The organism is Pseudomonas sp. P110(2024) (genome assembly GCF_057480795.1).
On record NZ_JBLIYT010000017.1, the window covers coordinates 56,958 to 150,004 of the forward strand.

The 93,047-nt window shown below is 65.5% G+C and carries 90 protein-coding genes (1 of these 90 only partly in view); 62 read left to right on the plus strand and 28 right to left on the minus strand.

From position 1 onward, the window contains the following. Together AC25ND_RS23545 and xseA are read right to left on the minus strand one after the other, a co-directional pair. Positions 1 to 524, minus strand: the 5' portion of a protein-coding gene (locus AC25ND_RS23545) for a M23 family metallopeptidase (protein ID WP_186596989.1). It extends 304 nt beyond the left edge of the window; the window shows 524 of its 828 coding nt (coding positions 1–524); it begins with the start codon at positions 522 to 524; its stop codon lies beyond the left edge, outside the window. 3 nt (positions 525 to 527) lie between these two features. Continuing rightward, the gene (xseA, locus tag AC25ND_RS23550; protein WP_186596987.1) at positions 528 to 1,907 is read right to left on the minus strand and encodes an exodeoxyribonuclease VII large subunit; all 1,380 of its coding nucleotides are present in this window, start codon (positions 1,905 to 1,907) and stop codon (positions 528 to 530) included. 138 nt (positions 1,908 to 2,045) lie between these two features. Here xseA and AC25ND_RS23555 point away from each other — a divergent pair, with 138 nt between their 5' ends. Further along, positions 2,046 to 2,810, plus strand: a complete 765-nt coding sequence (locus tag AC25ND_RS23555) for an N-acetylmuramoyl-L-alanine amidase (RefSeq protein ID WP_062360442.1) — start codon at positions 2,046 to 2,048, stop codon at positions 2,808 to 2,810. Here the strand turns inward: AC25ND_RS23555 and AC25ND_RS23560 are convergent. Further along, on the minus strand, positions 2,798 to 3,697 hold the full coding sequence (locus tag AC25ND_RS23560; RefSeq protein ID WP_062360444.1) for a LysR family transcriptional regulator: 900 nt from the start codon (positions 3,695 to 3,697) through the stop codon (positions 2,798 to 2,800). The genes AC25ND_RS23555 and AC25ND_RS23560 overlap by 13 nt on opposite strands. 97 nt (positions 3,698 to 3,794) lie before the next feature. Here AC25ND_RS23560 and AC25ND_RS23565 point away from each other — a divergent pair, with 97 nt between their 5' ends. From AC25ND_RS23565 to guaA, 4 genes are all read left to right on the plus strand, one after another. After that, positions 3,795 to 4,550: a sulfite exporter TauE/SafE family protein gene (locus AC25ND_RS23565; RefSeq protein ID WP_028691635.1), complete on the plus strand. Its 756-nt coding sequence runs from the start codon at positions 3,795 to 3,797 to the stop codon at positions 4,548 to 4,550. A 50-nt stretch (positions 4,551 to 4,600) separates the two neighbouring features. Next, the gene (locus AC25ND_RS23570; RefSeq protein ID WP_023628476.1) at positions 4,601 to 5,158 is read left to right on the plus strand and encodes a hypothetical protein; all 558 of its coding nucleotides are present in this window, start codon (positions 4,601 to 4,603) and stop codon (positions 5,156 to 5,158) included. A gap of 86 nt (positions 5,159 to 5,244) precedes the next feature. Next, on the plus strand, positions 5,245 to 6,714 hold the full coding sequence (gene guaB / locus AC25ND_RS23575) for an IMP dehydrogenase (RefSeq protein ID WP_028691634.1): 1,470 nt from the start codon (positions 5,245 to 5,247) through the stop codon (positions 6,712 to 6,714). Between the two features lie 75 nt (positions 6,715 to 6,789). Continuing rightward, entirely contained in the window at positions 6,790 to 8,367 is a 1,578-nt protein-coding gene (gene guaA, locus AC25ND_RS23580) for a glutamine-hydrolyzing GMP synthase (protein WP_062360446.1), read from the plus strand. 66 nt (positions 8,368 to 8,433) lie between these two features. On the opposite strand, the gene AC25ND_RS23585 is transcribed toward guaA, so the two are convergent. Beyond that, positions 8,434 to 9,378 (minus strand): helix-turn-helix transcriptional regulator, encoded by a 945-nt coding sequence (locus tag AC25ND_RS23585; protein ID WP_186596985.1) that lies wholly within the window; start codon positions 9,376 to 9,378, stop codon positions 8,434 to 8,436. Between the two features lie 177 nt (positions 9,379 to 9,555). On the opposite strand from AC25ND_RS23585, the gene AC25ND_RS23590 reads away from it, so the two are divergent. From AC25ND_RS23590 to tadA, 6 genes are all read left to right on the plus strand, one after another. After that, positions 9,556 to 10,002, plus strand: a complete 447-nt coding sequence (locus AC25ND_RS23590; protein ID WP_050704160.1) for a hypothetical protein — start codon at positions 9,556 to 9,558, stop codon at positions 10,000 to 10,002. A gap of 2 nt (positions 10,003 to 10,004) precedes the next feature. After that, a complete protein-coding gene (locus AC25ND_RS23595) occupies positions 10,005 to 10,664 on the plus strand; it encodes a hypothetical protein (RefSeq protein ID WP_081100399.1) in 660 nt (219 codons plus the stop codon). After that, complete coding sequence (locus tag AC25ND_RS23600; RefSeq protein WP_238348151.1) at positions 10,624 to 11,322, plus strand: hypothetical protein; 699 nt, start codon at positions 10,624 to 10,626, stop codon at positions 11,320 to 11,322. Before AC25ND_RS23595 ends, AC25ND_RS23600 begins: the two co-directional genes overlap by 41 nt. A 31-nt stretch (positions 11,323 to 11,353) precedes the next feature. Next, complete coding sequence (locus AC25ND_RS23605) at positions 11,354 to 12,826, plus strand: M48 family metallopeptidase (protein ID WP_186596983.1); 1,473 nt, start codon at positions 11,354 to 11,356, stop codon at positions 12,824 to 12,826. A gap of 89 nt (positions 12,827 to 12,915) precedes the next feature. Beyond that, the gene (locus AC25ND_RS23610) at positions 12,916 to 14,298 is read left to right on the plus strand and encodes a multicopper oxidase family protein (protein ID WP_186596981.1); all 1,383 of its coding nucleotides are present in this window, start codon (positions 12,916 to 12,918) and stop codon (positions 14,296 to 14,298) included. After that, positions 14,298 to 14,780: a tRNA adenosine(34) deaminase TadA gene (gene tadA, locus AC25ND_RS23615; protein ID WP_028691629.1), complete on the plus strand. Its 483-nt coding sequence runs from the start codon at positions 14,298 to 14,300 to the stop codon at positions 14,778 to 14,780. Before AC25ND_RS23610 ends, tadA begins: the two co-directional genes overlap by 1 nt. A 62-nt stretch (positions 14,781 to 14,842) precedes the next feature. Here the strand turns inward: tadA and mltF are convergent, their stop codons facing one another. Continuing rightward, complete coding sequence (gene mltF / locus AC25ND_RS23620; protein ID WP_186597012.1) at positions 14,843 to 16,300, minus strand: membrane-bound lytic murein transglycosylase MltF; 1,458 nt, start codon at positions 16,298 to 16,300, stop codon at positions 14,843 to 14,845. 278 nt (positions 16,301 to 16,578) lie between these two features. Between mltF and purL the strand changes: the two genes are divergently transcribed. Beyond that, positions 16,579 to 20,478, plus strand: coding sequence for a phosphoribosylformylglycinamidine synthase (gene purL, locus AC25ND_RS23625; RefSeq protein WP_096049451.1), 3,900 nt, complete (start codon positions 16,579 to 16,581; stop codon positions 20,476 to 20,478). A gap of 2 nt (positions 20,479 to 20,480) precedes the next feature. After that, positions 20,481 to 20,792 (plus strand): YqfO family protein, encoded by a 312-nt coding sequence (locus tag AC25ND_RS23630; protein WP_050704166.1) that lies wholly within the window; start codon positions 20,481 to 20,483, stop codon positions 20,790 to 20,792. Between the two features lie 87 nt (positions 20,793 to 20,879). Here AC25ND_RS23630 and nagE read toward each other — a convergent pair whose 3' ends face one another. From nagE to AC25ND_RS23655, 5 genes are read right to left on the minus strand one after another with little or no spacing between them, the layout of a single operon-like run. Further along, complete coding sequence (gene nagE / locus AC25ND_RS23635) at positions 20,880 to 22,538, minus strand: N-acetylglucosamine-specific PTS transporter subunit IIBC (protein WP_486976609.1); 1,659 nt, start codon at positions 22,536 to 22,538, stop codon at positions 20,880 to 20,882. Positions 22,539 to 22,550: 12 nt separating this feature from the next. Then, the gene (gene ptsP, locus AC25ND_RS23640; protein ID WP_486976610.1) at positions 22,551 to 25,094 is read right to left on the minus strand and encodes a phosphoenolpyruvate--protein phosphotransferase; all 2,544 of its coding nucleotides are present in this window, start codon (positions 25,092 to 25,094) and stop codon (positions 22,551 to 22,553) included. Between the two features lie 18 nt (positions 25,095 to 25,112). Next, positions 25,113 to 26,135, minus strand: a complete 1,023-nt coding sequence (locus AC25ND_RS23645; protein WP_232853520.1) for an SIS domain-containing protein — start codon at positions 26,133 to 26,135, stop codon at positions 25,113 to 25,115. Further along, positions 26,132 to 27,220: an N-acetylglucosamine-6-phosphate deacetylase gene (gene nagA, locus AC25ND_RS23650; RefSeq protein WP_486976611.1), complete on the minus strand. Its 1,089-nt coding sequence runs from the start codon at positions 27,218 to 27,220 to the stop codon at positions 26,132 to 26,134. The genes AC25ND_RS23645 and nagA overlap by 4 nt, the downstream gene beginning before the upstream one ends. 11 nt (positions 27,221 to 27,231) lie before the next feature. Further along, entirely contained in the window at positions 27,232 to 27,963 is a 732-nt protein-coding gene (locus AC25ND_RS23655; RefSeq protein WP_028691621.1) for a GntR family transcriptional regulator, read from the minus strand. Positions 27,964 to 28,521: 558 nt separating this feature from the next. Between AC25ND_RS23655 and AC25ND_RS23660 the strand changes: the two genes are divergently transcribed. Continuing rightward, positions 28,522 to 28,761, plus strand: coding sequence for a hypothetical protein (locus tag AC25ND_RS23660; protein ID WP_280064216.1), 240 nt, complete (start codon positions 28,522 to 28,524; stop codon positions 28,759 to 28,761). Beyond that, the gene (locus tag AC25ND_RS23665) at positions 28,758 to 29,000 is read left to right on the plus strand and encodes a DUF3077 domain-containing protein (RefSeq protein ID WP_028691619.1); all 243 of its coding nucleotides are present in this window, start codon (positions 28,758 to 28,760) and stop codon (positions 28,998 to 29,000) included. The genes AC25ND_RS23660 and AC25ND_RS23665 overlap by 4 nt, the downstream gene beginning before the upstream one ends. Before the next feature lie 142 nt (positions 29,001 to 29,142). Here AC25ND_RS23665 and tatC read toward each other — a convergent pair whose 3' ends face one another. From tatC to tatA, 3 genes are read right to left on the minus strand one after another with little or no spacing between them, the layout of a single operon-like run. After that, positions 29,143 to 29,877, minus strand: coding sequence for a twin-arginine translocase subunit TatC (gene tatC / locus AC25ND_RS23670; protein WP_028691618.1), 735 nt, complete (start codon positions 29,875 to 29,877; stop codon positions 29,143 to 29,145). After that, positions 29,877 to 30,164 (minus strand): Sec-independent protein translocase protein TatB, encoded by a 288-nt coding sequence (gene tatB, locus AC25ND_RS23675; protein ID WP_486976612.1) that lies wholly within the window; start codon positions 30,162 to 30,164, stop codon positions 29,877 to 29,879. Before tatB ends, tatC begins: the two co-directional genes overlap by 1 nt. After that, positions 30,164 to 30,382, minus strand: coding sequence for a twin-arginine translocase TatA/TatE family subunit (tatA, locus tag AC25ND_RS23680; RefSeq protein WP_186596971.1), 219 nt, complete (start codon positions 30,380 to 30,382; stop codon positions 30,164 to 30,166). Before tatA ends, tatB begins: the two co-directional genes overlap by 1 nt. A gap of 135 nt (positions 30,383 to 30,517) precedes the next feature. Here tatA and gspK point away from each other — a divergent pair, with 135 nt between their 5' ends. Continuing rightward, complete coding sequence (gene gspK, locus AC25ND_RS23685; RefSeq protein ID WP_186596969.1) at positions 30,518 to 31,483, plus strand: type II secretion system minor pseudopilin GspK; 966 nt, start codon at positions 30,518 to 30,520, stop codon at positions 31,481 to 31,483. 190 nt (positions 31,484 to 31,673) lie between these two features. On the opposite strand, the gene AC25ND_RS23690 is transcribed toward gspK, so the two are convergent. Next, a complete protein-coding gene (locus AC25ND_RS23690; protein ID WP_486976613.1) occupies positions 31,674 to 33,719 on the minus strand; it encodes a PhoX family protein in 2,046 nt (681 codons plus the stop codon). Between the two features lie 218 nt (positions 33,720 to 33,937). On the opposite strand from AC25ND_RS23690, the gene AC25ND_RS23695 reads away from it, so the two are divergent. The 12 genes from AC25ND_RS23695 to AC25ND_RS23750 are packed head-to-tail and all read left to right on the plus strand — an operon-like array spanning position 33,938 to position 44,642. Further along, on the plus strand, positions 33,938 to 35,581 hold the full coding sequence (locus AC25ND_RS23695) for a bifunctional UDP-sugar hydrolase/5'-nucleotidase (RefSeq protein WP_486976614.1): 1,644 nt from the start codon (positions 33,938 to 33,940) through the stop codon (positions 35,579 to 35,581). Next, positions 35,578 to 35,997 carry a pilus assembly protein PilZ gene (locus AC25ND_RS23700; RefSeq protein WP_036986278.1) on the plus strand — a complete coding sequence of 140 codons (420 nt, stop codon included), beginning with the start codon at positions 35,578 to 35,580 and terminating at the stop codon, positions 35,995 to 35,997. Before AC25ND_RS23695 ends, AC25ND_RS23700 begins: the two co-directional genes overlap by 4 nt. Positions 35,998 to 36,000: 3 nt before the next feature. Next, positions 36,001 to 37,953, plus strand: coding sequence for a type II secretion system secretin GspD (gspD, locus tag AC25ND_RS23705; RefSeq protein ID WP_062360529.1), 1,953 nt, complete (start codon positions 36,001 to 36,003; stop codon positions 37,951 to 37,953). Continuing rightward, a complete protein-coding gene (locus AC25ND_RS23710) occupies positions 37,953 to 39,401 on the plus strand; it encodes a GspE/PulE family protein (RefSeq protein ID WP_486976617.1) in 1,449 nt (482 codons plus the stop codon). The genes gspD and AC25ND_RS23710 overlap by 1 nt, the downstream gene beginning before the upstream one ends. A gap of 2 nt (positions 39,402 to 39,403) precedes the next feature. Then, positions 39,404 to 40,600 (plus strand): type II secretion system inner membrane protein GspF, encoded by a 1,197-nt coding sequence (gene gspF / locus AC25ND_RS23715; protein WP_088851970.1) that lies wholly within the window; start codon positions 39,404 to 39,406, stop codon positions 40,598 to 40,600. Between the two features lie 14 nt (positions 40,601 to 40,614). Beyond that, positions 40,615 to 41,049: a type II secretion system major pseudopilin GspG gene (gene gspG / locus AC25ND_RS23720; protein ID WP_062574990.1), complete on the plus strand. Its 435-nt coding sequence runs from the start codon at positions 40,615 to 40,617 to the stop codon at positions 41,047 to 41,049. A gap of 1 nt (position 41,050) precedes the next feature. Continuing rightward, positions 41,051 to 41,593 (plus strand): type II secretion system minor pseudopilin GspH, encoded by a 543-nt coding sequence (gene gspH, locus AC25ND_RS23725; protein WP_186597356.1) that lies wholly within the window; start codon positions 41,051 to 41,053, stop codon positions 41,591 to 41,593. Then, complete coding sequence (locus tag AC25ND_RS23730) at positions 41,590 to 41,958, plus strand: type II secretion system protein (RefSeq protein ID WP_028691606.1); 369 nt, start codon at positions 41,590 to 41,592, stop codon at positions 41,956 to 41,958. The genes gspH and AC25ND_RS23730 overlap by 4 nt, the downstream gene beginning before the upstream one ends. Then, positions 41,955 to 42,545, plus strand: a complete 591-nt coding sequence (locus AC25ND_RS23735; protein WP_186597353.1) for a prepilin-type N-terminal cleavage/methylation domain-containing protein — start codon at positions 41,955 to 41,957, stop codon at positions 42,543 to 42,545. The genes AC25ND_RS23730 and AC25ND_RS23735 overlap by 4 nt, the downstream gene beginning before the upstream one ends. Further along, a complete protein-coding gene (locus AC25ND_RS23740) occupies positions 42,542 to 43,603 on the plus strand; it encodes a GspL/Epsl periplasmic domain-containing protein (RefSeq protein WP_069016789.1) in 1,062 nt (353 codons plus the stop codon). The genes AC25ND_RS23735 and AC25ND_RS23740 overlap by 4 nt, the downstream gene beginning before the upstream one ends. Next, the gene (gspM, locus tag AC25ND_RS23745) at positions 43,600 to 43,986 is read left to right on the plus strand and encodes a type II secretion system protein GspM (RefSeq protein ID WP_062360486.1); all 387 of its coding nucleotides are present in this window, start codon (positions 43,600 to 43,602) and stop codon (positions 43,984 to 43,986) included. Before AC25ND_RS23740 ends, gspM begins: the two co-directional genes overlap by 4 nt. After that, complete coding sequence (locus tag AC25ND_RS23750; protein ID WP_186597351.1) at positions 43,983 to 44,642, plus strand: general secretion pathway protein GspN; 660 nt, start codon at positions 43,983 to 43,985, stop codon at positions 44,640 to 44,642. Before gspM ends, AC25ND_RS23750 begins: the two co-directional genes overlap by 4 nt. Position 44,643: 1 nt before the next feature. Here AC25ND_RS23750 and AC25ND_RS23755 read toward each other — a convergent pair whose 3' ends face one another. The 4 genes from AC25ND_RS23755 to AC25ND_RS23770 all read right to left on the minus strand — a co-directional run bounded on the left by AC25ND_RS23755 (position 44,644) and on the right by AC25ND_RS23770 (position 51,856). Further along, positions 44,644 to 46,350: a ShlB/FhaC/HecB family hemolysin secretion/activation protein gene (locus AC25ND_RS23755; protein WP_186597349.1), complete on the minus strand. Its 1,707-nt coding sequence runs from the start codon at positions 46,348 to 46,350 to the stop codon at positions 44,644 to 44,646. Positions 46,351 to 46,449: 99 nt separating this feature from the next. Then, on the minus strand, positions 46,450 to 50,571 hold the full coding sequence (locus AC25ND_RS23760; RefSeq protein WP_486976615.1) for a hemagglutinin repeat-containing protein: 4,122 nt from the start codon (positions 50,569 to 50,571) through the stop codon (positions 46,450 to 46,452). Between the two features lie 146 nt (positions 50,572 to 50,717). Then, complete coding sequence (locus AC25ND_RS23765) at positions 50,718 to 51,281, minus strand: L,D-transpeptidase family protein (protein ID WP_062360491.1); 564 nt, start codon at positions 51,279 to 51,281, stop codon at positions 50,718 to 50,720. A 20-nt stretch (positions 51,282 to 51,301) separates the two neighbouring features. Next, positions 51,302 to 51,856, minus strand: coding sequence for an NUDIX hydrolase (locus AC25ND_RS23770; RefSeq protein ID WP_028691599.1), 555 nt, complete (start codon positions 51,854 to 51,856; stop codon positions 51,302 to 51,304). 137 nt (positions 51,857 to 51,993) lie between these two features. Here AC25ND_RS23770 and AC25ND_RS23775 point away from each other — a divergent pair, with 137 nt between their 5' ends. The 5 genes from AC25ND_RS23775 to purT all read left to right on the plus strand — a co-directional run bounded on the left by AC25ND_RS23775 (position 51,994) and on the right by purT (position 55,160). Next, entirely contained in the window at positions 51,994 to 52,593 is a 600-nt protein-coding gene (locus AC25ND_RS23775; protein WP_028691598.1) for a CoA pyrophosphatase, read from the plus strand. Positions 52,594 to 52,637: 44 nt separating this feature from the next. After that, positions 52,638 to 53,162: a gamma carbonic anhydrase family protein gene (locus tag AC25ND_RS23780; RefSeq protein ID WP_062360497.1), complete on the plus strand. Its 525-nt coding sequence runs from the start codon at positions 52,638 to 52,640 to the stop codon at positions 53,160 to 53,162. Further along, positions 53,152 to 53,349: a DUF1289 domain-containing protein gene (locus AC25ND_RS23785; RefSeq protein WP_028691596.1), complete on the plus strand. Its 198-nt coding sequence runs from the start codon at positions 53,152 to 53,154 to the stop codon at positions 53,347 to 53,349. Before AC25ND_RS23780 ends, AC25ND_RS23785 begins: the two co-directional genes overlap by 11 nt. A gap of 87 nt (positions 53,350 to 53,436) precedes the next feature. After that, on the plus strand, positions 53,437 to 53,904 hold the full coding sequence (locus AC25ND_RS23790) for a VUT family protein (protein ID WP_028691595.1): 468 nt from the start codon (positions 53,437 to 53,439) through the stop codon (positions 53,902 to 53,904). 74 nt (positions 53,905 to 53,978) lie between these two features. Then, positions 53,979 to 55,160, plus strand: a complete 1,182-nt coding sequence (purT, locus tag AC25ND_RS23795; protein WP_050704195.1) for a formate-dependent phosphoribosylglycinamide formyltransferase — start codon at positions 53,979 to 53,981, stop codon at positions 55,158 to 55,160. 78 nt (positions 55,161 to 55,238) lie between these two features. Here the strand turns inward: purT and AC25ND_RS23800 are convergent, their stop codons facing one another. The 3 genes from AC25ND_RS23800 to AC25ND_RS23810 form a co-directional block, all read right to left on the minus strand. Further along, positions 55,239 to 56,543, minus strand: coding sequence for an MFS transporter (locus tag AC25ND_RS23800; protein WP_186597345.1), 1,305 nt, complete (start codon positions 56,541 to 56,543; stop codon positions 55,239 to 55,241). Between the two features lie 242 nt (positions 56,544 to 56,785). Further along, positions 56,786 to 57,973 (minus strand): transporter associated domain-containing protein, encoded by a 1,188-nt coding sequence (locus tag AC25ND_RS23805; protein ID WP_186597342.1) that lies wholly within the window; start codon positions 57,971 to 57,973, stop codon positions 56,786 to 56,788. Between the two features lie 9 nt (positions 57,974 to 57,982). Then, entirely contained in the window at positions 57,983 to 58,792 is an 810-nt protein-coding gene (locus AC25ND_RS23810; protein WP_028691591.1) for a cytochrome C assembly family protein, read from the minus strand. A 218-nt stretch (positions 58,793 to 59,010) separates the two neighbouring features. Here AC25ND_RS23810 and ffh point away from each other — a divergent pair, with 218 nt between their 5' ends. The 6 genes from ffh to AC25ND_RS23840 all read left to right on the plus strand — a co-directional run bounded on the left by ffh (position 59,011) and on the right by AC25ND_RS23840 (position 63,069). Beyond that, positions 59,011 to 60,387, plus strand: a complete 1,377-nt coding sequence (ffh, locus tag AC25ND_RS23815; protein WP_028691590.1) for a signal recognition particle protein — start codon at positions 59,011 to 59,013, stop codon at positions 60,385 to 60,387. A gap of 232 nt (positions 60,388 to 60,619) precedes the next feature. Continuing rightward, on the plus strand, positions 60,620 to 60,871 hold the full coding sequence (gene rpsP / locus AC25ND_RS23820) for a 30S ribosomal protein S16 (protein ID WP_011535318.1): 252 nt from the start codon (positions 60,620 to 60,622) through the stop codon (positions 60,869 to 60,871). A gap of 5 nt (positions 60,872 to 60,876) precedes the next feature. Continuing rightward, entirely contained in the window at positions 60,877 to 61,413 is a 537-nt protein-coding gene (rimM, locus tag AC25ND_RS23825; protein WP_028691589.1) for a ribosome maturation factor RimM, read from the plus strand. A 3-nt stretch (positions 61,414 to 61,416) separates the two neighbouring features. Next, a complete protein-coding gene (trmD, locus tag AC25ND_RS23830; RefSeq protein ID WP_028691588.1) occupies positions 61,417 to 62,169 on the plus strand; it encodes a tRNA (guanosine(37)-N1)-methyltransferase TrmD in 753 nt (250 codons plus the stop codon). A 42-nt stretch (positions 62,170 to 62,211) separates the two neighbouring features. Next, positions 62,212 to 62,562: a 50S ribosomal protein L19 gene (gene rplS, locus AC25ND_RS23835; RefSeq protein ID WP_011535315.1), complete on the plus strand. Its 351-nt coding sequence runs from the start codon at positions 62,212 to 62,214 to the stop codon at positions 62,560 to 62,562. Between the two features lie 99 nt (positions 62,563 to 62,661). Continuing rightward, entirely contained in the window at positions 62,662 to 63,069 is a 408-nt protein-coding gene (locus AC25ND_RS23840) for an acyl-CoA thioesterase (protein ID WP_023629813.1), read from the plus strand. Positions 63,070 to 63,088: 19 nt separating this feature from the next. On the opposite strand, the gene AC25ND_RS23845 is transcribed toward AC25ND_RS23840, so the two are convergent. Continuing rightward, on the minus strand, positions 63,089 to 64,909 hold the full coding sequence (locus tag AC25ND_RS23845) for a cation:proton antiporter (RefSeq protein ID WP_028691586.1): 1,821 nt from the start codon (positions 64,907 to 64,909) through the stop codon (positions 63,089 to 63,091). Between the two features lie 68 nt (positions 64,910 to 64,977). On the opposite strand from AC25ND_RS23845, the gene xerD reads away from it, so the two are divergent. The 6 genes from xerD (at position 64,978) to AC25ND_RS23875 (ending at position 70,557) form a co-directional block, all read left to right on the plus strand. Beyond that, on the plus strand, positions 64,978 to 65,874 hold the full coding sequence (gene xerD / locus AC25ND_RS23850) for a site-specific tyrosine recombinase XerD (RefSeq protein WP_028691585.1): 897 nt from the start codon (positions 64,978 to 64,980) through the stop codon (positions 65,872 to 65,874). A gap of 154 nt (positions 65,875 to 66,028) precedes the next feature. Continuing rightward, positions 66,029 to 66,778, plus strand: coding sequence for a DsbC family protein (locus AC25ND_RS23855; protein WP_186597338.1), 750 nt, complete (start codon positions 66,029 to 66,031; stop codon positions 66,776 to 66,778). 82 nt (positions 66,779 to 66,860) lie between these two features. After that, the gene (locus AC25ND_RS23860; RefSeq protein ID WP_028691583.1) at positions 66,861 to 68,165 is read left to right on the plus strand and encodes a homoserine dehydrogenase; all 1,305 of its coding nucleotides are present in this window, start codon (positions 66,861 to 66,863) and stop codon (positions 68,163 to 68,165) included. 54 nt (positions 68,166 to 68,219) lie between these two features. Then, complete coding sequence (thrC, locus tag AC25ND_RS23865) at positions 68,220 to 69,629, plus strand: threonine synthase (RefSeq protein ID WP_028691582.1); 1,410 nt, start codon at positions 68,220 to 68,222, stop codon at positions 69,627 to 69,629. A 155-nt stretch (positions 69,630 to 69,784) separates the two neighbouring features. Next, entirely contained in the window at positions 69,785 to 70,150 is a 366-nt protein-coding gene (locus AC25ND_RS23870) for a response regulator (RefSeq protein ID WP_069016780.1), read from the plus strand. A gap of 125 nt (positions 70,151 to 70,275) precedes the next feature. Then, the gene (locus AC25ND_RS23875; protein WP_028691581.1) at positions 70,276 to 70,557 is read left to right on the plus strand and encodes a DUF3509 domain-containing protein; all 282 of its coding nucleotides are present in this window, start codon (positions 70,276 to 70,278) and stop codon (positions 70,555 to 70,557) included. 157 nt (positions 70,558 to 70,714) lie between these two features. Here the strand turns inward: AC25ND_RS23875 and AC25ND_RS23880 are convergent, their stop codons facing one another. Together AC25ND_RS23880 and AC25ND_RS23885 are read right to left on the minus strand one after the other, a co-directional pair. Next, positions 70,715 to 71,593: a TIGR02285 family protein gene (locus AC25ND_RS23880; RefSeq protein ID WP_028691580.1), complete on the minus strand. Its 879-nt coding sequence runs from the start codon at positions 71,591 to 71,593 to the stop codon at positions 70,715 to 70,717. Positions 71,594 to 71,603: 10 nt separating this feature from the next. Next, positions 71,604 to 72,803 carry a CaiB/BaiF CoA transferase family protein gene (locus AC25ND_RS23885; RefSeq protein WP_062360511.1) on the minus strand — a complete coding sequence of 400 codons (1,200 nt, stop codon included), beginning with the start codon at positions 72,801 to 72,803 and terminating at the stop codon, positions 71,604 to 71,606. A gap of 141 nt (positions 72,804 to 72,944) precedes the next feature. Between AC25ND_RS23885 and AC25ND_RS23890 the strand changes: the two genes are divergently transcribed. From AC25ND_RS23890 to AC25ND_RS23930, 9 genes are all read left to right on the plus strand, one after another. Beyond that, the gene (locus AC25ND_RS23890; protein WP_486976616.1) at positions 72,945 to 73,487 is read left to right on the plus strand and encodes a YaeQ family protein; all 543 of its coding nucleotides are present in this window, start codon (positions 72,945 to 72,947) and stop codon (positions 73,485 to 73,487) included. Between the two features lie 30 nt (positions 73,488 to 73,517). After that, positions 73,518 to 75,227, plus strand: a complete 1,710-nt coding sequence (recJ, locus tag AC25ND_RS23895; protein WP_182324230.1) for a single-stranded-DNA-specific exonuclease RecJ — start codon at positions 73,518 to 73,520, stop codon at positions 75,225 to 75,227. A gap of 128 nt (positions 75,228 to 75,355) precedes the next feature. Beyond that, positions 75,356 to 76,451 (plus strand): peptide chain release factor 2 gene (prfB, locus tag AC25ND_RS23900; RefSeq protein WP_139121065.1). Its coding sequence is split into 2 segments (ribosomal slippage): positions 75,356 to 75,427 and positions 75,429 to 76,451, totalling 1,095 coding nucleotides; the frame shifts between segments, so codons are not numbered across the junction. Between the two features lie 93 nt (positions 76,452 to 76,544). Further along, positions 76,545 to 78,047: a lysine--tRNA ligase gene (gene lysS, locus AC25ND_RS23905; RefSeq protein WP_028691575.1), complete on the plus strand. Its 1,503-nt coding sequence runs from the start codon at positions 76,545 to 76,547 to the stop codon at positions 78,045 to 78,047. A 124-nt stretch (positions 78,048 to 78,171) separates the two neighbouring features. Continuing rightward, complete coding sequence (locus tag AC25ND_RS23910) at positions 78,172 to 78,876, plus strand: TetR/AcrR family transcriptional regulator (protein WP_062360515.1); 705 nt, start codon at positions 78,172 to 78,174, stop codon at positions 78,874 to 78,876. A gap of 29 nt (positions 78,877 to 78,905) precedes the next feature. Next, positions 78,906 to 79,454, plus strand: a complete 549-nt coding sequence (locus AC25ND_RS23915) for a LolA-like protein (RefSeq protein WP_028691573.1) — start codon at positions 78,906 to 78,908, stop codon at positions 79,452 to 79,454. 92 nt (positions 79,455 to 79,546) lie between these two features. Continuing rightward, entirely contained in the window at positions 79,547 to 80,824 is a 1,278-nt protein-coding gene (locus AC25ND_RS23920) for a flavohemoglobin expression-modulating QEGLA motif protein (protein WP_028691572.1), read from the plus strand. Continuing rightward, a complete protein-coding gene (locus AC25ND_RS23925) occupies positions 80,796 to 81,713 on the plus strand; it encodes an alpha/beta hydrolase (protein ID WP_186597334.1) in 918 nt (305 codons plus the stop codon). Before AC25ND_RS23920 ends, AC25ND_RS23925 begins: the two co-directional genes overlap by 29 nt. A gap of 2 nt (positions 81,714 to 81,715) precedes the next feature. Beyond that, positions 81,716 to 82,042, plus strand: coding sequence for a PA3694 family proteiin (locus AC25ND_RS23930; protein WP_028691570.1), 327 nt, complete (start codon positions 81,716 to 81,718; stop codon positions 82,040 to 82,042). 164 nt (positions 82,043 to 82,206) lie between these two features. Here the strand turns inward: AC25ND_RS23930 and lptF are convergent, their stop codons facing one another. From lptF to AC25ND_RS23945, 3 genes are all read right to left on the minus strand, one after another. Continuing rightward, entirely contained in the window at positions 82,207 to 82,995 is a 789-nt protein-coding gene (gene lptF / locus AC25ND_RS23935; RefSeq protein ID WP_028691569.1) for a lipotoxin F family OmpA-related lipoprotein LptF, read from the minus strand. Between the two features lie 49 nt (positions 82,996 to 83,044). Beyond that, positions 83,045 to 83,458, minus strand: coding sequence for a DUF4398 domain-containing protein (locus tag AC25ND_RS23940; protein ID WP_028691568.1), 414 nt, complete (start codon positions 83,456 to 83,458; stop codon positions 83,045 to 83,047). Between the two features lie 255 nt (positions 83,459 to 83,713). Then, positions 83,714 to 84,058, minus strand: coding sequence for a hypothetical protein (locus AC25ND_RS23945; protein ID WP_028691567.1), 345 nt, complete (start codon positions 84,056 to 84,058; stop codon positions 83,714 to 83,716). Positions 84,059 to 84,204: 146 nt separating this feature from the next. Here AC25ND_RS23945 and ppc point away from each other — a divergent pair, with 146 nt between their 5' ends. The 7 genes from ppc to AC25ND_RS23980 all read left to right on the plus strand — a co-directional run bounded on the left by ppc (position 84,205) and on the right by AC25ND_RS23980 (position 91,351). After that, on the plus strand, positions 84,205 to 86,832 hold the full coding sequence (gene ppc / locus AC25ND_RS23950; RefSeq protein WP_186597332.1) for a phosphoenolpyruvate carboxylase: 2,628 nt from the start codon (positions 84,205 to 84,207) through the stop codon (positions 86,830 to 86,832). 258 nt (positions 86,833 to 87,090) lie between these two features. After that, complete coding sequence (gene adk / locus AC25ND_RS23955; protein WP_028691565.1) at positions 87,091 to 87,741, plus strand: adenylate kinase; 651 nt, start codon at positions 87,091 to 87,093, stop codon at positions 87,739 to 87,741. A gap of 90 nt (positions 87,742 to 87,831) precedes the next feature. Then, positions 87,832 to 88,506, plus strand: coding sequence for a tRNA (adenosine(37)-N6)-threonylcarbamoyltransferase complex dimerization subunit type 1 TsaB (tsaB, locus tag AC25ND_RS23960; protein ID WP_088851961.1), 675 nt, complete (start codon positions 87,832 to 87,834; stop codon positions 88,504 to 88,506). A 132-nt stretch (positions 88,507 to 88,638) separates the two neighbouring features. Next, positions 88,639 to 88,929, plus strand: a complete 291-nt coding sequence (locus tag AC25ND_RS23965) for a hypothetical protein (protein ID WP_028691563.1) — start codon at positions 88,639 to 88,641, stop codon at positions 88,927 to 88,929. A 3-nt stretch (positions 88,930 to 88,932) separates the two neighbouring features. Beyond that, positions 88,933 to 89,802 carry a DUF72 domain-containing protein gene (locus AC25ND_RS23970; protein ID WP_186597330.1) on the plus strand — a complete coding sequence of 290 codons (870 nt, stop codon included), beginning with the start codon at positions 88,933 to 88,935 and terminating at the stop codon, positions 89,800 to 89,802. 22 nt (positions 89,803 to 89,824) lie between these two features. Further along, positions 89,825 to 90,655: an isocitrate lyase/PEP mutase family protein gene (locus AC25ND_RS23975; RefSeq protein ID WP_182324236.1), complete on the plus strand. Its 831-nt coding sequence runs from the start codon at positions 89,825 to 89,827 to the stop codon at positions 90,653 to 90,655. Between the two features lie 6 nt (positions 90,656 to 90,661). Continuing rightward, on the plus strand, positions 90,662 to 91,351 hold the full coding sequence (locus tag AC25ND_RS23980) for an extensin-like domain-containing protein (RefSeq protein ID WP_186597328.1): 690 nt from the start codon (positions 90,662 to 90,664) through the stop codon (positions 91,349 to 91,351). A 2-nt stretch (positions 91,352 to 91,353) separates the two neighbouring features. Here AC25ND_RS23980 and AC25ND_RS23985 read toward each other — a convergent pair whose 3' ends face one another. Further along, complete coding sequence (locus tag AC25ND_RS23985; protein ID WP_062360526.1) at positions 91,354 to 91,974, minus strand: hypothetical protein; 621 nt, start codon at positions 91,972 to 91,974, stop codon at positions 91,354 to 91,356. A 96-nt stretch (positions 91,975 to 92,070) separates the two neighbouring features. Between AC25ND_RS23985 and AC25ND_RS23990 the strand changes: the two genes are divergently transcribed. Beyond that, entirely contained in the window at positions 92,071 to 92,853 is a 783-nt protein-coding gene (locus AC25ND_RS23990; protein ID WP_028691558.1) for a class I SAM-dependent methyltransferase, read from the plus strand. The last annotated feature ends 194 nt before the right edge of the window (positions 92,854 to 93,047 follow it).

Sequence of the window (93,047 nt, forward strand, 5' to 3'; positions counted from 1 at the left end):
CCCGCATGAGGGTTGCGCTCCTCGCCGTTGAAGAAGCGGCGCACGCCGAACTTGCTCGACAGCGGGCCGTCGACCGGCTTGTCGAGAATCAGGTTGCTCGGCAGGGCCGGGCTGAAGCTGCGGTAGGCCTTGACCTGTTCGGCCAGTTCGCGGTCGATGCGCTTGAGGTCCTCGGGCTCGGGGTTGACTTGGCGCTTGTTCTTCAGGGTGATGTGCTGTTCGGGGTATTTCTTGCTGCCCACGCTGAAGCGGATGTCGCGCCCCCCCTGGGTGAGCACGGCGCTACCGGGTTTCTGGGTGAGCGGGATGCCGACGATGGCCAGCCAGTTGTCCTGCTCCTTCACCACCAGCACCGGCTTGCCGTCGAAGCGGGCGCTGGGCGCGCTGGTGGCCGGCCCCAGGTTGACCACGGCCACGCCGCCGGGCACCGGCTTGTCGAGGGTGCGGGTGATGTAGCTGGCCTGGGCCGCGGTGAGCGGCAGCAGCAGGGCAAGGGCGAGCAGGGGCGCGAACAGGCGGGGCATGTGTCAGTCCAGTAGCGAGAGGGTGACCGGAGTCTGGTGGTTGTCCTCGACCCGCACCTTGAGCTCGCCTTCGTTGAGGCGGGCAGTCAGGCGCTGGCCGTTGTGGGTCTGCGCGGCGTTGCGGATGGCCTGGCCGCGCTCGTCGAGAAGGATGCTGTAGCCGCGGGCGAGGGTGGCCAATGGGCTGACCACCTGCAGCGTCTGCAACTGCGCCTGGAAGCGCTGGCGGCGGTCCTTGATCACCTCGCGCATGGCCCGTGGCAGGCGCTCGGCCAGGCTGTCCAGGCGCTGCTTGAGCAGTTTCAGGTTGCGTCCCGGGTGTTGCGCGGCCAGGCGCATGTCGAGGCGGCCGAGACGTTCGTGGCGTTGGCGCAGGTTCAGCGCGAAGGCGCGGCGCAGGCGCATGTCCAGGTCGTCCAGGCGTTGGGCCTGCTGGCGCAGGCGCTCGCCCGGGTGGCGCAGGCGTCGGGTCAGGCCCTCGACGCGCAGGCGGTCATGGGCCAGACGGCTCTGCATGCGCAGCAACAGGCGTCGCTGCAGGCTGTCCAGGCGCTGCTGCAGGCCGCTGCTGTCGGGGGCGAGCAGCTCGGCGGCGGCTGATGGCGTGGGGGCGCGCACGTCGGCGACGAAGTCGCTGATCGACACGTCGGTCTCATGGCCCACGGCGCTGACGATCGGCGTCACGCAGGCGGCCACGGCACGGGCCACGGCCTCTTCGTTGAAGCACCAGAGGTCTTCCAGCGAGCCGCCGCCACGGGCCAGGATCAGCGCGTCGAAGCCCTGCCGGTCGGCCATCTGCAGGGCGCGGACGATCTGCGCGATGGCCTCGCGGCCTTGCACGGCGGTAGGGATCAGGTTGAGCTCGACCTGCGGCGCACGGCGGCGGAACACGCTGATGATGTCGCGGATCACCGCGCCGGTGGGCGAGGTGACGATGCCGATGCGCCGCGGATGGGCCGGCAGCGGCTGCTTGCGTTCGGTGCTGAACAGCCCCTCGGCGCCGAGCTTTTCCTTCAGCGCCTCGAAGGCCAGGCGCAGGGCGCCGTCACCGGCCGGTTCGACGGTGTCGAGGATCAGCTGGTAGTCGCCGCGGCCCTCGAACAGCGAAACCTTGCCGCGCACCTTGACCGCCAGGCCATCGCGCAGGGCCTGGCGCACGCGAGCGGCGTTCTGCCGGAACAGCGCGCAGCGGATCTGCGCGCCGCTGTCCTTGAGGGTGAAGTACATGTGGCCGGAGGCCGGGCGGGCGAGGTTGGAAATCTCGCCTTCCACCCAGACACTGCGGAACACGTCCTCGAGCAGCACGCGGGCACGGCCGTTGAGCTGGCTGACGGTGAGGACCTCGCGGTCCAGGCCGAGTCGTTCGAAAGGGTCTCTGATCATGCCGGGCATCATAAAGGAGCCGTCGCGCGGATGCACTGTGCCGGCTGCTGGCACGCCCCACCTTGGGAGCATTTCCGGCTGCCGGCCCCGATATCCGGCGATGCACGCTGGGCGCCTGATTCCATGAGGAGATTCGCCATGTATCCCATAGACGCTCACACCTACCGGTCCAAGGCGTTCAACCGACGGGTGCGATTCCTGGTGCTGCATTACACAGCCGTCAATTTCAACGGCTCGATCAATGCGCTGGTCAACGGTACCCAGGTCAGCGCCCATTACCTGGTGCCCGACCCATCCGATCCGAGCTTCACCAGTGCAGGTTTCGACGCGATGCGCACCTTCAACCTCGTCGACGAGAACGAGCGCGCCTGGCACGCGGGTGTCAGCGGCTGGGCCGGACGCAGCAACCTGAACGATACGTCGATCGGCATCGAGATCGTCAGCCAGGCGTCGGTGAGCAACGGCCAGTTCGTGTTCCCGCCCTATCACCCCCAACAGGTGGAGGCCTTGATCCAGCTGGGCCAGGCGATCCTGCAGCGCTATCCGGACATCACGCCGACCCAGGTGGTCGGCCACAGCGACATCGCCATTGGCCGCAAGAGTGACCCGGGTGCCGCTTTTCCCTGGCAGGCGCTGCACCAGGCCGGTATCGGTGCCTGGTATGACGAGGCGCGCAAGGCGTACTACCAGCAGCGCTTCGCGGGCTGCCTGCCGCAGGTCAAGGTCGTCCTCGCCAAGCTGCGTACCTACGGCTATAGCTTCCCGACCAGCCCCGATCCGGCCCAGGTGCGTGCAGTACTCAGGGCGTTCCAGCTGCATTTCCGGCCTGGCAACTTTGACGGTGTGCTGGATGCCGAAACCGCGGCGATCGTCTTTGCGCTGGTGGAGCGCTACATGCCCTGATCGCCCTGTGGCAAGCGCAGGCTGTCCAGTAGCTTTCTCGACAGCGTTCCCGCGTCGCGTCGGCAGGCCAGGGCCACGGTGCTCTGGCAGGCCTCGGCCAGCGGCACGAAGGTGACCGAGGGCGGGGCGATCTCGCGCATGCTCAGGGGCAGCAACGCCACCCCGAACCCGGCCTGGATCAGCTGCAGTTGCGTGGTCTTGCGCGACACCACCTGCGCCGCCTGGGGAAAGAATCCCTCGTTCATGCACAACGACGCCGACAGGTAGCTCAAGCCGCCGCGCTGACGATGGGGTATGGAAATGAAGCGTTCCTCGCGCAGTTGCCCCAGTCGGACACTGCCAGCCGTGGCCAGTGGATGGCTCGCCGCCACCGCCAGCAGCAGGGGCTCGTCGAATAGCGCATGCAGCTCCACGCCCTCGTGCTGGCGCAGCACCGGCAGGCGCAGCAGACCGATTTCCAGGCGGCCTTCGGCGATGTCCTCCAGTTGCGCCTCCGACGATTGCTGGGCGATCTCCAAGGAGACGCCGGGGTTGTCCGCGAGGTAGGTGCCGAGGCGCTGCAGCAGTTGACCAGTCAACGGCACGGTACTGGAGTGGTTCAGCCGCAGACTGCCACGCAGGCCCTGGCCCACCTCGCGGGCCAGACGTTCGGCTTTGTCCAGGTCGGCCAGCAGATGTCGGGCGCGGTCGAGGAAAGCCAATCCTGCGGCGGTCAGCCGTGGCTGGCGCGCGGTGCGTTCGAACAACGCGGACCCCAGGTGCAGCTCCAGTTCCTTGATCTGTCGGCTGAGAGCCGACTGGGCGATGTACAGCCGCTCGGCGGCGGCACTGAAGCTGCCGGCCTCGGCGATTTCGACGAAGTAGCGCAGTTGGCGGATCGAAGTCATGTCATGCCTTTTTCAGATATCTCTTGGCGTAAAGGCATATTAGTCGGCATGGCTTGTCGCTGGCTAACCTTCTGGGGTCTCCCGAGGAATTGCTGCGATGCTCGCTCAACTGTCGTTTTCCATGCTCGACTGGCTACCCATCCTGCTAGGTGTGGGGGTGGCTTATATCGTCTTCGGCATCGCCGGTTTCGGCACCGCGCTGGTCGCTGGCCCCGTGCTGATCCATTTCATGCCATTGTCGCGGATCGTTCCGTTGCTGGTGCTGCTGGACTTCGTCGCCGCCTTCGGCAACCTGCTACCGTCGCGGCGCGACGTGGTGCGCGGCGAACTGCTCAGGCTGCTGCCGTTCATGGCCGTGGGCTGCACGCTGGGCGTGGTGTTCCTGCTGCGCCTGAAGTCCGATGTGCTGCTGTTGCTGATGGGGCTGTTCGTCACCGCCTATGCGGTCTATGGCCTGGCGGTGAAGGTACGGCCGGCGAATCTGTCGGGCGCCTGGGCGGTGCCCATGGGGACGGTAGGCGGGTTGTTCGGCGCCCTGTTCGGCAGTGGTGGTTTTCTGTACGCGATCTACCTCAGTGCGCGGCTGGAGGCCAAGGAGCAGGTGCGGGCGACCCAGGTCGCGCTGATCAGTTGCAGCACGGTGGTGCGCCTGTCGCTGTTCCTGATCGCCGGGGTGTATGCCGACGCCAGCCTGTTGCTGCTGGCCGCCTGCCTGCTGCCGGTGATGTTCATCGGTACCTGGCTGGGCCGACGGTTGACGCTGAGGCTGTCCCGCGAGGCCTTCGTGCGGCTGGTCACCTGGCTGGTGCTGGCCAGCGGCCTGGCGTTGATCGGTCGCTACCTGAGCGCCTGAGCAGGCGGTAGAATTGCGTCCTTACCGCAGTTCCCAGGCCCGCCTCAAGCATGAACACCCAGAGCATCATCGTCCCCAAGCTGTCCACCGTGCCGGTCCACGAAGCCCGGGCCCGCGCGATCCTGCGCTGGCTGGTGCGCGAAAAAATCGTCGAGGAGCAGTTGAGCACCTGTGGCCGCACCGGCAATCGCATGGGTCATGCCCTGGCCGAAGGGGCGCGCAAGGTGGCCCTGCACCCCGAGAAACTGCCGTTCGGTGAGCAGGTCAATGGCCTGGAGGTGATGCTCAAGCGCTGCATCTACACCCCCACCGACGGTTTTCTCGAGGAGGCCGGCTGCCCGGAATGCCGGCGCGAGGTGGGCGAGCCGCTGTTCGAGAGCCTGGAGGAGTGGATGCCGGGGGTGAGTGACAACTTCACCTGCCCGCTGTGCGGCTTCGAGGACGACATCAATGGCTTCCTTTACCTGCAGCCGTGTGCCTTTTCCAACCTGGGGTTCATCTTCAATAACTGGGGCGAGGCCGGGTTCACCCAGGCCTTCCTCGACAGCTTCGCCGACTGGCTGGACCAGCCGGTGGCGGTGGTGCAGGTAAAACTGCCGCAAGGCTGACCGAAGGCCCTTATTTTGCATTGAGCGGCGCGCCATGGATGGGTATAATGGCGCGCTTCCATTTTTCCCTCCCGGGAGCCCCCGCGATGCTGCGTATCAGCCAAGAAGCCCTGACTTTCGACGATATCCTCCTTGTACCTGGCTACTCCGAGGTACTGCCCAATGAAGTCAGTCTCAAGACCCGTTTGACTCGTGGCATCGAGCTGAACATTCCCCTGGTCTCCGCCGCCATGGACACCGTGACCGAAGCGCGCCTGGCCATCGCCATGGCCCAGGAAGGCGGCATCGGCATCATCCACAAGAACATGACCATCGAGCAGCAGGCCGGCGAAGTACGCAAGGTCAAGAAGTTCGAGGCTGGCGTGGTCAAGGACCCGATCACCATCGACGCCGACGCCACCGTGCGCGACCTGTTCGACCTGACCCGCCTGAACAACATCTCCGGTGTTCCGGTGCTGGCGAACGGCGATCTGGTCGGCATCGTCACCTCCCGTGACGTGCGTTTCGAAACCCGCCTGGACGCCAAGGTCCGCGACGTGATGACCCCCAAAGAGCGTCTGGTCACCGTCCGCGAAGGCGCCGACAAGAACGAAGTCCGCGAGCTGCTGCACAAGCACCGCCTGGAAAAAGTCCTGATCGTCGACGACAAGTTCAACCTCAAGGGCATGATGACCGTCAAGGACATCGAGAAGGCCAAGGCCTACCCGCTGGCCAGCAAGGACGACCAGGGTCGTCTGCGCGTCGGCGCCGCGGTCGGCACCGGCAAGGACACCGGTGAGCGCGTAGCCGCCCTGGTGGCCGCCGGCGTTGACGTGGTGGTGGTGGACACCGCCCACGGTCACTCCAAGGGCGTGATTGACCGCGTTCGCTGGGTCAAGGAGAACTACCCGCAAGTGCAGGTGATCGGCGGCAACATCGCCACCGGCGCTGCCGCCAAGGCCCTGGCTGAAGCTGGCGCCGACGCGGTCAAGGTCGGTATCGGCCCGGGCTCGATCTGCACCACCCGTATCGTCGCCGGTGTCGGCGTGCCGCAGATCAGCGCCATCGCCAACGTCGCCGCCGCACTGGAAGGCACGGGCGTGCCGCTGATCGCCGACGGCGGCATCCGCTTCTCGGGTGACCTGTCCAAGGCCATTGTTGCCGGCGCCTCGTGCGTGATGATGGGCTCGATGTTCGCCGGTACCGAAGAAGCCCCGGGTGAAGTCGAACTGTTCCAGGGCCGTTCCTACAAGGCCTACCGCGGCATGGGCTCGCTGGGTGCCATGGCACAGGCGCAAGGCTCCTCCGACCGTTACTTCCAGGATTCCTCGGCCGGTGCCGAGAAGCTGGTACCGGAAGGCATCGAAGGCCGCGTGCCGTACAAGGGCGCCCTGGCTGCGATCATCCACCAGCTGATGGGCGGCCTGCGTTCGTCCATGGGCTACACCGGCAGCGCGACCATCGAAGAGATGCGTACCAAGCCGGAGTTCGTGCGCATCACCGGTGCCGGCATGGCCGAGTCCCACGTGCATGACGTGCAGATCACCAAAGAAGCCCCTAACTACCGCGTAGGCTGAGGCTTCAAGCAATAGCAAGCGGGGCTGTCATGACAGCCCCGTGTCGTTTCCGATTTCCACTGACGAGATTGAGTCATGGCCCTCGACATTCACGCTCACCGCATCCTGATCCTCGATTTCGGTTCCCAGTACACCCAACTGATCGCCCGCCGCGTGCGCGAGATCGGCGTGTACTGCGAGCTGCACCCGTTCGACATGGACGATGAAGCGATCCGCGAATTCAACCCGCGCGGCATCATCCTGGCCGGTGGCCCTGAGTCGGTCCACGAAGCCAACAGCCCACGCGCCCCGCAAGCGGTGTTCGACCTGAAGGTCCCGGTGCTGGGCATCTGCTACGGCATGCAGACCATGGCCGAGCAGATGGGCGGCAAGGTCGAAGGTTCCGACCTGCGCGAGTTCGGCTATGCCCGCGTCGACGTGGTCGGCAAGAGCCGCCTGCTCGACGGCATCGAAGACCATGTCGATGACGATGGCGTGCTGGGCCTGGACGTGTGGATGAGCCACGGCGACAAGGTCACCCAGATGCCGGGCAACTTCCATGTGCTGGCCAGCACCCCGAGCTGCCCGATCGCCGGCATGTACGACGATGCCCTGGGCTACTACGGCGTGCAATTCCACCCGGAAGTGACCCACACCAAGCAAGGCGGTCGCATCCTGTCGCGCTTCGTCCAAGACATCTGCGGCTGCGAAGCCCTGTGGACCGCCTCGAACATCGTCGAGGACGCCATTGCCCAGGTGCGTGCACAGGTCGGTTCGGCCAACGTCCTGCTGGGCCTGTCCGGCGGCGTCGACTCCTCCGTGGTTGCCGCGCTGCTGCACCGCGCCATCGGCGACCAGCTGACCTGCGTATTCGTCGACAACGGCCTGCTGCGCCTGCACGAAGGCGACCAGGTGATGGCCATGTTCAAGGAGAACATGGGCGTCAAGGTCATCCGCGCCGATGCCGAGAAGCAGTTCCTCGACAACCTGGCCGGCGAAGCCGACCCTGAGAAGAAGCGCAAGATCATTGGTCGCACCTTCATCGACGTGTTCGATGCCGAGGCCAGCAAGCTGGAGAACATCCAGTTCCTCGCCCAAGGCACCATCTACCCCGACGTGATCGAGTCGGCCGGCGCCAAGAGCGGCAAGGCCCATGTGATCAAGTCGCACCACAACGTCGGTGGCCTGCCGGAGGAAATGAACCTCAAGCTGGTCGAGCCGCTGCGCGAGCTGTTCAAGGACGAAGTACGCAAGATCGGCCTGGAGCTGGGCCTGCCGTACGACATGGTCTACCGCCACCCGTTCCCGGGCCCGGGCCTGGGCGTGCGCATCCTGGGTGAAGTGAAGAAGGAGTACGCCGACATCCTGCGTCGCGCCGACCATATCTTCATCGAAGAACTGCGCAAGGCCGACTGGTACCACAAGACCAGCCAGGCGTTCGTGGTGTTCCAGCCGGTCAAGTCGGTCGGCGTCGTCGGCGACGGCCGTCGCTACGCCTGGGTCGTGGCCCTGCGTGCCGTCGAGACCGTGGACTTCATGACCGCGCGCTGGGCGCACCTGCCGTACGAGCTGCTGGAAACCGTCAGCGGTCGTATCATCAATGAAATCGACGGCATCTCCCGCGTCACCTATGACGTGTCGAGCAAGCCGCCGGCGACCATTGAGTGGGAATGATCCCGACTCGCGGTTGAGTGAAACGGGCCTGCATTGCAGGCCCGTTTTTTTTGGGGGGGCTGAACCCTACTCAGCCCCGGGAGAATGCCCAAAATACGCCTTGTAGGCATGGCAGAAATTGGCCGGGTTGGCGTAGCCGACATGATAGGCAACCTGCGATACCTGCCAGCGACGCTCCAGCAGCAGGGCGCGGGCCAGCTCCATTCTCTGTTGCCGAACATACTGCAAGAGCGACCGACCGTACTCGTGGCTGAAAGCGCGGCGCAAGGTGGTCTCGCTCACCCCCAGCTGGCGAGCGAGTGCGGCAGCAGTGGGCGGTGCGTTCAGGTTTTCATCGAGCTGGCGGCGCGTTTCAATGGCCAGGTCGCGGCGCCCCCGGTCTTGAGTCTTTTCGGCGGATCTGTGCCCGATCAGGTGGCTGGCCAGTTCCAGCATGATGGCCAAGCTCAGGCTCTCGCAATGCAGGCGCCTGAGCCCGCCGGTATAGGGCGACAGATACAGCTGCTGGAACAGGCGGCTCACCGCTGGACACTGCGGTAGCTGGTCGAAGCGCATGCCGTCGGCGACAAGTGCCAACAGGGGCTTGAGCTGCGCGTCCTCCCGGGCCAGTTCTTGCAGGTAATCGCCGGCAATACGTACTCCGGCCATGCGGGCATGACTGTTGGCGGGCAGTTGGTCCTGCGCCTCCAGGCTTTCACCCAGGCTCAGCATGTGCAACTGGCCAGGGGCATAACTGTTGAGCCTACCGTCCACCGTGTGCTGCCACGCCCCGTCGAACACCTGCACGATGCACAGGCTTTGCGGTAGCACCTTGTCGATCCTCAGCGGCTCTGGAAACTGCAGGTTGCAATCGAAGTATTGCAACCCGCTGTGTACCGTCTGCGCCCGATAGTGGCCGGTCGCGCTACCCATCACTCGCGCGCTGCTCGCATCCAGTACACCAGCCTCAGCGAGTGACCCGGGGCTATCGAATGAAAAGTCGGTGTCGAGGTAGGGGCTGATCGATCGCATGTGCGCTAGGCATCCTTGGCTGAGGGCGGCATGGCCGCGAATGGTAACGCGCGCACATTTTCAGCGACAGCCGTTGTGCGCAGGGTGCTGTCTGTTGTGCGAGCCGGTCAGCGGGGTTGGCTAGTCGGGCCAGGCTTATTTCAATGGGCGTTTGTTTCGATTCAGGATGGAAAAGACATGCTCGCTTATCGCAAATGGACAGCCCTGGTGGTGGCTGCGCTCGCCCTGTGGCTGGGCCAGGTTCACGCTGAACAACGGCCGGAAGTGGCCGACCAGGTAGTTGCCTACATGGGGGCGCAAGGGACCAAGGTGTGGACGCTGCGTATCGGTGAACGTGCCGCCAACGAAGCGCTGGTACAAATCGAAGGCATCGATCACGACTGGAACATGCGCATCCAGAAAATGCAGGTGGAGAAGACCAGCAAGGACACCCGCTACTCCACCACCGTGGACGGCAAGAAGTACGTGGTGCTGATCATCCAGGGCAACTGGGGCGGCGAGTTGAACCTGCCGGGTGAGGCGCAGACACAGCAGGTCGGCTATTCGGAAGGGCTGTCGCGTGAGGGCAATGCCCAGGCGTTCCTTACCGATTATCTGGCAGCACAAAACACGGAGGCGCAATGATCATGGGCGAGTTCAACGACCCGCTGTCCGAACTGTCTGGCTCGCTGGGCCAGGACTACGAGCAAAGCCGTGCCGCCCAGCGCGACCGAGTGATCGCTGAGCTCAAGCAGGTAATCGAGCGCGTGCCCGAGCAGAGCGAGTTCACCAACTCCCGGCGTTACCGGATCTGGGGGCCAGTATTGTTGCTGGGTGCACTGATTATCACGGCCGTGACCTTCAACCCGGAACGCTTGGGGGCGGTTGCAGCAGGTGTCTTCATCACCTTGATCGCAGCAGCGGTGACCTGGCAACACCGTAATGCCGGTACCCAGGTATTCATGCGCTTGACCCGCCGGCAGTTGTTCGTCGATACGCTGGATGCACCGGTAGACCTGGCGGAAGTGGAGGACGTTTCGGTCAAGGATGAAGGGCTGGTCATGGTACAGACGCTGGAAATGAGCAGCGAAGCCGTCCTGCCAAAGCATCATGTGGTGAAACTGCAGTTCTTCGGTAACCAGGCCATGGTGTTGAAGAAACCGCGACCGCAGATCCGCATCATGTCCGCAGGCCTGGCCAGCAACGGACGCAAGCTGGGGAACGAGGAAGTGCTCGCGCTGCTGGCAGCCTACCGCGATGCGGCACATGCGCAACGGCAATTGGATCTGTTGCAGAACGATGGATAACGGCGAACGCGAAGCCCACCTCGCGTACCTGCAGGCTCAGGCTGATGGCCCCACCGACAGCTTCGTACTGCTGGAGCATTCGCTCGGTAACGCGCTGGCATGTGCTGTGATTGGCCTGTTGTTCGGCGCGCTGGGCATATGGCTGACCGCTCTGGCGGTGCGGTTCAGTCCCGGTGCCAGCAGCGGTGTCATCTGGCTGATGTCTGGTTTCGGCCTCGGCCTGGCCGGCGTCGGGGTGGCGGGGCTGGCCTGTGCCGTCGTGCTATACCGCCGGCACGGCAAGCGGGTGCTGAGCGTGACACCAGATACCCTGTGCTTCGCCAACGCGCAGGCGCCGACCCCACTGGACTCCTTCGACGGCTTCGAGGTCGAGCAGGGTTACTTCACTACCTGGCTGATCTTTACCGTGTCGGCGTTCAGCCATGCACCAGTGCTGGCACCGGCCTGTTTCAGGGCGCTGGCCTCACCTGACGCGGTGGTCGTCGCGGGCGGCTTGCGCGTCAGGCTGTGGCTGTGCACGCCCGTCGTGGCTGGGCGACGCCTTGGCCTGCAGGAACTGGTGGATCTGCTTTATGCCTATGTGCAAGCGGCCCAGGCCAGGCGTACGTTGGCGCAGCTGTTTCCGGGTGTGGCGCGGATGGGTGAAGCGGCCAGATGAGCCTGAACGTGACCATTGGCGCTCTGGGGCAATGAAGCGCTTCGGCTGGGGCCTGATCCTGCTGCTGTTGCCTCTGGTGCTGTTTGGCTGGGGTAAAGTGCAGTACTGGCGGGCTGACACGGCGCAGGATCAGGCCCGGACCATACGGCAATGGCTGGCTGCCCCCGATGAGACGTTGCCACGCCAATTGCCGTGGGAAGCCCGCAAGGAGCTTGCCAGGCATGTCGATCCGCGGCAGGCCCTGCAGCGCCAACTGGACCTGCTCGATGCGGATCGCCACTGGGTAAGCGTACGCAAGGTGATGGCAAGTGTGAGCTGCTGGCTGGCAGTGGCCACTCTGCTGGCAGGCCTCTGGGCCTGGCTCAAGCTGAAGTTGGACGCCTGGCGGGCGCTGCGCTCTGCGGCCTACCTGTATGAACGCATGATGGCCAACTGGCAGGCCCTGGGCTGTTGCTTGAGTCTCTACATGGTCATGCTTGCCGGTTCGCTGTGCCTGTTGCTGCTCTATGAGGCCAGTTCCGGAGCAAGCCGCGCAGCGCAGGGCGGCATGACGGTGCTGGTCGTGGTGCTGCCGCTGGCCTCAGTCCTGGTTGTGTGTGTTCGCCAGGTCTGGCGAATGCGTCGGCACTGGCCGCTGATGCAGTCTCCGACCGCCAGTTTTCTCGCCCGCCCGCTAGGCAGGCAGGCGACGCCAGCGGTGTGGCAGTGGATCGAGACCTTGGCAACACAACTGCACGCGCCTGTCCCGGACCATATCGTGGTCGGCCTTGACCAGGGTTTTTTCGTCACCAGTGTTCCGATCCTGCTGCAGCCCGGGGGGCAGGTCCTCAGGGGGCGCACGTTGTATCTGCCTCTACCTTGCCTGGCTGCCTTGAGCCAGGCCGAGGCGGCCTCGGTCATCGGTCACGAACTGGGCCATTTCAGGCGCCGTGATACGGAGCGGGGCAGCGAAACCAGTGCGCGTTTCAGCCTGATGTGCGCGCATTATTCGGCCATGGTCGGTGACGAGGATGCTCCGCGCTGGGTGGTTCGGCCCACCTTGTGGCTGGCCGGGCAGTTCTTGCACCATTTCCAGCTTGCGGTTCATCACTGGGGGCGTGCACAGGAATTGCTGGCTGATCGGGCAGGTGCCGAGGTCGTTGGCCCGAAGCTGTTCGTACAGGCGCTGTTACGGGTGATTGCCCTGGGTCGGGTGATCGACGGCTTGTTGGTCGCACACGGTGGCAGCAACCTATTGCGGGCGCTGGCGGCGCACCTGCAAGGCACGCCGTTGCATCTGGGCGAGGAAGTGCTGGGGCTGGCCACTGCCCATCCGTTCGATACGCACCCCGACCTCGCCACGCGCCTGAACAACCTGGACATCCTGCTCGACCCGCAATTGCTGCAGGCCGCCTTGCGCGTGCCGTCCGCTGATGACCAGCAGTGGTTCAATGACCTTTGTCTGGCTCCAGGCAGCACTTGCGATAGCAAGGCTGCGGGCAGCATCCAAAGAGACTTCACTTAATATTTCCCATTTGCAGGTGTATCGTATTCGCCCTTCATCGCCAGCCATGCTGGCAGCTTGATTGCGCAGAACACGAGGTACCCGCACCAATGTCCTTCACCCGTCGACAAATGCTCAAGGGCCTGACCGGCCTTGCAGTGGTAGGCCTGGGCGCCGGAGGCGCGGCGCGTTACTGGCTTGGCAAGGTCGAAGACGACAACGCCGGGCACGACTATGAACTGATCGCCGCGCCCCTGGACGTCGAGCTGGTGCCGGGCTTCAAGACCGAGGCCTGGGCCTTCGGCCCGTCGGCGCCGGGCACCGAGCTGCGGGTGCGCCAGGGCACCTGGTTGCGGGTGCGCTTCATCAACCATCTGCCCGTCGAGACCACCATCCACTGGCACGGTATCCGCCTGCCGCTGGAAATGGACGGCGTGCCGTACGTATCGCAATTGCCGGTCAAGCCCGGCGAATACTTCGATTACAAGTTCCGTGTGCCGGATGCCGGCAGCTACTGGTATCACCCCCATGTGAGCAGCTCCGAGGAACTGGGGCGTGGGCTGGTTGGCCCACTGATTGTCGAAGAGCGCGAACCGACCGGTTTCAAGCACGAGCGCACCCTTAGCCTGAAGAACTGGCACGTGGACGAGCAGGGCGCCTGGCTGCCGTTCAGCATCCCCCGCGAGGCGGCCCGCAACGGCACCGCCGGGCGCCTGATTACCATCAACGGTCAGGCTGAGTCGGTCACCGAACTGCCGGCAGGGCAGGTGGTGCGGGTACGCCTGCTGAACCTGGACAACACCTGGACTTACCGCTTGAACCTCAAGGGCAACTGCGAGGCGATGATCTACGCTCTCGATGGCAATCCGGTGACCCCGCGACCGCTGGACGACGAGTACTGGCTTGGGCCGGGCATGCGCATCTGTCTGGCCATCCGCATGCCCGAGGCGGGCGAGGAAGTTTCCCTGCGAGACGGCTTCGTACGCCTGGGCACCCTGCGCTCGGTGGCCAGCAGCGAGGCGCCCGGCGACTGGCCCAAGGCCCTGCCGCCCAACCCGGTTGCCGAGCCGGACCTGGAGAACGCCGAGAAGCTCAACTTCAATTTCGAATGGGTCGGCAAGGTCTCGGTGAACACCGAGAACGGCAAGCCGCCGAGCTTGTGGCAGATCAATGGCCAGGCCTGGGACATCACCGACAAGACCTGCGCCGACCGGCCGATCGCCACGCTGCAGAAGGGCAAGAGCTACATCCTCGAGCTGAAGAACATGACTCAGTACCAGCACCCTATCCACCTGCATGGCATGAGTTTCAAGGTGATCGCCTCCAATCGGCGCAAGATCGTCGAGCCGTGGTTCACCGACACCTACCTGCTGGGCAAGAACGAGCGGGCCCAGGTGGCGCTGGTGGCGGATAACCCAGGCACCTGGATGTTCCATTGCCATGTCATCGACCACATGGAAACCGGCCTGATGGCCGCGATCGCGGTGGTCTGATGCGACCGCAGATCATCGATCGCAGCCGCGACCAGGAATTCATGCGCCTGGCCCTGGAGCTGGCCGCCGAGGGCGCGGCCTTGGGCGAGGTGCCGGTGGGCGCGGTGCTGGTGCAGCACGGCCAGGTGATCGGCCAGGGTTTCAACCGGCCGATCATCGACAGCGACCCCAGCGCCCACGCCGAAATGGTGGCGATCCGTGCCGCGGCCAAGTCGGCCAGCAACTACCGGCTGCCGGGCAGTACCCTGTACGTGACCCTGGAGCCTTGCAGCATGTGCGCGGGGTTGATCGTCCATTCGCGGGTGGCGCGGGTGGTCTACGGGGCGCTGGAACCCAAGGCGGGGATCGTGCAGAGCCAGGGGCAGTTCTTCAGCCAGGGGTTTCTCAACCATCGGGTGATGTTCGAGGGTGGGGTGCTGGCAGAGGAGTGCGGAACGATCTTGAGTGAGTTCTTCAAGGCGCGGCGGGCGAAAGGTCAATGATCGATCGCGGGGCAAGCCCGCTCCCACCGATATCGTGGGAGCGGGCTTGCCCCGCGATGGCATCACATCGGCGGCGACTGTTCCGCCGGCTTGTCCTTGTTAACCGCAGGCACATGTAGGTTGCCCTCGGCCACCTGGCCTTCGAGCTGCGGCTGCGTGACCCAGGTGAGGATGTCGTAGTAGCGGCGGATGTTGGCCACGAAGTGCACCGGCTCGCCGCCGCGGGCGTAGCCGTACTTGGTCTTGCTGTACCACTGCTTCTGCGACAGGCGCGGCAGCATCTTTTTCACGTCCAGCCACTTGTTCGGGTTCAGGCCTTCGCGCTTGGCCAGGGTGCGGGCGTCTTCGAGGTGGCCACTGCCGACGTTGTAGGCGGCCAGGGCGAACCAGGTGCGGTCTGGCTCCTTGATGCTGTCGTCGAGCTGGTCCTTGACCAGCATGAAGTACTTGGCGCCACCCTGGATGCTCTGCTTGGGGTCCAGGCGGTTGGACACGCCCATGGCCTGGGCGGTGCGCTGGGTCAGCATCATCAGGCCGCGCACGCCGGTCTTGGAGGTGACCTCGGGCTGCCACATCGATTCCTGGTAGCCGATCGCGGCGAGCAGGCGCCAGTCGACCTGCTCGACCTTGGAGCTGGTCTTGAAGTGCTTCTCGTACTTGGGCAGGCGCTGCTGCAGGTGCTGGGCGAAGGTGTAGGCGCCGACGTAGCCGAGGACATCGACGTGGCCGTAGTAACGGTCCTTCAGACGCTGCAGGGTGCCGTTCTTCTGCGACTTGTCGAGAAACTCGTTGATCTCATTGAGCAGGCTGTTGTCTTCGCCGGCAGCTACCGCCCAGCGCTGGTCGCGGGTGTCGCCCAGGTCGAAGGCCACGCGCACGTTGGGGAAGTACACCTGGTTCATGGCCAGCTCGTTGGAGTCGACCAGGGTCAGGTCGATCTGACCCTCGTCGACCATGCGCAGCAGGTCGACCACCTCGACAGCGTCGGACTCCTCGTACTCCAGCCCCGGGTTCTGCTTTTTCAGTTCGGCGAGCTGGTCGGCGTGGCTGCTGCCCTTGAGCACCATGATCTTCTTGCCCACCAATCCCTTGGCGCTGGTCGGCCGCGAGCGGCCATTGCGGTAGATGACCTGTGGGGTCACCTCGAGGTAGGGGTGGGAGAACTTCGCCTGGGCGGCACGGCGCTCGCTGCTGACCAGGCCGGCGGCGGCCAGTACCGGGCCGGACGGCTTGCCCAGCTGGTCGAACAGCTCATCGAGGTTGTCGGCGGTCTCGATCTCCAGCTTCACGCCCAGGTCGTCGGCGAAGCGCTTGACCAGTTCGTATTCGAAACCGGTTTCGCCGTTGCGGTCCTGGAAGTAGGTGGCCGGGCTGTTGCGGGTAATCACGCGCAATACGCCATCCTCCTTGACGCGTTCGAGGGTGCTGGGTTTTTCAACGCAGGCACCGAGCATCAGGAAGAGTCCGGTTGCGAGGAGCCATCTGGCGCATCGCTGGCGCAAAGCAGTGTGGGCGAACATAGGGTGCAGTATACGCAAAGGACCGGCGGCGCCATATCTCGACAATATGTGGCTTGTCTGGTAGCACGTCGCTGTGCCTGCGACAGGGCGCAGCCGGTCATGGGAGCGGGCTTGCCCCGCGATTCGGCCGCTACCGCAATCAAAAGCCCTGGTTTTTTTGACCCCTGGGTCCGGTTCCACCGCCCGGCAGCATTGGCGTTGAGCGGGTGCCGAAAGCCTGCGAATTAGGCTAGAATGCACGGCCTCTAAGCACACCCCTTCCTGAGGCTGTCCCGACGATGTTGATCCTGCGCGGCGCTCCTGCCCTTTCTGCCTTTCGCCACGGTAAATTACTCGAGCAACTGAGCCAGAAAGTCCCCGCTGTTACTGGTTTGTATGCCGAATTCGCCCACTTCGCCGACGTCGACGGCGAGCTGACCGCCGACCAGCAGCAGGTGCTGGGCCGTCTGCTCAAGTACGGCCCGAGCGTGCCGGTGCAGGAGCCCGCTGGCCGCCTGTTCCTGGTCGTGCCGCGCCTGGGCACCATCTCGCCCTGGGCATCCAAGGCCAGCGACATCGCCCACAACTGCGGCCTGCAGTCGATCCAGCGCCTGGAGCGCGGCATCGCCTACTACGTCGCCGGTAATATTTCCGACGCCGACGCCCAGGTCCTCGCCGCTGAGCTGCATGACCGCATGACCCAGCGCGTGCTGGCCAAGCTGGAAGACGCCGCCGACCTGTTCAGCCACGCCCAGCCCAAGCCTATGACCTCGGTGGACATCCTCGCCGGTGGCCGCGCCGCCCTGGCGCAGGCCAACATCGACCTGGGCCTGGCCCTGGCCGAGGACGAGATCGACTACCTGGTCAACGCCTTCCAGGGTCTCAAGCGCAACCCGAACGACATCGAACTGATGATGTTCGCCCAGGCCAACTCCGAGCACTGCCGCCACAAGATCTTCAACGCCAGCTGGGACATCGACGGCCAGGCGCAGGAGAAGAGCCTGTTCGGCATGATCAAGAACACCTACCAGATGCACAGCGAAGGCGTGCTGTCTGCGTACAAGGACAACGCCTCGGTGATCGTCGGCAGCGTCGCCGGCCGCTTCTTCCCGAACCCTGAGACCCGCCAGTACGGCGCGGTACAGGAGCCGGTGCACATCCTGATGAAAGTCGAGACGCACAACCACCCGACCGCCATCGCCCCGTTCTCCGGCGCCTCCACCGGCTCCGGCGGCGAGATCCGCGACGAAGGCGCCACCGGCCGTGGCGCCAAGCCCAAGGCTGGCCTGACTGGCTTCACCGTCTCCAACCTGCGCATCCCGGGCTTCGAGCAGCCCTGGGAGAAGCCGTACGGCAAGCCTGAGCGCATCGTCGATGCCCTCGACATCATGATCGAAGGCCCGCTGGGCGGCGCCGCGTTCAACAACGAATTCGGTCGCCCGGCACTGACCGGTTACTTCCGTACCTTCGAGCAGGGCATCAACACCCCGCACGGTGAGGAAGTCCGTGGCTACCACAAGCCGATCATGCTCGCCGGCGGCATGGGCAACATCCGTGAAGACCACGTGCAGAAAGGCGAGATCACCGTCGGCGCCAAGCTGATCGTGCTCGGCGGCCCGGCCATGCTGATCGGCCTGGGCGGCGGCGCCGCTTCGTCGGTGGCCACCGGCGCCAGCTCCGCCGACCTGGATTTCGCCTCGGTACAGCGCGAGAACCCGGAAATGGAGCGCCGTTGCCAGGAAGTCATCGACCGCTGCTGGCAATTGGGCGACAAGAACCCGATCGCCTTCATCCACGACGTTGGCGCCGGCGGCATCTCCAACGCCTTCCCGGAACTGGTCAACGACGGTGGCCGCGGTGGCCGCTTCGAACTGCGCAACGTGCCCAACGACGAGCCGGGCATGGCCCCGCACGAAATCTGGTCCAACGAATCCCAGGAGCGCTACGTGCTGGCGGTCAGCGCCGAGGACTTCGAGCGCTTCCAGGCCATCTGCGAGCGTGAGCGCTGCCCGTTCGCGGTCGTCGGCGAGGCCACCGAAGAGAAGCACCTCACCGTCACCGACAGCCACTTCGACAACACCCCGGTGGACATGCCGCTGGACGTGCTGCTGGGCAAGCCGCCGCGCATGCACCGCTCGGTCACCCGCGAAGCGGAGCTGGGCGATGAGTTCGACCCGAGCACCCTGGAACTCAAGGACTCGGTCGAGCGCGTCCTGCGTCACCCGGCCGTGGCCAGCAAGAGCTTCCTGATCACCATCGGCGACCGTACCATCACCGGCCTCGTGGCCCGTGACCAGATGGTCGGCCCATGGCAAGTGCCGGTGGCCGACTGCGCCGTCACCGCCACCAGCTTCGACGTCTACACCGGTGAAGCCATGGCCATGGGCGAACGCACGCCGCTGGCCCTGCTCGACGCCCCGGCGTCCGGGCGCATGGCGATCGGCGAAACGCTGACCAACCTGGCGGCCTCGCGCATCGAGAAGCTGTCCGACATCAAACTGTCGGCCAACTGGATGTCCGCCGCCGGTCACCCGGGCGAAGACGCCCGCCTGTACGACACCGTCAAGGCCGTCGGCATGGAGCTGTGCCCGGAGCTGGGTATCACCATTCCGGTCGGTAAAGACTCGATGTCGATGAAGACCCAGTGGAGCGAAGCGGGCGAGCAGAAGAGCGTCACCTCGCCGATGTCGCTGATCATTACCGGCTTTGCCCCGGTCACCGATATCCGCAAGACCCTGACCCCGCAACTGCGCATGGACAAGGGCGAAACCGACCTGATCCTGATCGACCTGGGCCGTGGCCAGAACCGCATGGGCGCCTCGATCCTGGCGCAGACCCACGGCAAGCTGGCCGCCCAGGCGCCGGACGTCGATGATGCCGAGGACCTCAAGGCTTTCTTCGCCGTGATCCAGGGCCTGAACGAAGACGGCCACCTGCTGGCCTACCACGACCGTTCCGACGGCGGCCTGATGACCACCGTGCTGGAAATGGCCTTTGCCGGCCACTGCGGCCTTGACCTGGAACTGGGCAACCTGACCAGCAAGCGCGAGAAAGTCGCGGCCATCCTCTTCAACGAAGAGCTGGGCGCAGTGATCCAGGTCCGTCAGGACGCCACGCCGGACGTACTGGCGCAGTTCAGCGCTGCAGGCTTGGGCGAAGATTGCGTCGCCGTGATCGGCCAGCCGATCAACAACGGTGAAGTGCTGATCAAGTTCGAAGGCGAAGAACTGTTCAAGGGTGAGCGCCGCCTGCTGCAGCGCCAGTGGGCCGAGACCAGCTACCAGGTCCAGCGCCTGCGCGACAACGCCGACTGCGCCGACCAGGAATTCAACGCCCTGCTGGAAGAAGACAACCCGGGCCTGTCGGTCAAGCTCGGCTACGACGTCAACGAAGACATCGCCGCGCCGTACATCAAGAAGGGCGTGCGCCCGCAAGTGGCGATCCTGCGCGAGCAGGGCGTCAACGGCCAGGTCGAGATGGCTGCCGCCTTCGACCGCGCGGGTTTCGCTGCGGTCGACGTGCACATGAGCGACATCCTGTCTGGCCGTGTCGACTTCGAAGCCTTCAAAGGTCTGGTGGCCTGCGGTGGCTTCTCCTACGGCGACGTGCTGGGTGCCGGTGAGGGCTGGGCCAAGTCGGCGCTGTTCAACGCCCGTGCCCGTGATGCCTTCCAGGCCTTCTTCGAGCGTACCGACAGCTTCGCCCTTGGCGTGTGCAACGGTTGCCAGATGATGTCCAACTTGCACGAGCTGATCCCGGGCACCGAGTACTGGCCGCACTTCGTGCGCAACCGCTCGGAGCAGTTCGAGGCGCGCGTGGCCATGGTCGAGGTGCAGAAGTCCAACTCGATCTTCCTGCAGGGCATGGCCGGTTCGCGCATGCCGATCGCCATCGCCCACGGTGAAGGCCATGCCGAGTTCGCCAGCGAAGAGGCACTGCTGGAAGCCGACCTGTCCGGTTGCGTGGCCCTACGCTACGTCGACAACCACGGTAAGGTCACCGAAGCCTACCCGGCCAACCCGAACGGCTCGCCGCGTGGCATCACCGGCCTGACCAGCCGCGACGGCCGCGTGACCATCATGATGCCGCACCCGGAGCGGATGTTCCGCGCCGTGCAGAACTCCTGGCGCCCGGATGAGTGGCAGGAAGACGCGGCCCTGATGCGCATGTTCCGCAATGCGCGGGTGTGGGTGAACTAAGGGTGTACAAGCTCGCCTTCTTCGTCCCCGACAGCCATGTCGAGGTGGTCAAGGCCGCCGTGTTCGCCGCTGGAGGCGGGCGCATCGGCGACTACGACCACTGCGCCTGGCAGACCCTGGGCCAGGGCCAGTTCCGCCCGTTGGACGGCAGCCAGCCGTACCTCGGGCAGACCGGCCAGGTCGAGGTGGTCGAGGAGTGGAAGGTGGAGCTGGTGGTGGCTGATGCGCTGATCGCCCAGGTGGTCGCCGCGCTCAAGCAGAGCCACCCGTATGAAACGCCGGCTTATGAGGTTTGGCCGCTGGCGGACTTCTAGAACGGCGTCGAACGACATCGCGGGGCAAGCCCGCTCCCACAAGGCCTGTTGATACCTTGTGGGAGCGGGCTTGCCCCGCGATGCTTTTCAGCCCTGCAAAGCGCTGCTTAACGCAGGCGCCTTGCTACCCACGACCAGATGCCACACCCCTCCCGCCTGCGGACTCACCCCCAGGCACCCCAGCGCGATCAAGCGTTCCTGCGCTACCTTGCCCTCATCCCTGACCCGTACCCGCACCCGGCTCGAGGCCACGCACAGGGCCTCCAGCAGATTGTCTCGCCCGCCCAGGGCCTGCAGCCATTGATCCGCGACGACCGTCTCGGTGACCACCGCGGCCTTCTCGGCAACCGGCGGCGCCACCCGCGCATGGGGCAGTTCCGCGCGAATCTCGTCGGCCAGCGCATCGGCCATCGGCCCCACCACCACCTGCAGGCTGCCACCGGTACCGGGGCGTACCACGGCGAGGGCGCCGAGGGCCTTCAAGTCTTGGTCGCGGGCCAGGTTGCGGTCGGCCAGTACCAGGCGCAGGCGCGTGGTGCAGGCATCCACGCCCTGCAGGTTGGCCGCGCCGCCGAGGGCGTCGATGTAGCGCCGGGCCCGTGGCGCATCGCTGCCCTCGGCCTGGCTGGCCGCCTGTTCCTCGCGGCCGGGGGTCTTCAGGTCGAAACGGCGGATGCAGTAGTCGAACACGAAGTAGTAGACCAACCCATAGAGCACGCCCACCGGGAACACCAGCCAGCCGTTGCTCGAACGCCCCCAGCCCAGGGCCATGTCGATGCCGCCGCCGGAGAAGGTGAAGCCCAGGCGGATCCCCAGCAGGTCGCAGATGGCCATGGACAACCCGGTCAGCAGCGCATGGATCAGATACAGCAGCGGCGCCAGGAACATGAAGGCGAATTCGATCGGCTCGGTCACCCCGGTCAGCGCCGAGGTCAGCGCCATCGACAGCAGCACCCCGCCAATCAGCTTGCGCCGCTGTGGCAGGGCATGGCGGTACATGGCCAGGCAGGCGGCGGGCAGGCCGAAGATCATCACCGGGAACATGCCGGTCATGAACTGGCCGGCGTTTGGGTCGCCGGCGAAGAAGCGCGCCAGATCACCGGTGATCACTTGGCCGCTGGCCGCCTGGAAGCTGCCGAAAACGAACCACACCAGGTTGTTGAGGATATGGTGCAGGCCGGTGATGATCAGCAGCCGGTTGAGCACGCCGAAGAAGAACGCGCCGATGCTGCCGCTCTCCAGCATCAGCTGGCCGAGCGCGTTGATGCCGTGTTGGATCGGTGGCCAGATCAGGCCGAACAGCAGCCCGAGGAACACCGCCGATACCCCGGTGGCGATCGGCACGAAGCGCCGGCCACCGAAGAACGCCAGGTAGTCCGGCAGCTGGATGTCCTTGAAGCGGTTGTACAGGCCGCCGCCGAGCAGGCCGCAGATGATGCCGGCGAGCATGCCCATGTCGATCTTCGGATCGATCACCTTCAGCGTCGCCACCAGCACCAGGTAGCCGATGGCGCCGGCCAGGCCCGCGGTGCCGTTATTGTCGCGGGCGAAGCCCACGGCGATGCCGATGGCGAAGATCAGCGCCAGGTTGGCGAAGATCGCTTGCCCAGCGTCATGCACCAGGGCGATGTCGAGCAGGTCGGTGTCGCCCAGGCGCAGCAACAGGCCGGCGATGGGCAGGATGGCGATGGGCAGCATCAAGGCGCGGCCGAGCCGCTGCAGGCCCTGGATGAAGTGCTGGTACATGGTGCGCTCCGATTATTGTTGTAGGGCCATGGGGGCCGCGGATTGGGCGTGGGATTGCGCGGCGAAGTCGCGGCAGGCCTGGCGTACGGCCCCGGCGCTGGCCAGGCCCAGCAGGCCCTGGCTGAAGCGGTGGCAGGCACTGGCGTCGAGCTGGCGGACCAGGGCCTTGATCTCGCCGATCTGCGGCGCGCTGACCGACAGCTCGGCCACGCCGAGGCCGACCAGCACCGGCGTGGCCAGCGGATCGCTGGCCAGCGCACCGCACACGCCAACCCAGCGGCCGTGTTTCGCCGCGCCCTGGCAGGTCAGCTCGATCAGGCGTAGCAGTGCCGGGTGCAGGGCATCGACCCGCGCCGCAAGCCCGGCATGGTCACGGTCCATGGCCAGGGTGTACTGGGACAGGTCGTTGGTGCCGATGGAGAAGAAGTCCGCGTGCTCGGCCAGGCGCTCGGCGAGCAGCGCCGCGGCCGGCACCTCGATCATCACCCCCAGTTCGGCGCGCGCCGTCACGCCAAGCTCGGCGGCCAGCCGGTCGAGACGCTGGCGGATGGCGATCAGCTCGGCGACCTCGGTGACCATCGGCAGCATGATCCGGCAGCGCCGCTGCGGGCTGACCTGGAGCAGGGCGCGCAGTTGCTGGTCGAGCAGCTCCGGGCGAACCTGGCCCAGGCGGATGCCGCGCAGGCCCAGCACCGGATTGGCCTCGGCCGGCAGGGGCAGGTAATCGAGCTGCTTGTCGCCGCCGACGTCGATGGTGCGAATGATCACCGGGCGCTCGGCCATCGCGTCGAGCACTGCCTGGTAGGCGTTGCGCTGCTCGGCCTCGTCCGGTGCGGTGGGGCGGTCGATGAACAGGAACTCGCTGCGCAGCAGGCCGATGCCGTCGGCGCCCAGGGCCAGGGCCTGGGCGGCTTCTTCGGCGCTGGCGACGTTGGCCGCGACCTCGATCAACTGGCCATCGCGGGTACGCGCGCCTTGCTGTGCGGCGGCCTGCTGGCGCTGGCGGATTTCGCGGCGTTGCTGCAGGTGGCAGTGGACCTCGGCCAGGCGTTGTGGGGCGGCCTGGGTTTCCAGGCGGCCCTGGTCGGCGTCCAGCACCAGGGGCGTGCCGGCGGGCAGGTCGAGCAGCGCTTCGCCCACGGCCACCAGGCATGGCAGGCCGCGGGCACGGGCGAGGATGGCGACGTGCGAGGTGGCGCCACCGGCGGCCATGCACAGCCCGGCGACATCGTGGCGGGCGAGCAGCAGCAGGTCGGAGGGGGTCAGTTCGTGGGCGACGACGATGGCCGCCGGTGGCAGGCGCAGTTGCCGGGTTTCGCCGAGCAGGGCGCGTAGCACCCGCTGCTGCAGGTCGTAGAGGTCGTTGGCGCGTTCGGCCAGCAACGGGTTGCCCAGGCTGCGCAGGACCTGGCACTGGGTCTCGATGGCGCGGCTCCAGGCATGGCTGGCGGCGACGCCGCCGGCGATATGCTGGCGGGCATCGCCGAGCAGAGCCGGGTCGTCGAGCAGGGCCAGGTGGGCCTCGAGAATCGCCGCCGCGTCCTCCTGGCCGCGAGGCAGGTGCCGCCAGTCGCGGTCGATGGCATGGCGGACCTCGGCCAGGGCGCTGTTCAGCGCCTGGTGCTGCTCGCCGGGGTCGTTGTCGCCGCTGTCCGCCGGCAGGCTGATGCCGTCCAGGCGCGCCAGTGGCCCGAGGGCGAGGCCGGGGGCGGCGCAGACACCGTTGAGCACGCCGGGCTCTGCATTGGGCTTGGGCGTGGCGGCACTGGTGGGCACGTGGGGGGCATGGCGTTCACCGACCGAGGCGGTCTGCACGGCGGCGATCAATGCCTGCAGCGCGGCCTGGCTGTCCGGCCCGGTGCAAATCAGTTCGACTTCGGCGCCTTCACCAACGCCCAGGCCCATGACCGCCACCAGGCTGTTGAGGTCGGCCTCGCGCTCGGCGAAGCGCAGCACGGCATGGCTCTGGAAGCCTTGCGCGGTCTGGCGCAGCAGGGCGGCTGGGCGGGCATGCAGGCCGCCGTGATGAGCGACCCGGGCATGACCGCGTGCGCGCTCATGGCTGACCGGTCGTGCCTGCGCTTCGCTGCCCGTGGCCTCGACCTCCAGCAGCGCCGCGCCCAGGCGTGAAGCGCCTGTATCCAGTCGCGTCAGGCCAAAGCCCGGGCCGTTGCTGACCAGCATCACGGTGACCAGGCTGACGCAGTGCTGCGCCACCAGGTCCATGTCGAAGCGCACCAGCGGTTGTCCCTGTTTCACCTGGTTGCCCAGCGCCACCAGCGGCGAGAAACCGCGCCCCTGCAGCTGCACGGTGTCGACACCGATATGCAAGAGGACTTCCGCGCCGTTGGCCGCGCGCAGGGTCAGCGCATGGCCGGTGCGCGCCAGTTGCACCACTTCACCGGCGCAGGGCGCGTGCAGCACGTCGTTCAACGGGTCGATGGCGACGCCGTCGCCCAGTGTGCCGCTGCTGAACACCGGGTCCGGTACCTGGTCCAGCGGTACCTGCGGTCCGGCGAGCGGGGCATGGAGGATGATCTTGTTATTGTCGGGCATGCGCTGTTCCTCGCGGCTTCACTGCGTGCAGGTCACTTTGCTCAGGTGGCGCGGCTGGTCGGGGTCGAGGCCGCGGGCCTCGGCCAGGGCCGCGGCCATGATGTAGAAGCTCTGGATCGCCAGCAGCGGGTCCAGGGCCGGGTGTTCGGCGCCGCTCAGGGTGAGGTCGCGCCCGGCGATATCGGCCGGCGCCGCCAGCAGCACGCGGGCGCCGCGCTGGCGCATGTCGGCGGCCAGCTGCAGCAGCCCGGCCTGCTCGACGCCACGCGGGGCGAACACCAGCAGCGGGTACTGGGCATCGATCAGGGCCATCGGCCCATGGCGCACTTCGGCGCTGCTGAAGGCCTCGGCCTGGATCACCGAGGTTTCCTTGAGTTTGAGCGCGGCCTCCTGGGCGATGGCGAAGCCCGCGCCACGGCCGATCACCATCAGGCGCTCGCTGTCGCGCAGGGTATCGATGGCCGGGCTCCAGTCTTGCCCGGCGGCCTCGCGCAGCTGCGCGGGCAGGGCAAGGCCGGCTTCCTGCAGGGCGCGATCCTGGCCCCAGTGGGCGACCAGGCGGGCGCCGGCTGCCAGGGTGGCGACGAAGCTCTTGGTCGCCGCCACCGACAGCTCAGGGCCTGCGCACAGCGGCAAGTGGTACTGGCAGGCCTGCTCCAGGGGCGAGCCTTCGGCGTTGACCAGCGAGACCGTGGTCGCCCCGCACTGGCCCAGGCGGCGCAGGCTGTCGACCAGGTCCGGGCTCTGGCCCGACTGCGAGAAGCCCAGCGCCACTTGGCCACGTACTCGCAGTGGCGCCTGCTGCAGGGTCACCACCGACATCGGCAGCGAAGCCACCGGCAGGCCCAGCTGCTGCATGGCGATGTAGGCGAAGTAGCTGGCGGCGTGGTCCGAGCTGCCCCGGGCCACGGTCAGCGCCACTTGCGGATCGAGCCGGCGCAGCTGTTCGGCCAGGGTTTCCAGGCGCGGGTCCAGCGTCTGCGTCTGACGTTCGACGACCTCGGCGCAGGCGCGGGCTTCTTCGAGCATCCTTGAACTCATGCGGTTTCTCCTTCGATCATCACGGCGGTCAGGTTCAGTTGGCGGTCCAGCAGCACCGCGTCGGCCCAGGCGCCCGGTTGCAGGCGGCCACGGTCGGCGATGCCGAGATAATCGGCGGGATGGCGGGACAGGCGCTCGGAGGCTTCGGACAGCGGCAGGCCGATCTTCACCAGGTTGCGCAGGGCCTGGTCCATGGTCAGGGTGCTGCCGGCCAGGGTGCCGTCGGGCAGGCGCACGCCGCCCAGGCACTTGGTCACGGTGTGGCTGCCCAGGCGGTATTCGCCGTCGGGCATGCCGGCGGCGGCGGTGGAGTCGGTCACGCAGTACAGGCACGGGATCGAGCGCAGGGCCACGCGCATGGCGCCGGGGTGCACGTGCAGCAGGTCGGGAATCAGCTCGGCGTAGCGGGCGTGGGCCAGGGCCGCGCCGACGATGCCCGGCTCGCGGTGGTGCAGCGGGCTCATGGCGTTGTACAGGTGGGTGAAGCTGGTGGCGCCGGCCTCCAGGGCTGCCACGCCTTCTTCGTAGCTGCCCAGGGTATGGCCGAGCTGCAGGCGGATGCCGCGCTGGCTCAGTGCCTGGATCAGCGGCAGGTGGCCGGCGATTTCCGGGGCGATGGTGATGACCTTGATCGGCGCCAGGGCCAGGTATTGCTCGACCTCGTCGAGCAGCGCCTGGTGGGCGAAGTTCGGCTGCGCGCCGAGCTTGCCGGGGTTGATGTACGGGCCTTCCAGGTGCACGCCGAGGATGCGCGCGCCCTGGCGCGGTTGCTTGAGGTGTTCGCCCAGTTCGGCGAGCACGCGGGTCAGTTCCTCGCGGGGCGCGGTCATGGTGGTGGCCAGCAGCGAGGTGGTGCCGAAGCGACGGTGGGTACGGGCGATGGTGGCGAAGGCCTCGCCGCCCTGCATGATGTCGCTGCCCCCACCCCCGTGCACGTGCAGGTCGATGAACCCGGGCAGCAGATACGGCAGGTCGTTGGTCTGCGGGTCGCACGGCGTACCCTCGATGGCCCGGATGCGGCCGTTTTCGAGGTGCAGTTGTCCGCGCACCCAGCCGTCGGGGGTGAGGATGTTGGCGATGTCCATGGGGGCTCCGGTCAGCGTCGCAGTTCGGCGACGAAGTCGTAGTAGTCGTTGCGGCAGTAGGTGTCGGTCAGCTCGATGGCGGTGTTGTCGTCGAGGTAGCCGATACGGGTCATCAGCAGCATGGCGGTGCCGGGGGCGATGCCCACCTGGGCGGCCAGTTCGTCGCTGGCGTTGATTGCGCGGATGTGTTGCAGGGCGCGGACCACCGGGCGGCCGAGCCGGTCGAGGTGCTGGTAGAGCGAATCGCCGATGGCCTGCGGGTCGCCGAGCAGGCGGGCGGGCAGGGTGCTGACCTCCACCGCCATGACGATATCGTCGGCCTTGCGCAGGCGCTTGAGGTGGACCACCTGGTCGGTGGGCGACAGGCCGAGGCGGATCAGTTCGTCGTTGCTCGGGGTGCCGATGCTGCGCTCGAGCCACTGGGAGCTGGGCACGAAGCCCTTCATGCGCAGCATTTCGCTGAAGCTCGACAGACGTGACAGGGGTTGTTCGAGGCGTGGCGTGATGAAGGTGCCGGAGCCCTGGATGCGATGGATCAGGCCTTGTTCGAGCAGGACCTCAAGGGCCTTGCGCGCGGTGACCCGGGAGATGTCCAGGGTTTCGCTGAGGGTGCGCTCCGAGGGCAGCGCCTGGTCGGCGGTCCATTGGCCGGCGTGGATGGCCTGCTCAAGGTTGCGCGCCAGCTGCAGGTAGAGCGGGGTGGCGCTGGTGTCGTCGGGGCGCAGGGCCGATAGAGGACGCATGGGCGGTGTCCGGTATTGTTGTTGGGTGGAAATTAATACCACTTTAATACCAGGTCAATACCACTGGTCTGATCAGGAATCTCGTTCTTGATTCTGGGGGCGCTTTGCGCCCCTTTCCGACCGGTCCGGCGCCCCGGCAAGGCCGCTCCCACAGGGACCGCACCATGGCAGAACTGGCACATATCCTGTGGGAGCGGCCTTGTGTCGCGAAAGGGCTGCGCAGCAGCCCCGGCGATCTCAAAGACTGTCGGATATTTCCGAACCTGAAACCAAATGCTTCAGCCAGCAAAGCTTGGGAACTATCCTACGCGCTTGCCGGAAGCTGCCGCGTTGTCGGGGAAATACCCCAGGGATAACTTCACCGGGTCGCCACATTTGGTGACCGGGTGTGAGAACCCGCATCACGAAGAACGCCGCTCTGCTATGGCAGCCGTGCGCGGGCAGGCTCTGCCTGACCGGTTTTCTTCGTGACCGGGTTCTCACTCCGTGTACGGCTGCCACCCAATCATGTGAGAACGATCAAGTGGCGGTTCCTGTTAATCACGAAGGAACTTCCCAATGAAAAAACGCGTACCTGACCCGCCCCGTCTCGGACCCTTCATCAGTATCCGTTCCACGCTCACCCGCGATGAGGCCATGACCGCCGCCGTCGAAGTGGCCATCGCCATTTCCGATGTCCTCGATATCTACTTCAAGACCGAACCCGGAGAAGCTCAAGACCGCCTGTTCACCGCCAGCGACTACCTCGGCCAACTGGCCTGCGCCCTGCTCGAACACAAGCCGCAGGTCCGACCATGACTCGCGGCCACACCGCAGGCCGCACGGTCTGCCTGGACCTGTTCAAGGTCGAGCCAGGCGTTTCCTTCGAGGACGCCTTCAGCGAGTTGTCGGTGCTGCTTGGCTGCATCCGCCACCTGACCTGCGAGGCGGAAATGGAGGGTGACCTGCTGGCCGGCAGCTCGGCGCGAATCCTCAGTGCCATGGCCAAGGCGCTGATCGATGACATGGAGGTGGGGTTGAACAGGAAGACCTCATGACACCCGGGGGGCCGCTATGCGGCCCTTTCGCGACACAAGGCCGCTCCCACAGGATATGTACCAGTTCTGCCATGGTGCGGTCCCTGTGGGAGCGGCCTTGTGTCGCGAAAGGGCTGCAAAGCAGCCCCGACAATCCATCGGTCTACCCCGCCCGGCGCACCAACCCACACGCCAGCAACCCCACCTCGAACAGCACCCACATCGGCACCGCCAGCAGGGTCTGGGAAAACACATCCGGCGGCGTCAGGATCATCCCCACCACGAAGCAGCCGACGATCACATAGGGCCGGCTGCGCCGCAGCGTGGCCACGTCGGTCAGCCCCGCCCAGACCACGATGAAGGTCGCCACCGGGATCTCGAAGGCCAGGCCGAACGCCAAAAACAGTGCCAGGATGAAGTCCAGGTACAAGCCGATGTCGGTCATCATCGCCACCCCGTCCGGGGTCACGCTGGCGAAGAAGCCGAACATCATCGGGAACACCAGGAAGAACGCGAACGCCATTCCGCCGTAGAACAGCAGGATGCTCGACACCAGCAACGGCAGGGCGATGCGCCGTTCGCGGCGGTACAGCCCCGGGGCGATGAAGCCCCAGGCCTGGTGCAGCAGCAGCGGCATGGCGACGAACAGCGCGCACATCGCCGTCAGCTTGAACGGCGTGAGGAACGGCGAGGTGACGCTGGTGGCGATCATGCTGGCGCCTTCGGGCAGGTAGCGGCGCAGCGGTTCGGAGATCTGCGTGTACAGCGTCTGGGCGAAAGGGAACAAGCCGCAGAACACCAGCGCAACCACCAGCAGGCAGCGCACCAGGCGCTTGCGCAGGTCGCGCAGGTGGTCGGTCAGCGGCATGCGCGCCGCCTGGTCGAGGGCGAGGGACATCAGGCGCTTTCCTTGGTGTGGACGACCGGGGTCGGGTCATTGGCCGGCGTCGCGTCGAGCTGGATGCCCTGGCGGATCTCCTGCTCCAGGCGCTGCAACGGCGCGGCATCCAGGGCGGGCATGTCGATCTCCCGCTCCACCTGCGTCTTCAACGCATGCAGCGCCCGCCGCGTCTGGCCCAGCCCACGGCCGAGGGTACGCGCCGCCACCGGCAGGCGCTCGGGGCCGAGCACCAGCAAGGCGACGATGCCGACCAGCAGCAGTTCGGTGAAGCCGATCTCGAACATCAGGCCTGACGATCCGATTGCGCCTGCTGCATCGGCTGATTGTTCAGCACCTGCGGTTGTTGCTCGACGCTGTTGTCGGCAGTACCGCCCATGGACTTGCGAAAGCCCTGGATCGCTTCACCGACATCACTGCCCAGCCCCTTGAGACGCTTGGTGCCGAACAGCAGGAAGACGATCAACAGCACGATCACCAATTGCCAGATTCCGATGCCACCCATGTAAGACCACTCCTGTCAGGCCAAAGAAAAAGAAGGCCAATCCTGCCTTGTGCAGATGACGGGCACATGACTGCCATCTGGCTGAAACAACGGGCGTGTTGACTGGCGCTTTTCAGCAGCCACGGGAAGACAGGGATGGGGCGCAGGCGACAACAGGGCGCGGCACTGCTGATGGTGCTGGTGGTGCTGGCGATGCTCGCGGCGGGGCTGGCCTGGCTGGTGGAAGATGGCCGGCGCCAGGTGGACGAGGTGCGCCTGTTGCACCAGCGCGTGCAGGTACGGGCCATGGAGCAGGCCGGGCTGGCCTATGCCTCCCAGGCCCTGCGCGATCCGGCTTGGCGGGCCAGCCCGCTGTTCTGGCAGGCCCTGCGTGGGCAGCCGTTGGCCTATGACTTCGGTGCCGGCAAGGCGCAACTGCGGGTGATCGACCAGCACACATGCTTCAACGTCAATGCCCTGCTGGGCGAGGACGGTCCACGGGCCGAGCGCCAGCTACGCCACCTGCTCGGCGACGACATGGCCGCCGAGCGGCTGGTCGATGCCCTGGCCGACTGGCTGGATGCCGACAGCGATGCCCGCTTGCAAGGGGCCGAGAGTGCCCAGTACCTGCGCCAGCAGCCACCCCGGTTGGCGGCCAACCAGCCAATGCTCGACACCAGTGAGCTCAACCTGCTGTTGGAGCCGGACAGTGGCCGGCAAGGCCGCTACCGGATGCTCTGCGCACTGCCCTCGACCGGTGGCTGGCGACTCAATGCCAACGCCCTGGGGCTGGTGCACCTGCCGTTGCTGGAGGCCCTGTACGAGGGGCAGTTTTCCCGTTCGATGCTCAGCCGCATCATCAGCGGCCGGCCGGCGGCGGGTTATGTGGATGCCGCGGCTTTACGCCAGGCGCTGGGGGCTGTGGACGACGAGACCTTCGCCCGACTCAGCGAAGGGTTGTTGCTCAACAGCGGCCATTTCGTGCTGCAGCTGTCGTTCGAGGAAGAGGGGCGCACGCTGCGCAGCCAGTTCCAGATCGAGGCGCTGGGCGTGGTGCAATGGCATGCGCGGGTGCCGGCGCAGCAGGTGCGGGTCAGGGGGCGGGAGGCGGTGGCCTGGTAGCAGACAATCACAGGCTATACGCAATCTTTGTAGGAGCGGCCTTGTGTCGCGGAAGGGCCGCAAAGCGGCCCCACGATCTTTGTAGCGATGCTGTAATCCCGGGGCTGCTTCGCAGCCCTTTCGCGACACAAGGCCGCTCCTACAGGGTGTACACAAACCCTTGTGGGAGCGGCCCGGCGCTTGGGGCGAATCAGACGGTACCGATCTCCCCACCATCATTACGCTGGATCACCACCGTCGAAGCCCGTGGCCGCACCGAGGTGCCGGTTGGCGTGACATCGGTGGCCTTGTCGGTGGTCGGCCAGTTGTCCGGGTGCTGGATGTTGACGAACATCGTCTTGTTGTCCGGGGTGAAGGTGATGCCCGTCACCTCGCAACCGTTCGGCCCGACGAAGAAGCGGCGCAGGGCCGCCTGGTTGGTGGCGTTGACCGGGATCTGCTTGCCGTTGGCGTCCACCAGGTCGGTGGGGATCACCGCCAGCAGCTGGTCGTTGGTGTAGCTGGTCAGGGTGGCCTCGCCGTTGTCGGTCTCGAACCACAGCACGCCGCGGCTATCGAAGCTCATGCCGTCGGGGCTGGCGAACTGGTTCAGTTCGGTCAGGCCGGAGCGGTTGATGTCCGGGGCGCCGGCGGCATTGGCGCCGAACACGAAGATGTCCCAGGTGAAGGTCTTGTGATCGTCGCTGTCGTGCCAACGGATGATGTGGCCGTGGCGGTTCGGGCCGCGCGGGTTGGCCGCGTCGACCTTGGCGGCGGTGCGCGCGCTGTTGTTGGTCAGGGTCAGGTAGACGTCGCCGTTGAGCGGGTTGACGGCGGTCCACTCCGGACGGTCCATGGGCGTGGCGCCCACGGCGTCGGCAGCGCCACGGGTGTTGAGGATGATGCCCGGCAAATCGGTGAACAACGCGCCGAGGGTGCTGCTACCGGTGGTCGGGGTGGCGACGTCGAGCAGCAGCCAGGCGCCGGTGCCGTTGGCGTCGAAGCGGGCCACGTAGAGCTTGCCCTTGTCCAGGTACTTGGCGCCGGTGGCCAGACGGTCGGCCGGGTTGGCATCGGCCGGGTCCCACAGGGCGTCGGAGACGAACTTGTACAGGTACTCGTTGTTGGAGTCGTCGCCGGTGTACCAGACCAGCGGCTTGCCGGCCACCGGCAGGCCCGGGCAGCAGCCTTCGTGGCGGAAGCGGCCCAGGGCGGTGCGTTTTACCGCCAGGGTGTTGCTGGTGTACGGGTCGATCTCGACGATGTAGCCGTAGGTGCTGGCTTCGTTGCGGAAGTCATCGGTGGCGCTGGCGCCGGTGGGGGTGATGTCGAAGCGGGCGAACTCGCCGGCCACTTCACTGGCGTCACCGGCCGCGGTTTCCCACTTGTACTGGCCGCTGCTGCTGGATACGCCGATGCGCACCTGGTTGGCCGGGCGGGTGCCCTTGTTGACGAAGATGCCGGGCCAGTTCTCCTCGCAGGTCAGGTAGGTGCCCCACGGGGTATAGCCGTTGCCGCAGTTGTTGTTGGTGCCGCGGCACTGGGTGCCGGTGGGGGAGAACTTGGTCTTGACGTGATCGGTGCCGCGCATCGGGCCTGCGATGTCCATCAGCGAGACGGTGGTGAAGCGGCGGTTGAGCGGGTCGTTATCGACCACCTGCCAGCGCCCGGCAACCTTGCTGATGCGCACCACGCCCGCGCCGTGGGCGTTGATCTCCTTGCGCACTTCCTCGACCGGGCGCTTGCCGGCGACGGTGGTGGGGCCGGCCGGGTGCAGGGCGGCGGTGTCGATGTACTCGAAGTTGATCGCCAGCAGGCCATCGCTGGAGCTGCCGTTAATGGGGAAGAAGTGCATGCCGTCATGGTGCATGCCCATGGCGTTGGCCTGGTCGGTGGAGGTGTTGCTGCCATCGGCCTTCCAGGGGTTGGCGGTGGCGTTCAGCGGTGTGCCCCAGGGCGCCAGCACATAGGCGCTGTAGCCGGCGGCGACTACGCAGGCATCGGTGCGCGAGCCTGGAATGGAATTGAAGCCCAGCTTGAGTTTCGGTTTCTCCGGCTGGGGCGCCGGATCGTCGTTGTCGGAGCCGCCGCCGCCGTCGAAGCAACCGGTCAGGCCGGTGCCGGCGATCATGGCGATGGCGGCGCCGAGGCTGCCGCGCACCACGGCGCGACGGCTCAGGTAGGTGTCCATGACACTGGCCATCGGCAGGTTGCCGCTCAGGTTCCGGTCCAGGTTATCGCCGGTATCTCGACTCATCAGTGTGTCCTTTTTTGGCTGAGTTGAAGGAGACCGCGACTCTAGACGGCAAGTATGTCGATTGATTGGCAGAAATGTTAAAGGGCGTTTAAAACGCGCTGCTATTACTAAAGGCCTAGTCCAGGCTGTTTTGGAATTAACAGCGGATTTCTGCCATCAAACTGTCACGCCAACGCCGCAATATCCGGGGCCCAACGTGAACAGGGATGGCGGAGTCGATGGCAAGCAGTATGGGCAGGCGCGAGGTGATCGGGTGGCTGGGCGTCGGTGCGCTGGCGCCGCTGCTCGGTGCCTGTTCCACGCTGCCGGGGCCGCGTGGCGGCAGCGACCGGGCGCTGGACCTGCTGTATGTGGCCGACACCCTCGATGCCCGTCAGCCGGGCCAGGCCGTGGTGCCGGCCACGCGCCTGGGACCGGTCAGCCACCTGGGTCGTGCACCCTGGATGAGCGGGCCCAACGCCAGTGCCGGGCAACCGGAGCTGGCGCCATTGCTCGATGCCCGCCTGGTCGGACAAGCCCGTACGGGTGGTTACGCGGTGCTGGCAGCGTTGCTCGAACAATTGCGCGCCGAAGCTGGCAGTGAGCACTGCCTGACCTTGGAGAACGGCCAGTGCTGGAACGGCAGTGGCCTGGCCTACCTCACTCAGGGCGAAAGCGGCGTGCAGGGCAGCCAGCTGCTGGGCAGCGAGGCGCGGGTCAGCAGCGATGAGCGGGTGCTGTGGCCGCAGCGCAGCGCCGGGCTCTATCGCCAGTCTTCTTCTATCACCCTCGGCGCCGGACTGGCCGACACCCAGGCCAAGGCGCTGGGCGTTGAAGGCGTCAAGGTGTTCCAGCGTGCTGGTGTGCGCATTGCGGTTGTGGGGGTTACCGACCCTTACGCCCAGGACCAGAAAGCCTCCCTGAAACAGTGGTACCAGTCCCTTCAACCGAGCTTCCAGCAGGCCCGGCGCGAGGCCGACCTGGTGGTTGCGCTGGCGGATGTCGGTACCGGCCCCGGTCTGTGGCTGGCCGAGCGGGTGCCGGAAGTGGATGTGCTGCTGTGCGCCCGTGGCCAGGACCTGTGGCCCGCGCCGGTAATGGCGAGCCAGGCCAGTGGCCGGCGGGTGCCGGTGTTGTTCGCGGGCTGCCGGGCCAGTGGCGCGTTTCGCCTGCGTTGCCGCCATACCGGTGGCCAGTGGCAGTTCGAGACGCTTTTTTTTCCGGCCTTCGAGCACAGCCTCGGACCGCAAGCCCAGGCCCGCGCCAGCCAGCTGCGCGGCGAACTGCAACGCCAGCGCAGCGGCCACGCCGCTTGGCTCGACCAGCCCCTGGCCCGCGCCCCCGAGGCGTTGTGGCGCCGCGATACCCGTGGCGGTAGCTGGGACCGCCTGCTGCACCAGGCATTAGCCGACGATTCGAGCATGCCGGTGCTGCTGCCCGGTCTGCGTTACGACTTCCCGCTGCGGGCGGGTGAGCCGATCACCCGTGAACACCTGATCAGCCTCACCGGTGGCTACCCCGCGCCAGTGGTCGAAGCCCCGGCGCGCCAGGTCGAACAGGTGTTGGAGAACGCCGCTGAGCAACTGTTCGGCGACCCGTTGCTGCTGGACAACAGCCAGGACCTGCCACGCTGGCAGAGCCAGGACTGGCAGGTGAGCTACAGCCCCAACGGCAAGCGCATCATCGGCCTGCAGCCGGTGGAGGGCCTGTGCCGCACCTTCGGCCTGCACTTCGACGCCCAGGCCGGCGTACCGCTGTGGCAGACCCTGGAAGCCTGGCTGACCCGGCAGACGCCGGGCTGGGCGCTGGCCACCCTGCAATTGCCGGCGGTGCGCTACGTCCAGGGCCATCCGGGCTGGCACCCGCACCAGGTGGCGGCGTGACCTCGCGCCTGGTCACCTTCGCCTTGCTGACCCTGGCCGGCTGGCTGGCGGCGCAATGCGTGCTGCTGCTCAGCCGCCAGCCGCTGCCGGCCACTGCGCCCGTTCAGACGGACGTTGCGCTGCCGGGCCTGCTGGTGGAGCACTGGCAGGCTCCCGTCGATGACGGAAGTATCCCCATCACCCGCCTGCCCCTGGCCTACCTGGGCGGGCTCAAGGCCCAGCCGCTGTCGGCCAGCGTGGTGGTGCTGCGCCACGGCCAGCAGGTGCGCACCCTTGGCCGTGGCCAGCGCCTGGCGCCGGGCATCGTGCTGCAGGACATCGACGCCGATGGCCTGATCTTCGACAACAACGGGCGGCGCGAGCGCCTGCCCTGGCCGCCACGCCCCGCCGTGACCGGCTTCAAGCGCCAAGGATGAATGATGATCGCAAGGTACTGTCTGGCCGGGCTGCTGATGCTCGGCATGTCCCTGGCCCGGGCCGAAGAACCGGAAGTGTTCGCCGACGACGGCACGCCGCTGTACGAGGTCAATTTCGTCGACACTGAGCTCGGTGAGTTCATCGACAGCGTGTCGCGCATCACCGGCACCACCTTCATCGTCGACCCGCGGGTGCAGGGCAAGGTCACCGTGCGCACGGTCGATCGGCATGACGCCGACGCCATCTACGATATCTTCCTGGCCCAGCTGCGGGCCCAGGGTTTCGCCGCCGTGGACCTGCCCAATGGCAGCGTGAAGATCGTTCCCGACCAGGCCGCGCGCCTGGAGCCGGTGCCGGTGGAAAGCGCCGGCAAGAAATCCGAGGGCAGCGATGGCGTGGCCACCCGCGTGTTCAATGTGCGCAACGCCGCCAGCGAGCAGATGCTCGGCATCCTCAAGCCACTGATCGACCCACGGGTCGGCGTGATCACCCCGTACCCGGCCGCCAACCTGCTGGTGGTCACCGACTGGCGCAGCAACCTGGAGCGTATCGACAGCCTGCTGCGCCAGCTCGACCAGGTCAGCGACGAGCCGTTGCAGGTCATCCCGCTCAAGCACGCCAGCGCCGCCGACACCGCGGGCCTGGTGACCCGCCTGCTGGCCCGCGAGCAGGGCAGCGATGCCGCCCAGGTGGTCGCCGACCCGCGCAGCAATGCCTTGCTGGTACGCGGCAGCGCCGACAGCCGCGAGCGTGTGCGGGCCTTGCTGGCCCAGCTCGACCGGCCCGGCGACAACCTGCGCAGCAGCAATACCCAGGTCATGTACCTGCGCCACGCCAACGCCGCCGAGGTGGTCAAGGTGCTGCGCGGCCTGAGCCAGGCCGGCGCGGTGCCAGCCGCCGAAGGCGAGGGCAAGGACGCAGCGCCGGTGCCGGCGACCAGCGATTCGGGGATCCGCCTGGAGTACGAGGAGGGCACCAACGCCGTGGTGATGGTCGGCCCGGACAGCGAGCTGGCTGCCTTCCGCAGCATCGTCGAGCAGCTGGACATCCGCCGGGCGCAGGTGGTGGTCGAGGCGATCATCGCCGAGGTGTCCGACAGCAGCGCCCAGGAGCTCGGCGTGCAGTGGCTGTTCGCCGACGAGAAGTTCGGCGCCGGCATCGTCAACTTCGGCGGCAATGGGGTGAACATCGCCAGCATCGCCGGTGCCGCCAGCAGCGGCGACAACGAAAAACTCGGCAAGCTGCTGTCGGCCACCACCGGCGCCACCGCCGGCATCGGCCATATCGGCGGCGGTTTCAACTTCGCCATGCTGGTCAACGCGCTCAAGGGCAAGAGCGGCTTCAACCTGCTGTCCACGCCGACCCTGCTGACCCTGGACAACGCTGAAGCGTCGATCCTGGTCGGCCAGGAGGTGCCGTTCGTCACCGGCTCCGTCACCCAGAACAATGCCAACCCCTACCAGACCATCGAGCGCAAGGAAGTGGGGGTGAAGCTGCGCATCAAGCCGCAGGTCAATGTCGACAACAGCGTGCGCCTGGACATCGTCCAGGAGGTGTCGTCGATCGCCGACTCCAGCGCCGCCAGCGATGTGATCACCAACAAGCGCGAGATCAAGACCAAGGTGATGGTCGAGGACAACGGCCTGGTGATCCTCGGCGGGCTGATCAGCGACGAGCTTGCCACCAGCAACCAGCGCGTGCCGCTGCTCGGCGACATTCCCTACCTGGGCCGGCTGTTCCGCTCCGACGCCAGCAAGAACACCAAGCAGAACCTGATGGTGTTCATCCGCCCGCGCATCCTGCGTGACGGCGAGAGCCTGGCCGGCCTGAGCCAGCAGAAGTACCAGAGCCTGCAACAGAACACGCCGCTCAAGCTGCCGTCCCTGGCCGAGGGCCTGCCGTTGCTGCAGGTGTTCCCCTCCAGCCGGGCGCGCCTCGAAGGCGGTGACTGGTGATGCTGCCTTATCGCCTGGCGCGCCAGAGCGGCGTGGCCATGGCACCGGCCGAAGGCGGCTGGCAGTTGTGGTTGCGCAGCAATGCCGACAGCGACCAGTTGCAGGAGCTGTTGCGCGTGCATGGTCTGCCGGTCAGCCTGGAGCGCCTTGACGGCGCGCAGTTCGACGAGCGCCTCGGCCAGCTCTACCAGGCCGGCGAGGCGGCGAACGAGGCCTTGATCGAAGGCATCGGCGAGCAGGTTGACCTGGACAGCCTGATGAGCGAGATGCCGCGCATCGAGGACTTGCTGGAAAGCGACGACGAAGCCCCGGTGATCCGCCTGATCAACGGCCTGTTTGGCCAGGCCTTGCGCCTGCGTGCCTCGGATATCCATATCGAGACCTTCGAGCAGAGCCTGGTGGTGCGCCTGCGCGTCGACGGCCACCTGCGCGAGGTGCTGCGCCCGCCGCGGGCGCTGTCGGCGATGCTGGTGTCGCGGATCAAGGTCATGGCCCGGCTTGATATCGCCGAGAAGCGCCAGCCCCAGGACGGCCGCATCACCCTGCGCGCCGCCGGGCGCGAGGTGGATGTGCGGGTCTCGACCCTGCCCGGCATCCATGGCGAGCGGGTGGTGATGCGGGTGCTCGACAAGCAGGCCAGCCTGCTGGCGCTGGACAACCTGGGCATGCCCGCCGCCGTGCTGCGCGGCCTGCGCGGCTGCCTGGCGCGGCCCAACGGCATCGTGCTGTCCACCGGCCCCACCGGCTCGGGCAAGACCACCACGCTGTACGCCAGCCTCAACAGCCTGAACGACGGCAGCCGCAACATTCTCACCGTCGAGGATCCGGTCGAGTACGCCATCGCCGGCATCGGCCAGACCGCCATCAACCCCCGCGCCGGGCTGACCTTTGCCAGTGGCCTGCGCGCAATCCTGCGCCAGGACCCGGACGTGATCATGCTCGGCGAGATCCGCGACCAGGAAACCGCGCAGATCGCCGTGCAGGCCAGCCTCACCGGGCACCTGGTGCTGTCGACCCTGCACACCAACAGCGCCCTCGGCGCGGTGACCCGCCTGCGTGACATGGGCATCGAGCCGTTTCTGATCGCCTCGTGCCTGCGCGGCGTGCTGGCCCAGCGCCTGGTGCGGCGGCTGTGCAGCTGCGCGGTGGCTCGGCCATTGCAAAGCGCCGAGCGCGAGCTGTGGCCGGAACTGGGCAGCCTGCGCGAGAGCTTTCACCCGGTCGGCTGTGAGCATTGCCAGGACAGCGGCTATGTCGGCCGGTTGGGGCTGTACGAATTCATCGAACTGGATGCCGGGCTGGTCGCGATGCTCTACGACGGCGAAAGCGAGCTGGCCATGCAGGCCTACCTGGATGGCCGCCGGCAGAGCCTGGTGGCCATGGCTAGCGATTGCCTGGCCCGTGGCGAGACCAGCCTGGCCGAAGTGCTGCGCGTGGTGCAGGGCTGAGCATGCCGACCTATCGCTATCAGGCCGTGGACATGAACGGTAAGGCGCACAAGGCCAGCGTGCAGGCCGACAGCGAGCGGCATGCGCGCCAGTTGCTGCGCGAGCAGGGCCTGTTCGCCCGGCAGTTGCAGCGCAACGATAGCGCGCAGCCCCGTCGCCAGCGCCTGACCCGCGCCCAGCTGTGCGAGCTGACCCGCCAGCTGGCGACCCTGATCGGTGCCGGTATCCCACTGGTCGATGCCCTTGCGACGCTGGAGCGGCAACTGCGCCAACCAGCCCTGCATGCGGTGCTGGTGACCCTGCGTGGTTCACTCGCTGAAGGCCTGGGGCTGGCCCGCAGCCTGGCACGCCAAGGGGCACCGTTCACCGGGCTGTACTGCGCGCTGGTCGAGGCCGGCGAGCGCTCCGGGCGCCTGGGCCAGGTGCTGGCGCGCCTGGCTGATCACCTGGAGCAGGTGCAGCGCCAGCGCCACAAGGCCCGTACCGCGCTGATCTACCCGGCGGTGCTGATGGGCGTGTCGCTGGCGGTGGTGATTGGCTTGATGACCTTCGTGGTGCCCAAGCTCACCGAGCAGTTCGCCCATTCCGGGCAGAACCTGCCGCTGATTACCTCGCTGCTGATCGGCATCAGCCAGGGGCTGGTCCAGGCCGGGCCGTACTTGCTGGCGCTGGCGATCGGGCTGGCAGTGGCCGGTGGCTGGCTGCTGCGCAAGCCGCACTGGCGCCTGCGTCGCGACGACCTGCTGCTGCGCCTGCCGCGTGTCGGGGCGCTGCTGCAGGTGCTGGAGAGCGCGCGCCTGGCGCGCAGCCTGGCGATTCTCTGCGGCAGTGGCGTGGCCCTGCTCGAAGCCCTGCAGGTGGCCACCGAGACGGTCGGCAACCTGCGTATCCATGCCGCCATGGCGCAGGTACGCCAGCAGGTGCAGGGCGGCACCAGCCTGCACCGGGCGCTGGACGGCGCCGGCCAGTTTCCGCCGCTGCTGGTGAACATGGTCGGCAGCGGCGAGGCCAGCGGCACCCTGGCCGACATGCTCGAACGCGTGGCCGATGACCAGGAGCGCGGCTTCGCCCGCCAGGTGGACACCGCCATGGCGCTGTTCGAACCGCTGATGATCCTGGTGATGGGCGCGGTGGTGCTGTTCATCGTGCTGGCGGTGCTGCTGCCAATCATGCAGCTCAACCAGGGATTGCAACTGTGACAAGGAGACTTCTCATGCAACAACGACGCAACCGCCAGGGTGGCTTCACGCTGATGGAGATCATGGTGGTGATCTTCATCATCGGCCTGTTGATCGCCGTGGTCGCGCCCAGCGTGCTGGGCAACCAGGACAAGGCCATGAAGCAGAAGGTCATGGCCGACCTTGCGACCCTGGAGCAGGCGCTGGACATGTACCGCCTGGACAACCTGCGCTTCCCCAGCAACGAACAGGGCCTGGCGGCGCTGGCGAAGAAACCGACCCAGGAACCGCTGCCGCGCAGTTGGCGCAGCGATGGCTATATCCGTCGACTGCCAGAGGATCCGTGGGGTACGCCGTACCAGTACCGCATGCCCGGCGAGCATGGCCGGGTCGATGTCTATTCGCTGGGCGCCGATGGCCAGCCTGGTGGTGAAGGCCTGGATGCCGACCTGGGCAACTGGGCGCTCTGAAATGCGTGCCCGAAATGAGCGCAACTGCGTGGGAGCGGGCTTGCCCCGCGATGGCAATGTTGGCCATGCCATCGCCATCGCGGGGCAAGCCCGCTCCCACGCTACCCCGATCCAACAGTGTGGCTTCAGCCTGCTCGAACTGCTGGTGGTGCTGGCCATCGCCGCACTGATGACCAGCCTGGCGGTGGCCTGGCTCGACAGCGGCAGGAGCAGTGTCGACCAGGCCCTCGACCGCCTGGCCGCCGCCACTGTGGCCCAGGCCGACCTGGCGCGCCATGCCGGGCAACTGCGGGGGATACGCTGGAACGGTCAGCGGCCTGAGTTCGTGCGCCGTCAAGGTGATCAATGGCAGGTGGAAGCCGTTGCATTGGGCGATTGGCCCAAGGGCCTGCGCCCGGACTGGCCAGCCAGCCAGACGCCCGTGCTGCTGTTCACCCCCGATGGCTGGGCCCGCCCGGGCACTGTGCGCTGGCGCTGGGCCGAGGGCGGCCGGCGTTGGGACTGGGACCGCAGCGGCCAGTTGCGCGTGAGCGTGATGCCATGAAACGCGGGCAACGGGGCTTCACCTTGCTCGAAGTGAGTGTGGCCCTGGGCATCGCCGCGGTCCTGGCGGTGATCACCAGCCAGGTCCTGCGCCAGCGCCTGGCCGTGCAGGACACCGTGCAGCAGCATCGCCTGGGCCTGCTGTGCGCCCGCGAGCTGCAGGCGCGTTTCGCGGTCGAGCAGTACTGGCCGGCGGCCAACCAGGACAGCGGCGTGCTGGTCGAGGGCGGGCAGGCCTGCCATTGGCAGCTGCAGTTGCGTCGTACCGGGGTGCGCGACCTGCGTCGTGGCGAACTGTTGCTGCATGCCGACCGCGACCAGCGCCTGCCGCTGGGGCAGTACACCGTGTTCCTGGAGCGGCCATGAAGCGGCGCCAGGCAGGCATGACCCTGATCGAACTGCTGGTGGCCCTGGCCCTCACTGCATTACTCGGGGTGTTGCTGTCGGCGCTGGTCAACGGTTGGCTGAAGGTGCGCGAGCGGCTTGACGAACAGGTGCGCGAAACCGGCGTGCTGGATTTCTGCCTGGCCCTGGAGCGGCGTTTCGATAGCCCGGTGCTGCGCCGCCTGTATGAACAGCGCCTGCCGCTGGCGCCGCGCTGGCTCGACTGGCAACCCGACCGCCAGCAACTGCTGTGGGTGGCCGCCGCTGCCTGGCCCCAGGCCGAGGGCGGCTCGCGCCTGCAACGCCAGCGTTTGCGTTTCGAGTCTCGCGAACAGCGCCTGCTGCTGGAAACCTCGGCCGAACTCTACGCCGCCGCAGCCCCGCAATGGGTGATGCGCGAGCGGTTGGAGCGGGTCAGCGCGATGAACATCCTCTACCACCAGTCCGGCCGCTGGCTGGCCTGGCCTTCCGAACAACCGGCGCACCCCGGACGGGGTGTGCGCGTGGAGCTAGTGCGTGATGGAGCACCGTCTACCTGCACCTTCGTTCTGCCCTGGGGGCGCTCATGAAGCTTGAATGGCGCCGCCGGGCGCCGGCACAACCCTGGCTGTTGCTGCGTCCAGGCGAGGTCTGGGAGTGGCTGCTGGTGATCCAGGGCCGTCCGGTGCGCGAGGGACTGGGGGAGCCACCGCCAGGGCTCGAGGCGCGCGTCGCCCTGATCGTTCCCGGCGAGCAGTGCAGCCACTTCCAGCTGGCCGCGCCGCCCGGGCTCAAGCGCGAAGAGTGGCCGTTGCTGGTCGAGGACCGCTTGCTGCAAGGCGCCGATGATGTGCTGTGTGCCTGTATCGGGCGTCACGCGGGGCAGGTGCAATTGCTGGTGGTGGCGCGGGCGAGGCTGGATGAATGGCGTGCGCAGTGCTCCGCCTGGGCGCTGCCGGTGGAGCGTTGCTGGGCTGAGTTCCAGCTGCTGCCCGACAGCGTGGGTGCGTCGGGTTGGCATTGGCGGCGAGGGACGGTGAGTCTGTACAAGGCCCAGGCACGTTGGTTGGCCTGGCCACAGGTGCTCGGTTTGCCGCCTACGTTGGACTGGCTGGCCGACGACGCTGAATGCATCGAGGGCCCATGGCCAGAAGTGCTGGCGCCGCTCGATGGCCTGTCGGGGGTGTTCGAGGCGCGACAGGCCCGCTCACGCCCGCGCTTGCAGGGCGGGCATTCGCGCCTGGCCGTCGCCTGCCTGGCGCTAGCCCTGGCGTGGGGCGGACTCTGGTGTGCGCAACAGTGGCGACAGGCCCAGGTCTATCGCGCCCAGGTGCTGGCGGTGACCGGTCCCCAGGCGACACCACGCCAGGCGGCGCTGGCGCTCAAGCGCCTGCGGGACGACGCCGGTGAAAGCCAGGTGCGCCTGCGTCTGCTCGACGCGGTGCAGGCGCAGGTCCATGCCTGGTTGAACGATCACCCTGGCTGGCAGGTGCGGACGGTGCGGTACGACGGCCAGCGCTGGCACCTGGAGCTGGAAGGCGAGGGCACAGGCGCGCCCTGGCAGGACATGGCCACGGCGATTGGCGTGCACGTCCAGGTGGAAGACGAGGAACGCCGCGTGGTGTTCGACTTGGGGAGCGCAGCATGAACCGTGAATGGTTGCAGCAGCATCGGCTATCGCTGGCCTGGGGAGTCGTCGCGCTGTTGGTTGCGCTGCTGGCGCTGCGCGAGGGCATCGCCTATTGGCGTGAGCAGGCGCAGTGGCGGGCGCTGGCCGAATCGTTGACGGCGCAAGCGCAGCAACCCGCATTGACCCTGGAAGGGCTGCACCAGTCGGCCCAGGCGCGACACATCGAGCTCGCCGAGGTGCAGCCCGAGGACGAAGGCTGGCTGGCGCGTGGCAAGGTGGCCGATGCCCAGGCGCTGCAAGGCTGGTTGCAGGCCCTGCGCGATGATGGCGCGCGGCCTTTGCAGTGGGGATTGGAGCGGGACACCGAGGGGCTGCGCTTTACCGTGCGGCTGCGGCCATGAAGCGGCGGGCTGGCCTGTGGATGGCCCTGGTGTTCTGCCTGACGCTGTTGGCCGAGCTGCCAGCGCGTTGGTTGGTCGCCGGGTTCGGGCTACCGGCCGAGGGCGTGAGCGGCAGCCTGTGGCAAGGGCAGGCCGAGCGGTTGGGTGCGGCAGGACCGGTGCAATGGACGTGGCGAGCATGGCAGCGCGACCTGCAGGTTCGGTTGGTTTTTCAAGGTCAGGGTTGGCAAGGGCGCCTGAGCGGCTGGCCGTGGCGTTGGCAGGCCGGGCTGCAGGCAGTGGGCGCGCAGCCCAGCGCGGCCCTGGGATACCGCCTGACCGGGCAGTGGCAAGGGGGCATCAGCCTGCAAGGCTCGGGGGAGCGTTGCCTGGCCGCCGAAGGGCGGATCACGGTGGCCGACCTGGCCTTGAGCGCCCCGTGGTCCCTGGGATTGGGGCAGGGGACGCTGGAAATGGACTGTCGCCAGGGCTGGCGGCTGGTCGCGGGGCTGGTTCGCCAAGGCCAACACCAGCTCGGCCTGGAGGCCGACCTGGTGGCACGGCGGGCGCAGCTCGATTTCGCAATGTCGGCCGATGCCGGCCTGACCCCGGTGCTGCGCGGCCTGCAATGGCTGGGGCCGGAAGACACTATTGGGCAGCGTGGGCTGAGCTGGTAGCTCAAATGCTCAGGGACCACTGGGCTATCCAGAAACCGTGTTCCAACGCCTTGCGCCGTCGATCGCTGGCATGCAGGGCGCGCTGGTAGTCCAGGCGCAGGCTGCTGCGTGGGACGATCAGTTCAATACCCACCGAGGCACCGGTCAGGCGCTGGGAGGGACTCTCGCGCATATAGCGGGCCCAGCCATGGTCAAGGCCTATCGATGGGCGTGCTTGCACAGGCCAGGTCCAACCCGAGGGCAGCGGCTGACTGAGGGTGTTGCGCCAGACGGCGGCACTGGCGCCGGTCACGTTGTGCTGACGAAAACCGCGCACGGCCGAGTGATCGCTGAGCTGCTGCTGTTCGATCGCGGGCAGGACATCGGTGCTGAATTGCAGGGCCAGTTCACTCTGCCAACGCCATGGGTGCTCGGCAGGGCCTTGGCGCAGGTGCAGGAGGTTGGCGCGGTACTTTGTGAAGTCCGGACGGGGCGCACGCTTGTTGTGGTGGGGCTGGTCGGCGCCGAACCAGTCCACGCCCTTACTCACGCCCAGGTACAGGTTCCATAGCCCGCTCTCCAGCCACAGCAGATTGAGGCCGGCATCGACGGTACTCAGGGTCGGGCTCTGCAGCGCCAGTACCACCGGGCCAAAGCGGTTGGTCAATGCCTTGCGGTCCACGCGGGTGCTGGCACTGAGCATGCCTTGGCGATTGCGCCAGAGCACACGCTCCGCGCCAAGGCCGAAAAACTCGTTCTCGCCATTGCTGCTGTAGCGGGTCCGGGGCAACGGGGCACTGTAGCGCATCTGGCTGGCGTTGAGGCTGAAGGTCCAGGGACCGTGAGGCAGGCTGTAATGGAGGCTCAAGCCTTCGGTTTGTCCTGGTGCTTCGAAAACGGTCCGGTTGAACGACAGGCGCAGGTCGTCGTTCAAACCCAGCGGGCTGTCCAGGCCCAGGCCCAGGTTCAGACGATGGCGGCCGGTCGTTTCACCGCCACGGTTGTCGATGCTGGCGTCCAGGTGCACGCGTGAGCAGACCTGCCGAGGTTTGATCACGACGCGGGTCCCCCCTTGCAACTCCCCAGGCAGCAGGGCCATTTCCAGGTCGTAGGCGCGCAGACGATTAAGTTGGTCGAGGCCTTGCTCAAGATCCGGCAAATGCAGGGGGCGGCCGAGTGTGCCTGGAAACGCGTTGCCCAGTGACAGGGGCAGGCCCTGGTCAGTGATTTCGATCGATTCTATGAAGCCCTCGACAATCACGATATCCAGTGGGGCGCCATGTTCAGGGGGGCGTGCAACGTAGGGGCGGCTGGTGGGATAGCCGGCCTGCACGTACTGCTGGGTGATTGCCTTGAGCAATCGGTCGATTTCTGCTGCGCCCATGCATGAGGACGACAAGGCGCGTACGGTGGGTTCAAGGTGCTGGGACCGAAGTGTTCGGTTGCCCGCCAGTCGCACGCCACTCACTGCCCAGCAGCGTTGACCCTGTTCGGTGGACGGTGTTTCGCTTCGGTGTGCTCTGTCGATGGGCCGTGAATGTTCCCAGCGTTCGAGCCGTCGGTCCTGTTCCAGTTTTCGCAGTGACTGCTGTTGGTCGCGTAGGTCCTGGCCGGCCGGATCGATCCAGCGTGGAGCCGCTACTACCGCCGATGGGCAGGCCAGGAAGATACTGGCAAGCAGGATGCTCGCGGCTCGGTATGAGACGCGGCTGAAAGTGCGGGTGTTCATGGGTCTGGGTCCGATACCGGTCCTCGCCAGCTCGGCGATTCAGGGTTGGATGGGGAGGTGCAGCGGCCTGTGGGCCGCTGCTTGCCAGGTGTTCGCGCCTCAGCGCTTGCGGCCCTGCTCAATTTGCGAGACGTACTCGGTGGTGGTGTCGTGGCCACTGCTTTCGTACGGCTTGTTGTTGCTGTTGCCTTCACCCTTGCCATGGAACAGGCTGGTGAAGAAGCCGACCGCACTCTTTGTCAGGCCCCCTGGCGTCAGGTCTACGTTGACCTTGGTATCCTCCTGATAGTCGCGGCCGCTGAGGTTCTGTCGGGTAATGCTGCTCCCGACGTCGACCTTGCCATCGCTGGCCTGTACTTTGGCGCCGACAAGATGGGTTGTGCCCCCGACGCCCAGGTCGATGCCCTGTGTGCCGGAGAGGGTGGTCTGTTGTGTGACGGTATCGTCAAGCTTCCTGGAGAGGCCTCCCTTGATTGCCGGCGTGACCTTGTCGGTGACCGTGCTCCAGAGCGCACTGACGATTTCGCCGATGTCGCCTTTGTCGAAGGCGTCCGCCAGTGATGGCTTGGCATCACCGGAAGCGTCTGCGGCGTCTTTCTGGTTCATTTTGATATCGGCATTGAGGGCCTTGGCGTCAGTCTGGTTCTTGCGACTTGCCACCAGCAGATCGCCACCGATTTCGCCTGCGACATGATGGGCTTCGACCTGGGCACCTTCGATACGGGTATCGCCTTTACTCTGTAACTCGACTGTGTCGGCGCGCAGACGGCTGTCGCTCCAGGTCGTGTTGTTGCTTGTGTCCAGGTCAAGCTGGACCAGGGCGTTCGCGCCTCCCAGTCCTATTGCTGAAAGCTTGGCTCCGGCGCCGAGGGTGATATCGAGGTTGTCGTGTTGTTCGGTGTTGCCTGCGGCTTCGATCAACACGCCACCATTGCGAGCCTCGAGGCCGATCTTCCGAGCACTGGCCTGCAACCCTTGCACGTTGAGGGCAGCATCATTGCTGGCCAGGCTCGTGAGCTTCACCGCCCCGTTACTGTCGAACGTCGCGCCGACGGCGGTACGCTTTTCCTGGCTGGTCCGGCCAAAGGTGCCTTCAGCGCCCAGACCGCCACCCACAGCGCTCCCCGAGCCATCCAGTTTGCCACCCCAGGTACCGCCCACCTTGGTTTCGGTATCGCCGGCTGCGGCCACGGTCAGCAGACCCTCACTGTGCAGCGTGATATCGCCGGTGGCCACGGTGCCGCTACCGATGCGCGTTCCCTCCAGACGCAGGTCGCCATGGCTGGAGAGCCCAACCTCATGCTTGCTGTCGATTTGCGCGACTCGCGCCTTGCTGTTCTGAGCCTCGTGCGTGTGGTGTTTGAGAGTACCCTGCGCCCCGCCATTGGCTCCGATCAGGTTGACACCCGCCTTCAGCGCCAGGCCTGCGTCCAGTGTCGTGGTTTTCTCCACGGTGCGGTCATGAACAGCCGCCAGTGTCAGGTCACCTTGGCTATCCAGGCGCACCGCACCCTCGCCGCCGTCGATGCGGGCACCCTCGTAGTGTCCGTTACCCGTGAGCGCCACCTGAACCCCATGCTTGCCCTGCAGACTGCCAACGCGGGCGAGCGTGGTTTCTCCCAGGCTCGCCTCGGAGCCCCCATGCCCTTCAAGCGTGCCGTTGACATCCGTCAAGGTCTTGCTGTCCACGCGCAGGTTACCGCCTGCGTTGACGCGGCTTGTTTCACGGGTAGTGCGATCACTGGCGGCCAGCATCTGGTGTTCGCCCGCCACGATCCGCAGATCACCCGCCTTGGCGTTGTAGTCGGTGCCCTCGTCCTTGATGCTGTCATAGGCCTGAACGATGACACGCCCTGCTTCGAATGTGCTGACCTGCGCCGTGCTGGTGGTGTCCCTCTGCTTGAGCGACTGGTGCTCCAGGGCCAGCTTTGCCTCCAGGTTTGGCTTCTGCGAATCGTTGAGCGTCGATTCGGCTTTCTGGCCTGTAGCCAACTGGCGCAAATGGTCGAAGGCGTACTTGGCGCGATCTGTCACGTATGCATAGTCGGCACTGACACCCAGGCCTCCATCCCACTTGCTCAGGAGGGTCTCGCGTACCGTGGTGTCGGCTGCCGCCTGGTTGTCGATCGTGTCAGCATTTATTTCCAGCGATCCTTGCGCCTGCACCTGGGCGGCAGAGGTAACCAGCTTTGCGGCATCGATCTTCATGTCACCGCTTGATTTCAGCGTGCTGCGTTGAACGGTGGACTGACTTTGGAGCTCGACGGTCGGACCCTGGTAGCCGTCGATGCTCACGCCGACACGCTCGGTCCCGATGGTGGCACTCAGCGCCGCGCCGCGGGTGGTGTCGAGGGTGTGTCTGCTCTCGTTATCGTAGGCCGCTGCAAGTTCGATGTCGTTGGCGTTGGCGGTGAGACTGCCGGCATTCGCTTGAACCTCGGAGCCCTTGAGCGTCAGCTTGCGAGCACTGGCCAAGGAAACGGTGCCGGCACTGACCGAACTCGCCACCTGGCGAGTCAAGGCTGTATTTTCATCCTTGTGCAAATGCTCGTAACCGATTTTCGCGGAGTACTGGCCTGAATCCGTTGCCGTTTCCCCGGCGCTGGCAACGAAGTCGCGAACACCAGTGATGCGATGACCCTGGTCGTTTTCCTCGGCGCTTTCAATGGTCAAGTCGCCCTTGCTGTCCAGCTGGAGGTGGTGCTTGGCATTGAGGTGTGAGCCACTGACCTGCATGTCGCTGCCGGCATGCGCAACGAGTTTGTTGCCCTTGAGCGTGCTGGCTTTGACCTGCTCTGTGTGCGACGTGCCGTCAGTGTCTGTGCGGTCAAGGTAAATGGTGTGGCTGTGCTGTTCCTTGGTATCGCGGCTTTCCAGGCCGGCGCCGATCGTCATCTTGTTGCCACTGCGCAGGTTAAGGGTGCTTCCTGCTTCAAGCTGTGCGGCGGTCAGCGTCAGGTCATTACCTGCCAGCAGGTCCAGATCGTCCTGCGCCACAAGGCGACTGCTCACAATCTTGCGATCGGTGGTCTCGGTAAGGCCCTTGCGGCTTTCGGTGGTGACGAACCAACTCTTCTTCACCCAGTCGACAGGGTCCTTCTGCAAGGTTTCGCGGGTAATGGTATCGAGCGTCAGGTTCTTCCCAGCGTTGAGCTCGACTTGCCGGCCCTTGCCATTGGCCGCAGTGAACTGCAAATCGTGCGCAGCGCTCAGCGCCAGCTTGCCGTTGCTGCTGGTGAGGTTGGTCTGGAGTAGTTCGTCGCCTTGCACCACCAGGTTACCGGCTGACTGGATGCTCAGGTCACCACGTTCCGCGTGCAGGTTCATCCCACCGATCTGCACACCCGCGCCCTCGGCAGTGCTCACGATGCGAATCTGACCGGCGCGCATCGAGCCGAGCAGGCTGGCGTCAATGGATCCGGATACGCCAGGCAGATGCTGCAGCACAGCGCGGTTTTCGGCATCGACAGTATTACGTCCGACGGTGAGGTTCAGGTCGTCCTTGGCCAACAGCAAGCCTTTGGCATCGATACGTGGCGCGATAAGCGCCAAGGCGCCTTCGCCATTGCTCAGGCCACGCCCCAGCACATTGAGGGCGCCGCGGGCATCACGGCTGTCGAGATGTTTGACCTGCCCATCCTGGACGTGCGCATTACCTACCACGAAGCCCGCGCGGGTCGTATTGATGAAGCTGCCACCGTTGACCGTGATGCCGTTGGGATTGGCAAGCAGGTAATCGGCTTTCTGCCCGAAGATTTCCTGCGCGCCTTCGATTTTCGAGGCGTTCTGGCTGATGACCTCGTTGAGGATGGTCGAGGCGGCCTGGCCTTGGAACTGCGGGTTGGCGCCGAGCTGGCCGGCCAGTTGCGATTGCCCGGCCTGCAGGGCGTTGTTCAACACCAGACCTTGCCTGCCGACGTTGTAGTCGAGGAACTGATTATGCGACAGGCCGCTGGCATTGGGTGCGACGATGTCGATCACCGGAACGCCGTGGCCATTGTCGATGATCGGGGTACCGCCAGGGCCCGGCGCCGGGGTCAGGGCGCCTTGCGCTTGGACCTGGGTGGTGCCCAGCAGGGCGAGAAAGACAGCCCAGCGTAAAGTGTCGGGACTGGTTTTGGGAGCAGGATTTTGCATGAGAACCTCGCAAGTGATGTACGAAATCGAGTAATCATTTGCGGGAATTTTAAGAAGACTGTTGATGGCGTTTATGTGGCTCAATGCCATCACTTTGTGGGAAGGAATGCTCTTTGTCGCGTAGGAAAAGTGAGCAGATATCTACAGAAACGGAGTTTGACGGCGAAAGAGAAAGGCCTGCCCTGCGTGAGCAGGACAGGCCTTCGTCGTAATCGGATGAGTCGAGAGGATCAGGGCCGGATTTCGATCAGCGTGCCGTCCTTGACCATGCTCCACACCTCGCGCATGTCGTCATTGCGCATGGCGATGCAGCCCTCGGTCCAGTCGAGGGTGTGGAAGTACCACTCGGGGTACTCCTCGTTGATCGGCGTGCCGTGGATCATGATCATGCTGCCGGGGGGCACGCCTTCGCTGCGGGCCTTGGCGGCATCGGTGATGTTCGGGTAGGAGATGTGCATGGCCAGGTTGTAGCGGTCGCTGACCTTGCGCCAGTCAAGCCAGTACAGCCCTTCGGGGGTCTTCTTGTCGCCCTCGCGCTGCTTGGCGCCCTTGGGCTGCTTGCCCAGGGAGATGCGGTAGGTCTTGAGCGGCTCGCCGCGGCTGATCAACTGCAGGCGGCGTTCGGACTTGATCACCAGCACCTTGTCGATCAGCCGTTCCTGCTGGGCGCCGCCAGTGGCGGGCTGGGCCGGCGACTGCACGGCCGACGGTGTCTTGCGGATGATGGTCTCGGTGAAGGCGGCTTGCGACACCGAGGCGACACTGAGGCAGAAGAGGGCAAGCAGCCAGCGCATGAAACCGTATCCCTGAAGACTTAAATGGTGGGCGACGAAACGTTCATCGGCGGCAGGTATTCATGGCCTATGGGGTAGTGCTGCCTGATGCGGTCGCGATAATAGCATTCTAGTGTGCGTGTGACGGTGCGGAAAGCCAGCTCGCCCCAGGGGATCTCGTGTTCCTCGAACAGGCGCACCTCCAGGCTCTCGATGCCCACGGCGAAGTCCAGGTCGGCCAGCTCGGCACGGAAGAACACGTGTACCTGGTTGATGTGCGGCAGGTCGAACAGCTGGTACAGGCTCATCTCGGCGACCCGGGCGCAGGCCTCCTCAACGGTTTCGCGACGGGCGGCGGCATCCAGGGTCTCGCCGTTCTCCATGAACCCGGCGGGCAAGGTCCAGAAGCCCCGGCGCGGCTCGATGGCGCGGCGGCACAGCAGCACCTGGGAACGCCAGGTGGGCAGCACCCCGGCGACGATGTTGGGGTTCTGGTAGTGGATGGTCTGGCAATGGTCGCAGACATACCGCAGGCGGCTGTCGCCTTCGGGGATCCGCTGGGTGACCGGTTGGCCGCACGCGCTGCAGAATTTCATGCTTACATTCATTCCAATGGGGTCGGACTATCTTGGCGCGCCCGGCCCGCCCACCGCAAGCGGCCTGCGGGCGGGGCTTGGGTGCCTCGCGGCTTTGGTGCATCATGCAAGGCAGGCCTTGGACACGAGAGTGCGTAATGCTGGATGAGCTTCTTCGCCGAATGAGCAACCATACCCCCGCGTCACTGGAGACGGACCGCCGTTTCCCAGAAGCGGCGGTGTTGTTGCCCATTACCCGTAGCGAAGAGCCGGAGCTGGTGCTGACCCTGCGCGCCCAGGGCCTGTCGACCCACGGCGGCGAAGTTGCCTTTCCTGGCGGTCGGCGCGATCCGGAAGACCCCGACCTGGTGTTCACCGCCCTGCGCGAGGCCGAGGAAGAAATCGGCCTGCCGCCCGGGCTGGTCGAGGTGATCGGGCCGCTGAGCCCGGTGATCTCGTTGCACGGCCTGAAGGTGACACCGTTCGTCGGTTTGATCCCCGACTATGTCGAGTACCGCGCCAATGACGCCGAAATTGCCGCAGTGTTCACCGTGCCGCTGGCGTTCTTCCGTCAGGATCCCCGTGATCACACCCATCGCATCGACTACCAGGGGCGCAGCTGGTACGTGCCCAGCTACCGTTACGGCGACTACAAGATCTGGGGCTTGTCGGCGATTATGATCGTCGAACTGGTCAACCTGCTGTTCGATGCCGGCATCAGCCTGCACCAGCCACCCGAGCGTTTCATCAAGAACTGAGCGGGGTACACCCCGCCACCGCGTTCAACCGTGAGGAGCGATACATGAAATACCGCCTGGGCGACCTGCGGGTCGAGACCCATCCCGAGAGCTGGACCGCGCCCAACGCCACGCTGATCGGCAAGGTGCGCCTGCAGGCCCGCGCCAGCGTCTGGTTCGGCGCGGTGCTGCGCGGCGACAACGAGCTGATCGACATCGGCGAGGACAGCAACGTCCAGGACGGCACGGTGATGCACACCGACATGGGGGCGCCGCTGACCATCGGCCGTGGCGTGACCATCGGCCACAACGCCATGCTGCACGGCTGCATGGTCGGGGACTACAGCCTGATCGGCATCAACGCGGTGATTCTCAACGGGGCGCGGATCGGCAAGCATTGCATCATCGGCGCCAATGCGCTGATCCCCGAAGGCAAGGAAATTCCCGACGGTTCGCTGGTGATGGGCTCGCCGGGCAAAGTGGTGCGCGAGCTTACCGAGCAGCAGAAGCGCATGCTCGAGGCCAGCGCCGCGCACTACGTGCACAACGCCCAGCGCTATGCGCGTGAGCTGGTGATCGATGAAGACTGACGAACGGCCCGTGGCCTCGCCCTGCGTCAGCATCTGCGCGCTGGACGAGCAGGATATCTGCACCGGGTGCCAGCGCACGGTGGACGAGATCACCCGCTGGGGGCGGATGGACAACGAGCAGCGCCGGGAGGTGCTCAAGAAATGCCATGAGCGGGCGCTGGCGGCGGGGCTGGTGATTGGCCTGTAACACGGGACGCCGGTGGCGTGGGAGCGGGCTTGTCCCACGATGGGGCCGGCGCTAATCTGTGCGGCTGGCCCACCGAACGCAAAGACCATGTTCTATCTCATCGCCTACATCAGCAGCGTGGTGCTGATCAACTACGCCTTTTCCAGCGCACCGCACCTGGACGTGATCTGGTCCGCCTGGGGCGGATTGGTGTTCATCCTGCGCGACATGGTGCAGACCCGCTACGGCCACGGCGCGTTGCTGGCCATGCTGGCGGCGCTGGTGCTGTCCTACGCGACGTCGGAGCCGGCCATCGCCCTGGCCAGCGCCACCGCGTTCTTCGTCTCCGAGCTGATCGACTGGCTGGTGTTCAGCGTCACCCGACGGCCTTTGCGTGACCGCCTGTGGCTGAGTTCGGCGCTGAGCATCCCGGTCGACACCTTCATCTTCTTCGGCATGATCGGCGCGCTGACCCCGGCGGTGATCGGCACAGCGCTGGCCTCGAAGTTCGCCGGGGTAACGGCGGTCTGGTTGATCATGGCCTGGCGGGCACGGCGCGCGGTGGCCACATCCTGATGTAGAATACCGGTCCATTTTTCAGCGGGCGGCAGCCAGCGTGGCGCGGCCCCGGACGCCTTCGAGGACCTGAAATGACCCGTATCGGAACCCCATTGTCGCCCACCGCGACCCGTGTACTGCTGTGCGGCTGCGGCGAACTGGGCAAGGAAGTGGTGATCGAGCTGCAGCGCCTGGGTGTCGAGGTGATTGCCGTGGACCGTTACGCCAACGCGCCGGCCATGCAGGTCGCGCACCGCAGCCATGTGATCAACATGCTCGACGGCGTCGCCCTGCGCGCGGTGATCGAGGCTGAGAAGCCGCACTACATCGTGCCCGAGATCGAGGCCATCGCCACCGCCACCTTGGTCGAGCTGGAAAACGAAGGCTTCAACGTGGTGCCCACCGCCCGCGCCACCCAGCTGACCATGAACCGCGAAGGCATCCGCCGCCTGGCGGCCGAAGAGCTCGACCTGCCGACTTCGCCGTATCACTTCGCCGACACCTACGAGGACTACGCCAAGGCCGTGGCCGACCTGGGCTACCCGTGCGTGGTCAAGCCGGTGATGAGCTCCTCGGGCAAGGGCCAGAGCCTGCTGCGTGGCGACGATGACCTGCGAAAAGCCTGGGACTACGCCCAGGAAGGTGGCCGCGCCGGCAAGGGCCGGGTGATCATCGAGGGCTTCATCGACTTTGAGTACGAGATCACCCTGCTGACCGTGCGCCATGTGGGCGGCACCACTTTCCTCGCGCCGGTCGGTCACCGTCAGGAGAAGGGCGACTATCAGGAGTCCTGGCAACCCCAGGCCATGAGCCCGAAGGCCTTGGCCGAGTCGCAGCGGGTGGCCCAGGCGGTCACCGACGCGTTGGGCGGGCGTGGTCTGTTCGGCGTGGAGCTGTTCGTCAAGGGCGACCAGGTGTGGTTCAGCGAGGTCTCGCCGCGTCCGCACGACACCGGCCTTGTGACCCTGATCTCCCAGGACCTGTCGCAGTTCGCCCTGCATGCCCGGGCCATTCTCGGCCTGCCGATCCCGGTGGTGCGCCAGTTCGGTCCATCGGCCTCGGCGGTGATCCTGCCGGAAGGCCAGTCGCAGCAGACCAGCTTCGCCAACCTCGGCGCCGCCCTGAGCGAGCCGGATACCGCCATTCGCCTGTTCGGCAAGCCGGAGATCAACGGCACCCGCCGCATGGGCGTGTGCCTGGCTCGCGACGAGTCGGTCGAGGCCGCCCGGGCCAAGGCGACCCGTGCTTCGCAAGCCGTGAAAGTCGAGTTCTGACCTGAAACGATCGCGGGGCAAGCCCGCTCCCACGCCAGTATCAGCCTGGCGTGGGAGCGGGCTTGCCCCGCGATTGCTTCAAAGCTCGGTATTGCGCGTCTCTTTCAGGCACAACACGGCAATCAGGCTGATCACCGCCGCCACTGACACATACCCTCCCACCCAGCTCAATCCCCCCATGCTCACCAGCTTCTGGGCAAAGAACGGTGCCGCCGAGGCGCCGACGATACCGCCCAGGTTGTAGGCCGCCGAGGCGCCGGTGTAGCGCACATGGGTCGGGAACAGCTCGGGCAGCAGCGCGCCCATCGGCGCGAAGGTCACCCCCATCAGGAACAGCTCGATGGCCAGGAACAGCGCCACGCCCGTGGTAGAGCCCGAGGTCAGCAGCGGTTCCATGGTGAAACCCGAGGCGATCGCCAGCAGGCCGCCGACCACCAGCACCGGCTTGCGCCCGTAACGGTCGCTGAGCCAGGCCGACAGCGGCGTGGCCAGGGCCATGAACACCACCGCGAAGCACAGCAGGCCGAGGAAGGTCTCGCGACTGTAGCCGAGGGTGGTCACGCCATAGCTGAGCGAGAATACCGTGGAGATGTAGAACAGCGCATAGCACACCACCATGGCCGCGGCGCCCAGCAGGGTCGGCAGCCAGTAGCGGGCGAACAGGTCGACCACCGGCATCTTCACCCGTTCGTGACGGGCGACCGCCTTGGCGAACACCGGGCTTTCCTCCAGCTTCAGGCGCACGTACAGGCCGACCAGCACCAGCGCCGCGCTGAGCAGGAACGGAATGCGCCAGCCCCATTCGCGGAACTGCTCGTCGCTGAGCACCAGGGCCAGGGTGAGGAACAGGCCGTTGGCGGCGAGAAAGCCGATCGACGGGCCCAGCTGCGGGAACATGCCGAACCAGGCGCGCTTGCCCTGTGGCGCGTTCTCGGTGGCCAGCAGCGCCGCGCCACCCCATTCGCCGCCCAGCCCCAGGCCTTGGCCGAAGCGCAGCAGGCAAAGGATGATCGGCGCCCAGACGCCGATGCTGTCATAGCCGGGCAGCACGCCGATCAGCGTGGTGGACACGCCCATCAGCAGCAGCGAGGCGACCAGCGTCGACTTGCGCCCGATGCGGTCGCCAAAGTGGCCGAACAGCGCCGAGCCCAGCGGGCGGGCGAGGAAGGCGATACCAAAGGTGAGAAAGGCCGCGAGCATCTGCGCGGTGCCGGAGCCTGACGGGAAGAATACCGGCCCGATCACCAGCGCGGCGGCGGTGGCGTAGACGTAGAAATCGTAGAACTCGATGGCGGTGCCGATGAAACTGGCGGTGGCCACCCGGGCCGGCGAATTGACCGGTATTGCCGAGGCAGGTTCGGCGTAGGTGCTGCTGGTAGTCATGCGAAGGTCCCTGACAGTCATGCTCCATGGGGCACGGCCCATGTGACGGGCACACGGGAGCCGGAGCGTATTGTTGTTGGTCGCGCGACTGACGATAGCCCAGGGGATAGGCGGTGAGCGGTTGCTGTTCGGGGTGCTGAAGCAGGACCGCGGGGCGTGTCAGTGGTGCGGACTGGCCGTCGGGCGCTGGGTGCGGATAGCGGGCGGGACGGCAGGGCTGGGTAAGCGTGTTTCGAGTATAGCTAGCGAGTCAGTGTCCAGACCAGTACCTTGCTCGCGCAATTATCCTCGGTTTCGAGGATTTCCAGCCGATATCTGCCAATTTTGAGACATACCGCGCTTGCCGGGATGCTTTCCAATGCCTCGGTGACCAGCCCGTTGAGGGTTTTCGGCCCGCCGTCGCAGGGCAGGTGCCAGCCAAGGGTGCGGTTGATCTCGCGCAGCGAGGCCGTCCCCTCGATGACGAAGCGGCCATCGGGTTGGGGGTGGACGTGAGGGTTGTCCAGGCTCTGCTCGTCCTCGAACTCGCCGACGATCTCCTCGAGGATATCCTCCAGGGTGACGATGCCCAGCACCTCGCCGTACTCGTCCACCACCACGCCCATGCGCCGCTGCTGCTTGTGGAAGTTCAGCAACTGCATCTGCAGCGGGGTGCTTTCGGGGACGAAGTAGGGTTCGTAACAGGCCGCCTGGAGTTTCTCAGGGGTCAGCTCGGCTCGCGGCAGCAGGTGGCTGATCAGCTTGGTGTTGAGTACCGCTTCGACCTGGTTGATGTCGTTGTGGTAGACCGGCAGGCGGGTGTGACGGCTGACGATCAGTTGCTCGATGATGCGTTCGATGGGGTCGTCGAGGTTGATGCCGTCGACTTCGTTTCGTGGCACGAGGATGTCGTTGACGGTGATCTTGTCCAGTGCCTGCAGGCCTTCGAGCAGGCCGTGGCGGGTGCTGTCAGTCGGGCCGTCCTCGTCGAAGTCGTCGTCTGCTTGCGGATGCAGGGCCACCGCCGTAGGTTGCGCGCGGAACGGGCACAGGATCTGCTTGGCGCAGCCGTCGAGCAGGCAGCCCAGCGGCTGCAGCAGCGCCAGCGGCCATTTAAGCAAGTTATCGCCCAGGCTCAGGAAGGCTTGCGGGTCGCGGCGGGCCAGGCGGCGGGGCAGGTAGTCGGCGAGCACCAGCAGGGTGAAGGCGGCCCCGAGGCCCGCCAGCCAGAAACCGTGCTCACCGTCGTAGCGCTGGCCGATCAGGCAGGCCAGGCCCAGCACCAGCAACTTGCCGAGGCTGGCGCCGAGCACCAGGCCCTGGGCGGGGAGAGTGGCGTCGCCCTGGCCAGTGGCTTGCTGGCGGGCGCTGTCGACCGCGGTGAACAACGCCGACCACAGCAGCGCCAGTGCGATGATGCCGAGCAGCGGGGCGTACGGCAGGGTGTCCATGGGCGACCGTCAGATATGCAGGATGAATTCGCGGACCAGCTTGCTGCCGAAATAGGCCAGCATCAGCAGGCAGAAGCCGGCCAGGGTCCAGCGGATAGCCTTGTGCCCGCGCCAGCCGAGGCGGGTACGGCCCCACAGCAGCACGCTGAACACGATCCAGGCCACGCAGGCCAGCAGGGTCTTGTGTACCAGATGCTGGGCGAACAGGTTGTCGAGGAACAGCCAGCCGGAGATCAGCGACAGCGACAGCAGCACCCAGCCGGCCCAGAGGAAGCCGAACAGCAGGCTTTCCATGGTCTGCAGCGGCGGGAAGTTGCGGATCAGCCCGGACGGATGCTTGTGTTTGAGCTGGTGGTCCTGCAGCAACAGCAGCAGGGCCTGGAACACGGCGATGGTGAACAGGCCGTAGGCCAGGATCGACAGCAGGATGTGCGCGAGAATGCCGGGCTCTTCGTTGATCAGCGGCACCGTGCCGGGCGGGGCGAACTGGGCCAGCAGCGCGGTCACCGCGCCAAGCGGGAACAGCAGCACCAGCAGGTTCTCCACCGGGATGCTCAGGCAGGCGAGCAGGGTCAGGCCGATCACCGCCACGGCGATCAGGCTGGCGGCGCTGAAGAAGTCCAGGCTCAGGCCCAGGGGCGTGATCAGCTGGAAGAACAGGGCGCCGCCCTGGGCGACCACCGCCAACGTGCCGAGCAGGCCCAGCAGCCGTTTGTCGGCGCGGGCGCCACGGGCCAGCCCGGTGGCCTGGTAGACGGACGCGGCCAGATAGAGGAAGGCGGCGAGCAGATTGGGGATGAGGCTGGGTGAAGAGAACATAAGTCCTGGCAGGCAAGCCCTAAAGGGACGGAGTTTGGCATAGATCGCGGTGGGCAAGGAAGACTGCGTGTCAATCGTGGGGCTAGCCGGTGGTCCTGAGCGAGGTGTGCGTAGGAAGCAGTCTCCGCTATAATCGCCGCCTTGCTCTGCCCGGCGCGTGTACATGTTCACCTGGGCATCTGAAAAACCTCGGCTTCACTGGGCCTGAAAGGATCACCATGTTCGAAAACCTGACCGACCGCCTGTCACAGACGCTACGCCATGTCACCGGCAAGGCCAAGCTGACCGAAGACAACATCAAGGACACGCTGCGCGAAGTGCGCATGGCCCTGCTCGAGGCCGACGTCGCCCTGCCGGTGGTCAAGGATTTCGTCAACAGCGTCAAGGAGCGCGCGGTCGGCACTGAGGTGTCGCGCAGCCTGACGCCAGGCCAGGCCTTCGTGAAGATCGTCCAGGCCGAGCTGGAAAGCCTGATGGGCGCGGCCAACGAAGAGCTGACGCTCAACGCCGCGCCGCCTGCCGTGGTGCTGATGGCCGGTCTGCAAGGTGCCGGTAAGACCACCACCGCCGGCAAGCTGGCGCGTCACCTGAAAGAGCGCAAGAAGAAGAGCGTGATGGTGGTGTCGGCCGACGTCTACCGTCCGGCGGCGATCAAGCAGCTCGAAACCCTGGCTAACGATATCGGGGTGACCTTCTTCCCGTCCGATATCAGCCAGAAGCCAGTGGCCATCGCCGAGGCGGCGATCCGCGAGGCCAAGCTCAAGTTCATCGACGTGGTGATCGTCGATACCGCCGGTCGCCTGCATGTCGACGCCGACATGATGGACGAGATCAAGGCCCTGCATGCTGCGGTCAAGCCGATCGAGACCCTGTTCGTGGTCGACGCCATGACCGGCCAGGACGCGGCCAACACCGCCAAGGCCTTCGGCGACGCCCTGCCGCTGACCGGCGTGGTGCTGACCAAGGTCGACGGCGACGCCCGTGGCGGTGCCGCGCTGTCGGTGCGCGCCATCACCGGCAAGCCGATCAAGTTCATCGGCATGGGCGAGAAAACCGAGGCCCTGGAGCCGTTCCACCCTGATCGCATTGCCTCGCGCATCCTTGGCATGGGCGATGTGCTCAGCCTGATCGAGCAGGCCGAGCAGAACATCGACAAGGCCAAGGCCGACAAGCTGGCCAAGAAGCTGAAGAAGGGCAAGGGCTTCGATCTCGAGGACTTCCGCGACCAACTGCAGCAGATGAAGAACATGGGCGGTCTCGGCGGCCTGATGGACAAGCTGCCGAGCATCGGTGGCGTGAACCTGTCGCAGATGGGCAATGCCCAGGGCGCGGCCGAGAAGCAGTTCAAGCAGATGGAGGCGATCATCAACTCCATGACGCCGGCCGAGCGTCGCGACCCCGACCTGATCAGCGGTTCGCGCAAGCGCCGCATCGCCCTCGGTTCCGGCACCCAGGTGCAGGACATCGGTCGCTTGATCAAGCAGCACAAGCAGATGCAGAAGATGATGAAGAAATTCTCCGCCAAGGGCGGCATGGCCAAGATGATGCGTGGCCTTGGCGGGATGCTGCCGGGTGGCGGCATGCCGAAACTGTAAAAGAATCCGGCGGGCTTCCTTATATGAGGAAGTCTGCCAGACCCCCGCTATGGCGGGATCATGGCCGCCGCGAGGTGGCCCAAACCGGCAGAACTGATCGGCAGGCCCCGGCATTGCCGAAAAAGGCATTTGCAAATGTCCGTGTATTCCCCGAGAATATGCGGCCTTTTGGGCACCCGTGTGCCCATTGGGCATTCAGTTTTGCAGCACCGACTATAGGAACGATGTTCACATGGTAACCATTCGTCTGGCCCGTGGCGGCTCGAAAAAGCGCCCATTCTACCACCTGACCGTGACCAACTCGCGTAACGCCCGTGACGGCCGTTTCGTTGAGCGCGTTGGCTTCTTCAACCCGATCGCATCGGGCGCCGAAGTCAAGCTGTCGGTCAACCAAGAGCGCGTCACCTACTGGCTGAGCCAGGGCGCACAGCCGTCTGAGCGTGTTGCTCAGCTGCTGAAGGAAGCTGCCAAGGCTGCAGCCTGAGCAGTATGAACGCGACGCCAGAAAAGGCTGACGACCTCATCGTCGTTGGCAAGATTTTTTCGGTTCACGGCGTTCGCGGCGAGGTGAAGGTGTATTCCTTTACCGATCCGATTGAAAACCTGTTGGATTATCCGCGCTGGACGCTCAAGCACGAAGGCAAGGTAAAACAGGTCGAGCTGGTCAGCGGTCGTGGCTCCCAGAAGGGCCTGGTCGTAAAACTCAAAGGCCTCGATGATCGTGATGAAGCCCGTCTTCTGAGCGGTTACGAAATCTGCATACCGCGGAGCCTTTTGCCCAACCTGGCAGCCGACGAGTACTACTGGTACCAGTTGGTGGGCCTGAAGGTCATCAATCAGGACGAACAGCTGTTCGGCAAGATCGATCACCTGTTGGAGACCGGCGCGAACGATGTAATGGTGGTCAAACCCTGCGCAGGCAGCCTGGATGATCGCGAGCGTCTGTTGCCCTATACCGGGCAATGCGTGCTGGCAATCGACCTGGAAGCAGGCGTAATGCGGGTTGAGTGGGACGCGGACTTCTAGACGATGGGTAACCTTCGCGTAGACGTCATCACGTTGTTCCCCGAGATGTTCTCGGCCATCACGGAGTACGGCATTACCAGCCGCGCGGTGAAACAGGGGTTGCTGCAAGTGACCTGCTGGAATCCGCGGGACTACACCACAGATCGCCACCACACCGTGGACGATCGGCCGTTTGGCGGTGGTCCGGGCATGGTGATGAAGATCAAGCCTCTGGAAGACGCCCTGGTTAGCGCCAGGCAGGCGACCGGAGCATCGGCAAAGGTGATCTACCTTTCGCCACAAGGCCGCAAGCTGACCCAGCAAGCGGTCAAAGGCCTGGCCGAACAGGAATCGTTGATCCTGATCGCCGGTCGTTATGAAGGCATCGACGAGCGCTTTATCGAGGCTCATGTCGATGAGGAGTGGTCGATTGGCGACTATGTGCTTTCCGGTGGCGAGCTGCCGGCCATGGTACTGATCGATGCGGTTACACGGCTGCTGCCCGGAGCTTTAGGGCATGTGGACTCGGCGGAGGAAGACTCTTTCACCGACGGTCTGCTGGATTGCCCGCACTACACCCGACCCGAGGTGTATGCGGATCAGCGTGTTCCCGACGTGTTGCTAAGTGGCAACCATGCACATATCCGGCGTTGGCGGATGAAGCAGTCCCTTGGTAGGACCTTCGAACGACGCGCCGATCTTCTGGAAAGTCGCTCGCTTTCTGGAGAAGAGAAGAAGCTGCTCGAGGAATACATCCGCGAGCGGGACGATAGTTAAACGTATCGATGGTGGATCAAGTATCCATCTTAGGAGCACAGCATGACCAACAAGATCATCCAGCAGCTCGAAGCCGAGCAGATGAGCAAAGAGATCCCGACCTTCGCACCAGGCGACACCGTTGTCGTCCAGGTTAAAGTGAAGGAAGGCGACCGCTCGCGTCTGCAAGCGTTCGAAGGCGTCGTTATCGCCAAGCGTAACCGCGGTCTGAACAGCGCCTTCACCGTGCGCAAGATCTCCAGCGGCGTTGGCGTAGAGCGTACCTTCCAGACCTACAGCCCGCAGATCGACAGCCTGGCCGTGAAACGTCGTGGTGACGTGCGTAAAGCCAAGCTGTACTACCTGCGCGACCTGTCCGGCAAAGCCGCTCGCATCAAGGAAAAACTGTCCTGAGTACAGTTTGCCTGGCGGCCTAGGTCGCCTTGCGAGAAAAAAGCAGCCTTCGGGCTGCTTTTTTGTTTTCTGAAACCCGCCCTTGCGATGTGACCGAAAATGACCACCCGAGACCAGGAAATCCAGCGCCGCACCGAGCTGTCGGTGACCCGCGTGACCAAAGCGGTGTTCCCCAACACCACCAACCACCACAACACCTTGTTCGGCGGTACCGCCCTGGCGTGGATGGACGAAGTGTCGTTCATTGCCGCCACCCGATTCTGCCGGCTGCCACTGGTGACCGTGTCCACCGATCGTATCGACTTCAAGCACCCGATCCCGGCCGGTTCGATCGTCGAGCTGGTGGGCACGGTGATCAAGGTTGGCAACACCAGCCTGCAGGTGCAGGTGGATGTGTTCGTCGAGAACATGTACCTCGACGGGCGGGAGCGGGCGATCCATGGCGTGTTCAGTTTCGTCGCCATCGACGAGGACAAGCGCCCGGTGCCGGTGCTGCCGTTGGCCTGATTGCCGGGCCATTCGTAAGTCAATGCGCTACGGGCTGCTCGGTCAGTTCCGGCTCCACCAGCGCCACCAGTGTCCACCCAGGCTGCGGCTTGAGCGGGTTGTCCGGGCTGGCCACATGCACCCAGCCTTGCCCGTCCCGGGCGAACAGCAGCGTGGCCCGCGGGCCATGCAGGTGCTGGTAGTCGTCCCAGCCGAAGGCCTCGGTCAACGTGGTGCTGTACAGCTCGGCACCCTGGTGCAACAGCTTGGCCAGTTGCCCATAGGTCATCGGGCTCGACCCGAGTAATTGTCCGCGATGTTCCTCGCTGGCCCGATGCTTGTCGCTGCGCTTTTTTTCAAGACCGCTGGCCAGCACGAACAATCGGGCCTGGCCAAAGTCATGGCGAAAGCGCGCGCAGGCCAGGGCGTTGAGCTCGCCCGCCGGTGACAACCCCAGCAGATGGCCCAGGCCGACCAGGTCGAGGTGGGCGTCGGCGTGCTGCGAGGCGGGGTTGCCGAAGTAGGTCGGCAGGTTGTCCATGCGCGCGGCGCGGATGTTCTCCCAGCTCGAGTCGGTCAGCAGCACCCGGCAACCCAGTTGCTGTAGGGCCTTGGCGATGACCCGCGCAGGCGGGTTGGCGCCGACCACGAGAAACCCGCTCGGCGCCGGTTCCGCCACCTTCAGCAGGCGCGCCAGGGGCCTGGCGGTGGCGCTTTGCAGCACCACGGTGCCGATGATCACGGCGAAGGTCAGTGGCACCAGCAGCAGCGCGCCTTCGTGCCCGGCCTGGTCGAGGCGAATGGCGAAAATCGCCGATACGGCCGCCGCCACGATGCCTCGTGGCGCGATCCAGGCCAGCAATGCCCGTTCCCGCCAGCTCAGTGGCGAGCCCAGGGTCGACAGCAGCACGTTAAGCGGTCGCGCCAGCAACTGGATCACCAGCAGCAGTCCCAGTACCGCCGGCCCCAGGGCCAGCAACGCGTGCAGGTCGAGCCGCGCGGCCAGGAGGATGAACAGGCCGGAGATCAGCAGCACGCTGAGGTTTTCCTTGAAATGCAGGATCTGCCGCACGTCCACGCCGGGCATGTTGGCCAGCCACATGCCCATGACCGTGACCGCCAGCAGCCCCGATTCGTGGACGATCTGGTTGGCGGCGATGAAGATGCCCAGCACCGCCGCCAGCGAGGCCAGGTTGTGCAGGTATTCCGGCAACCACTGTTCGCGCATGACCTGCCCGAGCAGCCAGCCACCGGCAACCCCCAGCGCACTGCCGCAGAAGATCACCCCGGCGAAGGTCGCCAGGCTGTGGCTGAGGCCTTCGCCGGCGGCGCTGGCGATGATGAAGCTGTAGACCACCACCGCCAGCAGCGCGCCGATCGGGTCGATGACAATGCCTTCCCAGCGCAGGATGTTGGCGATCGCCGCCTTCGGCCGCACCACCCGTAGCATGGGCACGATCACCGTGGGGCCGGTGACCAGGGTCAGGGTGCCGAACAGGATCGCCAGGGGCCAGTCGAAGCCCAGCAGCCAATGGGTGGCCAGGGCGATCACCAGCCAGGTGCTCAGCGCGCCGACGGTGACCAGGCGGTGCACCACGCTGCCGATCTCGCGCCATTGCGACAGGTGCAGGGTGAGGCTGCCTTCGAACAGGATCAGCGCCACCGCCAGCGACACAAGCGGCATCAGCAGCGGGCCGAACAGCGCCTGCGGCTGCAGCCAGCCCAGCACCGGCCCGGCGAGGATGCCGCACAGCAACAGGAACAGGATCGCCGGCAGTTTCAGGCGCCAGGCCAGCCACTGGCAGAGCAGGGCGGCGGCGCCGATGCCGCCGACACTCAAAAGAATTTGCTGTTCGTTCACGCGGGCTCCCTCTGCATGCCGTGTTATGAAAGACTAAGCGTCATTTCGTCGTTTGCCACCGAGTCTTCATGCCTGCACTGGACCACCCCCTGATCGACCAGTTCCTCGATGCCCTCTGGCTGGAGAAGGGGCTGTCCGACAACACCCGTGCTTCGTATCGCAGCGACCTGGCGCTGTTCAATGGCTGGCTGCAGGAGCACGGCGTGGCACTGCCTGATGCCGGGCGCGAGCTGATCCTCGACCACCTGGCCTGGCGTTTCGACCAGGGCTACAAGCCGCGCTCGACCGCGCGCTTTCTTTCCGGGGTACGCGGGTTCTTCCGTTACCTGCTGCGCGAGCGGCTGGTCGCTGTCGACCCGACGTTGCAGGTGGACATGCCGCAACTGGGCCGGCCCCTGCCCAAGTCGCTGTCGGAGGCCGATGTCGAGGCCCTGTTGCAGGCGCCGGATCTCGGCGAGGCTATCGGCCAGCGCGACCGCGCCATGCTCGAGGTGCTTTATGCCTGTGGCCTGCGGGTGACCGAGCTGGTCAGCCTGACCCTGGACCAGGTCAACCTGCGCCAGGGCGTGCTGCGGGTGATGGGCAAGGGCAGCAAGGAGCGCCTGGTGCCGATGGGCGAGGAGGCGGTGGTGTGGCTCGAACGCTACCTGCGCGATGGCCGCGCCGAGCTGCTCAATGGGCGCCCCAGCGACGTGCTGTTCCCCAGCCAGCGCGGCGAGCAGATGACCCGCCAGACTTTCTGGCACCGTATCAAGCACCAGGCGCGGGTGGCCGGCATCGACAAGCCGCTGTCGCCGCACACGCTGCGCCACGCCTTTGCCACGCACCTGCTCAACCATGGCGCCGACCTGCGCGTGGTGCAGATGCTGCTGGGCCACAGCGACCTGTCCACCACGCAGATCTACACCCATGTGGCCAAGGCCCGGCTGCAGCAGTTGCACGCCGAACACCATCCACGTGGATGAATGCTTTTCATGTTCCGCCGACCGGTGCCTGAGTACCCCTACTGCGCCAGTTTGTTGTGGTAGGCTTGGACGGTTTGTTGCAAGGGCCGAATGTTCGCCACCCGCCAGGGTCAAGCAACGCCCCCACGGCCCCGTCCGCCTTCAGGAGTACCCCATGCGCGTGACCCAGATTTTCGCCGCCGCCGCCCTGGCGCTGGCCAGTACCTTTGCCGTCGCCGCGGCCACCGATGCCAATGCCGGTGCCGAGCAGGCGATCCGCAAGTCCTTGCAGAACCTAGAGCTGGAAGTGCCTGTCGAGAGCGTCAGCAGCAGCCCGCTCAACGGCCTGTACGAAGTCAAACTGCAGGGCGGTCGCGTGCTGTACGCCAGCGCCGACGGCCAGTTCGTCATGCAGGGCTACCTGTTCCAGATCCAGGACGGCAAGCCGGTCAACCTCACCGAGAAGACCGAGCGCCAGGGCATTGCCAAGCTGATCAACGGCATTCCGGTCGGCGAGATGGTGGTCTACCCGGCCAAGGGTGAAGCCAAGTCGCATATCACCGTGTTCACCGACACCACCTGCCCGTATTGCCACAAGCTGCACGCCGAAGTGCCGGAGCTCAACCGTCGTGGTATCGAAGTGCGCTATGTCGCCTTCCCGCGCCAGGGGCTGGGTTCGCCGGGTGATGAGCAGTTGCAGGCGGTATGGTGCTCCAGCGATCGCCGCGCGGCGCTGGACAAGATGGTCGACGGCAAGGAGATCAAGGCCGCCAAGTGCGCCAACCCGGTCAGCAAGCAGTTCCAGCTGGGCCAGTCGATTGGTGTAAATGGCACGCCGGCGATCGTTCTACAGAATGGCCAGGTGATTCCGGGTTACCAGCCGGCGCCGCAAGTGGCCAAGCTGGCCCTGGCAGAGAGCAAGTAATCAATTCAGTACGCCGTCGTCATGGGGTGACGGCATGTTTCACGGTCGGCGCAGGTGCCGGCCGTTCTATGGGGAGTTCACAGTGAAACCGGTCAAAGTAGGCATCTGTGGGTTGGGGACCGTCGGTGGCGGAACCTTCAATGTACTTCAGCGCAACGCCGAGGAGATCGCCCGCCGTGCCGGGCGCGGTATTGAAGTGGCACAGATTGCCATGCGCTCGCAGAACCCGAACTGCCAGATTACCGGTACCCCCATTACCGCTGATGTGTTCGAAGTCGCGAGCAACCCTGAGATCGATATCGTCATCGAATTGATTGGCGGCTACACCATCGCCCGCGACCTGGTGCTCAAGGCCATCGAAAACGGCAAGCACGTGGTCACCGCCAACAAGGCGCTGATCGCCGTGCACGGCAACGAGATCTTCGCCAAGGCCCGCGAGAAGGGCGTCATCGTCGCCTTCGAAGCCGCCGTGGCCGGTGGCATCCCGGTGATCAAGGCGATCCGCGAGGGCCTGTCGGCCAACCGCATCAACTGGCTGGCCGGCATCATCAACGGCACCGGCAACTTCATCCTTACCGAGATGCGTGACAAGGGCCGCGCTTTCCCCGACGTGCTGGCCGAAGCCCAGGCACTGGGTTATGCCGAGGCCGACCCGACCTTTGACGTCGAAGGCATCGACGCCGCACACAAGCTGACCATCCTGGCGTCCATCGCCTTCGGTATCCCGCTGCAGTTCGACAAGGCCTACACCGAGGGCATCACCCAGCTGACCACCGCCGACGTCAACTACGCCGAGGCCCTGGGCTACCGCATCAAGCACCTGGGCGTGGCCCGTCGCACCGCCGACGGCATCGAGCTGCGCGTGCACCCGACGCTGATCCCCAACGATCGCCTGATCGCCAACGTCAACGGCGTGATGAACGCGGTGATGGTCAACGGCGACGCCGCTGGTTCCACCCTGTACTACGGCGCAGGTGCCGGCATGGAGCCGACCGCGTCGTCGGTAGTCGCCGACTTGGTGGACGTGGTCCGTGCAATGACTTCCGACCCGGAGAACCGCGTGCCGCACCTGGCGTTCCAGCCGGACGCGCTGTCGGCTCATCCGATCCTGCCGATCGATGCCTGTGAAAGTGCCTACTACCTGCGTATCCAGGCCAAGGACCACCCGGGCGTGCTGGCCCAGGTCGCCAGCATCCTTTCGGAGCGCGGCATCAACATCGAGTCGATCATGCAGAAGGAAGCCGAGGAGCAGGACGGCCTGGTACCGATGATCCTGCTCACCCACCGTGTGGTCGAGCAACGCATCGACGACGCCATCGTCGCCCTGGAAGCGCTCCAGGACGTGGTCGGCAAGGTCGTGCGCATCCGCGTCGAACAGCTCAATTAATTCCGGCGGCGGGCCGCGACGGCGGCCCGCGCCCAGCATCGAAGGTTTGCATCCATGCGCTATATCAGTACCCGCGGCCAGGCTCCGGCCCTGAACTTCGAAGACGTCCTGCTGGCGGGCCTCGCCAGCGACGGCGGCCTGTACGTGCCCGAGAACCTGCCGCGCTTCACCCAGGAAGAAATCGCCTCCTGGGCGGGCCTGCCTTACCACGAACTGGCCTTCAGGGTGATGCGTCCGTTCGTCGAAGGCAGCATCGCCGACGCCGACTTCAAGAAGATCCTCGAAGAGACCTACGGCAACTTCGCCCACGCCGCGGTCGCGCCGCTGCGCCAGCTCAACGGCAACGAGTGGGTCATGGAGCTGTTCCACGGCCCGACCCTGGCATTCAAGGATTTTGCCCTGCAGCTGCTCGGCCGCCTGCTCGACCATGTACTGGTCAAGCGCGGCGAGCGCGTGGTGATTGTCGGCGCCACCAGCGGTGACACAGGTTCGGCCGCTATCGAAGGCTGCCGCCGCTGCGACAACGTCGACATCTTTATCCTGCACCCGCACCAGCGCGTGTCGGAGGTGCAGCGCCGGCAGATGACCACCATCCTCGGCGACAACATCCACAACATCGCCATCGAGGGCAACTTCGACGACTGCCAGGAGATGGTCAAGGCCAGCTTCGCCGACCAGTCGTTCCTCAAGGGCACCCGCCTGGTGGCGGTCAACTCGATCAACTGGGCGCGGATCATGGCCCAGATCGTCTACTACTTCCACGCAGCCCTGCAGCTCGGCGGCCCGGCACGTTCGGTGGCGTTCTCGGTGCCGACCGGCAACTTCGGCGATATCTTCGCCGGCTACCTGGCGCGCAACATGGGCCTGCCGATCAGCCAGCTGGTAGTGGCGACCAACCGCAACGACATCCTGCACCGCTTCATGAGCGGCAACCAGTACGTCAAGGATTCCTTGCACCCGACCCTGTCGCCATCGATGGACATCATGGTCTCGTCCAACTTCGAACGCCTGCTGTTCGACCTGCATGGTCGCAATGGCGCCGCAGTTGCCCAACTGATGGACACCTTCAAGCAAGGCGGCGGCTTCAGCGTCGAGCAGGATCGCTGGACCGAGGCGCGCAAGCTGTTCGACTCGCTGGCCGTCACCGACGAGCAGACCTGCGAGACCATCGCCGAGGTGTTCAAGGCCACTGGTGAAGTTCTCGATCCGCACACCGCGATCGGCGTCAAGGCCGCGCGCGAGTGCCGCCGCAGCCTGGATACGCCGATGGTGGTGCTGGGTACCGCGCACCCGGTCAAGTTCCCCGAGGCGGTGGAGAAGGCTGGTGTCGCCAAGGCCCTGGAGCTGCCAGCGCACCTGAGCGACCTGTTCAGCCGCGAGGAGCGCTGCACGGTGCTGGCCAACGATCTGAAGACGGTGCAGGCCTTTGTTAGCCAGCATGGCAATCGCGGCAAGCCACTCTAAGAGCAAACCGATACGAGAAAGCCCGTCCTGAACGGGCTTTTTTGTGCCTGTCATCCACAGGCTCGAGATTTCAGATTTTTCCCATGTAGTTAGATACCTCCCCCTACTAAAGTGGATGCTTCCACCTATAAGCCTCAATGCTCCAAGGGGGGCACATGCATCAGCTCAATGTCCTTATTCACCAGGCCAGGCCCTACTATCAGATGGTGTTGCACCAGGCCTTCAATGCCCAGGGTGTCTACAACGTCCGGCTTACCGATGACGTAGCGGTCGCGACGAGGCTGCAGCGGCCGGTGGATGTGCTGGTGCTCGATCAGGGCATGCCCAGGCGTCACGCCCTGCGTCTGTTCAAGTACCTGGTGCAGGCCTCCTGCGCGGGTGGGTTGTTGTTTGTCGGGTGTGCCGGCGCAGGGGATATCGACCTGGCGCTCGAAGCTCGCCAGCATGGCTTGAACGTGCTGGCGGAGCTGTCCTGGCCGATGTCGATGGTAGGGCTGGAGCAGGCCTTGGAGCGCCTCTAGTCGGCCGCCGATTGGGGGCATCGAAACTGTCACGTTGGCTGCGCATGCTCAGGGTAACGGGCCAGGGCGAACTTTCCGTCGGGCCTGGAGGTCAGTTTCCTTACCTTAGCCAGCGAGTGATCCGGATGGAAAGAGTCTGCAGACTGCTCAACGAAGCCCTCACCCCTTACCAGGCCCAGCTCGGCACGGCCGATAGCCGTGGCTGCCGTCAGTTGACCCTCTATGACGAGCACGGGATGCTGATCCTCCAGCGCGGAGTCTGCGCACGTCAGTTGGTGGAGCAGCAGTTGCTGATCGACCTGGTCGATGGCCTGCACCGTGACCTGCAGATCGCCGAAGGCCGCCTGCAGCCTTGTGTGATCGCCGCCCTGCAACATCAACGACAGATGCAGGGAACCTTTGCCTGATACGCCCATCAGAATCAGCAAGGGCTGTCCGATGGTGCTTTGCTCCGGTACCGTCAAGACTGTCACTGGAAGCCCCGAGGGCTTTCGCTTGACCCCGGTCGTCCTCCCCAGCGGCCGGGGTTTCTTTTTGCCTCGAGTCTGCAGGTTTCCCGGAGCGTCAGCGTAGCGGCTGTTCGCTCTGCTCGAAGAAATGCCTGGCCTGCTCCAAATAGCCCTCGCGCAGCCCTGGGTCCAGCCAGTGGGCATAAAGTTCGGGCAAGGTATCCCGACGCAAGGTCGGCAGCATCTGGTCGATGTGAGCAATCGCCTCACGCCCCAGGGGGGTGTCCGAGCAGCCAATATGCAGGAATTGGTAGTGGTTCACGCCAAGGATGGGGTGGAAACTATAGTCGTCCAGCGAGCCATTGTGCTGCTGGATCAGGTAACGCATCTCGGGCCAATAGCCGAGCACCAGTTGCAGGCGCCCCAATTGCTGCATCTGCAGCAGACTGGCTGTGGCATCGTTGCCGTAGTGACGGCTGAAGGCGGTATCGGGCAGTTGCCGCAGGACCTCGTCGACCTGCGTGCTGTAGCTGCGCTCCGCGACGATGCCCAGTTTGAGTCGGGTCTCGGTCAGCAAGCGCTGCAGGTCGACCTGTTGGCCTTCGAGGTAGGGCGCCAGCAGCGCCTGATCCTGCTTGCGCACGATCAGACCCGTGCTGAGCACGCCCAGCGATGGCTGGGAAAAGTGCACGTATCTGGCGCGCTCGGGGGTCCACAGCAGGGTCGGGTCGCAGGTGAAACTGGGCTCCTGGAGCATCTGCAGGCCCCGGGCTCGGTTGACCCGGACGATGCTGTGGTCGTACTCGGGCATCCGGGCGATCAGCATCGGCAACAGTTGGTCGATCACTCCCTGGCCCTTGGACGGCCCTTCGAAGATGGTGAATGGCGGCAGGTCGCGCACCAGCCACAAAAGGCGTTCTCTGGCCTCGGCCACCTGACCCACGAGTGCGGTCAGCAACAGGCAGAGTACGATGGGCAGATGGCGGATACCCATGGGGCGTGGGTCACACCGTACCGGCCGCGCGCAGGCGGGCAATGGCGGCAGCGTCGTAGCCCAGGCCGGCCAGTACCGTGGCCGTATGTTCGCCCAGTGCCGGGCCGACCCACTCGGCGGACCCGGGGGTGTCGGACAGCTTGGGTACGATGCCCGGCATCTTGAAGGGCTTGCCGTCCGGCAGCCGAGCCTGGAGGAACATTTCGCGGGCGAGGAATTGCGGGTCACCGAGCATGTCCTCGGCGGAGTAGATGCGGCTGGCCGGTACTTCAGCCTCGTTCAGCGCTTGCATTACTTCGGTGAGTGGCAGGCTGTTGACCCAGCGGTCGATGACGCCGTACAGCTCGTCGCGGCGGGCATCACGGCCGTCGTTGGTGGTCAAGGCCGCATCGTTGGCCAGGTCGTCGCGGCCGATGGCCTGCATGAAACGCTTGAAGATCGCGTCGCCGTTGGCGCCGATCTGCACGTGACGGCCATCGGCGGTGGTGTGGATGCAGGAGGGGGTGATGCCCGGCATGATGTTGCCGGTGCGTTCGCGGATGAAACCGAACACATCGAACTCCGGGACCATGCTCTCCATCATGGCGAAGATCGCCTCGTACAGCGCCACGTCCACCACCTGGCCCGCGCCACCGTTGACCTCGCGATGACGCAGGGCCATCAGCGCGCCGATCACGCCCCACAGCGCGGCAATGGAGTCGCCGATGGAGATCCCGGTACGCACCGGTGGGCGGTCCTCGAAACCGGTGATGTAGCGTAGCCCGCCCATGGACTCGCCGACCGCGCCGAAGCCCGGCTGGTCTTTCATCGGCCCGGTCTGGCCGAAGCCCGACAGGCGCACCATGACCAGGCGTGGGTTGAGGGCATGGAGCACGTCCCAGCCCAACCCCAGCTTTTCCAGCACGCCAGGGCGGAAGTTCTCGATCAGGATGTCAGCGTCGGCCAGCAGGCGCTTGAGCACGTCACGGCCTTCCGGGTGCTTGAGGTTTAGGGTCAGTGACTGCTTGTTGCGCGCCTGGACGAACCACCACAGCGAGGTACCCTCATAGAGCTTGCGCCACTTGCGCAGCGGGTCGCCGCCATCGGGGGATTCGACCTTGATCACCTCGGCGCCGAATTCGGCGCAGATCCGCGAGGCGAAGGGGCCGGCGATCAGGGTGCCGAGCTCGATGACTTTCAGGCCGGCGAGGGGTTTGCTGGGCGTAGGCATGGGGCATCCGTGGCGGCTGGGCGTGAGGGCAGGTTGTATCACAGCTCGGCGATGGCAGGTATATCGGCGTTGTCTGATCCGGCGCTGGCGCCCCGGATCAGTTAGACTGTGCGACTTTCTCCCGCAAGAAGCCCATTGCCCATGGCCCAGCCGTCCACCACCTACAAGTTCGAACTGAATCTGACCGACCTCGATCGCGGCGTGTACGAGAACGTTCGCCAGACCATCGCCCGTCATCCCTCGGAAACCGAAGAACGCATGGCCGTGCGCCTGCTGGGCTATGCCCTCTGGTACAACGAGCAGCTGTCCTTCGGTCGCGGCCTGTCGGACGTCGATGAGGCGGCCCTGTGGGAAAAAAGCCTGGACGATCGCATCCTGCACTGGATCGAGGTTGGCCAGCCCGACGCCGACCGCCTGACCTGGTGCTCGCGGCGGACCGAGCGCACCAGTCTGTTGGCCTATGGCAGCTTGCGCGTTTGGGAGAACAAGGTGCTTGGCGCAGTCAAGGGCCTGAAGAACCTGAGCATCGCCGCCGTGCCGCAAGACGTGCTGGAGATCCTCGCCACCGACATGCCGCGCACCATCAAGTGGGATGTGATGATCAGCGAAGGCACGGTGTTCGTCACCGACGACCGTGGCCAGCACGAAGTGCAGCTGCAGTGGCTGCTCGGCGAGCGCGGCTGACCTGATTCACACCAGATTATCGAAGACCCCATGCGTATCGAACCCCGTCCCCTGCCGTCGCCCCTGCCATTGCTGGGCAACCTGCCACCCCTGCTGACACGCCTGTACGCCGCCCGTGGCGTTCAGACCGAGGCTGAACTGGACAAGAGCCTGGCGCGTCTGCTGCCATTCCAGCAGCTCAAGGGTATCGATGCGGCGGTGGACCTGCTGGTCGAGGCACTCGACCAGCGCCAGCGCATTCTCATTGTCGGCGACTTCGACGCCGACGGCGCCACCGCCAGTACCGTCGGTGTGCTTGGCCTGCGCCTGCTGGGCGCGGCGCATGTCGATTACCTGGTGCCCAATCGTTTCGAATACGGATACGGCTTGACCCCGGAGATCGTCGAGGTCGCCCTGCAGCGCCAGCCGCAGTTGCTGATCACCGTGGACAACGGCATCTCCAGCGTCGAGGGTGTGGCGGCCGCCAAGGCCGCCGGGCTCAAGGTGCTGGTCACCGACCACCACCTGCCGGGCGAACAGTTGCCCGCCGCCGATGCCATCGTCAATCCGAACCAGCCGGGATGCGGGTTCCCGAGCAAGTCCCTGGCCGGCGTGGGGGTAATCTTCTACGTGCTGATGGCCCTGCGCGCGCGCCTGCGCAGCCTGGGGCGCTACGAGGCTCAGCCGCAGCCGAACATCGGTGAGTTGCTCGATCTGGTGGCGCTGGGCAGCGTCGCCGACGTGGTGCCGCTGGACGCCAACAACCGCATCCTGGTGCACCAGGGGCTGGAGCGAATCCGCGCCGGCCGCGCCCGCCCCGGGCTCAAGGCTATTCTCGAGGTGGCGCGGCGAGATCATCGACGCATCACTTCCACCGACCTGGGCTTCATCCTCGGCCCTCGGCTCAACGCCGCCGGGCGCCTGGACGACATGAGCCTGGGCATCGAGTGCCTGCTGTGCGAGGACGCGGCGTTGGCGCTGGACATGGCCCAGCAGCTCGATGGCCTGAACCAGGACCGCAAGTCCATCGAGCAGGGCATGCAGCGCGAGGCGCTGGCCCAGCTCAAGGACCTGCCAGTCGAGTCCATGCCCTATGGCCTGTGCCTGTTCGACGCCGACTGGCACCAGGGGGTGATCGGTATTCTTGCCTCGCGGTTGAAGGAGCGTTACCACCGTCCGACCATCGCCTTCGCCGATGCGGGGGAGGGGATGCTCAAGGGCTCGGCGCGCTCGGTGCCGGGGTTCCATATCCGCGACGCGCTGGATGCCGTGGCGGCGCGTCATCCGGCCTTGATCAGCAAGTTTGGCGGGCACGCGATGGCAGCTGGTCTGTCGTTGCCGGCCGAAAACTTTCCTTCGTTTGCCGAGGCGTTCGATGAAGAGGTGCGGCGTCAGTTGCGTGAGGATGACCTGACTGGTCGGCTGTTGTCGGACGGCACCCTGGCGGTCGAAGAGTTTCACCTGGACCTGGCGCGGGCATTGCGCAATGCCGGGCCTTGGGGACAGCACTTTCCAGAGCCGTTGTTTCATGGGGTGTTTCAACTGGTCGAACAACGCGTCGTGGGGGAGCGCCACCTGAAGGTGGTACTCAAGAGCGAGTGCGGAGCGGTGCGTCTGGACGGAATTGCCTTCGGCATCGATCGCGAGGTCTGGCCGAACCCTACGGTGCGCTGGGTAGAGCTGGCCTACAAGCTGGATGTCAATGAGTTTCGCGGGAACGAGAGCGTGCAGTTGATGATTGCCCACATGGAGGCACGCTGATCCTGGCGTAGTGGGTCGATTGGGACGCACAGGGATTAGCGCATACCGCCCGGCGGGTCTGCCGCCAGGCCCCAGACTCGGTTATACTCGCGGGCTTTTCACCGAATTCGCACGAGAGCAGCCCGCCCATGGAAATCCAACCGATCCTGAACACCATCAAGGACCTCACCGAGCGTTCCCAGTCCATTCGGGGGTATCTTTGACTACGATCACAAACATGATCGTCTGGTCGAAGTAAACCGCGAGCTGGAAGACGCCGCTGTCTGGAACAAACCCGAATACGCCCAGGCCCTGGGCCGCGAGCGCGCCATGCTGGCGCAGGTGGTCGAGACCCTCGATAAACTGTCCAACGGCCTGACCGACTGCAAGGACCTGCTCGACATGGCTGTCGAGGAGGGCGATGAAGGCGCTGTCAGCGATGTCGAGACCGAGCTGCAAGGGCTTGAGGAATCCCTCGCCCAGCTTGAGTTCCGTCGCATGTTCAGCGGCGAGATGGACCCGAACAACGCCTACCTGGACATCCAGGCCGGCTCCGGCGGCACCGAGGCCCAGGACTGGGCCAACATCCTGCTGCGCATGTACCTGCGCTGGGCCGACAAGCGCGGCTTCGACGCCACCATCATCGAACTGTCCGAAGGCGAAGTCGCCGGCATCAAGGGCGCCACCGTGCACATCAAGGGCGAGTACGCCTTCGGCTGGCTGCGCACCGAGATCGGCGTGCACCGCCTGGTGCGCAAGAGCCCGTTCGACTCCGGCGCCCGTCGCCACACCTCGTTCTCGGCGGTGTTCGTCTCGCCCGAGATCGACGACAAGGTCGAGATCGAGATCAACCCGTCCGACCTGCGCATCGACACCTACCGCTCCTCCGGTGCCGGTGGTCAGCACGTCAACACCACCGACTCGGCGGTGCGTATCACCCACGTGCCGACCAACACCGTGGTGGCCTGCCAGAATGAACGCTCCCAGCACGCCAACAAGGACACCGCCATGAAAATGCTGCGGGCCAAGTTGTACGAGCTGGAAATGCAGAAGCGCAACGCCGCCTCCCAGGCCTTGGAGGACAGCAAGTCGGACATCGGCTGGGGCCACCAGATCCGCTCCTACGTGCTCGACGACTCGCGCATCAAGGACCTGCGTACCGGCGTGGAGCGCAGCGACTGCCAGAAGGTCCTGGACGGCGACCTCGACCAGTACCTGGAAGCGAGCCTCAAGCAGGGGCTGTAAACCGCACACCACCGCCGCGATACGAGGCCCAGGGCCCGTATCGCGTGCCCTGCCCGACAGGGGCAACGAACACCTGATGGAAAGAATGACGACATGAGCGACCTCAAGACCGAAGCGCAAGACCTGCAACAGGAAGAAAACGCCCTGATCGCCCTGCGCAAGGAAAAACTTGCCGCCGAGCGCGCCAAGGGCAATGCCTTCCCCAACGACTTCCGCCGCGACAGCTACTGCAACGACCTGCAGAAACAGTACGCGGACAAGACCAAGGAAGAGCTGGAAGCAGCCGCCATCCCGGTCAAGGTCGCCGGTCGCATCATGCTCAACCGTGGCTCGTTCATGGTCATCCAGGACATGACCGGCCGCATCCAGGTCTACGTCAATCGCAAGACCCTGCCGGAAGAGACCCTGGCCGCGGTCAAGACCTGGGACCTGGGTGACATCATCAGCGCCGAGGGCACCCTGGCCCGCTCCGGCAAGGGTGACCTGTACGTCGAGATGACCCGCGTGCGCCTGCTGACCAAGTCGCTGCGCCCACTGCCGGACAAGCACCACGGCCTGACCGACACCGAGCAGCGCTACCGCCAGCGCTACGTCGACCTGATGGTCAACGAGGAAACCCGCCACACCTTCCGTGTGCGTTCGCAGGTGATCTCGCACATCCGCAAGTTCCTCATCGAGCGCGACTTCCTCGAAGTCGAAACCCCGATGCTGCAGACCATCCCCGGCGGCGCTGCGGCCAAGCCGTTCGAAACCCACCACAATGCCCTGGACATGGCCATGTTCCTGCGCATCGCGCCGGAGCTGTACCTCAAGCGCCTGGTGGTCGGTGGTTTCGAGAAGGTGTTCGAGATCAACCGCAACTTCCGTAACGAAGGCGTTTCGACTCGTCACAACCCTGAATTCACCATGCTCGAGTTCTACCAGGCCTACGCCGACTACCGCGACAACATGGACCTCACCGAGGAACTGTTCCGCGAGCTGGCGCAGCTGGTACTGGGCAGCACCGACGTGCCGTATGGCGACAAGGTGTTCCACTTCGGCGAGCCGTTCGTGCGCCTGTCGGTGTTCGACTCGATCCTCAAGTACAACCCGGAGCTCACCGCCGCCGACCTGCAGGACGTCGACCGTGCCCGCGAGATCGCCAAGAAAGCCGGCGCCAAGGTGCTCGGCCACGAAGGCCTGGGCAAGCTGCAGGTGATGATTTTCGAAGAGTTGGTCGAGCACAAGCTGGAACAGCCGCACTTCATCACCGAGTACCCGTTCGAAGTGTCGCCGCTGGCCCGTCGCAACGACGACAACCCGGCCGTGACCGACCGCTTCGAGCTGTTCATCGGTGGCCGCGAGATTGCCAACGCCTACTCCGAGCTCAACGATGCCGAAGACCAGGCCGAGCGCTTCCTGGCCCAGGTGGCCGAAAAGGACGCCGGTGACGACGAGGCCATGCACTACGATGCCGACTTCGTCCGCGCCCTGGAATACGGCATGCCGCCGACCGCCGGTGAAGGCATCGGCATCGACCGCCTGGTGATGCTGCTGACCAACTCGCCGTCGATCCGCGACGTGATCCTGTTCCCGCACATGCGTCCACAGGCCTGAGCGATCTGAACAAGCCGCCTTTCGAGGCGGCTTTTTCATGCCTGAAGCTTTATGTTGTCAGTGCCGGCCTCATTGCCGGGCAGGCAACCCACTGTTCGTGAGGTAAACCAGAGTGACCCCCGCAATGCCCCACCAGGGTGCCGCCGGTATCGCCACCGCCGTCGCCGAGAGCGTGCAGTACCAGGGCCGCAAGACCGCCCGCCAGGGCAGCGAGCAGCGCCGCCAGCAGATCCTCGACGCCGCCATGCGCATCGTCGTGCGCGATGGCGTGCGCGGCGTGCGCCACCGCGCCGTGGCTGCCGAGGCCGGCGTGCCGTTGTCGGCCACCACCTACTACTTCAAGGATATCCAGGACCTGCTGGCCGATACCTTCGCCCAGTACGTCGAACGCAGCGCGGCTTACATGGCCAAGCTGTGGACCAACACCGAAGGTGTGCTGCGCCAGTTGCTGGCCCAGGGCGACGGCACCCCCGAGGCCCGGGCGCACCTGGCCGATGAAGTGGCGCGCATGCTGGCCGACTACGTCCTGCGCCAGCTGAACAACCGCCGCGACTTCCTCATGGCCGAGCAGGCCTTCCGCCAGGAGGCGCTGCTGTGCCCGCGCCTGGCCGAGCTGGTGCAGGCCCACGAGCAGATCCTGCTGCATGGCGCACGGCAGATCCTGCAGGTTGTCGGCTCGCGCCAGCCCGAGCAGGATGCCCAGATGTTGACGGCGATAATCGAGCAGATGGAATATCAGGGCCTGCTCAAGGATGCGAATGCGCAGGCCGATGAGCAGATGCTCGCTATCCTTGTCCGATACCTGCAGATGGTGCTGGCTTCGGCCTGAGTGGCGAACGACTTTTCAAGGAGAACCTGATGAAAGCCTGGCGTGTGGTGTTGTTGACCTTGTCATTCCTCCTGCTGGGCGGTTGTCTGGTGACGTTCGACGAGCCACTGCCGGCCAACCAGCCGGCGCCCAAGGCCCTGCTCGGGCAGTGGAGCAGCAAGGACGCCTGGGGCCAGCCGCTGAAATTGAGCATCAGCCGCGCGGGTGGCAATACCTACAAAGCGGTGGCCCGTGCCCAGGGCAAGGCCCCCGAGGAATACGCCTTCACCGTGGCCCGGCATGGCAACCGCTGGTACCTGTCGGCCGGGGTGCCCAAGCGCCTGGGTGGCAATTTCCTGATCGGTGGTTTCGAGGTGATCGACGGCAAGCAGTTGGTGGTCTACAACCTCGATGTCGAGCAGGTGCAGCAGGCTGTCGCCAAGAAAGAACTGAGCGGACGCAACACCGAAGTGCCGGAAGATAACGGCGAGGGCGTGCTGATCGACAGCCCGACCGAGCGGGTGCTGGCGTATCTGGAAGATCCCGCCAACTCCGATCTGTTCGTCGAGGTGGCGCGCTTCCAGCGTTCCGGTAAATAGCCGTGAGCATACCGGCCTCGTCGCGGGGCAAGCCCGCTCCTGGTTGTAGGAGCGGGCTTGCCCCGCGATGAGGCTTCAAGAAGGAGTCCCGCGTGGACGAGTACCAACAGACCATACGCACGTTGTCCGACCGCATCGTCGCCACGCAGACCCCGATCCGCGTGCTTGACGCGGTGAAATGGGACGATGGCATCCGCCAGGGCTTTCTCAAGGCCAAGGGCAAGGAGCCACCAGCGGTGGACCGTGCCTACTACCAGAACCGCCCGCTGTCGTTCGACTCCAGCGCGGTGAAGGCCGAGTTCCAGAGTATCGAGCGCGACATCACCCGGCAGTTGGGCCAGTTCAATCCGGTCGGGCAGATCATGCGGCGCATGTGCAAGGAATACCGCATGGTGGTGCGCATGCTCGAGGCACGCGGCACCGAGGACTTCGGGCTGATCTCTCAGGAGCTCTATGGCGCCGCCTCCGACGCCTTCCACGCCGGCGACCCGACCCTGGCCGACCTGGGCCTGATGCTCTCGGATTACCTGAACAACATCGACGGTCGCGGCGACTTGAAGGACGAGCCGAAGAACCTCACGGCCAAGGAAGCGGTGGAGATCCTCCAGCGTCGCTTGAACAAGGTGTTCGGCGAGGCCGAGGAGACCATCCGCGTGTTCGAGTCCGACGGCATCGTTGCCGACGCCGCGGCCGGGGCCGACTACATCAAGGTGCGCGCCGACGCCATGTTCAACAGCCGCGACGTGCGCGCCCTGGAAGTGCATGAAGGCCTGGTGCACGTCGGCACTACCCTCAACGGGCTGAACCAGCCGATCTGTACTTTCCTGGCCAAGGGCCCGCCCTCGTCGACGGTGACCCAGGAGGGCCTGGCGATCCTCATGGAGGTGATCGCCTTCGCCTCCTACCCCAGCCGTCTGCGCAAGCTCACCAACCGTACCCGTGCCATCCACATGGTGGAGGAGGGCGCCGACTTCCTGCAGGTCTTCGAGTTCTTCCGCGGCCAGGGCTTCGAGATGGGGCAGAGCTACAGCAACGCCAGCCGGGTGTTCCGTGGCTCGGTGCCCAACGGCCTGCCATTCACCAAGGACTTGTCCTACCTCAAGGGCTTCATCATGGTTTACAACTACATTCAGTTGGCCGTGAAGAAGGGCAAGCTCGAGCAGATCCCTTTGCTGTTCTGCGGCAAGACCACCCTGGAAGACATGCGCACGCTGCGCCAGCTGGTCGAGGAAGGGCTGGTCGAACCGCCCAAGTACCTGCCCGAGCAGTTCCGCGACCTCAACGCGCTGTCGGCCTGGATGTGCTTCTCCAACTTCCTCAACCACCTGAGCCTGGACCGTATTGAAGCCGACTACGCGAACATTCTCTGACGCCTGCCGTCACCTCGCCTTCGGCCTCGGGCTGCTGCTGTTGGGCGGTTGCAGCAGCCTGCTGTTCTATCCCGAGCCCGGTCAGCCGTTCACCCCGCAAAGGGCCCATCTGCAGTATCAGGACCTGACCCTCAGCGCCGCCGACGGCACGCGCCTGCATGGCTGGTGGCTGCCCGTGCCGCAGGGTGTCGAGGTCAAGGGCACGGTGCTGCACCTGCATGGCAATGGCGGCAACCTGGCCTGGCACCTGGGCGGCAGCTACTGGCTGCCGAAAGCAGGCTACCAGGTGTTGATGATCGACTATCGCGGTTATGGGCTGTCCCAGGGCAAGCCGACATTGCCTGAAGTGTACGGCGACATCGGCGCGGCGCTGGACTGGCTCGACAAGGCGCCCCAGGCCCAGGGCCGGCCGCTGGTGCTGCTCGGCCAGAGCCTCGGAGGGGCCATGGCCATCCACTACCTGGCCCAGCACCCCGAGCAGCGCCGACGCTTCAGCGCCCTGGTGTTCGATGGCGTGCCCGCCAGCTACCGGGCGGTGGGGCGATATGCCCTGAGCACTTCGTGGATGACCTGGCCGCTGCAGGTGCCGCTGTCGTGGCTGGTGCCGGACGGCGACAGCGCGGTCAACTCGATCGCCCGCCTGGACAGCCCGCCGAAGCTGTTCTTCCACAGCATCGACGACAACCTCGTACCATTGGACAACGGCCTGCGCCTGTACCGCCAGGCGCCGCCGCCCCGGGTGCTGCAATTGACCCGGGGCGACCATGTGCAGACCTTCGCCGATCCGACCTGGCGTCAGGTGATGCTGCGTTTCCTGGAAGACCCTACCCATTTCAACGGCCTGCGCCGCCTGGCCGAAGTACCCAACTACCCTGACGAGAAGAACTAGCAATGAGTGAAGAACGCAACGCCATCCCGCTGATCCTGACCGGTGTCGGCAGCATCATCGTGACGGTGGGAGCCCTCTGGTACTACGGCTACCTGCATTTCGCCAAGCCCGAGGATGCGCTGTTGCTGCAGGATTTCACCATGCTCAAGACCATTCCGGGGGAAGACTACAAGGTCTCGCTGACGCCGGCGCCACAGGTGGCGCAGTGCATCGATGGCGTGCTGGTGCTGTTCGACACCGAGCAGAAGGGCCTGACCGGGGTGCTGGTAGACAACCGCAAGCGCGCGGTGCGTTGCATGGGGCAGGAGACGCCGCAGCAGGTGCAGTGAGCGTGTCCTGACCTTCAGATCGGGTTGGTGCCAGACCAGGTTTCAAGAAGATGTTTTTTGCGTGGGAGCGGGCTTGCCCCACGAGGCGTCACCTGCACGATGTTCAATCCCAAGCCATGAAAAACCCCGCCATCAGGCGGGGTTCTTCACTCAAGCACTAGCGATTACTGGATCTGGCTCACCGAGCGCGGTGCCACCGGCTGGTTGTCGTTGGAGATGGTCACCTCCACCCGACGGTTCTGCGCGCGGCCCGAGTTGCTGCTGTTGTCGGCCACCGGGTACTCCTTGCCGTAGCCCTGGGCGACGATGCGTGCTGGATCGACGCCGGCACGTACCAGTGCCATGCGCACCGCACCGGCGCGACGCTCGGACAGGGTCTGGTTGTAGTTGGCCGAACCAACGCTGTCGGTATAGCCCTCGACGATCACCTTGCGCTCAGGGTTCTCCTGGAGGAACTGGGCCAGCTTGGTGACGTTGGGGTAGGCGCTGCTCTTGAGCACGGCCTTGTTGAAGTCGAACAGCACGTCACCGAAGGTCACCAGGGTGCCACGGTCGGTCTGCTTGGCGTTCAGGCTGTCCTGCAGCTTCTTGATCTGCGCGTCGCGGGCGTCCAGCTTGGCCTGGGCGCGCTGGGCGGCGGCGTTCTTGAGTTCGGCCTCGGCGCTACGCAGGGCGATGGTCTGCTTGGCCACTTCGACACGCTGGTTGGTCAGGTAGGCGAGCTGGTCGACTTTTTTCGAGTCCTCGCGATCCATGTAGGCTTTGTCGGCCTTGTTCAGCCAGTCCTGAGCGTCCTTGGTCTCGAGCGCGGCCACTTTGCTCGACTGTGGGTCGCTCTGCAGGGCGGAGAAGTTGGTGCGGGCCGACTCCAGGTTGGCGTTCGGGTCGTGGGAGCAGGCGGCAAGGCCCACGCTCAAGGCCAGCAGGGCGGGAATCATGACGTAGTTGCGCATAGTGTTCATCCTTTGATCGTTAACGAAGGCTCATGAGGCTGGGCAGGGCTCATTCGGCGCTGCGCAGGCCTTCCTCGCGTACGTCGTTGATACCCTGGCGGGCATCCTGTACGGCTTTCTGGGCCTTGGCTGCCTGGGCCTTGCGCTCGGCGACGCGGGCGTCCCATTCGGCTTGTTCGGCCAGCAGCTTGGCCTGGTCGTACTGCTTGTCGTGCATGGCGATCTCGGCCTTCTTGAACTTGTCCTGGGCAGCCTTCATCTCCACCGCGGCGAATTCGGTGCCACCTGCACTGACCGCCGAGTTGACCGCCGATTGGGTCACGGCGTATTGCTCGGTCGGCGGCTTGCCCGCGCAGCCGGCCAGCACCAGGCTGCTGCCCAGGGCCAGCGCGGCCAGCTTGAGCCCGCGCAGGTGAGTGGAGGAAGGTTGTGCGATGCGGGTCTTCATGGTGGTCAACTCCATTGGGTCACTCCTGTTAAACGACGATGCCACGCGGTGGCTATCGCTGTTCCCCTGTGGCCAGCGTCGGGCGCAAAGGCCCGTGTTTACAGGGTTTTGCCGTGATGGCTATTGGCTGTGACCCAGGCATTTTTTGAATAGTTCAGAAAAATTTGCACGCTAAAGGTATTTTTTTCTGACTAATCAGTCAGCGGATTTTTCCTGGAACTTCCGCCGTGGATGACGGTATGCCGGGCTTCGCCCGGCACCCGGAAAGGTTCAATGCGACGGCTCCTTGCGCACCCTGCCGAGGGCTTGCAGGTGGCGTCGTGAGAGGGCCAGGAAGCGTGGTGTGGGGCCGATATCCTCGTACAGCGGGTCGCCTTCTTCGTCGGTGGCGATCACCTGCTGGCCCTTGATGTAGGGGAAGCTGGCTTCCAGTTCCTCGAGCGCCGCCGCCACCAATTCGCCCAGCAGTTCCTCGGGGCTGCGCTTGGGGTACATGTCGATCAGCGCGGCCAGGCGCGCTTCGGCTTCCATGTCCAGGTGCAGGACATGGCCGGTGGGACTCAGGAGGCCGGCGGCGTTCTGTTCCCAGTGCTCGGCGAGTTGGCGAATTTTCATGATGACCTCTCTGTCAAAGCCTGGTAGTGGCATTGCTTCGGATGTCCTGTGTTCACTTTAGTTGCTCTGGCCGCTTCTGGCTTGCCAGGCGCGGGCGCGAGTGGGCACTCTTGGGCGCATGCGGTTTCCTGGAGTGGAGAAGGCTGATGAGTGATATCGATCTGCGCTTGCGCGAGGATGTGCACCTTTTGGGAGAATTGCTGGGCGAGACCATCCGCCAGCAACATGGCGAGGCGTTCCTGCAGAAGATCGAGGACATCCGCCACAGCGCCAAGGCCGACCGGCGCGGGCAGGGCGAGCGACTGAGCTCGACCCTGGGCGACCTGGCCGAGGAGGACCTGCTGCCGGTGGCGCGGGCATTCAACCAGTTTCTCAACCTGGCCAACATCGCCGAGCAGTATCAGCTTATCCGGCGCCGCGACGCCGACCGGCCCGAGCCGTTCGAGGCGCGGGTGCTGCCGGAACTGCTGGCGCGGCTGAAGGCGGCGGGCCACGGCAACGATGAGCTGGCCCGGCAACTGGCCAGGCTGAACATCGAGCTGGTGCTTACCGCCCATCCCACCGAGGTGGCCCGCCGCACCCTGATCCAGAAGTACGACGCCATTGCCGCGCAACTGGCCGCGCAGGACCACCGCGACCTCGTTCCCGGCGAGCGCCAGCAGGTGCGTGAACGCTTGCGTCGCCTGATTGCCGAGGCCTGGCACACCGAGGAGATCCGTCGCACCCGACCGACTCCGGTGGATGAAGCCAAGTGGGGCTTCGCGGTCATCGAACACTCGTTGTGGCAGGCGATCCCCAACCACCTGCGCAAGGTCGACGCGGCCTTGTTCGAGGCCACCGGGCTGCGCCTGCCGCTGGAGTCGGCGCCGGTGCGCTTCGCCTCCTGGATGGGCGGTGACCGCGACGGCAACCCCAACGTTACGGCGGCGGTCACCCGCGAAGTCCTGCTGCTGGCGCGCTGGATGGCCGCCGACCTGTTCCTGCGCGATATCGACGGCCTGGCCGCCGAGCTTTCCATGCAGCAGGCCAACGCCGCGCTGAAAGACAAGGTCGGCGACAGCGCCGAACCCTATCGCGCCCTGCTCAAGCAACTGCGCGATCGCCTGCGCGCCACCCGTGCCTGGGCCCATGCCTCGCTGACGAGCACACAACCTGCCAGTGCTGCGGTACTGGTGGACAATCGCGAGCTGATCGCGCCGCTGGAACTGGCCTATCAGTCGCTGCATGAATGCGGCATGGGTGTGATCGCCGACGGCCCGTTGCTTGACTGCCTTCGCCGCGCGGTGACCTTCGGCCTGTTCCTGGTGCGCCTGGACGTGCGCCAAGATGCCGCCCGCCACCGCGATGCACTGTCGGAAATCACCGACTACCTCGGCCTCGGTCGCTATGCCGAGTGGGACGAGGAGCGACGCATCACGTTCCTTCAGGCCGAACTGAACAACCGTCGCCCGCTGTTGCCGGCGCATTTCCAGCCCCAGGCCGAGACGGCCGAGGTGCTCGCCACCTGCCGCGAGATTGCCGCCGCGCCTGCGGCGTCGCTGGGGTCGTACGTGATCTCCATGGCCGGCGCGGCCTCCGATGTGCTGGCGGTGCAATTGTTGCTTAAGGAGGCCGGGCTGACCCGGTCGATGCGCGTGGTGCCGTTGTTCGAGACCCTGGCCGACCTGGACAACGCGGGCCCGGTGATGGAACGCCTGCTCGGTTTGCCGGGCTACCGCGCTGGTTTGCAAGGGCCGCAGGAGGTGATGATCGGCTATTCCGACTCGGCCAAGGACGCCGGCACCACCGCGGCGGCCTGGGCCCAGTACCGCGCCCAGGAGAACCTGGTGCGCATCTGTCGCGAGCACCAGGTCGAGCTGCTGCTGTTCCATGGCCGGGGCGGCACGGTCGGGCGCGGCGGCGGACCGGCCCATGCGGCGATCCTGTCGCAACCGCCGGGCTCGGTGGGCGGGCGTTTCCGCACCACCGAGCAGGGCGAGATGATCCGCTTCAAGTTCGGCTTGCCGGGCATTGCCGAGCAGAACCTCAACCTCTACCTGGCCGCCGTGCTGGAGGCGACCCTGCTTCCGCCGCCACCGCCGGAGCCGGCCTGGCGCGCGTTGATGGACCAGTTGGCCGCCGATGGCGTCAAGGCCTACCGCGACGTGGTGCGCGAAAACCCGGACTTCGTCGAGTACTTCCGCCAGTCCACCCCCGAGCAGGAACTCGGCCGCCTGCCGCTGGGAAGCCGCCCGGCCAAGCGCCGCGCCGGCGGCATCGAGAGCCTGCGGGCGATCCCGTGGATATTCGGCTGGACCCAGACAAGGCTGATGCTGCCGGCCTGGCTGGGCTGGGAAACGGCGCTGAACAATGCCCTGGCACGCGGACAGGGGACGCTGCTGGCGCAGATGCGCGAGCAATGGCCGTTCTTCCGTACCCGCATCGACATGCTGGAGATGGTCCTGGCCAAGGCCGATGCACAAATCGCCGAGGCCTACGACGAACGTCTGGTGCAACCCGAACTGCTGCCGCTGGGTGCGCACCTGCGCGACCTATTGTCGCAGTCGTGCCAGGTGGTGCTGGGGCTGACCGGGCAGCCGGTGCTACTGGCGCACAGCCCGGAAACCCTGGAATTCATCCGCCTGCGCAACACCTACCTGGACCCGTTGCACCGCCTGCAGGCCGAGCTGCTGGCGCGCTCGCGCAGCCGTGAAGCCGCTCTGGATAGCCCGTTGGAGCAGGCCTTGCTGGTGACCGTGGCGGGGATCGCGGCTGGTTTGCGCAATACCGGCTGAGGTCGTTCGAAACCGGTCTCGGTGATGGGCCGGGTTGGCCTTGCGCCAACCCGTGACGGCCGGTTGCGCCGGGCGCAACCCGTGCCCCGGCCAGCCGCGGGCGGCCCGTTCCTGGCACTTTTGGACGCTTGTCGGGGGGGCGGGCGCTGTGTATCTTGAGCAGCCTTTTGACCGATTTTACGGTCTCGTCCGATTTTCCGGAGTTGGCCTTGTGCGCCGAATCCGTTGATTTGCAAAGAAAAATATGAGGAGCACAAGATGCGCGTAATTCTGCTGGGAGCTCCCGGGGCCGGTAAAGGTACTCAGGCAAAGTTCATCACCGAGAAGTTCGGTATTCCGCAGATCTCCACCGGTGACATGCTGCGTGCCGCCGTCAAGGCCGGCACCCCGCTGGGCCTGGAGCTGAAAAAGGTCATGGATGCCGGCCAGCTGGTTTCCGACGAGTTGATCATCAGCCTGGTCAAGGAGCGCATCGCTCAACCAGACTGCGCCAACGGCTGCCTGTTCGACGGCTTCCCGCGCACCATCCCGCAAGCTGAAGCCATGGTCGCCGCCGGTGTCGACATCGACGCCGTGGTCGAGATCGCCGTGGACGACGAAGAGATCGTCGGCCGCATGGCCGGTCGCCGCGTGCACCTAGCCTCGGGCCGTACCTACCATATCCAGTACAACCCGCCGAAGGTCGAAGGCAAGGACGACGTCACCGGCGAAGATCTGATCCAGCGCGATGACGACAAGGAAGAAACCGTGCGTCACCGCCTGTCGGTCTACCACAGCCAGACCAAGCCACTGGTGGACTTCTACCAGAAGCTGTCGGCCGCCAATGCTGGCAAGCCGAAGTACAGCCACATCGAAGGCGTCGGCTCGGTCGAATCGATCACCGCCAAGGTGCTGGCAGCCTTGAGCTGATCCATCACCGTGCGTCACGACGGCCCGCTTGCGGGCCGTTGTCGTTTATACTGCCGCTCTTTTTCCCCTGTCGCCTGGATACCTCGTTCGATGACCACCTTGTTGGCCCTGGATACCGCCACCGAAGCCTGTTCCGTCGCCCTGCTGCACGACGGCAAGGTGACCAGTCACTACGAGGTGGCCCCACGCCTGCACGCGCAGAAACTGCTGCCGATGATCAAGCAACTGCTGGCCGACTCGGGTGTGGCGCTGAGCGCGCTGGACGCCATCGCCTTTGGCCGTGGCCCGGGCGCCTTCACCGGCGTGCGTATCGCCATCGGCGTGGTCCAGGGGCTGGCTTTCGCTCTCGAGCGTCCGGTGCTGCCGGTGTCCAATCTGGCGGCGCTGGCCCAGGGCGCGCTGCGTGAGCGAGGCGTGCAGCAGGTGGCCGCGGCCATCGATGCGCGCATGGACGAGGTGTACTGGGGCTGCTACCGCGCCGAGCAGGGCGAGATGCGTCTGATCGGCCAGGAAACGGTGCTGCCGCCCGATCGGGTTGCGCTGCCGCAAGACCTGGAGGGCGATTGGTTCGGCGCCGGCACCGGCTGGGGCTATGCCGAGCGGCTGGCCGTGCAGGTCGCGGCCAGCGATGCCGTGGCCCTGCCCAGCGCACTGGACATCCTCACTCTGGCCGGTTTCGCCTGGGCGCGGGGGGAGGCGGTCGTCGCCGAGCAGGCGCAACCGGTTTACCTGCGCGATAATGTGGCTACTCCCAAGGCGCGTTGAACGCAGTTCGTCGGCTATCGCCGTTCACGATAAAACCTTTTGCGCGTTCTGTGGTCCAGTTATCAGTTCGGGCATTAGCGAAGGATTCCTGATGCTGCTAAATTGCCATCATTGATCCTGAGTGCCCCTTTCATGCGTATCGACGGCTTCTCCTCACAGAGCTACCCCATCAAGCGCGCGCCTCGCAAGGCGCCGGCGCGTGACGAAGCCATCGACGAAGCCGACGCCGAGATCATCGAGGATATCGACGCGCAGGTCAGCCGCGCCAGCCGTCGCGGCGAGAACCTGCCGGCCCGTCAGCAGGACCTGATCTTCCCCCGTGCCCGCGACCGGCGGACCTCAACGGCGCTCGCCAGCTACCTGACCACTGCCGGCTTCACCGACTGGGAGATGGAAGTGCTGGGGCTGGACCTGTACATTTGATGGATGACGCCATCAGCCCTCCCTTACTTTCTCGGTTGCCCGTCCTGGGCTGAAAACGCCTGGCGCGAGTACCTGTACCCCGCCGACGCCCGTACCAGCGAGTTCCTCGGGCTGTACAGCCAGGTATTCAACGCCGTCGAGGGCAACACCACGTTCTATGCCCGCCCCGCGCCAACCACGGTAGAGCGTTGGGCGCAGATCATGCCGGCTGGGTTCCGGTTCACCGCCAAGTTCCCAGGGGATGTCAGCCACGCGGGCGACCTGCGCGAAAAGCTCGATTCGGCGCTGGACTTCACCCGGCTGATGGCACCCTTGGGCGAACGCGTGTCCCCTTACTGGCTGCAGTTGCCGGCGATGTTCGGGCCGACGCGGCTCGCAGAGCTAGCGCACTTTCTCGACGAGATCGGCGTGCCGGTGGCGGTGGAGGTGCGCAACGACGCGTTCTTTGCCCGTGGCGAGGAGGAGCGCCAACTCAATCGCCTGTTGCATGAACGCGGTGTCGAGCGCATCTGCCTGGATCCGCGTGCGTTGTTCAGCTGCGCTTCGCGCGAGCCCGCCGTGCTCCATGCCCAGGCCAAGAAGCCCAAGGTGCCGCCGCGCCCGGCGGCCTTTACCCGGCACCCGCAGGTGCGGTTCATCGGCCATCCCGAGCTCGAGGCCAACGAGCGCTTTCTCACGCCCTGGGTCGACAAGGTCGCCGCCTGGATCGAGGAGGGGCGCCGCCCGTATGTGTTTCTGCATACCTCGGACAACCGTATGGCCGCGGCACTGGCCCAGCGTTTTCACCAGCGCCTGATGACCCTGTTGCCAGGCTTGGCGGCGCTGCCTGAATTGCCGCGTGCCCCTGAGGTCGAACAACTGGGGTTACTGTGATCTGACCGTCGGAGGTTGAACCATGGATGTGCAAACCCTGCGAGCCGAAGCCTTCAAGGCACTGCATGAGCGTGATGGCGCGTTCGTCATTCCCAACCCGTGGGATGCCGGCTCCGCACGGATGCTGGCCAGCCTGGGCTTCGAGGCGCTGGCCACCACCAGTGCCGGGTTGGCGTTCAGCCTCGGGCGGCCGGATGCCGAAGGCGCGCTGACGCCCGAGGAGACCCTCGACAATGCCCGTGCCATTGTCGACGCCACGCCGTTGCCGGTGGCGGCCGATCTTGAAAACGGCTTCGGCGACCTGCCGGAAGACTGCGCCCGGACCATCCAGCGCGCTGGCGAAGCGGGGCTGGTGGGTGGTTCGATCGAAGATGCCAGCGGGCGTAGCGATGCGCCGATCTACGATTTCGAGCTTTCCGTGGCACGGGTGCGTGCCGCCGTCGCGGCCGCCCGCAGCCTGTCCTTCCCCTTCACCCTCTGTGCCCGCGCAGAGAATCTGCTGCACGGGCGTCTCGACCTGGACGACACCATCCGCCGCCTGCAGGCCTATGCCGAGGCCGGAGCGGACGTGCTGTACGCCCCCGGCCTGCGCAGCGTCGACGAGATCCGGGCGGTGGTGCTCGCTGTAGCGCCCACGCCTGTGAATGTGCTGATGGGCATGCCGGGGGTACTGTTGAGCGTGAATCAGCTGCAGGACCTCGGTGTAAAGCGCATCAGTGTCGGCTCGTCGCTGGCGCGTGCGGCGTTGGGCGCCTTCCAGCGGGCCGCGCTGGAGATCCGCGAGCAGGGCACCTTCGGCTATGGCGAGCAGGCCCTGCCATTTGCCCAGCTCAACGACCTGTTCCGCCGTTGAGGGCCCATGGGTAGAGCGTTGATTGCGTTGCTCAGCCTGCTGTTGGTGGTGCTGCTCGCCTGGTTGATGGGCTGGCGCCCGCCAGCTGCCTGGAACCCCTGGGCCGCTCTGGATGTTCGGCAGCCCCCGAATCTGCTGACGCCTTACAAGCTGTCGCGCCTGCGCGACGATCCCGAGCTATGCCGCCAGGCTTTGCAGACCACTACGCTGCGTTATCGCCCGCAGAGTAACAGTCCGCCGCAGGCCGCTTGCCCGTTGCGCAACGTCTGGCGCGTGGAGGGCGGGCAGGCGCGCTTGAGCAGCAGCTTCCTCGCCAGTTGTCCGCTGGCGGTGGCCTATTCGCTGTTCGAAATGCATGGATTGCAGCCGGCGGCGCAGCGGGTGTTCGGTCAGCCGGTGGTTCAGGTCGATCATCTGGGCAGTTTCGCCTGCCGCAATGTCTACCACCGCAAGCAAGGCCGGCTCAGCCAGCATGCCACGGCCAATGCGCTTGATATCAGTGGTTTTCGTCTGAAGGATGGGCAGCGCATCGTGCTGGCCCAGGACTGGCGGGGAGAGGGCCCCAAGGCTGACTTCCTGCGGCAAGTGCAGGCGGCGGCCTGCGAAAGCTTCAGCACGGCACTGGGGCCGGACTACAACGCCGCGCACCACAACCACTTTCACCTGGACATGGGGTTCTGGCAGATCTGCCGTTGAACTCAGGCGTGCACGCGCACGTTGTTCAGCACCACCGGGCGCGCCCAGTGGATATCGAATTCCAGGTCGTTCTGCTGCTTGGCCAGTGTCTGCTCGTCGAAGGGTTCGGGCGCAGGATCGAGCAGATGGGCCTCGAACTCGGCGATCGGCAGGAACAGCGGCCGTGGCGATGGGCCGGGGCCGGGCTCAGCGATGGGGTGGCCTTGGCTCATGACCACCGGGCGCAGCCAGCTGTTGCTGATGTCGAGTTGTCGCTGTTGCTCGATCAGTTCGACGGTGTCGAAGGGCTCGGGGGCGGGCGGCAGCAGCTTGGCTTCCAGTTCCGCCTTGGGCAGGAACAGGGGCTCGGGCGGGGTTACTTCGGTGTCGTGAACCGGCAGGGCGCGCTGGGCGTCGATCAGCGCCAGGGCACGGGCGCCGCCGACTGGTTCGCCGCTGTCCTGGTCGCACTGCATCAGCGCCTGGCTGAAGGAGTCGACTTCGCCTTGCGGCTGCTCTGCCATGGCCCGGGCGAAGAAATCCTGCCACAGATGGCTGACGCCACCCAGTGCCTGGGTATTCTGTCGACCGTAGTTGCCGACGGGCGACAAGTAGGTCAAGCCGATGGGAAGAGTGTCTGACATGGCAGTCGCGGACGTTGAGCTCTGGCAGAATAGCGGGATATTGCCTGTATCGGCTCTGGCCGGGGTTTCATTAATTTTTTTCGAGTGCGGGAACGGATGGTAGAGCAGCAGCAAGGCGCAGGTATCAGGGTCGAGGCACTGGCCCCGCAGTTCCAGGCGCAGGCCGAGGCATGGGCCGAGCGGCTGGGCTTGCCGTTGGTCGATGAAGCCGCGGAATTCGCCGTGCAGCTGGGGGACGAGGGGCTGCAGATCCAGCAGCTCGGGCCGCAGGCACCGGGGCCGGTGCGGGTGGATTTCGTCGAGGGGCAGGCGGCGCACCGGCGGTTGTACGGCGGTGGCAACGGGCAGATGATCGCCAAGGCCGTGGGCATCGCCCAGGGCGTGCGGCCGCAGGTGCTCGATGCTACGGCGGGGTTGGGCAAGGATGCGTTCGTACTGGCCAGCCTGGGTTGCCAGATGACCCTGATCGAGCGTCAGCCGTTGATTGCCGCGCTGCTGGAGGATGGTCTGGTGCGGGCGCGTGGCGATGAGGAGATTGCTCCGATCGTTGCGCGCATGCGGTTGTTGACTGGTAATGCGATCGAGCGGATGCGGGCTTGGGAGGGGGAGGCGCCACAGGTGATCTACCTGGATCCGATGTTTCCGCATCGGGACAAGAGCGCGTTGGTGAAGAAGGAAATGCGGGTGTTTCGGCCTTTGGTCGGTGATGACCTGGATGCACCGGCTTTGCTCGAGGCGGCTTTGGCGCTCGCCACGCACCGGGTGGTGGTCAAGCGGCCGCGCAAGGCGCCTATTATCGAGGGGGCCAAGCCGAGTCATAGTCTGGAGGGGAAGTCGAGTCGGTACGATATATATCCCAAGAAGGCTTTGAAGGCTTGACTGTTGGTTAGTTCGTTAGTTCGTTAGTTCGTTAGTTTCGGGTAGTGTTTGTTTTTGAAGTTGTATGCGCATTCATTTGTGATGTCGGCGCTTATTCACCTTTCCGCCCTTACGGCGGGTTACTTAATGAGATGGTCACCCCGGCACCCTGCGAGGCGTACGCTTTCGCAGGGTGCTTTTACTTCGGAGACCGT

Bases quoted from the DNA above. Each gene is read 5' to 3' on its own strand.
- xseA (WP_186596987.1), bottom strand. From the start codon at position 1,907: ATGATCAGAGACCCTTTCGAACGACTCGGCCTGGACCGCGAGGTCCTC.
- AC25ND_RS23555 (WP_062360442.1), top strand. From the start codon at position 2,046: ATGTATCCCATAGACGCTCACACCTACCGGTCCAAGGCGTTCAACCGA.
- AC25ND_RS23560 (WP_062360444.1), bottom strand. From the start codon at position 3,697: ATGACTTCGATCCGCCAACTGCGCTACTTCGTCGAAATCGCCGAGGCC.
- AC25ND_RS23565 (WP_028691635.1), top strand. From the start codon at position 3,795: ATGCTCGCTCAACTGTCGTTTTCCATGCTCGACTGGCTACCCATCCTG.
- AC25ND_RS23570 (WP_023628476.1), top strand. From the start codon at position 4,601: ATGAACACCCAGAGCATCATCGTCCCCAAGCTGTCCACCGTGCCGGTC.
- guaB (WP_028691634.1), top strand. From the start codon at position 5,245: ATGCTGCGTATCAGCCAAGAAGCCCTGACTTTCGACGATATCCTCCTT.
- guaA (WP_062360446.1), top strand. From the start codon at position 6,790: ATGGCCCTCGACATTCACGCTCACCGCATCCTGATCCTCGATTTCGGT.
- AC25ND_RS23585 (WP_186596985.1), bottom strand. From the start codon at position 9,378: ATGCGATCGATCAGCCCCTACCTCGACACCGACTTTTCATTCGATAGC.
- AC25ND_RS23590 (WP_050704160.1), top strand. From the start codon at position 9,556: ATGCTCGCTTATCGCAAATGGACAGCCCTGGTGGTGGCTGCGCTCGCC.
- AC25ND_RS23595 (WP_081100399.1), top strand. From the start codon at position 10,005: ATGGGCGAGTTCAACGACCCGCTGTCCGAACTGTCTGGCTCGCTGGGC.
- AC25ND_RS23600 (WP_238348151.1), top strand. From the start codon at position 10,624: ATGCGCAACGGCAATTGGATCTGTTGCAGAACGATGGATAACGGCGAA.
- AC25ND_RS23605 (WP_186596983.1), top strand. From the start codon at position 11,354: ATGAAGCGCTTCGGCTGGGGCCTGATCCTGCTGCTGTTGCCTCTGGTG.
- AC25ND_RS23610 (WP_186596981.1), top strand. From the start codon at position 12,916: ATGTCCTTCACCCGTCGACAAATGCTCAAGGGCCTGACCGGCCTTGCA.
- tadA (WP_028691629.1), top strand. From the start codon at position 14,298: ATGCGACCGCAGATCATCGATCGCAGCCGCGACCAGGAATTCATGCGC.
- mltF (WP_186597012.1), bottom strand. From the start codon at position 16,300: ATGTTCGCCCACACTGCTTTGCGCCAGCGATGCGCCAGATGGCTCCTC.
- purL (WP_096049451.1), top strand. From the start codon at position 16,579: ATGTTGATCCTGCGCGGCGCTCCTGCCCTTTCTGCCTTTCGCCACGGT.
- nagE (WP_486976609.1), bottom strand. From the start codon at position 22,538: ATGTACCAGCACTTCATCCAGGGCCTGCAGCGGCTCGGCCGCGCCTTG.
- ptsP (WP_486976610.1), bottom strand. From the start codon at position 25,094: ATGCCCGACAATAACAAGATCATCCTCCATGCCCCGCTCGCCGGACCG.
- AC25ND_RS23645 (WP_232853520.1), bottom strand. From the start codon at position 26,135: ATGAGTTCAAGGATGCTCGAAGAAGCCCGCGCCTGCGCCGAGGTCGTC.
- nagA (WP_486976611.1), bottom strand. From the start codon at position 27,220: ATGGACATCGCCAACATCCTCACCCCCGACGGCTGGGTGCGCGGACAA.
- AC25ND_RS23655 (WP_028691621.1), bottom strand. From the start codon at position 27,963: ATGCGTCCTCTATCGGCCCTGCGCCCCGACGACACCAGCGCCACCCCG.
- AC25ND_RS23660 (WP_280064216.1), top strand. From the start codon at position 28,522: ATGAAAAAACGCGTACCTGACCCGCCCCGTCTCGGACCCTTCATCAGT.
- AC25ND_RS23665 (WP_028691619.1), top strand. From the start codon at position 28,758: ATGACTCGCGGCCACACCGCAGGCCGCACGGTCTGCCTGGACCTGTTC.
- tatC (WP_028691618.1), bottom strand. From the start codon at position 29,877: ATGTCCCTCGCCCTCGACCAGGCGGCGCGCATGCCGCTGACCGACCAC.
- tatB (WP_486976612.1), bottom strand. From the start codon at position 30,164: ATGTTCGAGATCGGCTTCACCGAACTGCTGCTGGTCGGCATCGTCGCC.
- tatA (WP_186596971.1), bottom strand. From the start codon at position 30,382: ATGGGTGGCATCGGAATCTGGCAATTGGTGATCGTGCTGTTGATCGTC.
- gspK (WP_186596969.1), top strand. From the start codon at position 30,518: ATGGGGCGCAGGCGACAACAGGGCGCGGCACTGCTGATGGTGCTGGTG.
- AC25ND_RS23690 (WP_486976613.1), bottom strand. From the start codon at position 33,719: ATGAGTCGAGATACCGGCGATAACCTGGACCGGAACCTGAGCGGCAAC.
- AC25ND_RS23695 (WP_486976614.1), top strand. From the start codon at position 33,938: ATGGCAAGCAGTATGGGCAGGCGCGAGGTGATCGGGTGGCTGGGCGTC.
- gspD (WP_062360529.1), top strand. From the start codon at position 36,001: ATGATCGCAAGGTACTGTCTGGCCGGGCTGCTGATGCTCGGCATGTCC.
- AC25ND_RS23710 (WP_486976617.1), top strand. From the start codon at position 37,953: ATGCTGCCTTATCGCCTGGCGCGCCAGAGCGGCGTGGCCATGGCACCG.
- gspF (WP_088851970.1), top strand. From the start codon at position 39,404: ATGCCGACCTATCGCTATCAGGCCGTGGACATGAACGGTAAGGCGCAC.
- gspG (WP_062574990.1), top strand. From the start codon at position 40,615: ATGCAACAACGACGCAACCGCCAGGGTGGCTTCACGCTGATGGAGATC.
- gspH (WP_186597356.1), top strand. From the start codon at position 41,051: ATGCGTGCCCGAAATGAGCGCAACTGCGTGGGAGCGGGCTTGCCCCGC.
- AC25ND_RS23730 (WP_028691606.1), top strand. From the start codon at position 41,590: ATGAAACGCGGGCAACGGGGCTTCACCTTGCTCGAAGTGAGTGTGGCC.
- AC25ND_RS23735 (WP_186597353.1), top strand. From the start codon at position 41,955: ATGAAGCGGCGCCAGGCAGGCATGACCCTGATCGAACTGCTGGTGGCC.
- AC25ND_RS23740 (WP_069016789.1), top strand. From the start codon at position 42,542: ATGAAGCTTGAATGGCGCCGCCGGGCGCCGGCACAACCCTGGCTGTTG.
- gspM (WP_062360486.1), top strand. From the start codon at position 43,600: ATGAACCGTGAATGGTTGCAGCAGCATCGGCTATCGCTGGCCTGGGGA.
- AC25ND_RS23750 (WP_186597351.1), top strand. From the start codon at position 43,983: ATGAAGCGGCGGGCTGGCCTGTGGATGGCCCTGGTGTTCTGCCTGACG.
- AC25ND_RS23755 (WP_186597349.1), bottom strand. From the start codon at position 46,350: ATGAACACCCGCACTTTCAGCCGCGTCTCATACCGAGCCGCGAGCATC.
- AC25ND_RS23765 (WP_062360491.1), bottom strand. From the start codon at position 51,281: ATGCGCTGGCTGCTTGCCCTCTTCTGCCTCAGTGTCGCCTCGGTGTCG.
- AC25ND_RS23770 (WP_028691599.1), bottom strand. From the start codon at position 51,856: ATGAAATTCTGCAGCGCGTGCGGCCAACCGGTCACCCAGCGGATCCCC.
- AC25ND_RS23775 (WP_028691598.1), top strand. From the start codon at position 51,994: ATGCTGGATGAGCTTCTTCGCCGAATGAGCAACCATACCCCCGCGTCA.
- AC25ND_RS23780 (WP_062360497.1), top strand. From the start codon at position 52,638: ATGAAATACCGCCTGGGCGACCTGCGGGTCGAGACCCATCCCGAGAGC.
- AC25ND_RS23785 (WP_028691596.1), top strand. From the start codon at position 53,152: ATGAAGACTGACGAACGGCCCGTGGCCTCGCCCTGCGTCAGCATCTGC.
- AC25ND_RS23790 (WP_028691595.1), top strand. From the start codon at position 53,437: ATGTTCTATCTCATCGCCTACATCAGCAGCGTGGTGCTGATCAACTAC.
- purT (WP_050704195.1), top strand. From the start codon at position 53,979: ATGACCCGTATCGGAACCCCATTGTCGCCCACCGCGACCCGTGTACTG.
- AC25ND_RS23800 (WP_186597345.1), bottom strand. From the start codon at position 56,543: ATGACTACCAGCAGCACCTACGCCGAACCTGCCTCGGCAATACCGGTC.
- AC25ND_RS23805 (WP_186597342.1), bottom strand. From the start codon at position 57,973: ATGGACACCCTGCCGTACGCCCCGCTGCTCGGCATCATCGCACTGGCG.
- AC25ND_RS23810 (WP_028691591.1), bottom strand. From the start codon at position 58,792: ATGTTCTCTTCACCCAGCCTCATCCCCAATCTGCTCGCCGCCTTCCTC.
- ffh (WP_028691590.1), top strand. From the start codon at position 59,011: ATGTTCGAAAACCTGACCGACCGCCTGTCACAGACGCTACGCCATGTC.
- rpsP (WP_011535318.1), top strand. From the start codon at position 60,620: ATGGTAACCATTCGTCTGGCCCGTGGCGGCTCGAAAAAGCGCCCATTC.
- rimM (WP_028691589.1), top strand. From the start codon at position 60,877: ATGAACGCGACGCCAGAAAAGGCTGACGACCTCATCGTCGTTGGCAAG.
- trmD (WP_028691588.1), top strand. From the start codon at position 61,417: ATGGGTAACCTTCGCGTAGACGTCATCACGTTGTTCCCCGAGATGTTC.
- rplS (WP_011535315.1), top strand. From the start codon at position 62,212: ATGACCAACAAGATCATCCAGCAGCTCGAAGCCGAGCAGATGAGCAAA.
- AC25ND_RS23840 (WP_023629813.1), top strand. From the start codon at position 62,662: ATGACCACCCGAGACCAGGAAATCCAGCGCCGCACCGAGCTGTCGGTG.
- xerD (WP_028691585.1), top strand. From the start codon at position 64,978: ATGCCTGCACTGGACCACCCCCTGATCGACCAGTTCCTCGATGCCCTC.
- AC25ND_RS23855 (WP_186597338.1), top strand. From the start codon at position 66,029: ATGCGCGTGACCCAGATTTTCGCCGCCGCCGCCCTGGCGCTGGCCAGT.
- thrC (WP_028691582.1), top strand. From the start codon at position 68,220: ATGCGCTATATCAGTACCCGCGGCCAGGCTCCGGCCCTGAACTTCGAA.
- AC25ND_RS23870 (WP_069016780.1), top strand. From the start codon at position 69,785: ATGCATCAGCTCAATGTCCTTATTCACCAGGCCAGGCCCTACTATCAG.
- AC25ND_RS23875 (WP_028691581.1), top strand. From the start codon at position 70,276: ATGGAAAGAGTCTGCAGACTGCTCAACGAAGCCCTCACCCCTTACCAG.
- AC25ND_RS23880 (WP_028691580.1), bottom strand. From the start codon at position 71,593: ATGGGTATCCGCCATCTGCCCATCGTACTCTGCCTGTTGCTGACCGCA.
- AC25ND_RS23885 (WP_062360511.1), bottom strand. From the start codon at position 72,803: ATGCCTACGCCCAGCAAACCCCTCGCCGGCCTGAAAGTCATCGAGCTC.
- AC25ND_RS23890 (WP_486976616.1), top strand. From the start codon at position 72,945: ATGGCCCAGCCGTCCACCACCTACAAGTTCGAACTGAATCTGACCGAC.
- recJ (WP_182324230.1), top strand. From the start codon at position 73,518: ATGCGTATCGAACCCCGTCCCCTGCCGTCGCCCCTGCCATTGCTGGGC.
- lysS (WP_028691575.1), top strand. From the start codon at position 76,545: ATGAGCGACCTCAAGACCGAAGCGCAAGACCTGCAACAGGAAGAAAAC.
- AC25ND_RS23910 (WP_062360515.1), top strand. From the start codon at position 78,172: ATGCCCCACCAGGGTGCCGCCGGTATCGCCACCGCCGTCGCCGAGAGC.
- AC25ND_RS23915 (WP_028691573.1), top strand. From the start codon at position 78,906: ATGAAAGCCTGGCGTGTGGTGTTGTTGACCTTGTCATTCCTCCTGCTG.
- AC25ND_RS23930 (WP_028691570.1), top strand. From the start codon at position 81,716: ATGAGTGAAGAACGCAACGCCATCCCGCTGATCCTGACCGGTGTCGGC.
- lptF (WP_028691569.1), bottom strand. From the start codon at position 82,995: ATGCGCAACTACGTCATGATTCCCGCCCTGCTGGCCTTGAGCGTGGGC.
- AC25ND_RS23940 (WP_028691568.1), bottom strand. From the start codon at position 83,458: ATGGAGTTGACCACCATGAAGACCCGCATCGCACAACCTTCCTCCACT.
- AC25ND_RS23945 (WP_028691567.1), bottom strand. From the start codon at position 84,058: ATGAAAATTCGCCAACTCGCCGAGCACTGGGAACAGAACGCCGCCGGC.
- ppc (WP_186597332.1), top strand. From the start codon at position 84,205: ATGAGTGATATCGATCTGCGCTTGCGCGAGGATGTGCACCTTTTGGGA.
- adk (WP_028691565.1), top strand. From the start codon at position 87,091: ATGCGCGTAATTCTGCTGGGAGCTCCCGGGGCCGGTAAAGGTACTCAG.
- tsaB (WP_088851961.1), top strand. From the start codon at position 87,832: ATGACCACCTTGTTGGCCCTGGATACCGCCACCGAAGCCTGTTCCGTC.
- AC25ND_RS23965 (WP_028691563.1), top strand. From the start codon at position 88,639: ATGCGTATCGACGGCTTCTCCTCACAGAGCTACCCCATCAAGCGCGCG.
- AC25ND_RS23970 (WP_186597330.1), top strand. From the start codon at position 88,933: ATGACGCCATCAGCCCTCCCTTACTTTCTCGGTTGCCCGTCCTGGGCT.
- AC25ND_RS23975 (WP_182324236.1), top strand. From the start codon at position 89,825: ATGGATGTGCAAACCCTGCGAGCCGAAGCCTTCAAGGCACTGCATGAG.
- AC25ND_RS23980 (WP_186597328.1), top strand. From the start codon at position 90,662: ATGGGTAGAGCGTTGATTGCGTTGCTCAGCCTGCTGTTGGTGGTGCTG.
- AC25ND_RS23985 (WP_062360526.1), bottom strand. From the start codon at position 91,974: ATGTCAGACACTCTTCCCATCGGCTTGACCTACTTGTCGCCCGTCGGC.
- AC25ND_RS23990 (WP_028691558.1), top strand. From the start codon at position 92,071: ATGGTAGAGCAGCAGCAAGGCGCAGGTATCAGGGTCGAGGCACTGGCC.